Source organism: Caulobacter sp. GW821-FHT10A10, from assembly GCF_059415745.1.
This window is the reverse complement of record NZ_JBWKNV010000005.1, coordinates 165,444-280,786: the sequence shown is the minus strand read 5'-3', so window position 1 is coordinate 280,786 and position 115,343 is coordinate 165,444. Positions and strand designations below refer to the sequence as shown.

The 115,343-nt window shown below is 68.2% G+C and carries 93 protein-coding genes and 2 tRNA genes (2 of these 95 cut by a window edge); 43 read left to right on the top strand and 52 right to left on the bottom strand.

What is annotated here, in order from left to right:
• From flgE to flhA, 8 genes are all read left to right on the top strand, one after another.
• Nucleotides 1-660 carry the 3' portion of a flagellar hook protein FlgE gene (gene flgE / locus AC07NS_RS15565; protein ID WP_494604630.1) on the top strand. 1,023 nt of this gene lie to the left of the window's left edge, so only the last 660 of its 1,683 coding nucleotides appear in the window; the start codon falls outside the window, past its left edge; it ends in the stop codon at nt 658-660.
• Nucleotides 661-828: 168 nt separating this feature from the next.
• A complete protein-coding gene (gene sciP / locus AC07NS_RS15560) occupies nt 829-1,110 on the top strand; it encodes a CtrA inhibitor SciP (protein WP_007675208.1) in 282 nt (93 codons plus the stop codon).
• A 238-nt stretch (nt 1,111-1,348) separates the two neighbouring features.
• Complete coding sequence (fliF, locus tag AC07NS_RS15555) at nt 1,349-3,013, top strand: flagellar basal-body MS-ring/collar protein FliF (RefSeq protein ID WP_494604629.1); 1,665 nt, start codon at nt 1,349-1,351, stop codon at nt 3,011-3,013.
• Nucleotides 3,014-3,017: 4 nt separating this feature from the next.
• Nucleotides 3,018-4,034, top strand: coding sequence for a flagellar motor switch protein FliG (gene fliG, locus AC07NS_RS15550; protein WP_487287764.1), 1,017 nt, complete (start codon nt 3,018-3,020; stop codon nt 4,032-4,034).
• A gap of 10 nt (nt 4,035-4,044) precedes the next feature.
• Entirely contained in the window at nt 4,045-4,692 is a 648-nt protein-coding gene (locus AC07NS_RS15545) for a FliH/SctL family protein (protein ID WP_494604628.1), read from the top strand.
• Nucleotides 4,693-4,697: 5 nt separating this feature from the next.
• Entirely contained in the window at nt 4,698-5,030 is a 333-nt protein-coding gene (fliN, locus tag AC07NS_RS15540; RefSeq protein WP_058346608.1) for a flagellar motor switch protein FliN, read from the top strand.
• 97 nt (nt 5,031-5,127) lie between these two features.
• Nucleotides 5,128-6,510 (top strand): sigma-54-dependent transcriptional regulator FlbD, encoded by a 1,383-nt coding sequence (flbD, locus tag AC07NS_RS15535; RefSeq protein WP_494604626.1) that lies wholly within the window; start codon nt 5,128-5,130, stop codon nt 6,508-6,510.
• 143 nt (nt 6,511-6,653) lie between these two features.
• A complete protein-coding gene (gene flhA / locus AC07NS_RS15530; protein WP_494604624.1) occupies nt 6,654-8,771 on the top strand; it encodes a flagellar biosynthesis protein FlhA in 2,118 nt (705 codons plus the stop codon).
• Nucleotides 8,772-8,780: 9 nt separating this feature from the next.
• Here the strand turns inward: flhA and AC07NS_RS15525 are convergent, their stop codons facing one another.
• The gene (locus AC07NS_RS15525; protein WP_494604623.1) at nt 8,781-8,930 is read right to left on the bottom strand and encodes a hypothetical protein; all 150 of its coding nucleotides are present in this window, start codon (nt 8,928-8,930) and stop codon (nt 8,781-8,783) included.
• Between the two features lie 146 nt (nt 8,931-9,076).
• On the opposite strand from AC07NS_RS15525, the gene AC07NS_RS15520 reads away from it, so the two are divergent.
• Nucleotides 9,077-10,243, top strand: coding sequence for a glycoside hydrolase family 43 protein (locus AC07NS_RS15520; protein WP_494604621.1), 1,167 nt, complete (start codon nt 9,077-9,079; stop codon nt 10,241-10,243).
• Nucleotides 10,244-10,364: 121 nt separating this feature from the next.
• On the opposite strand, the gene AC07NS_RS15515 is transcribed toward AC07NS_RS15520, so the two are convergent.
• From AC07NS_RS15515 to AC07NS_RS15495, 5 genes are all read right to left on the bottom strand, one after another.
• Entirely contained in the window at nt 10,365-10,859 is a 495-nt protein-coding gene (locus AC07NS_RS15515) for a GNAT family N-acetyltransferase (RefSeq protein WP_494604618.1), read from the bottom strand.
• 3 nt (nt 10,860-10,862) lie between these two features.
• Complete coding sequence (locus AC07NS_RS15510) at nt 10,863-11,039, bottom strand: hypothetical protein (RefSeq protein ID WP_110118008.1); 177 nt, start codon at nt 11,037-11,039, stop codon at nt 10,863-10,865.
• A 38-nt stretch (nt 11,040-11,077) separates the two neighbouring features.
• Nucleotides 11,078-11,512 carry a c-type cytochrome gene (locus AC07NS_RS15505; RefSeq protein WP_494604616.1) on the bottom strand — a complete coding sequence of 145 codons (435 nt, stop codon included), beginning with the start codon at nt 11,510-11,512 and terminating at the stop codon, nt 11,078-11,080.
• A 2-nt stretch (nt 11,513-11,514) separates the two neighbouring features.
• Nucleotides 11,515-13,107, bottom strand: a complete 1,593-nt coding sequence (locus tag AC07NS_RS15500) for a flavin monoamine oxidase family protein (RefSeq protein ID WP_494604614.1) — start codon at nt 13,105-13,107, stop codon at nt 11,515-11,517.
• A 387-nt stretch (nt 13,108-13,494) separates the two neighbouring features.
• Complete coding sequence (locus AC07NS_RS15495; protein ID WP_494604612.1) at nt 13,495-14,136, bottom strand: glutathione S-transferase family protein; 642 nt, start codon at nt 14,134-14,136, stop codon at nt 13,495-13,497.
• Between the two features lie 123 nt (nt 14,137-14,259).
• Here AC07NS_RS15495 and AC07NS_RS15490 point away from each other — a divergent pair, with 123 nt between their 5' ends.
• The 3 genes from AC07NS_RS15490 to AC07NS_RS15480 are packed head-to-tail and all read left to right on the top strand — an operon-like array spanning nt 14,260 to nt 17,857.
• Complete coding sequence (locus AC07NS_RS15490) at nt 14,260-16,290, top strand: TonB-dependent receptor plug domain-containing protein (protein WP_494604610.1); 2,031 nt, start codon at nt 14,260-14,262, stop codon at nt 16,288-16,290.
• A gap of 12 nt (nt 16,291-16,302) precedes the next feature.
• Nucleotides 16,303-16,824 carry a homogentisate 1,2-dioxygenase gene (locus AC07NS_RS15485; RefSeq protein WP_494604608.1) on the top strand — a complete coding sequence of 174 codons (522 nt, stop codon included), beginning with the start codon at nt 16,303-16,305 and terminating at the stop codon, nt 16,822-16,824.
• A 16-nt stretch (nt 16,825-16,840) separates the two neighbouring features.
• A complete protein-coding gene (locus AC07NS_RS15480) occupies nt 16,841-17,857 on the top strand; it encodes a cytochrome-c peroxidase (protein WP_494604606.1) in 1,017 nt (338 codons plus the stop codon).
• Here AC07NS_RS15480 and AC07NS_RS15475 read toward each other — a convergent pair.
• From AC07NS_RS15475 to lepA, 5 genes are all read right to left on the bottom strand, one after another.
• On the bottom strand, nt 17,854-18,204 hold the full coding sequence (locus AC07NS_RS15475; protein ID WP_494604604.1) for a hypothetical protein: 351 nt from the start codon (nt 18,202-18,204) through the stop codon (nt 17,854-17,856). The two genes, AC07NS_RS15480 and AC07NS_RS15475, sit on opposite strands and share 4 nt — an antisense overlap.
• Nucleotides 18,201-18,767, bottom strand: coding sequence for a RebB family R body protein (locus AC07NS_RS15470; protein ID WP_494604602.1), 567 nt, complete (start codon nt 18,765-18,767; stop codon nt 18,201-18,203). The genes AC07NS_RS15475 and AC07NS_RS15470 overlap by 4 nt, the downstream gene beginning before the upstream one ends.
• A complete protein-coding gene (locus AC07NS_RS15465; RefSeq protein WP_494604601.1) occupies nt 18,760-19,002 on the bottom strand; it encodes a RebB family R body protein in 243 nt (80 codons plus the stop codon). The genes AC07NS_RS15470 and AC07NS_RS15465 overlap by 8 nt, the downstream gene beginning before the upstream one ends.
• A gap of 11 nt (nt 19,003-19,013) precedes the next feature.
• The gene (locus tag AC07NS_RS15460; protein ID WP_494604599.1) at nt 19,014-19,301 is read right to left on the bottom strand and encodes a RebB family R body protein; all 288 of its coding nucleotides are present in this window, start codon (nt 19,299-19,301) and stop codon (nt 19,014-19,016) included.
• A gap of 240 nt (nt 19,302-19,541) precedes the next feature.
• Nucleotides 19,542-21,350 carry a translation elongation factor 4 gene (lepA, locus tag AC07NS_RS15455; protein ID WP_494604597.1) on the bottom strand — a complete coding sequence of 603 codons (1,809 nt, stop codon included), beginning with the start codon at nt 21,348-21,350 and terminating at the stop codon, nt 19,542-19,544.
• 102 nt (nt 21,351-21,452) lie between these two features.
• Here lepA and murC point away from each other — a divergent pair, with 102 nt between their 5' ends.
• Together murC and murB are read left to right on the top strand one after the other, a co-directional pair.
• Nucleotides 21,453-22,871, top strand: a complete 1,419-nt coding sequence (murC, locus tag AC07NS_RS15450; RefSeq protein ID WP_494604595.1) for a UDP-N-acetylmuramate--L-alanine ligase — start codon at nt 21,453-21,455, stop codon at nt 22,869-22,871.
• A gap of 150 nt (nt 22,872-23,021) precedes the next feature.
• Nucleotides 23,022-23,924, top strand: coding sequence for a UDP-N-acetylmuramate dehydrogenase (gene murB, locus AC07NS_RS15445; RefSeq protein ID WP_494604593.1), 903 nt, complete (start codon nt 23,022-23,024; stop codon nt 23,922-23,924).
• Nucleotides 23,925-24,084: 160 nt separating this feature from the next.
• Here the strand turns inward: murB and AC07NS_RS15440 are convergent, their stop codons facing one another.
• From AC07NS_RS15440 to didA, 3 genes are all read right to left on the bottom strand, one after another.
• Nucleotides 24,085-25,377: a dicarboxylate/amino acid:cation symporter gene (locus AC07NS_RS15440; protein WP_494604592.1), complete on the bottom strand. Its 1,293-nt coding sequence runs from the start codon at nt 25,375-25,377 to the stop codon at nt 24,085-24,087.
• A gap of 228 nt (nt 25,378-25,605) precedes the next feature.
• Nucleotides 25,606-26,619 (bottom strand): N-acetyl-D-Glu racemase DgcA, encoded by a 1,014-nt coding sequence (gene dgcA / locus AC07NS_RS15435; RefSeq protein ID WP_494604590.1) that lies wholly within the window; start codon nt 26,617-26,619, stop codon nt 25,606-25,608.
• A 41-nt stretch (nt 26,620-26,660) separates the two neighbouring features.
• The gene (gene didA, locus AC07NS_RS15430) at nt 26,661-26,885 is read right to left on the bottom strand and encodes a DNA damage-induced SOS-independent cell division inhibitor A (RefSeq protein WP_494604589.1); all 225 of its coding nucleotides are present in this window, start codon (nt 26,883-26,885) and stop codon (nt 26,661-26,663) included.
• Nucleotides 26,886-27,000: 115 nt separating this feature from the next.
• Here didA and AC07NS_RS15425 point away from each other — a divergent pair, with 115 nt between their 5' ends.
• Nucleotides 27,001-27,312: a polyhydroxyalkanoic acid system family protein gene (locus AC07NS_RS15425; RefSeq protein ID WP_494604587.1), complete on the top strand. Its 312-nt coding sequence runs from the start codon at nt 27,001-27,003 to the stop codon at nt 27,310-27,312.
• Between the two features lie 199 nt (nt 27,313-27,511).
• Here the strand turns inward: AC07NS_RS15425 and AC07NS_RS15420 are convergent, their stop codons facing one another.
• Together AC07NS_RS15420 and AC07NS_RS15415 are read right to left on the bottom strand one after the other, a co-directional pair.
• On the bottom strand, nt 27,512-27,976 hold the full coding sequence (locus AC07NS_RS15420; RefSeq protein WP_494604586.1) for a low affinity iron permease family protein: 465 nt from the start codon (nt 27,974-27,976) through the stop codon (nt 27,512-27,514).
• 61 nt (nt 27,977-28,037) lie between these two features.
• Nucleotides 28,038-28,451 carry a DUF983 domain-containing protein gene (locus AC07NS_RS15415; protein WP_494604584.1) on the bottom strand — a complete coding sequence of 138 codons (414 nt, stop codon included), beginning with the start codon at nt 28,449-28,451 and terminating at the stop codon, nt 28,038-28,040.
• Between the two features lie 61 nt (nt 28,452-28,512).
• Between AC07NS_RS15415 and AC07NS_RS15410 the strand changes: the two genes are divergently transcribed.
• Complete coding sequence (locus AC07NS_RS15410) at nt 28,513-29,856, top strand: aminotransferase-like domain-containing protein (protein WP_494604582.1); 1,344 nt, start codon at nt 28,513-28,515, stop codon at nt 29,854-29,856.
• 62 nt (nt 29,857-29,918) lie between these two features.
• Here AC07NS_RS15410 and AC07NS_RS15405 read toward each other — a convergent pair whose 3' ends face one another.
• The 7 genes from AC07NS_RS15405 to AC07NS_RS15375 form a co-directional block, all read right to left on the bottom strand.
• Nucleotides 29,919-33,038, bottom strand: coding sequence for an efflux RND transporter permease subunit (locus tag AC07NS_RS15405; RefSeq protein ID WP_494604580.1), 3,120 nt, complete (start codon nt 33,036-33,038; stop codon nt 29,919-29,921).
• Nucleotides 33,039-33,048: 10 nt separating this feature from the next.
• On the bottom strand, nt 33,049-34,194 hold the full coding sequence (locus tag AC07NS_RS15400) for an efflux RND transporter periplasmic adaptor subunit (protein WP_494604579.1): 1,146 nt from the start codon (nt 34,192-34,194) through the stop codon (nt 33,049-33,051).
• Between the two features lie 106 nt (nt 34,195-34,300).
• Nucleotides 34,301-35,026 carry a FadR/GntR family transcriptional regulator gene (locus AC07NS_RS15395; protein WP_494604578.1) on the bottom strand — a complete coding sequence of 242 codons (726 nt, stop codon included), beginning with the start codon at nt 35,024-35,026 and terminating at the stop codon, nt 34,301-34,303.
• A 17-nt stretch (nt 35,027-35,043) separates the two neighbouring features.
• Complete coding sequence (locus tag AC07NS_RS15390; RefSeq protein ID WP_494604576.1) at nt 35,044-35,961, bottom strand: SMP-30/gluconolactonase/LRE family protein; 918 nt, start codon at nt 35,959-35,961, stop codon at nt 35,044-35,046.
• Entirely contained in the window at nt 35,952-37,526 is a 1,575-nt protein-coding gene (locus AC07NS_RS15385; RefSeq protein ID WP_494604574.1) for a sodium/sugar symporter, read from the bottom strand. Before AC07NS_RS15385 ends, AC07NS_RS15390 begins: the two co-directional genes overlap by 10 nt.
• A gap of 49 nt (nt 37,527-37,575) precedes the next feature.
• Entirely contained in the window at nt 37,576-38,196 is a 621-nt protein-coding gene (locus tag AC07NS_RS15380; protein WP_494604572.1) for a 2-dehydro-3-deoxy-6-phosphogalactonate aldolase, read from the bottom strand.
• Complete coding sequence (locus AC07NS_RS15375) at nt 38,183-39,124, bottom strand: 2-dehydro-3-deoxygalactonokinase (RefSeq protein WP_494604570.1); 942 nt, start codon at nt 39,122-39,124, stop codon at nt 38,183-38,185. The genes AC07NS_RS15380 and AC07NS_RS15375 overlap by 14 nt, the downstream gene beginning before the upstream one ends.
• A 401-nt stretch (nt 39,125-39,525) precedes the next feature.
• Between AC07NS_RS15375 and AC07NS_RS15370 the strand changes: the two genes are divergently transcribed.
• The 5 genes from AC07NS_RS15370 (at nt 39,526) to AC07NS_RS15350 (ending at nt 50,665) form a co-directional block, all read left to right on the top strand.
• Nucleotides 39,526-42,390 carry a TonB-dependent receptor gene (locus AC07NS_RS15370; RefSeq protein ID WP_494604569.1) on the top strand — a complete coding sequence of 955 codons (2,865 nt, stop codon included), beginning with the start codon at nt 39,526-39,528 and terminating at the stop codon, nt 42,388-42,390.
• Between the two features lie 123 nt (nt 42,391-42,513).
• Nucleotides 42,514-44,028 carry a tryptophan halogenase family protein gene (locus AC07NS_RS15365; protein ID WP_494604567.1) on the top strand — a complete coding sequence of 505 codons (1,515 nt, stop codon included), beginning with the start codon at nt 42,514-42,516 and terminating at the stop codon, nt 44,026-44,028.
• Nucleotides 44,029-44,060: 32 nt separating this feature from the next.
• Nucleotides 44,061-45,581 (top strand): tryptophan halogenase family protein, encoded by a 1,521-nt coding sequence (locus tag AC07NS_RS15360; protein ID WP_494604565.1) that lies wholly within the window; start codon nt 44,061-44,063, stop codon nt 45,579-45,581.
• A gap of 490 nt (nt 45,582-46,071) precedes the next feature.
• Nucleotides 46,072-47,709 (top strand): DUF5597 domain-containing protein, encoded by a 1,638-nt coding sequence (locus tag AC07NS_RS15355; RefSeq protein ID WP_494604563.1) that lies wholly within the window; start codon nt 46,072-46,074, stop codon nt 47,707-47,709.
• 109 nt (nt 47,710-47,818) lie between these two features.
• Nucleotides 47,819-50,665, top strand: a complete 2,847-nt coding sequence (locus tag AC07NS_RS15350) for a glycoside hydrolase family 31 protein (protein WP_494604561.1) — start codon at nt 47,819-47,821, stop codon at nt 50,663-50,665.
• 57 nt (nt 50,666-50,722) lie between these two features.
• Here the strand turns inward: AC07NS_RS15350 and AC07NS_RS15345 are convergent, their stop codons facing one another.
• Entirely contained in the window at nt 50,723-51,424 is a 702-nt protein-coding gene (locus tag AC07NS_RS15345; RefSeq protein ID WP_494604559.1) for a hypothetical protein, read from the bottom strand.
• A 92-nt stretch (nt 51,425-51,516) separates the two neighbouring features.
• Between AC07NS_RS15345 and AC07NS_RS15340 the strand changes: the two genes are divergently transcribed.
• Nucleotides 51,517-52,503 (top strand): isoaspartyl peptidase/L-asparaginase family protein, encoded by a 987-nt coding sequence (locus AC07NS_RS15340; RefSeq protein WP_494604557.1) that lies wholly within the window; start codon nt 51,517-51,519, stop codon nt 52,501-52,503.
• A 136-nt stretch (nt 52,504-52,639) separates the two neighbouring features.
• Here the strand turns inward: AC07NS_RS15340 and AC07NS_RS15335 are convergent, their stop codons facing one another.
• From AC07NS_RS15335 to hutI, 6 genes are all read right to left on the bottom strand, one after another.
• On the bottom strand, nt 52,640-53,302 hold the full coding sequence (locus AC07NS_RS15335; protein WP_494604555.1) for a M23 family metallopeptidase: 663 nt from the start codon (nt 53,300-53,302) through the stop codon (nt 52,640-52,642).
• Between the two features lie 205 nt (nt 53,303-53,507).
• Nucleotides 53,508-54,050, bottom strand: coding sequence for a HutD/Ves family protein (locus AC07NS_RS15330; RefSeq protein ID WP_494604553.1), 543 nt, complete (start codon nt 54,048-54,050; stop codon nt 53,508-53,510).
• Between the two features lie 184 nt (nt 54,051-54,234).
• Nucleotides 54,235-55,899, bottom strand: coding sequence for a urocanate hydratase (gene hutU, locus AC07NS_RS15325; RefSeq protein ID WP_494604551.1), 1,665 nt, complete (start codon nt 55,897-55,899; stop codon nt 54,235-54,237).
• Between the two features lie 155 nt (nt 55,900-56,054).
• Complete coding sequence (gene hutG / locus AC07NS_RS15320; protein WP_494604550.1) at nt 56,055-56,885, bottom strand: N-formylglutamate deformylase; 831 nt, start codon at nt 56,883-56,885, stop codon at nt 56,055-56,057.
• Nucleotides 56,885-58,417 (bottom strand): histidine ammonia-lyase, encoded by a 1,533-nt coding sequence (gene hutH / locus AC07NS_RS15315; RefSeq protein WP_494604548.1) that lies wholly within the window; start codon nt 58,415-58,417, stop codon nt 56,885-56,887. Before hutH ends, hutG begins: the two co-directional genes overlap by 1 nt.
• Nucleotides 58,414-59,622 carry an imidazolonepropionase gene (gene hutI, locus AC07NS_RS15310; protein WP_494604546.1) on the bottom strand — a complete coding sequence of 403 codons (1,209 nt, stop codon included), beginning with the start codon at nt 59,620-59,622 and terminating at the stop codon, nt 58,414-58,416. The genes hutH and hutI overlap by 4 nt, the downstream gene beginning before the upstream one ends.
• Before the next feature lie 175 nt (nt 59,623-59,797).
• Here hutI and AC07NS_RS15305 point away from each other — a divergent pair, with 175 nt between their 5' ends.
• The 5 genes from AC07NS_RS15305 (at nt 59,798) to AC07NS_RS15285 (ending at nt 66,226) form a co-directional block, all read left to right on the top strand.
• Nucleotides 59,798-61,201 carry a formimidoylglutamate deiminase gene (locus AC07NS_RS15305; RefSeq protein WP_494604948.1) on the top strand — a complete coding sequence of 468 codons (1,404 nt, stop codon included), beginning with the start codon at nt 59,798-59,800 and terminating at the stop codon, nt 61,199-61,201.
• Complete coding sequence (hutC, locus tag AC07NS_RS15300) at nt 61,198-61,908, top strand: histidine utilization transcriptional repressor HutC (RefSeq protein WP_494604544.1); 711 nt, start codon at nt 61,198-61,200, stop codon at nt 61,906-61,908. The genes AC07NS_RS15305 and hutC overlap by 4 nt, the downstream gene beginning before the upstream one ends.
• An 84-nt stretch (nt 61,909-61,992) precedes the next feature.
• Nucleotides 61,993-62,523 carry a hypothetical protein gene (locus AC07NS_RS15295; RefSeq protein ID WP_494604543.1) on the top strand — a complete coding sequence of 177 codons (531 nt, stop codon included), beginning with the start codon at nt 61,993-61,995 and terminating at the stop codon, nt 62,521-62,523.
• Between the two features lie 156 nt (nt 62,524-62,679).
• Nucleotides 62,680-63,786 carry a DUF3667 domain-containing protein gene (locus tag AC07NS_RS15290; RefSeq protein WP_494604542.1) on the top strand — a complete coding sequence of 369 codons (1,107 nt, stop codon included), beginning with the start codon at nt 62,680-62,682 and terminating at the stop codon, nt 63,784-63,786.
• A gap of 187 nt (nt 63,787-63,973) precedes the next feature.
• Nucleotides 63,974-66,226 carry a TonB-dependent receptor gene (locus AC07NS_RS15285; RefSeq protein ID WP_494604946.1) on the top strand — a complete coding sequence of 751 codons (2,253 nt, stop codon included), beginning with the start codon at nt 63,974-63,976 and terminating at the stop codon, nt 66,224-66,226.
• A 197-nt stretch (nt 66,227-66,423) separates the two neighbouring features.
• Here the strand turns inward: AC07NS_RS15285 and AC07NS_RS15280 are convergent, their stop codons facing one another.
• From AC07NS_RS15280 to AC07NS_RS15270, 3 genes are all read right to left on the bottom strand, one after another.
• Nucleotides 66,424-67,179 (bottom strand): SDR family oxidoreductase, encoded by a 756-nt coding sequence (locus tag AC07NS_RS15280; protein WP_494604541.1) that lies wholly within the window; start codon nt 67,177-67,179, stop codon nt 66,424-66,426.
• 89 nt (nt 67,180-67,268) lie between these two features.
• Entirely contained in the window at nt 67,269-68,882 is a 1,614-nt protein-coding gene (locus tag AC07NS_RS15275; protein WP_494604539.1) for an alpha-L-fucosidase, read from the bottom strand.
• 14 nt (nt 68,883-68,896) lie between these two features.
• On the bottom strand, nt 68,897-70,864 hold the full coding sequence (locus AC07NS_RS15270) for a glycoside hydrolase family 97 protein (RefSeq protein ID WP_494604537.1): 1,968 nt from the start codon (nt 70,862-70,864) through the stop codon (nt 68,897-68,899).
• Between the two features lie 137 nt (nt 70,865-71,001).
• Between AC07NS_RS15270 and AC07NS_RS15265 the strand changes: the two genes are divergently transcribed.
• From AC07NS_RS15265 to AC07NS_RS15240, 6 genes are all read left to right on the top strand, one after another.
• Nucleotides 71,002-73,455, top strand: coding sequence for a glycoside hydrolase family 3 protein (locus tag AC07NS_RS15265; protein WP_494604535.1), 2,454 nt, complete (start codon nt 71,002-71,004; stop codon nt 73,453-73,455).
• 269 nt (nt 73,456-73,724) lie between these two features.
• A complete protein-coding gene (locus tag AC07NS_RS15260) occupies nt 73,725-75,662 on the top strand; it encodes a sialate O-acetylesterase (protein WP_494604533.1) in 1,938 nt (645 codons plus the stop codon).
• Between the two features lie 425 nt (nt 75,663-76,087).
• Entirely contained in the window at nt 76,088-76,267 is a 180-nt protein-coding gene (locus tag AC07NS_RS15255) for a hypothetical protein (RefSeq protein WP_494604531.1), read from the top strand.
• Nucleotides 76,268-76,368: 101 nt separating this feature from the next.
• Nucleotides 76,369-76,932 carry an alkyl hydroperoxide reductase subunit C gene (gene ahpC, locus AC07NS_RS15250; protein ID WP_110117960.1) on the top strand — a complete coding sequence of 188 codons (564 nt, stop codon included), beginning with the start codon at nt 76,369-76,371 and terminating at the stop codon, nt 76,930-76,932.
• 142 nt (nt 76,933-77,074) lie between these two features.
• Nucleotides 77,075-78,655: an alkyl hydroperoxide reductase subunit F gene (gene ahpF / locus AC07NS_RS15245; RefSeq protein ID WP_494604529.1), complete on the top strand. Its 1,581-nt coding sequence runs from the start codon at nt 77,075-77,077 to the stop codon at nt 78,653-78,655.
• Between the two features lie 128 nt (nt 78,656-78,783).
• Nucleotides 78,784-79,377 (top strand): hypothetical protein, encoded by a 594-nt coding sequence (locus tag AC07NS_RS15240; RefSeq protein WP_494604527.1) that lies wholly within the window; start codon nt 78,784-78,786, stop codon nt 79,375-79,377.
• A gap of 176 nt (nt 79,378-79,553) precedes the next feature.
• Here the strand turns inward: AC07NS_RS15240 and AC07NS_RS15235 are convergent, their stop codons facing one another.
• From AC07NS_RS15235 to AC07NS_RS15220, 4 genes are all read right to left on the bottom strand, one after another.
• Nucleotides 79,554-81,101, bottom strand: coding sequence for an ATP-binding protein (locus AC07NS_RS15235; RefSeq protein WP_494604525.1), 1,548 nt, complete (start codon nt 81,099-81,101; stop codon nt 79,554-79,556).
• A 407-nt stretch (nt 81,102-81,508) separates the two neighbouring features.
• Nucleotides 81,509-83,149, bottom strand: a complete 1,641-nt coding sequence (locus AC07NS_RS15230; protein ID WP_494604523.1) for an NAD(P)/FAD-dependent oxidoreductase — start codon at nt 83,147-83,149, stop codon at nt 81,509-81,511.
• A gap of 904 nt (nt 83,150-84,053) precedes the next feature.
• Nucleotides 84,054-84,518 carry a MarR family winged helix-turn-helix transcriptional regulator gene (locus AC07NS_RS15225; protein ID WP_494604521.1) on the bottom strand — a complete coding sequence of 155 codons (465 nt, stop codon included), beginning with the start codon at nt 84,516-84,518 and terminating at the stop codon, nt 84,054-84,056.
• Nucleotides 84,515-84,931, bottom strand: a complete 417-nt coding sequence (locus AC07NS_RS15220; RefSeq protein ID WP_494604519.1) for an organic hydroperoxide resistance protein — start codon at nt 84,929-84,931, stop codon at nt 84,515-84,517. The genes AC07NS_RS15225 and AC07NS_RS15220 overlap by 4 nt, the downstream gene beginning before the upstream one ends.
• Nucleotides 84,932-85,079: 148 nt before the next feature.
• On the opposite strand from AC07NS_RS15220, the gene AC07NS_RS15215 reads away from it, so the two are divergent.
• On the top strand, nt 85,080-85,997 hold the full coding sequence (locus AC07NS_RS15215) for a DUF2268 domain-containing putative Zn-dependent protease (protein WP_494604517.1): 918 nt from the start codon (nt 85,080-85,082) through the stop codon (nt 85,995-85,997).
• 4 nt (nt 85,998-86,001) lie between these two features.
• Here the strand turns inward: AC07NS_RS15215 and AC07NS_RS15210 are convergent, their stop codons facing one another.
• Nucleotides 86,002-86,709: a DnaJ domain-containing protein gene (locus tag AC07NS_RS15210; RefSeq protein ID WP_494604516.1), complete on the bottom strand. Its 708-nt coding sequence runs from the start codon at nt 86,707-86,709 to the stop codon at nt 86,002-86,004.
• A 49-nt stretch (nt 86,710-86,758) separates the two neighbouring features.
• On the bottom strand, nt 86,759-87,100 hold the full coding sequence (locus tag AC07NS_RS15205; protein WP_494604514.1) for a hypothetical protein: 342 nt from the start codon (nt 87,098-87,100) through the stop codon (nt 86,759-86,761).
• Between the two features lie 74 nt (nt 87,101-87,174).
• Between AC07NS_RS15205 and pdxH the strand changes: the two genes are divergently transcribed.
• Nucleotides 87,175-87,843 (top strand): pyridoxamine 5'-phosphate oxidase, encoded by a 669-nt coding sequence (gene pdxH / locus AC07NS_RS15200; protein WP_494604513.1) that lies wholly within the window; start codon nt 87,175-87,177, stop codon nt 87,841-87,843.
• A gap of 8 nt (nt 87,844-87,851) precedes the next feature.
• Here pdxH and AC07NS_RS15195 read toward each other — a convergent pair whose 3' ends face one another.
• Both AC07NS_RS15195 and AC07NS_RS15190 read right to left on the bottom strand, forming a co-directional pair.
• A complete protein-coding gene (locus AC07NS_RS15195; RefSeq protein ID WP_494604512.1) occupies nt 87,852-88,964 on the bottom strand; it encodes a lysozyme inhibitor LprI family protein in 1,113 nt (370 codons plus the stop codon).
• 47 nt (nt 88,965-89,011) lie between these two features.
• Nucleotides 89,012-89,632, bottom strand: a complete 621-nt coding sequence (locus tag AC07NS_RS15190; protein WP_494604510.1) for a TetR/AcrR family transcriptional regulator — start codon at nt 89,630-89,632, stop codon at nt 89,012-89,014.
• A gap of 147 nt (nt 89,633-89,779) precedes the next feature.
• On the opposite strand from AC07NS_RS15190, the gene AC07NS_RS15185 reads away from it, so the two are divergent.
• On the top strand, nt 89,780-91,279 hold the full coding sequence (locus tag AC07NS_RS15185; RefSeq protein WP_494604508.1) for a bifunctional aminoglycoside phosphotransferase/ATP-binding protein: 1,500 nt from the start codon (nt 89,780-89,782) through the stop codon (nt 91,277-91,279).
• Nucleotides 91,280-91,457: 178 nt separating this feature from the next.
• Here AC07NS_RS15185 and AC07NS_RS15180 read toward each other — a convergent pair whose 3' ends face one another.
• Nucleotides 91,458-93,221, bottom strand: coding sequence for a response regulator (locus tag AC07NS_RS15180; RefSeq protein WP_494604506.1), 1,764 nt, complete (start codon nt 93,219-93,221; stop codon nt 91,458-91,460).
• Between the two features lie 272 nt (nt 93,222-93,493).
• Here AC07NS_RS15180 and AC07NS_RS15175 point away from each other — a divergent pair, with 272 nt between their 5' ends.
• Together AC07NS_RS15175 and AC07NS_RS15170 are read left to right on the top strand one after the other, a co-directional pair.
• Nucleotides 93,494-96,388: a long-chain-fatty-acid--CoA ligase gene (locus AC07NS_RS15175; RefSeq protein ID WP_494604504.1), complete on the top strand. Its 2,895-nt coding sequence runs from the start codon at nt 93,494-93,496 to the stop codon at nt 96,386-96,388.
• 184 nt (nt 96,389-96,572) lie between these two features.
• Nucleotides 96,573-98,063, top strand: coding sequence for an FAD-dependent oxidoreductase (locus tag AC07NS_RS15170; protein WP_494604502.1), 1,491 nt, complete (start codon nt 96,573-96,575; stop codon nt 98,061-98,063).
• 33 nt (nt 98,064-98,096) lie between these two features.
• Here AC07NS_RS15170 and AC07NS_RS15165 read toward each other — a convergent pair whose 3' ends face one another.
• The 3 genes from AC07NS_RS15165 to AC07NS_RS15155 all read right to left on the bottom strand — a co-directional run bounded on the left by AC07NS_RS15165 (nt 98,097) and on the right by AC07NS_RS15155 (nt 101,742).
• Nucleotides 98,097-99,041 (bottom strand): hypothetical protein, encoded by a 945-nt coding sequence (locus tag AC07NS_RS15165; protein ID WP_494604500.1) that lies wholly within the window; start codon nt 99,039-99,041, stop codon nt 98,097-98,099.
• A 12-nt stretch (nt 99,042-99,053) separates the two neighbouring features.
• The gene (locus tag AC07NS_RS15160) at nt 99,054-100,247 is read right to left on the bottom strand and encodes a GAF domain-containing sensor histidine kinase (RefSeq protein ID WP_494604498.1); all 1,194 of its coding nucleotides are present in this window, start codon (nt 100,245-100,247) and stop codon (nt 99,054-99,056) included.
• A 310-nt stretch (nt 100,248-100,557) separates the two neighbouring features.
• Nucleotides 100,558-101,742: an acetyltransferase domain-containing protein gene (locus tag AC07NS_RS15155; protein ID WP_494604496.1), complete on the bottom strand. Its 1,185-nt coding sequence runs from the start codon at nt 101,740-101,742 to the stop codon at nt 100,558-100,560.
• A 51-nt stretch (nt 101,743-101,793) separates the two neighbouring features.
• Here AC07NS_RS15155 and AC07NS_RS15150 point away from each other — a divergent pair, with 51 nt between their 5' ends.
• Nucleotides 101,794-103,839: a TonB-dependent siderophore receptor gene (locus tag AC07NS_RS15150; RefSeq protein WP_494604494.1), complete on the top strand. Its 2,046-nt coding sequence runs from the start codon at nt 101,794-101,796 to the stop codon at nt 103,837-103,839.
• A gap of 170 nt (nt 103,840-104,009) precedes the next feature.
• On the opposite strand, the gene AC07NS_RS15145 is transcribed toward AC07NS_RS15150, so the two are convergent.
• The gene (locus tag AC07NS_RS15145) at nt 104,010-104,909 is read right to left on the bottom strand and encodes an MBL fold metallo-hydrolase (RefSeq protein WP_494604492.1); all 900 of its coding nucleotides are present in this window, start codon (nt 104,907-104,909) and stop codon (nt 104,010-104,012) included.
• A 66-nt stretch (nt 104,910-104,975) separates the two neighbouring features.
• On the opposite strand from AC07NS_RS15145, the gene AC07NS_RS15140 reads away from it, so the two are divergent.
• The gene (locus AC07NS_RS15140) at nt 104,976-105,128 is read left to right on the top strand and encodes a hypothetical protein (RefSeq protein ID WP_110121857.1); all 153 of its coding nucleotides are present in this window, start codon (nt 104,976-104,978) and stop codon (nt 105,126-105,128) included.
• A gap of 10 nt (nt 105,129-105,138) precedes the next feature.
• Here the strand turns inward: AC07NS_RS15140 and AC07NS_RS15135 are convergent, their stop codons facing one another.
• Both AC07NS_RS15135 and AC07NS_RS15130 read right to left on the bottom strand, forming a co-directional pair.
• A complete protein-coding gene (locus AC07NS_RS15135) occupies nt 105,139-105,549 on the bottom strand; it encodes a TIGR01244 family sulfur transferase (RefSeq protein ID WP_494604490.1) in 411 nt (136 codons plus the stop codon).
• Nucleotides 105,550-105,636: 87 nt separating this feature from the next.
• Nucleotides 105,637-106,161, bottom strand: a complete 525-nt coding sequence (locus AC07NS_RS15130; RefSeq protein WP_494604488.1) for a hypothetical protein — start codon at nt 106,159-106,161, stop codon at nt 105,637-105,639.
• A 468-nt stretch (nt 106,162-106,629) separates the two neighbouring features.
• On the opposite strand from AC07NS_RS15130, the gene AC07NS_RS15125 reads away from it, so the two are divergent.
• Nucleotides 106,630-109,452 (top strand): TonB-dependent receptor plug domain-containing protein, encoded by a 2,823-nt coding sequence (locus tag AC07NS_RS15125; RefSeq protein ID WP_494604486.1) that lies wholly within the window; start codon nt 106,630-106,632, stop codon nt 109,450-109,452.
• Between the two features lie 1,139 nt (nt 109,453-110,591).
• Here AC07NS_RS15125 and sppA read toward each other — a convergent pair.
• Both sppA and AC07NS_RS15115 read right to left on the bottom strand, forming a co-directional pair.
• Complete coding sequence (sppA, locus tag AC07NS_RS15120; protein ID WP_494604484.1) at nt 110,592-112,373, bottom strand: signal peptide peptidase SppA; 1,782 nt, start codon at nt 112,371-112,373, stop codon at nt 110,592-110,594.
• Nucleotides 112,374-112,539: 166 nt separating this feature from the next.
• Nucleotides 112,540-112,616, bottom strand: a tRNA-Pro gene (locus AC07NS_RS15115).
• A gap of 185 nt (nt 112,617-112,801) precedes the next feature.
• On the opposite strand from AC07NS_RS15115, the gene AC07NS_RS15110 reads away from it, so the two are divergent.
• Nucleotides 112,802-112,875 (top strand) — tRNA-Gln (locus AC07NS_RS15110).
• A gap of 393 nt (nt 112,876-113,268) precedes the next feature.
• The gene (locus AC07NS_RS15105; RefSeq protein ID WP_110120897.1) at nt 113,269-113,706 is read left to right on the top strand and encodes a Ros/MucR family transcriptional regulator; all 438 of its coding nucleotides are present in this window, start codon (nt 113,269-113,271) and stop codon (nt 113,704-113,706) included.
• Between the two features lie 70 nt (nt 113,707-113,776).
• Here AC07NS_RS15105 and AC07NS_RS15100 read toward each other — a convergent pair whose 3' ends face one another.
• A complete protein-coding gene (locus tag AC07NS_RS15100) occupies nt 113,777-115,225 on the bottom strand; it encodes a hypothetical protein (RefSeq protein WP_494604482.1) in 1,449 nt (482 codons plus the stop codon).
• A 76-nt stretch (nt 115,226-115,301) separates the two neighbouring features.
• Nucleotides 115,302-115,343, bottom strand: the 3' end of a protein-coding gene (locus tag AC07NS_RS15095) for a hypothetical protein (RefSeq protein WP_494604480.1). 327 nt of this gene lie beyond the right edge of the window; the window shows 42 of its 369 coding nt (coding positions 328-369); its start codon lies beyond the right edge, outside the window — the gene reads right to left on this strand; the stop codon is at nt 115,302-115,304.

Sequence of the window (115,343 nt, the reverse complement as noted above, 5' to 3'; positions counted from 1 at the left end):
CTGCGCGCCAAGCCGGGCGACCTGGACAACAACGCCAACGGCCTGATCAGCTCGGGCAAGATCACCTTCACCACCGACGGCAAGCTGTCTTCGACCGGCACGCTGTTCGGCACGACCAACCCGACCTCGATCACCATCGACGCCTCGGACCCCACCGCCACCGGCACGGGTCCGCGCTGGGCCGACGGCCTGGGCATCGACAGCCAGTCGGTGCAGATCGACCTGGCCAACGCCGCCGGCGGCCTGACCCAGTACAACAGCCAGTCGGTCGTGCAGTCGGTCAACACCAACGGCACCGCCTTCGGCAACCTGACCAACATCGAAGTCGATGAAGACGGCTACGTCTCGGCGATCTTCGACAACGGCGTCACCCGCCGCATCGCCCAGGTGGCGGTCGCGACCTTCTCGAATCCGAACGGCCTGAAGGGCGTCAACGGCAACGCCTACCGCGTCACCAATGAAAGCGGCACCTACAGCCTGAAGACCCCGGGCTCGGGCGGCGCCGGTTCTCTGGCTCCTTCGACGCTGGAAGCTTCGACTGTCGACCTGTCGACTGAGTTCACCGGCCTCATCACTACGCAACGCGCCTACTCGGCGTCGTCGAAAATCATCACCACCGCTGATCAGATGCTGGAAGAACTTCTGAGCATTAAGCGCTGATCATAGGTATTAACCGCTTTTAATCAGAGTGTGTCACATCGATACACTTTGATAGCCTGGGGAAGTCCGATGTTTAGGTCTTTCTTTACTACTGGAATTAAGCCGCTGTTATTTCCCGGCGCCTATATTCCTCATCAACAGTGATGGTTGTGGGAAAGGCGTAAAGCCATGTTGCAGCAGCAGCGCACGAACAGCCGGGGTGAAAAGTACGTCATCGGTCCGACCGGTGCGCCTCTTACCCTGTCGGATCTGCCGCCTCCGGAAACCCAGCGTTGGGTGATCCGGCGTAAGGCCGAGGTGGTGGCCGCCGTCCGCGGTGGTCTCCTCTCGCTCGACGAGGCGTGCGATCGTTACAAGCTGACCAACGAGGAATTCCTCGCCTGGCAGCAGTCTATCGACCGGCACGGCCTGGCGGGTCTTCGGACCACCCGGCTTCAGCAATACCGCTAAACGGCGGAAAAACTGATAGGGCGCGAGGGGTTATGCTCCGCAAAGCGCCCGAACGGTCTGTTCAGCGGCCGCGTCCCCCGGGACGCGGCCGCGACCATTTGGCGCCTTCGTCATCTTCATCCGGCCCCAAATCTAAAGCCCGCGTTAACCATCGACTGGGTAAATCCTGCCTAGCGACGGCGGGCTCCGGTCTGTCTCGCATGCGCCCCGTTCGGACGCGGTTTGAGGGACAGGCCCAGTGGATAAATTCCTGAGCGCGATTCAGAGGTTCGGCGTCGGTCGACTGGCCGCCCTGGCGGGCGTCGCCGTCGGCTCCATCGCCGTGCTGGCCGCGGTCGTCATGATGCTGGGCAAGCAGCCGAACGAGCTGCTGTACTCGAACCTCGACCTCAAGGAAGCCTCGTCGGTCACCCAGGCGCTGGACCAGGCCGGCATCAAGTACGAGACCAAGGGCGACGGCTCGACCATCATGGTCGCCCGCGACAAGGTCAATTCCGCCCGCCTGCTGGTTTCGGGCAAGGGCCTCGTGACCTCGGGCTCGATCGGCTACGAGATCTTCGACAATTCCACGGCGCTGGGTCAGACCGACTTCGTCCAGCAGCTGAACCGCCAACGCGCCCTGCAGGGCGAGCTGGAACGCACCATCCGCGGCTGGCAGGGCGTGCGCGACGTCCGCGTCCACCTGGTCCTGCCCAAGCGCCAGCTGTTCGAGGAAGACGCCGAGCAACCGTCGGCCGCCGTCACCATCGGCACCGCCGGCCGCGAAGCCTCGTCCGACATGGTCTCGGCCATCCAGAACCTGATCGCCGGCTCGGTCCCGGGCATGAAGGGCGAGCGCGTCAACGTCATCGACGAGCGCGGCAAGACCCTGTCGGCCGGCGGCGACGAGAGCCTGGCCGGCAAGCTGGCCCAGGACCGCAAGTCGGAAGCCGAAGCCCGCATCGGCAAGAGCGTGAAGGAAATGCTCGACGGCGTCCTCGGCCCGGGCAAGGCCCGCGTCACGGTCACCGCCGACATCGACCTGAACCGCGTCACCACCCAGGAAAAGAAGTACGATCCGGACGGCCAGGTCGTGCGCTCGGAAAGCACCAGCGCCAACAACGCCTCCGAGACCAAGAACGAAGACAACAGCGGCGTCACCGCCACCCAGAACATCCCCGGCGGCCAGCCCGGCGGCGCGCAGCCGATCGGCTCGACCTCGGGCGGCAACGAGACCACCACCAACTACGAGATCTCCGAGTCGGTCCGCACCGAAGTGGTCGAGCCGGGCGCCATGAAGAAGGTCGCCGTGGCCGTGGCCGTGGACGGCGTCACCGCCGCCCCGGGCAAGGACGGCAAGCCGGGCGCCTACACCCCGCGCACCGCCGAAGAGATCGCCCAGATCGAAGAACTGGTGAAGACCGCCATCGGCTACGACGCCGCCCGCGGCGACCAGGTGAAGGTCACCAACATCCGCTTCCCCACGGCCGAGGACCAGGGCCTGACCGAAGGCGGCCTGATGTCGGGCTTCGACAAGAACGACCTGATGCGCATCGCCGAGATCGGCGTCCTGGCCGTCGTCGCCCTGCTGATCCTGCTGTTCGCGGTGCGTCCGTTCCTGAAGAGCCTGAGCCAGCCGGCCGGCGGTCACCCGATCCAGATGGCCCTGGGCCACGACGGCTCGCCGGCCGTGACCCGCCTGGTCACCCTGTCGGACGGCACCACCCAGCAGGTCGTCGTCGACCAGTCGGGCGAGCCGATCGCCATCGCCGGCCCGACCAGCGACATCGATCAGCGCATCGACATCGCCAAGATCGAGGGTCAGGTTAAGGCCTCGTCGATCAAGCGCGTCTCGGAGTTCGTCGAGCGCCACCCTGAAGAGTCGGTCGCGATCCTGCGCAACTGGCTGCACGAGTCGGAGTGACGGGATGAAGGCCGCCGTCAACGACATCTCCAAGCTGGCCGGGCCCGAAAAGGCCGCCATCGTCCTGCTCGCGCTGGGCGAAGAGCACACCAAGATCTGGGAAGCTCTGGACGACGAGGAGATCAAGGAAGTCTCGCAGGCCATGGCCAGCCTCGGCACGGTCTCGGCCAGCGTCGTGGAAGAGCTGCTGGTCGAGTTCGTCTCGGGCATGAGCTCGACCGGCGCGATCATGGGCTCGTACGAACAGACCCAGCGCCTGCTGCAGTCGTTCATGCCGCCCGAGAAGGTCGACGCCCTGATGGAGGAGATCCGCGGTCCGGCGGGTCGAACCATGTGGGACAAGCTCGGCAACGTGAACGAGGCCGTGCTCGCCAACTACCTGAAGAACGAATACCCGCAGACCGTCGCCGTCGTGCTGTCGAAGGTGAAGAGCGACCACGCCGCCCGCGTCCTGGCCTGCCTGCCGGAAGACTTCGCGCTGGAATGCGTCACCCGCATGCTGCGCATGGAGCCGGTGCAGCGCGAGATCCTCGACAAGATCGAGCAGACCCTGCGGATCGAGTTCATGTCGAACCTGGCGCGCACCTCCAAGCGCGACAGCCACGAGATGATGGCCGAGATCTTCAACAACTTCGACCGCCAGACCGAAGCCCGCTTCATCGCCGCTCTGGAAGAGCGCAACCGCGAGGCGGCCGAGCGCATCCGGGCCCTGATGTTCGTGTTCGAGGACCTGTCGAAGCTGGATCCGGGCGGCGTGCAGACCCTGCTGCGCGCCACCGGCAAGGAACAGCTGGCCCTGGCCCTGAAGGGCGCCTCGGACAAGCTGCGCGAGATGTTCTTCTCCAACATGTCCGAGCGCGCGTCGAAGATCATGCGCGAGGACATGGAAAGCATGGGCCCGGTGCGTCTGAAGGACGTCGACCAGGCCCAGGTCGCCATGGTCCAGATCGCCAAGGATCTCGCCGCCAAGGGCGAGATCATGCTGGCCGGTTCGGGCAGCGACGACGAGCTGATCTACTGAGGCGCGCGGGATGACCAACGGAACCTATCAGCGCTTCGCCTTCGACACGGTCTTCGACGACCGTGGCGGGGTGGCCTACGAGGCCCCCAAGGTGAAGAAGGCTTTCACCCCCGAGGAAGTCGAGGCCGCCAAGGCCGAGGCCTTCGCGCAAGGGGAGCGTTCGGCCGTGGCCCGCGCCGAGCAGGAGGCCGCCCAGGCCCTGAACGCCATCGCCCACGCGGTGCACGGTGCGATGTCGACCCTGGCCGCCGTCGCCCACGAACACCGCGAGAGCGCCGCGCGCCTGGCCCTGGCCTGCGCCAACAAGATCGCCGACGCGGCCCTGGACCAGTTCCCCGAGGCGCCCGCCTCGGCGGCCCTGATCGCCCTGGCCCGCGAGGTCGAGGCCTCGCCGAAGCTCAGCGTCCGGGTCGCCCCCCACCTCGTGGAGCGCACCCAGGCCGCTCTGGAACAGACCGCCCACGCCGTCGGCTATCCGGGCGCGATCGTCGCCCGCGCCGACCCCAACCAGCCGCCCGCCGCCTTCGTCCTCGACTGGGGCGACGGCCGGGCCGAATTCAATCCGGACGAGGCGGCGCAACGCGTCGCCGAAGCCCTGGACGCCGCCATCGCGGCCGAAGGGCTGCACGCCGAACCCCTGCTTCCTAGCGAAGGCTGACCGCCATGTCCGACGACCTGACCCTCAACGATTTCAACGGCGGCATGCTCGCCTCGGAGATCCCGGTCGAGCTGAGCGACAAGATCGCCTCCGACCTGGCGCCGGTGTTCGATGTTCCCGTCAACATCTCGGCGGTGCTCGGCCGCTCCAACATGTCGGTCGCCCAGCTGCTGCAGCTGCAGGCCGGCTCGATCCTCGAGCTCGACCGCAAGGTCGGCGAGGCGATCGACATCTACGTCAACAACCGCCTGGTCGCCCGGGGCGAGGTCGTCGTCGTCGACGAGCGCCTGGGCGTGACCATGACGGAAATCATCAAGGACGGCGACGCCGCGGGCTGAGCCCCCGGTTTCGAAAGTCCCCAGTCGTCCGCGCCCCTTCGAAAAAGGGGCGAAGCAGTAGAAGATCGGTCCGGAAGGGCCGCCCGGAGAGAATACGATGCGCCTCTTGGTCGTTGGAAAACTGAACGGTCAGCTCTCGGTCGCCGTGAAGATGGCGATGAACGCCGGGGCCAAGGTTTCGCACGTCGAGACGACGGAGCAGGCGACCAACGCGCTGCGGGCCGGGCAGGGCGCCGACCTGATGATGGTCGACTACGGCCTCGACATCGCCGGCCTGATCGCCGCCAACGAGAGCGAGCGCATGCGGGTGCCGGTGGTGGCCTGCGGCGTCGACGCCGACCCGATGCGCGCCGCCGCCGCCATCAAGGCCGGGGCCAAGGAATTCATCCCGCTGCCGCCGGACGCCGAGCTGATCGCCGCTGTCCTGGCCGCGGTGACCGACGACAACCGTCCGATGATCGCCCGCGACCCCAACATGGAGCAGGTGATCCGCCTGGCCGACCAGGTCGCCCCGTCGGACGCCTCGATCCTGATCACCGGCGAAAGCGGCTCGGGTAAGGAAGTGATGGCCCGCCACGTCCACGCCAAGTCGCGTCGGGCCAAGGCGCCGTTCATCAGCGTCAACTGCGCCGCCATCCCCGAGAACCTGCTGGAAAGCGAGCTGTTCGGCCACGAGAAGGGGGCCTTCACGGGCGCCCTGGCCCGCCGCATCGGCAAGTTCGAGGAAGCCAACGGCGGCACCCTGCTGCTGGACGAAATCTCGGAAATGGACGTGCGCCTGCAAGCCAAGCTGCTGCGCGCCATCCAGGAGCGCGAGATCGACCGCGTCGGCGGCACCAAGCCGGTGAAGGTCGACATCCGCATCCTCGCGACCAGCAACCGCAACCTGGCCGATGCGGTCAAGGAAGGCGTGTTCCGCGAAGACCTGCTCTACCGCCTGAACGTGGTGAACCTGGCCCTGCCGCCGCTGCGCGAACGCCCGGGCGACATCATCAATCTGTGCGAGCACTTCGTGAAGAAGTACTCGGCCGCCAACGGCATCGACCTGAAGCCGATCTCGGCCGAGGCCAAGCGCCGCCTGATCGCCCACCGCTGGCCGGGCAACGTGCGCGAGCTGGAAAACGCCATGCATCGCGCGGTGCTGCTGTCGACCGGTCCGGAGATCGAGGAGTTCGCCATCCGCCTGCCGGACGGCCAGCCCCTGGCCCCGGCCCCCGACGCGGCCGTGGCCCGCGGCGCCTCGATGGCGGCGGCCGAGGCCGTGGCTTCGGCGGCGACCCGCAATTTCGTCGGCCAGACGGTCGCCGAGATGGAGCAGACCCTGATCATCGACACGCTCGAGCACTGCCTGGGCAACCGCACCCACGCGGCCAACATCCTGGGCATCTCGATCCGCACCCTGCGCAACAAGCTCAAGGAATACGGCGACGCCGGCGTCAACGTGCCGCCTCCGCAGGGCGGCGTCGGCGCCGCGGCCTAAACCTTGAGTACGTAACGCCGTTCGGCGCCCGCGACGATCGGTCCGGCGCCGAACATGGCTAATTTCGATTAAGGAGATGGCGGGCCGCTCCAAATCGCTCCAAGCGGAACGGTCCACTCCCGTAGACAGCAGCAAGGCTTTCCATGGCTGACGCCGCCGCCCCCAAGGCCGCAAGCTCGATCCCCAGCGCCAAGTCGCTGTGGGAAGGGATCCTGCGCGGCGAGATGGGCCTGGCCGTCGGCGTCGTCGGCATCATCGTCCTGCTGATCCTGCCCGTGCCGCCGTTCCTGCTGGACGTGCTGCTGGCCGTGTCGCTGACCGGCTCGGTGCTGATCCTGATGACGGCGGTGCTGATCAAGAAGCCGCTGGAATTCACCTCGTTCCCGACCGTGCTGCTGGTCGCGACCCTCTATCGCCTGGGCCTCAACATCGCCTCGACCCGCCTGATCCTGGGCAATGGTCACGAGGGCGGCCACGGGGCCGGCGCGGTCATCGCCGCCTTCGGCAACCTGATGATGCAGGGCAACTTCGTCATCGGCGTGATCGTGTTCATCATCCTGGTGGTGGTGAACTTCATGGTCGTCACCAAGGGTTCGGGCCGGATCGCGGAAGTCGCGGCCCGCTTCACCCTGGACGCCATGCCCGGCAAGCAGATGGCCATCGACGCCGACCTGTCGACCGGCCTGATCGACCAGGACACCGCCAAGATCCGCCGCAAGGAACTGGAGCAGGAAAGCACCTTCTTCGGCGCCATGGACGGCGCCAGCAAGTTCGTGAAGGGCGACGCCGTCGCCGGCCTGATCATCACCGGCATCAACATCGTCGGCGGCATCCTGATCGGCGTCGTCCAGCACAAGGTGCCGATCGGCGAGGCCGCCTCGACCTACACCCTGATGACCATCGGCGACGGCCTGGTCAGCCAGATCCCGGCCCTGATCATCTCGATCGCCGCCGGTCTGGTGGTGTCGAAGGCCGGTGTCGAGGGCAGCGCCGACAAGGCCCTGACCACCCAGCTGGCCATGAACCCGGTCGCCCTGGGCATGGTCTCGGCCTCGTCGGGCGTCATCGCCCTGATCCCGGGCATGCCGCTGCTGCCGTTCGCCGGCTTGGCGGTCGGCGCGGGCTTCCTGGCCTATCGCCGCGCCCAGCAGGCCAAGCTGGCCCCCGCCAAGGAGGCCGCGGCCGCGGCGGCCAAGGCCGCCGCCGATGCGCCGGCCGAGCCGGAAGAAGAGCCGATCAGCGCGGCCCTGGCCATCGACGACGTCAAGATCGAGCTGGGCTACGGCTTGCTGACCCTGATCAACGACCTGGAAGGCCGCCGCCTGACCGACCAGATCCGCGCCCTGCGCAAGACCCTGGCCACCGAGTTCGGCTTCGTCATGCCCCCGGTGCGGATCCTCGACAACATGCGCCTGGCCAACCAGGGCTACGCCATCCGCATCAAGGAGATGGAGGCGGGTCTTGGTGAAGTGCGCCTTGGCCACCTGATGGCCATGGACCCGCGCGGCGGCCAGGTGGAGCTGCCCGGCGAGCACGTGCGCGAACCGGCCTTCGGCCTGCCGGCCACCTGGGTCGCTGACGACCTGCGCGAGGAAGCGACGTTCCGCGGCTATACCGTCGTGGATCCGGCCACCGTGCTGACCACGCACCTGACCGAGATCCTCAAGGAGAACATGGCCGACCTGCTCTCCTACGCCGAGGTGCAGAAGCTCCTGAAGGAGCTGCCGGAAAACCAGAAGAAGCTCGTCGACGACCTGATCCCCGGCGTGGTCAACGCCGCCACGATCCAGCGCGTGCTGCAGGCCCTGCTCAAGGAGCGCGTCTCGATCCGCGACCTGCCGCAGATCCTAGAAGGCATCGGCGAGGCGGCCCCGCACACCAGCTCGGTCACCCAGTTGGTCGAGCAGGTCCGCGCGCGCCTGGCCCGCCAGCTGTGCTGGGCCAACCGCGGCGACGACGGCGCCCTGCCGATCATCACCCTGTCGGCCGACTGGGAGCAGGCCTTCGCCGACGCCCTGATCGGGCCCGGCGACGACAAGCAGCTGGCCCTGGCCCCGTCGCGCCTGCAGGACTTCATCCGCGGCGTGCGCGACACCTTCGAGCGCGCCGCCCTGCAGGGCGAGTCGCCGGTGCTGCTGACCAGCCCGGCCATCCGCCCCTACGTCCGCTCGATCATCGAGCGCTTCCGGGGCCAGACCGTGGTGATGAGCCAGAACGAGATCCACCCCCGCGCCCGTCTGAAGACGGTGGGGATGGTCTAGGGCCGCCTCTTAAGGCTTCGCCGGCTTGTTGTTGATCACCGAGACCGAGACGCCGGGCTTCTCGACACCCGGGCAGGCGCCCGGGACGTTGCAGTTGTAGGTGATGGTCGTGCAGCCCGTCGTGACGAGCAGCAGGGCGAGACAAAGGGTGAGGCGCAAGGCTGGCTCCCGTGAGTGAGGCGCTTCCTTGCTAGCGCCCGGCCGGCCCGGCGACAACGTGCGAGGCCTGCGCTTGCACTTTTGAGAATAAGTCAGACAAATAGCCCTCGCCGTGGGAACGTCCATGGCGACGGGAGGACTTTCTGATGGGCTTCGACGTCTGGCGCCGCCGCGCTCTCGCGACCTGCGCAACGGTTCTGGCGCTGGGACTGACGGGCGGTGCGCCCGCCTGGGCCGCTCCGGGCAAGCAGCTCGAGATCGATCAGCGCCTGAAGCCGGCCAAGGCCGCGCCCGCCAAGGACCAGACCGCCTATCTCCTCGTCTACTTCAAGGACGAGACCCACTCCCTGCACTTCGCCGTCTCGCCCGACGGCTACAGCTTCACCGACGTCAACGACGGGGCGCCGGTGCTGGAGGGGCGGGACGTGGCCGAGCAGAAGGGCCTGCGCGACCCGCACATCGCCCGTGGTCCCGACGGGGCCTTCTATCTGGCGATGACCGACCTGCACATCTTCGCCCAGGAGCAGGGTCTTCGCTCAGACAAATGGGAGCGGCCGGAAAAGGGCTACGGCTGGGGCAACAACCGCGGCCTGATCCTGATGAAGTCGTACGACCTGGTGCACTGGACCCATGCGATCGCGCGGATCGACAAGCTGTTCCCGCAACTGGGCGACATCGGCTGCGCCTGGGCGCCGGAGACGATCTATGACCCCGCCCGCAAGGCGATGATGGTCTATTTCACGACTCGGGTCGGCGCCGGCCGCAACTCCCTGGTCTACGCCTACGCCGATGACGCCTTCACCACCCTGACCACCGAGCCCAGGCCGCTGCTGGCCCATCCGGACCCGAGCCAGAGCCTGATCGACGGCGACATCACCAAGGTGGGCAGCACCTACCACCTGTTCGCGGTGGGTTACGACAAGCCGGCCGGCATCCGCCACGCAACGTCGAAGAGCCTGACCGGCGGCTATGTCTACGAGCCCGGCAAGATCGATCCCGAGGCCGTGGCCGCCGAGGCCCCGACCCTGTGGCGGCGGACGGGGACCGACACCTATGTGCTGATGTACGACGTGTTCGGGGCCAAGCCGAACAACATGGGCTTCTCGGAAACGACCGACTTCGTCCACTACAAGAACCTGGGCCGCTTCAACGACCCCGGCTCGCCGATGAAGGCGACGAACTTCCAAAGCCCCAAGCACGGTGCGGTGATCCCGGTGAGCCCGGCCGAGGTGGCGCGGTTGAAGGCGTGGTTCTCCCAAACCCCTCTCTCTTTGAGAGAGGGAGGGGCCCGCGCCGAAGGCGTGGGAGGGTGAGAGGTAACAAACTTTCCGAGTGAAGCGCGGATGGTGGGTTTGCCTGCCGGCGGTGAAACCCCTCCCCCTCCCACCGCTTCGCGGCGGGCCCCTCCCCCTCCCTATGGAAGAGGGGTCTCCTCTAAGCCCCGAACGCCATGTGATAGGTCACCGCCCCGCGCGGCGGCTTACCCTTGAACACCAGTCGCTGGAGATAGGGCGAAGCCTCGCCGCCGTAGGTCAGGGCCTCGTCCGCCTCGAAGCCGAAGCGGGCGTAGTAGAGCGGCGAGCCCAGCAGCACGCAGCCGCTCGCGCCCATGGCCTTCAGGCGCTCCAGACCTTCGCGGATCAGGGCCTGGCCATGGCCTTCCTTCTGACGGTCGGGCGCCACCGAGACGGGGCCAAGGCCGTACCAGGCGCCGTCCGAGACCTCGATGTCGACCGGCGAGAAGGCGATGTGGCCGACCACCTGGCCGTCGACTTCGGCGACCAGCGACAGCGAGAGCGCCCCGGACGCCCGCAGGGCGGCGACGATCAGGGCCTCGGTCTGGCTGCTGTAGGGACGTCCCAGGAACGCGGCCGCCGTCACCGCGCCGATGGCGGCGATGTCTTCGGGGCGTTCGGGACGGATGGTCATGGCCTAGCGCGTCATCCAGGGCCGGGACTTGCCTGTCGGGGCGGCGGCGTCGGCGCGGTCGACCTTGCCGCTGGAGGCCTTGGGCCCATGGCCATGGCGGCCCTGGGCGGCCTTCTTCAGGCGCAGGGCGCGCTGCATCGGGGTTTCGTTCGGCGGCGGGGCGTCGGTCTCGTCAGTCATCGGCGCGCTTTAGCACGGTCCGACGCCCCGCGTCTTGATCAGTGCCCGCCAGAAAGGTCTGGATGCGGGATCTTCGCCACGTCGGCGGCCGTCACCGGCTTGGCGTAGGCGTTGCCGAAGTGGGTGCGGACATAGGTGACGACCTCGGCGATCTGTGCGTCGTCCAGCGTGCCGGCGAAGCTGGGCATGCCGCCCTGTCCGCGCACGACGATCATGGTCGGATAGGCGGCCGCGGCCATCTTCGGGTTGGCGGCGAGGGCGGGGATGGTCCCCGCGCCGCTTCCTCCCTTGGCGTCGGCCATGTGGCAGGCCTGGCAGACGGCTTCATAGACCTGCTGGCCGGTGACGGGTTTGGCCACGCGAATGACGCCGCCGCCGGTGTCGCCACCGGCCGGCGCCTGGGCGACGGCGGGGATGGCGCAGGCGAGGGCGGCCGCCAGGCCGGACGCCGCGATGAGGGTAAGGCGGGTCATGCTCAGGCCTCCAGGGCGCGCTTGTGCAGGCGGGTGATGGCGTCCAGCGACGAGAGCAGGGCGCCCTCCATCCAGCAGCCGACATAGGAGGCGTGCTCGCCGGCCAGCACGACGCGGCGGTCCATGGCCACCAGGGTCTGGTAGTGTTCCTTGCGGGTCTCCTCGGTCCAGCGGGCGCAGCAGCCCAGGGTCCAGGGCACGCGGCTCCAGGCCACCGAGGCGCCGTTGGAGAACTCCTTGCGGTAGCTGCCGGGGTGCAGGACGGAGCCCTGCTGCAGGGCGACCTCGATCCGCTGCTCCGGCGTCATGCCGGCCAGGCGATAGGCCCCCATCTCGCGGGCGAAGGCCCCCAGCAGCACCGCCGGCCCGTTCCCGAACAGGTTGTTGTTGGGATAGGAGATCAGGGCGATCTCCTGGTCGGTGAAGCTGTGGCCGCCGTAGATGGAGTCGTCCTCCTCCCAGAACCGCCGCTTCATCTCCAGGCCGATCTTCACCTGGCCGGAATAGGGCACGGCCTTGATGGCGGCGGCCAGCTCGTCGCTGATCTCGCTTTCGATCTGGCCCAGGATGGAAAGAGGAATGGTGCAAACGCACCAGTCCGCCTTGGCGGTCTCGACCTTGCCCGTGGCCGTGTCGGCGAAGGTGACGGCCACGCCCTTGTCGTCCTGGGCGATCTTGCTGACCTTGGCGTTGTAGGTGATCAGCCCCTCGACCTGCTTGGCGAAGCCCTTGCCGATCATGTCCATGCCGCCCACAGGCTGGAACATGGTGGTCTGCATCTCGTGGCCCATGAAGAAGGCCATCGAGGTCCAGACCTGCGGGTCGAGCACGTCGTGCAGGGCGTAGAGGTCGGACGGGATCGGCGCGCCGTCGATGCCGCCGCCGGGCGGCCGGTCGTAGCCGCGGTGCGACGCGCTGCGCAGGTTCTTGGCGTAGCGGTAGTCCTTGTCGAGCATGCCCCAGCCCTTCAGGGCCTCCAGCAGCTTCTCGCGGTCCTCGAGCGTGACGGTCTCGTCCAGCGCCTTGGTGTTGATCGACTTGGCCAGCAGCTCGGCGACATTGCCCTCGAAGTCGGCCGCCGCGGCCTTGAAGCGCACCGGCTTGCCGCCAAACGCCGTCGAGGAATGGATCCAGGTGTTGTGGTTGAACTGGATGAACGGCTCCAGCGCCACGCCGAACTGCTTGCAGTAGTGCAGCAGCGTGCGGTGATGGTGTGGGATCCGCCAGGGGCCGGGGTTGAGATAGTTGCCGGGCGAAAAGCCGATCTTCTGAGTCGCGCCGCCCAGCTCGGTATAGGTGTCGCCGCCGCGCAGGCTCCAGTTCCGGCCGCCTGGGCGGTTCTGGTATTCGAGGATCCGCACCTTGTAGCCGGCCCGGGTTAGCTCGTAGGCCGCCAGCATGCCGGCCAGGCCCGCGCCCAGCACCACCACCGACGCCCCCGGCCGTGCGCCGGCAAGGTTGGGCGGGCCGTGGAACTGGGTCTCGGCCGCATGGCCGAGACTGGTCATCGCCTGGTAAAGCGCCGCCGTTCCGCCCACCTGGGCGATGGCGGTCAGCAGTTGTCGTCTGGTCGGCAGGCGGACGCCCTCTGGCATGTGTACGGCCCTATCCCCTTCGCCGCCGCCCGCGACCGGGCGGCCTCGCGGGACCGAGCTAAGCAGGCGCGTCGCCGCTCCCGCCGCCCACTTTGTTCGCCAGGCGGGCGGATGCTTTCACGGATCACCGTTCAGCAGCGTTCGGACGAACGGGCTGCGCAGGAAACGGGCAGGGGGAGACTCGGGGGAGCCGCGACTCAGAGCTCTTCGATCGTCAGACCGGGCGGAGGGCCGCGAAGCGGACCGCAGACCCGGGACCCAGGGGGCTGGGCGCGACGATGGGGGCGCCCTTCGCAGTTGCGGTCGTATTGCGGCGGCCCCTGGGTCCCGGCTCTTCGCGCTGCGCGCTACGGCCGGGATGACGACCCGGAGGGGCTCGAAGTTCTCCTAAGGAACCTCGTCCAGCGCCCAAGGGCGGAAGGCGGGGCGGCCGCGCAGGCGGATGTAGTAGGCGGCGACCGCCGGCAGCATGTCGCGGTCGATGGGCGAGGCGGCCCAGCGGTGGACCGAGACGCCCAGCACGATGTCGGCCAGGGTGAAGGTCTCGCCGGCCGCGAAGGCGCCGGTGCGCTCCAGTTGGCGCTCCAGCACGGTCATGGCGGTGTTCCAGGCGCGGACGCTGGCGGCGATCTGCTCGGGGTCGTCGAAGCCGGGCATGCGCCGCACCAGGCCGGCGAAGGCGTAGCGCCAGGCGGTGTTGAGCTCGGTGGCCTGCCAGTCCATCCACTGCTCGACCCCGGCCCGGGCGCGCGGCTCGGCCGGCAGCAGGGCCTGGCCGATGTCGTGCCGCGAGGCCAGGTAGCGGCAGATGGTGTTCGACTCCCACAGCGGCCCGTGCTCGTCGAGGATCACCGGCACCAGGGCGTTGGGATTGAGCGCCAGGAAGGTCGGATCCTGGGTCGAGGCATAGCCCGTTCCCCAGTCCTCGCGGTCGTAGGGCAGGGCGAGCTCATCGCAGGTCCACAGCACCTTGCGTACGTTCAGCGACGAGGTGCGGCCCAGTATTTTCAGCATGGGGATCTCGAGCATGCGGGCCTCAATCGGCGCCGCGATGGGTAGCATCTTGGCCCAAAGGGCGTCTGGGAGAAAATCTGCAAGGCCAAGACGAGTTCGAATCGATATGTACCGCGACTACATAACGAGGGGATCCCGATGCTGTTTCGAACCGCGCTTCTCGCCGGCAGCCTGCTGGCCGGCGCCGCCCACGCCCAGGGATCGGATGTCTACGCCCTGGGCGAGGTGCAGGTCACCGCGCGCAACGCGGCTGGCGAAACGGTGGGCGGGGCCAAGGTCTCGGGCGAGGATCTGCGCAAGTTCGACAAGGCCAGCGTCGACCAGGCGCTGGACCTGATCCCCGGCGCGGCGGCGGGCAACAGCGGCGGCTCGCGCAACGAGCGGCTCGTCTTCATCCGCGGCTTCGACCGTTTCCAGACGACCCTGTCGATCGACGGCGTGCGGGTGTTCCTGCCGGCCGACAACCGCATCGACTTCGCGCGTTTTCTCACGGCCGACCTCTCCGAGGTCCAGGTCTCCAAGGGCTATGTCTCGGTGCTCGACGGGCCGGGCGGCCTGGGCGGGGCGATCAACCTCGTCACCCGCAAGCCTTCGGCGCCCTTCGAGGGCGAGGTGCGGGTGGGCGTGGGCCTCGACGGCGACGGCTCGCTGAACGGCAACAGCGTCTCGGGCCGGGTCGGCGGCCGCTCGGATCATTTCTACGCCCAGATCAGCGGGGCTCGGAACGAGCGCACCCACTGGAAACTGCCGGACGACTACAAGGCCACCACGCTGGAGAACGGCGGCAACCGCGATCACTCGGAAAGCGAGGATTGGCGCGTCAACCTGAAGGCCGGCTTCACGCCCAACGCCACGGACGAATACTCGATCACCTACACCCGCCAGGAGGGTGAGAAGAACGCGCCCTATCACGTGACCGACACGGCCAGCACCCGTTACTGGAGCTGGCCCTACTGGAACCTCGACAGCCTGGCCCTGCTGACCCGGACCAAGATCGCCGACAACGCCTGGCTGAAGACGCGCTTCTACCGCAACAGCTTCGAGAACGCGCTCTATTCGTGGGACAACGCCCGCCAGAACAGCCAGACCCTGGGGCGCGCCTTCCGCTCCTACTATGACGATCTGGCCTATGGCGGGAACCTGGAGCTGGACGTCGACGTCAGCGCCTCCAACACCCTGAAGGCCGCCGCCTTCTACCGCCGCGACAAGCACGTCGAATGGCAGCAGAGCTTCAGCCCGGCCTCGACCGAGCCGCGCCAGACGGTGATCGAGGACACCACCTCGCTGGCCCTGGAAGACACCCAGCGGTTCGGCGACAAGGTCGATCTGGTGGTCGGCGTCTCGCGCGACCGCCGCGACCTCAAGAGCGCCCAGGACTACAATTCGGGGGCCTTTGTCTTCTATCCGATCACCGACGACGTGGCCTGGAACGGCCAGGCGGCTCTGGTCTGGCGGCCGATCGCCGACGTGCAGCTGCACGGCAGCGTCTCGTCGCGCGCCCGTTTCCCGACGCTGTTCGAGCGCTACAGCTCGCGTTTCGGCACGGTGGTGCCCAATCCGGACATCAAGGCCGAGCGGGCCGTGAACTACGAACTGGGCGCGGCCGTCGATTTCACCCCGCTGCTGAAGATCGAGGGGGCGGTGTTCTACAGCGACGTACGCGACGCCCTGATCCTGATCCCGGTGGCCCTGGGCGCGCCCTTCGGCACGGTCAGCCAGACCAAGAACGCCGGCGACGGCGAGTATTACGGCCTGGAGGGCGGGGCGACGTTCAAGGCCGGCGACAGGCTGACCCTGGGCGGCAACTACACCTACCTGCACCGCGAGCTGACCGATCCGACCAACGCCGCCTTCCGCCCGACCGGCGTGCCGACCCACAAACTGTTCGTCTATGCCGACTGGAGCGTCAGCGAGCGCCTGACCGTGACGCCCAGCGTCGAGGCGGCGTCCAAGCGCTGGACGGTGACCTCCAGTTCGCTGGTCAGCCCGGCCCGCTACTACCGCACTGGCGACTACATCCTGGCCAACCTGACGGCCCAGGTGGCGGTGACGCCGAAGATCGATGTGGTGGTCGGGGCCCGCAACCTGCTGGATCAGAAGTACCAGCTGGTCGACGGCTTCCCCGAGGAAGGCCGCAACTTCCGCGCCGACCTGCGCGTCCGGTTCTAAGGAGCACTGCCGATGCGATTTGTCGTTCTCCTGGCCGCCGGCCTGACCCTGGCCGGTCCCGCCGCCTTCGCCCAGACCGCGCCGGAGCCGGCCTGCGCCGCCCGCGACGCCGATCTGCCGGCGGACCTCGCCGCCTGGCCGGCCAAGGCCCCGCTGGCGGCGGCGACCTCGGCCGAGGGGCTCCCCAAGGCGGCGCTGGCTCCCGGCCAGGCCTATGCCGCTGCCCTGGCCCCGACGCCCGACGTGACCTATGTCGTCCAGCCGGAAAAGCCGGGCGGCACGGTCAGCAAGGGCGGGCTGTTCGCGCTGAAGGTCGAGACGACGGGATCCTACGTCATCGCCCTGGGCGCCGGCGCCTGGATCGACGTGCTGAAGGACGGTCAGGCCCAGCGCTCGACCGCCCATGGCCGGGGACCTGCCTGCTCGACCGTGCGCAAGATGGTGACCTTCGACCTGAGCCCCGGCGACTACGTGGTGCAGATCTCGGCCAACGCCGAGGCGAGCCTGCCGATCCTCGTCTCTCGCAAGCCCTGATAGGCAGGGGAGGGGCGTGCGGCTGGATCTCTACGGCAAGGCCCTGGCCCTCGCGGCCGGCCTGCTGCTGACCGCCGCCTTCGCCCCGCCCGTCCTGTCGGGCTTCGACTGGAAGCTGCCGGCGGGCGTCGCCCCGCCACCGGTCCCGGCCGACAATCCGATGTCGGACGCCAAGGTCGCCCTGGGCCGCAGGCTGTTCTACGACGCCGACCTGTCGATCGACGGCACGATGTCGTGCGCGACCTGCCACGAGCAGCGCCGCGGCTTCACCGACGGCAACGCCACCCATCCGGGCGTCCACGGCGATCCGGGGCGGCGCAACATCCAGACCCTGGCCAATGTCGGCTATTTCCGCGCCCTGACCTGGGGTGACCCGGGCGTGAAGCGGCTGGAGGATCAAGCCTTGATCCCGATTGCCGGGACAAAGCCGGTGGAGATGGGCTTCGCGAACCAGCCGGCGGTGTTGACCTCACGTCTCGCCGGCCAGGCCTGCTATCGCAAGATGTTCGCCGACGCCTTTCCCGAGGCGGACGGCGAAGTGACAATGACCACCGTCGCCAAGGCTCTGGCCGCCTTTGAACGCACGCTCGTCTCGTTCGACAGCCCCTATGACCGCCGCAAGCGTGGCGAGGCGGTCGCCGTTTCGGACGAAGCCCTGCGCGGCGAGCGTTTGTTCAAGGCCCACTGCGCCAGCTGTCACGCCGGCCCGCTGTTCACCGACGCCGACAGGTCCCGCTTCCACCGCATCGACGCGCCGTTCAGCGGCGACCAGGGCCTGGCCGATGTCTCCGGCAAAGCAGCCGACAGGGGCCGCTTCCGCACGCCGTCCCTGCGCAACGTCGCCCTCAGCGATCCCTACCTGCACGACGGCTCGGCCCGCACCCTGGAGCAGGCGATCCGCCGACACCGCGCGGCGATGGGGCTTGGCGACGACGAGATCGCCTACCTCGTCGCCTTCCTGCACACCCTGACGGACGAGCGGTTCGTCACCGATCCACGGTTCACGTTGCCGAAACCGGGGTGCGGATCCTAGACCCTCGGGAAGGTCTCCACCGCATTGGCGGCGACGGCCGAGATCTTGCCGAAGGCGTCGGCGGCCGAAGCCTTCATCTGCTGGGTGGCGGTCAGGACGGTCGCGTAGCGCGCGTCGCCGGTGGCCAGCAGCTGCGACAGGGCCACGCCCGCGGCGGTGTCGGCCAGCAGGCTGACATTGCGCAGGCTGTCCACGGCGTCCTGCAGGGCCAGGGCGGCCGACTGGGCGACCATCTCATAGGCCTTGCCGGCGCCCGTCAGGCCGCCGGTGTCGACATCCATCAGGCGTCGGCCGGCGTCGTTGAGCGAGGCGACGACGTCTTCCGGGAAAGGCGTTTCGGCGTTCATGCGCTGGCTCCCTCGGGCTGAGGCTCGGGCTTTGGCGTGACGAGGACAGGGCCGGCGTGTTCGAGAATCCTGGCGCAGGCGGCGGCGATGGCGGCCTGGCCCACGACGCGGTCAGCTTGCTGGCGGGCCACGGCGTTGTGCATGGCCAGGCCCAGGCTCTGGGCGCCGGCCACCTTCAGCAGGGCTGCGGCCAGGACCGGCGCGGCTTCTGGCGTCCGGGCCGCTTCGGCGACGGCGTCGAGGACCTGGCTGTTGACCGTCGAGGTCGCCGACGAAGGAGGCTGGGACGACGGCTGGGCCTGCTTCAGCAGCGGCTCGGCCCCGACCTCCGCGGCGCCGTCCGCAGCGGGCGCTTCGAGAGCAGGCGGCGGCGAGAGGCTGTTGGCGATGGCCTCCTCGGCGGCGGCCATGGCCGCTTCGGTGGCTTCGTTGGCCTGCTCTATCTGCGCCTGGGCAGCTGCGAGGGCGGCGTCGATGGCGGCGTCGCTCTGCGGCGTGACCGGTTCGACGTCCGAGGCCGGCGGCGTCTTGGCGGGCGCCTTGCTGGACGGAGGCCTAGACATCGAGGCGCCTCTGGCCGGCGTAGATCAGGGCCACGCCCTGGGCGATCACGGCCTGGCTGAGGATGGCCAGGTGCTGCTGGCCTAGGGTGGCGTTGTGCGCCGCCAGGCTGAGCGCGTGGGCGGTGGACTGGGCGAACTGTCCGAACGACAGAGCCGTGGCCGAACCCAGGTTCTGGACCGAGGTCTGGGTGATCGCGTCGGTGATCTGGCTGTTGATGGCGGTGGGGTAGGCCATGCTCGCGCTCCTCAGTCGCCGGTCTTGGCGTCGGCGGCGAAGATTCGCTGGGTGGCGATGCCGGTCGAGGCGGTGTCCAGCGAGTAGAGCGTGGCCACGCCCTGGGTGGTGGCCGCCTGGGCGGTCACATAGCTCTGCTGCTGGGCGTTGGTGGCGTTGTGGGCCGCATTGGCCAGGGCCTGGGCGGTGGCCTGGAAGAGGTTGCCCATGGCGACGGCCGGGGCGTCGCCCAGCACGCTGACATTGGCCTGGGTGACGGCGTCGGTGATCTGGCTGTTGACGGCGGTAGGGAAGGCCACGGTCGTTCCTCCGGCTCTCTATCTTGATGAGCGCGCGACCGTTTCTCCAATCGAGCGCGACCGAACCCTAGGTCCGGCCGCCACTCGCGAAATAGTAATTTTAGCACAAATGCCCGTGATGGTTGCTGCCTCGCCCGGCGCTCTGGTCTCTCCGTCTCGAAACGAAAACCGCGGCTCATCCTTACGAATGGCCGCGGCGTTCGGAATGGAAAACGGGAGGAGGGCGGCGCCCTCCGCCGATCAATCCTCGTCCATCTTCAGGGCGGCGATGAAGGCTTCCTGCGGGATCTCGACCTTGCCGAACTGGCGCATCCGCTTCTTGCCTTCCTTCTGCTTGTCCAGAAGCTTGCGCTTCCGGCTGGCGTCGCCGCCGTAGCACTTGGCGGTCACGTCCTTGCGCAGGGCGCGGACGGTTTCGCGGGCGATAATCCGGCCGCCGATGGCCGCTTGGATCGGGATGACGAACATGTGCTGCGGGATCAGGTCCTTCATCTTCTCGCACATGCCGCGGCCGCGGCTTTCGGCGCGGCTGCGGTGGACCAGCATCGACAGGGCGTCGACCGGCTCGCTGTTGACCAGGATCGACATCTTCACGAGGTCGCCGGCGCGGTAGTCCTCGAGCTGATAGTCGAAGCTGGCGTAGCCCTTCGAGATCGACTTCAGGCGATCGTAGAAGTCGAACACCACCTCGTTCAGCGGCAGGTCGTAGACGACCATGGCGCGGCTGCCGACATAGGACAGCTCGCGCTGCATGCCGCGGCGGTCCTGGCAGAGCTTGATGACGCCGCCCAGGAACTCGTCCGGGGTGAAGATCGTCGCCTTGATCCAGGGCTCGGCGATCTCTTCGATCTGCATCACGTCCGGCAGGTCGGCCGGATTGTGCAGCTCGATCTCTTCGCCGTTGCGCATCTTGATCTTGTAGACCACCGACGGGGCGGTCGCGATCAGGTCGAGGTCGAACTCGCGGCTGAGGCGCTCCTGGATGATCTCCAGGTGCAGCAGGCCGAGGAACCCGCAGCGGAAGCCGAAGCCGAGCGCCGCGCTCGATTCCATCTCGTAGGTGAAGCTGGCGTCGTTGAGGCGCAGCTTGCCGACGGCGGCGCGCAGGTCCTCGAAGTCGGCGGCGTCGACCGGGAACAGGCCGCAGAACACCACCGGCACGACTTCCTTGAAGCCCTTCAGCGGCTCGGCCGTCTGCTTCTTCTCGTCGGTGATGGTGTCGCCGACGGCGGCGTCGGCCACTTCCTTGATCGAGGCGGTGAAGAAGCCGACCTCGCCCGGGCCCAGTTCCGCGACGTCGGTGGCCTTGGGCGTGAACACCCCGACCTTGTCGATGCGGTGGGTGGCGCCGGTCTGCATCATGCGGACCTGCTGGCCGGCCTTCAGCGTGCCGTCGAAGATCCGCACCAGCACGACCACGCCCAGATAGGCGTCGTACCAGGCGTCGACCAGCAGGGCCTTCAGCGGCGCGCTGCGGTCGCCCTTGGGGGCGGGCAGGCGCTTGACGATGGCTTCCAGCACGTCGGGGATGCCGATGCCGGTCTTGGCCGAGCACTCGACGGCGTCCGAGGCGTCCAGACCGATGACGTCCTCGATCTGGGCCTTCACCCGATCGACGTCGGCGGCCGGCAGGTCGACCTTGTTGAGGACCGGAACGATCTCGTGGTTGTTGTCGATGGCCTGGTAGACGTTGGCCAGGGTCTGGGCTTCCACGCCCTGCGAGGCGTCGACGACCAGGATCGAGCCTTCGCAGGCGGCGAGGCTGCGCGACACCTCGTAGGCGAAGTCGACGTGCCCGGGCGTGTCCATCAGGTTCAGGACATAGGTCTCGCCGTCATTGGCCTTGTAGTTCAGGCGCACGGTCTGCGCCTTGATGGTGATGCCGCGCTCCTTCTCGATGTCCATGTTGTCGAGAACCTGGGCGCTCATCTCGCGCGCGGTCAGGCCGCCCGTGGTCTGGATCAGGCGATCGGACAGGGTCGACTTGCCGTGGTCGATGTGGGCCACGATCGAGAAATTGCGGATTTTATCCAGGGGCGTAGAGCTCATGCGCGTGCGTCTATCACATTTGATCCGCTTCGCGAGGGGCCGTGACGGGTTTGCGTCATCGACCCCGTTCACGGCGGGCGTCAAATCGTCTAATCCGACCCCATGATCCAGCGTCGACGACCCGTCCCCTTCGAACTCGGCCCCGTGCACTTCATCGGCATCGGCGGCATCGGCATGTCCGGCATCGCCGAGATCATGATCCGCATCGGCTACACCGTGCAGGGCAGCGATGCGAAGGCCAGCGCCAACACCGAACGGCTCGAGAAGCTGGGCGCGCGCATCTTCGTGGGCCACGACGCGGCCAATGTCGAAGGCGCCTCGGCCATCGTCTATTCGACGGCGGTGAAGGCCGATAACCCGGAAATGGTCGCCGGCCGCGACAAGCGCCTGCCGCTGGTGCGCCGCGCCGAGATGCTGGCCGAGCTGATGCGCCTGCAGTTCTCGGTCGCCGTGGGCGGCACGCACGGCAAGACCACGACCACCTCGATGGTGGCGGCCCTGCTCGACGCCGGCGGCCTGGACCCGACGGTCGTCAACGGCGGCATCATCAACGCCTACGGCACCAACGCCAAGGTCGGCGAGGGCGACTGGATCGTCGTCGAGGCCGACGAGAGCGACGGCTCGTTCCTGAAGCTGAAGTCGACGGTGGCCATCGTCACCAACATCGACGCCGAGCATCTGGACCACTGGGGCGACTTCGACGCGGTGAAGAAGGGCTTCCAGGACTTCATCCAGAACATCCCGTTCTACGGCTTCGCGGCCGTCTGCACCGACCACCCCGAAGTGCAGGCCCTGACCTCGCGGATCGAGAACCGCCGCCTGGTGACCTACGGCACCAACCCGCAGGCCGAGGTCCGCGTCTCCAACATCGAGATGGGTCCGGAAGGCGCCAAGTTCGACATCGTCGTCTCGCCGCTGGAAGGCGAACAGGTGCGCTACGAAGGCCTGAGGATGCCGATGGCCGGGCACCACAACGTGCTCAACGCCACCGCCGCGGTCGCCGTGGCCCGCGAGTTGGGTCTCGATCCCGACGCCATCCGCGCCGGCCTGGCCGGGTTCGGCGGGGTCAAGCGCCGGTTCACGACGACGGGCGTCGCCAACGGCATCCGCGTGGTCGACGACTACGGCCACCACCCGGTCGAAATCGCCGCCGTGCTGAAGGCCGCCCGCGCGGTCAGCCAGGGCAAGGTGATCGCCGTGGTGCAGCCGCACCGCTACACCCGCCTGCGCGACCTGATGACCGAGTTCAGCAGCTGCTTCAACGACGCCGACACCGTGGTCGTCGCCGACGTCTACACGGCCGGCGAACAGCCGATCGAAGGTGTCGACCGCGACCACCTGGTCGAAGGCCTCAAGAAGTTCGGCCACCGCCGCGCCCTGCCGCTGGAAAACCCGGCGGCCCTGCCGGCCTTGATCGCGGCGGAAGCGACCAGCGGCGACCTCGTCGTGCTGCTGGGGGCCGGGGACATCACGTCCTGGGCCTACGCCCTGCCGGGCCAGCTGGAAGCGCTGGCGAAGTAGTTTTCGCTCGATCCCTTCCTTCTCCCCTTGCGGGAGAAGGTGGCCGCGTAGCGGTCGGATGAGGGGTCGCGCGGCGAGGCCGAGAAACCCCTCATCCGTCGTCCTCCGGACGACACCTTCTCCCGCAAGGGGAGAAGGGGAGACGAAGCGATGACCTGGAAGACCAATCTCCCCGCCGTGCGCGGCAAGCTGCTGATCGACGAGGCCCTGGCCCCGTTCACCTGGTTCCGCGTCGGCGGTCCGGCCGACGTGGTGTTCCTGCCGGCCGACGAGCAGGACCTGTTCGACTTCCTGAAGGCCCTGGATCCGGCCGTGCCGGTCATGGCCATCGGCGTGGGCTCCAACCTGCTGGTCCGCGACGGCGGCGTCGAGGGTGTGATCATCCGGCTGGGCAAGGGCTTCAACACGGTCGAGGCATTGGGCGACAACCGTATCAGGGCCGGCAGCGCCGTGCCTGACGCCATCCTGGCCCGCAAGGCGGCCGAGGCCGGCATCGCCGGGCTGGAGTTCTACGCCGGCATCCCCGGCACGATCGGCGGCGCGGTGATCATGAACGCCGGCTGCTACGGCTCCGAGACCGTCAACGTGGTCAAATCTGTCCGGGTCATGGACCGCGCCGGCGTGGTGCGCGAACTGGCGGTCGAGGACCTGCACTACACCTACCGCCACAGCGCCCTGCAGGACGGTGAGACGGTGATCGTGCTCGACGCGACCTATGAAGGGACCGCCGACGAGCCGGCCGCGATCAAGGCGCGGATGGCCGAAATCACCAGCCGTCGCGAGACCACCCAGCCGATCCGCGAAAAGACCGGCGGCTCGACCTTCAAGAATCCGCCGGGCCACTCGTCGTGGAAGCTGGTCGACGAGGCCGGCTGGCGCGGCAAGCTGTTCGGCGGAGCTATGTTCAGCCCCCTGCACAGCAACTTCCTGATCAACACCGGCGAGGCCACCGCGGCCGACCTCGAAGGCCTGGGCGACACCGTCCGCGCCGACGTGCTGGCAAAGACCGGCGTCCAGCTGGACTGGGAAATCAAGCGGATCGGTAGATCCTGATCCCTCTCCCCTTGCGGGAGAGGGTGGCCCGAAGGGCCGGGTGAGGGGTCTCTCAAAACTCAGACGCCGCGACAGCCGATCAGCCGTCGCGGCGTTTTTCGTGGGTGCGACCCCTCATCCGTCAGCTTCGCTGACACCTTCTCCCGCAAGGGGAGAAGGATCACACATCCTTCTTCGACAGATACTCCTCCACATCGATCTCCTTCTCCCACCGGGCCACGGCGGTGGCGATCGAGAGGTCGCAGGTCACGTTCGGCACGGTGCGGATCATGTCGAGGATGCGGTCGAAGGGCAGGATGAAGCCGACGATGATCGCCGTCTGGGTCGGCCCGACGCCGATCGTGGCGAGCACCGCCGCCAGCACGAACAGCGAGCCCGACGGCACCGGCGCCACGCCCATGGCGACGATGGTGGTGGTGACGGCCACCAGGGCGTAGTCGGTCAGGGTCAGAGGCACGCCGAAGGCCTGGGCGGCGAACAGGGTCAGCATGGCCACGTACATGGCCGTGCCGTCCATGCCGATGGTCGCGCCCAGCGGCAGGACGGTCGACGAGATCGACGGCTTGATACCCAGATTGTCCTCGGCCACCCGGATCGCCACCGGCAGGGTCGCCGAGCTGGACGAGGTGGAGAAGCCGACCAGGATGGCGTCCATGCAGCCGCGATAGAACGGGACGAGCGGCAGCCAGGCCCCCAGCCGCACCACGGCGGCGTGGGTGACGAAGGTCTGGATCGCCGCCCCGATGATCACGCAGACCCCCAGCTTGGCGACGTGCAGGAAGGTCTCGGGTCCGTTCGTGCCCATGACCACGGCGATCAGGGCGAACACCCCGAACGGCGCGGCCTCCATCACGAAGCCGACGATCCGCAGCATCACCTCGCTGGCGCTGGCCAGCAGCCTGGCGACCGGTGCGCCGTCCTCTCCCGCGACGATCACTCCGGCCCCGACCAGCACGGCGAAGAAGATGATCGCCAGGGTCTCGCCTTCGGCCAGGGCCTTGATGGGATTGAGCGGCACGATGCCGATGAACAGCTCGGCCGGCGACTTGGGCGTGGCCACCGCCTGGGGGGCGGCGTTGTGCAGGTCGGCGCCGACGCCGGGTCCCAGCAGGCTGGCGATGATCAGGCCGATGGTCACCGCGATCAGGGTGGTCAGCACGTACATGGCGATGGTCTTGACGCCGATGCCGCCCAGCCGCTTGGCGTCGCCCAGCTGGGCCACGCCCGAGGCGATGATCACGAACACCAGCGGGGCCACCATCATGCGGATCAGCCGCACGAAGATCTCGCCCATCCATTTGAGGCTGGTGGCGCCTTCGCCCCAGAAATAGCCGACCACGGCCCCGACCACGAGGGCGGCCAGAATCCGCTTCCACAGCGAGATCCCGAACCAGACCTGCAGCGGGTTCCTGGGACGGGGCGGAGGCGGCGCGGCGGCGAGGGCGTCGGTCATGCCCGCCAGAGCACGGTGTTATGTGGAGTGGGTCAAGGGGGCGATTCCCGACCATCCTAGACTCCCGTCATTCCCGCCCTTGTGGCGGGAACCCCTCTGTCAGCCGCAAGGGCAGTAGGGGCGGCGTGCTCAGCACGCCGCTGGCGCTTCACGTGCGATCGGAACCAGGGGTTCCCGCCACAAGGGCGGGAATGACGGGAGAGAAGAGAGCTGAACGAGTTTATCGTCTCAAATCCAAAGTCCGTCGGCGTCCACCCCATCCCCCCAGAACCCGGCGGCCGGCGACACGATCCTCCCAGCCTCGACGCGCAGGCCGCCTGGATGGTCTTCCTTCAGCCACCACGGCCCGTCGAGATCGGCGAAGGCGCATTCGGCGGCCAGGTGCAGGGCTGGGGCGATGGCCAGCGACGAGGCGACCATGCAGCCGGTCATCAGGGTGAAGCCCAGGTCCTTGGCCGCGCGCAGCATCGCCAGCGCCTCGGTCAGGCCGCCGGACTTGTCGAGCTTGAGGTTCACGGCCTGGTAGCGGGCGCGCAGGGCCGGCAGGTCGGCGGCGGTGTGCACCGACTCGTCGGCGCAGATCGGGAAGGGCGGGGCGTAGCCTTCCAGCGCGGCGTCTTCACCGGCCGGCAGGGGCTGTTCGACCAAGGCGATGTTGAGGCGCGACAGCTGGTCTTCCAGGCCGCGCAGGATCTCGAAGGTCCAGCCCTCGTTGGGATCGACGATCAGGGCGGCGTCGGGGGCGGCGTCGGCCACGGCGGCCAAGCGGGTGGCGGGGTCTTCCGAGGAGAGCTTGATCTTGATCAGCGGCGCGTCGGCGACCTTGGCCGCGGCGGCGGCCATGGCTTCGGGCGTATCGAGGCTGACGGTGACGGCGGTGATCAGCGCCGGCGGGACGGCGAGACCGGTGCGGGCGGCGACGGAGACACCTGAGGTCTTGGCCCGCAGGTCCCAGATCGCGCAGTCCAGGGCGTTGCGCGCGGCGCCGGCCGGCAGCAGGGCCAGGGCCTCGGAGAGGCCCGCGCCCATGGCGATCAGGCGGGCGGCGGGGGCCAGTTGCGCCTCGACGCCGGCGACCGTCTCGCCATAGCGGGCGTAGGGCACGCTCTCGCCCCGGCCGATGTGGCCGCCCTCGGCGATCTCGACCACCACGACCTCGGCGGCGGTCTTGACCCCGCGCGAGATGCGGAACGGGGCGGCGAGCGGATGGCTGACGGGGCGCACGGCGACGAGACGGCTCATGTCCCTGGCTTGGCGCCGTTCGAGCGCTTTTACGAGGGGGATCAGCGTTTATTGAAACGGGGCAGGGGCGAGTCGGCGCGGCGCTGAGCCATGACCTGCAGGGCAAGGCGCGGGCGGATCACGAACAGGCCGGCCCAGACCAGCAGCACGCCGGCGTAGGAGATCGAACCCAAGACCCCGGTGGGACGTCCCGGGCGGCCGGCGCGCACGCGGCGGGCGGTGCGGACGGGAGCGTCGAAGTACTGGGTCATGGCGATGTCGGTCATGGCTTCCTCCGTGGACGCTGCCGAACCTGCGCCTTGGATGCGTCAGAACTGGACGTATAGCCGAACTGCCATGTCGTCCCTATGTCTGGGGCGAAATACGTCTTTTGGAGTTCCCATGTCGAAGCCGGTCACCATCAACATCCCCCACGAACTCGGCGTGGCCGAGGCCAAGCGGCGGATCGAGAGCGGCTTCGAGCAGCTGGGCGCCCAGATCCCCGGCGGCCTGGCCAACGTCACCAAGGCCTGGCGCGACGACGTGATGGATTTCTCGGCCCTGATCATGGGGCAGACCATCACCGGCAAGCTCAACGTCGCGGCCAATGTGGTGCTGGTCGAGATCGTGCTGCCGGGCTTCCTGGGCATGATCGCCGGCAAGATCACGGGGCAGGTCAAGAAGCAGGGCACGCTGCTGCTCGAGAAGAAGTAGGGGGCGACGCTTCAACCCTCTCTCTTTGAGAGAGGGAGGGGCCCGCGCCGCAGGCGTGGGAGGGTGAGAGGTTACATTCTCTCCGGACAAGGTACGGCTTCGGTGAGGCGTGGATTTGCCGGCAAGCGGTGAAACCCCTCACCCTCCCACCGCTTCGCGGCGGGCCCCTCCCTCTCCCTATGGGAGAGGGGGCAAAATTCTATCCCTTCGCGGCCGCCCGCTTGCGGGGCGCGGTCTTGGCGGCGGGCTTCTTCGCGGGCGTTGTCTTACCCTTCTTCTCGCGCAGCGCCGTGACCTTCTCGAGCCGGTCGTGCGCCCGTTCGGCCGCTGCCTTGCACTGGGCGTGGTAGGCGTCGAGCTCCTTTTCCGACAGCTTCTCGATGCCGACGAAGTCGTTGTCGGCGGTCGAGGTCAGGATCAGCTCGTCGAGCTTGGCCTGGACGGCCTCGCTGTCGCGGTTCTGGGTGTTCTGGATCAGGAACACCATCAGGAAGGTGATGATCGTGGTGCCGGTGTTGATCACCAGCTGCCAGGTCTCTGAGAACTTGAACACCGGCCCGGACACCGCCCACAGGATCACCAGGCCCAGGCAGGCCAGGAAGGTGACGGGGCGGCCTGCTGCCTGGGCGGTGGCGTTGGCGAACTTGGCGAAGAATTTTTCCACGGCGGGCTCCAGGCGCTTTTCAGTCAAACGCCGCCGTGGCCGGCTTCGTTCAGAGCCTGCTTCAGAGCCTTCTGGGATCGTGGTCGTGGCGGCCCACGCTCTCGAACTTGCCTTCCTCGGCCTTGTTGACGAACTGGGCGGCCACCAGCCAGGCCTTCACCGGGCGCAGGGTGGCCAGGCAGCCGATGATCAGGGCGGGGAAGGTAGTCACGAAGTGCACCCAGACCGGCGGGTGGTAGGCGACCTCGACCCAGGCGAAGACGAAGGTCACCAGGATGCCGACGCCGCTCATCACGAAGAAGGCCGGGCCGTCGGCCGGCTCGGCGAAACCGTAGTCCAGGCCGCAGCGGTCGCAGGACGGGGCCAGGGCCAGGAAACCCTTGAACAGCTTGCCCTCTCCGCAGCGCGGGCAGCGCTGGCGCAGGCCGCTGATCACCGGCGGCGGCGGATCGAAAAACTCGTCAGCGGGCGTCATGACCCCTACCTACAATCCGAAAACTGATCCATACATTGTGCATTAAATGTATGGATCAATGATGGGCGACGCAAGAGAGGCGACGCTGCCGCCGGGTGCGGCGTGGCTGCGGCGCGTGGCCGCGGGCGAGGGGCCGATCTATCGGCGGCTGTTCGAGGCCCTGCGCGGCGCGATCGCCGACGGCGAGCTGTCGGCCGGCGAGCAGCTGCCGCCGCAGCGGACGGTGGCGGGCCTGATGGGCGTCGACTTCACCACCGTCACCCGGGCCTATGCCCTGGCCCGCGAGCAGGGGCTGGTGGAGGGCACGGCCGGGCGCGGCACCTTCGTGCGCCGGCGGGCGGGCGAGGAGGAGGCCGGGCGCGTCGATCTCTCGATGAACCTGCCGCCGCAGCCGGAGGGCCTTTCGCTGGCGGCCCTGCTGCGCGAGACGACGGCGGCGGTGCTGGCTCGCACCGATCCATCGACCCTGATGGCCTATCACGCCGGCCCCGGCTCGCTGGCCCAGCGGGCGGCGGGCGCGGCCTGGCTGGCGCCGGGGCTGGGAAGCGTCGATCCGGAGCGGGTGGTCGTCTGCGCCGGGGCGCAGGCGGCGCTGTCGGCGATCCTGGCGGTCGAGACGGTTGCGGGCGAGGCGGTGGTGGTCGAGGCCCTGACCTATCCCGGCCTGCTGGCGGCCCTGGCCGCGCGCGGCGTGCGCGCCGTCGCCTGCCCGATGGACGGGGAGGGGATCATTCCCGAAGCCCTGGCCGAGCGTCTGGCCACGAGCGGCGCGCGCCTCGTCGTGGTCACCCCCACCTGGCAGAACCCGACCACGGCGACGATGAGCCCCGCGCGGCGGGCGGCGATCCTCGAGGTCTGCGCCCGGGCCGGCGTCCGCATCGTCGAGGACGACGCCTATGGCCGGCTGCCCGAACCCGCGCCGGCGGCTCTGGCCCGCCTGGCGCCCGAGCGGACGTGGCACGTGGCGACCCTGGCCAAGGCCCTGACGCCGGGCCTGCGCATCGCCTATGTCGCCGCGCCCGACACGGCGGCCGCCGAACGCCTGGCCGCCGCCGGCCACGCCCTGTGCCAGATGCCCGCGCCGCTGATGGCGGCCGTGGCCACGGCCTGGATCCGCGAGGGGGCGGTCCAGGCGATCCTTGCCGGCGTGCGAAGCGAGGCCCTGGCCCGCCGCGCCCTGGCCGCCGAGATCCTGCCGCGGGCGATCGGTCCGGCCGGCTGCCTGCATGTCTGGCTGGATCGGGTGGGGGTCACGGCGCCCGAGGGCCTGTCGCTGGCGCCCGCCGCCCTGTTCGCCGCGCCCGGGATCGTAACCCCAGGAACAGCTATGGATGGCGCGCGTCTGTCGCTTGGCGCGCCGGGCAAGCGGGCGGTCCTGGCCTCGGCCCTGCGGCGGCTGGCCTAGGATCGCGCGCACGAAAAAGGGGCGGACCCGGAAGTCCGCCCCTTCGATCGTCTTCGGCCGGCTCAGTCGACCAGCGGTCCTTGCGGGCCGTGACCGGCGGGCGCCGTCTCGCCGGTGGGCGGCGGCGCGTGGTGCGAGTGGTGGAAGAACCGCCCCATCTGCTTGGTCGACCAGTTCTTCACCTGGTCCATGAACACGAACACCACCGGGATGTAGAGCAGCGACAGGAAGGTCGAGGTGATCAGGCCGCCGATGACGGTGATCGCCATCGGAGCCCGGAACTCGACGTCGGCGCCGAAGCCGATGGCCACCGGCACCATGCCCGCGCCCATGGCCACGGTGGTCATCAGGATCGGCCGGGCCCGCTTGTGGGCCGCGTCGATCAGGGCCTCGCGGCGGGTCATCTTGCCGTCCTTCATCGCCATGATCGCGTACTCGACCAGCAGGATCGAGTTCTTGGCGGCGATGCCCATCAGCATCAGGATGCCGATCAGGCTCGACATCGAGAAGCTGCTGTTGACCAGCTTCAGCAGGGCGAAGGCGCCGCCGATGGCCAGGGGCAGGGCGGCCATGATGGTCACCGGGTGGGCGAAGCTGCGGAACAGCAGCACCAGCACGACGTACATCAGCAGCAGGCCGGTCACGAGGGCCATGACGAAGCCGGAGATCATCTCGGCGATGAACTCGGCGTCGCCGGCGGCCACTTCCTTGACGCCGGTGGGCAGCGACTTGACCGAGGGCAGGGCGTGCACCCGCTTGGAGGCGTCGCCGACCACGATGCCGTCGAGTTCGGCGGTGATCTCGGCCACGCGCGAGCGGTCCTGGCGGTTGATCTGCGAGGGACCGGCGCCGAAGCGGATGTCGGCCACCGCGTTCAGCGGCACCGAGGCTCCGCTGGACGAGGGCACCTTCAGGGTCTCCAGCACCGACAGGTCCTCGAGCGCGTTCTGCGTCAGGCGCAGGCGGATCGGCACCTGGCGGTCGCCCAGATTGTACTTGGGCAGCGACTGGTCGACGTCGCCGATGGTCGCCACCCGCACGGCCTGCGAGATCGCGCCGGCCGAGACGCCCATGCGGGCGGCCTGGTCGGGACGCGGGGTGACGATGATCTCCGGACGGGCGATCGAGGCGGTGTTGACGACGTTGGCCAGGCCCGGGACCGAGCGCATCTCGGCCTCGACCTTGCGGGCGGCGGCTTCCAGCTCGGGACCATCGTCGCCGACCAGGCGCAGGGTGTAGCTGCCGCCGTCGCCGGGGCCGCCGCCGCTGTTGCTGCCCGCGCCGATGCGGGCGCCGGGGATGGCCTTGAACTGATCGACCATCTGGCGCGTGAACAGCTGCTGGTTCATCCGCTCGCCCTTGGGCACCAGGTCGGCGGTGACGCGCGCCTTGTTGACCCCGTCGTTGCCGACCGAGGCGTAGACGCTCTTCACTTCCGGACGGGCCTTCAGCTCGCGGGCGACGCGCTGGGCAATGGCGTCGGTCTCGTCGAGGGTGGAGCCGGGCGGCAACTCGATCGAGAACGGCGCGCGGCCGCGGTCGGCCGCCGGCTGGAACTCGAACGGCAGCAGCGGGATCAGGGCCAGCGACGCCACGAAGCTGACGAAGCCGATGATCAGCACCTTCCACTTGTTGCGCAGCGACCAGTTCAGGGCCCGCAGGTAGCCCGGCATCCAGAACGGGTCGGTGTCGGGCTTGTGGTGCGGCTTGAGCATGTAGGCGCCCATCAGCGGCGTCAGCATGCGGGCGACCAGCAGCGAGAACAGCACCGAGACGCAGGCGGCCAGGGCGAAGGCCTTGAAGAACTGGCCGATGATCCCGGGCATGAAGCCGGTCGGGGCGAACACCGCCACGATGGTGAAGGTGGTGGCCACCACGGCCAGGCCGATCTCGTCGGCCGCCTCCATCGCCGCGTTGTAGGGCGACTTGCCGCCCCGCATGTGGCGGACGATGTTCTCGATCTCGACGATGGCGTCGTCGACCAGGATGCCCACGGTCAGCGACAGGGCCAGCAGGGTGACGCCGTTCAGCGACTGGCCCAGCGGCGCCATGACCGCGAAGGTCGGCAGCAGCGACAGCGGAATGGCCACGGCCGCCAGGAAGGTGGCCCGCCAGTCGCGCAGGAAGATGAACACGACGATGACCGCCAGGACGGCGCCCAGGATCAGGGCCTCCATCGAGGCCCAGTAGCTTTCCTCGATGTATTTCACGTTCGAGGTCAGCTCGGTGATCGTCAGCTCGGGATGCTCCTTGTCGAGCTTCTCGATGGCCTTGCGGACCTTCTCGGCGACCTTGACCTCGCTGGCGCCGCGCGAGCGGACCATGTTGAAGGTCACGACTTCCTGGTTGTCGGCGCGGGCGCGGTTGCGCGGCTCGGCCCAGCGGTCGGTGACCTCGCCCAGATCGCCCAGGCGCACGGTGCCGCCCGACGACAGCGGGATGCGGGTCTCGCGAAGCTGGTCGACCGAACCGGCCGCGCCCAGGGTGCGGATGGCGCGCTCGGAGCCCGAGACGGTCACCCGGCCGCCGGGCAGGTCGGCGTTGGTGCTGGCCAGGGCCTGGCTGACGGCGGCGGCGGTGACGCCGCGCGCGGCCAGGCGGTCCGGATCCAGGGCGACCTGGATCTCGCGGCTGACGCCGCCCAGACGGTTGACCTCGCCGATGCCCTTGATGGCCAGCAGGGTGCGGGCGACCTCGTTGTCGACGAACCAGCTGCGCTGCTCGGGCGTCATGTTCGGGCCCTTGACCACATAGGTGATCAGCGGGTCGCCCGAGATGTCGATGCGGGTGACGTTGGGGATCTGCATGTCCTGCGGCAGGGCGGACTGCAGGTTGGACATGGCGTTGCGCACGTCGTTGGTGACGCGCTCGTGGTCGACCCCCAGCTCGAACTCGATCATGGTCGATGAGTAGCCGTCGCCCACGGTCGAGGTGATGTGGCGCACCTGGCCCAGGCCCGCGACCGAGTCCTCGATCAAGCGGGTGACCTGGGTCTCCAGCTCGCTGGGGGCGGCGCCCGGGCGCGAGGCCGAGATCACCACCAGCGGCAGGTCGACGTCGGGGTTGTTGTTGATCCGCATGCTGGCGAAGCCGGAGATCCCGGTAATCGTCAGCATCACGAAGAGCATCAGGACGGGGATCGGGTTCTTGATCGCCCAGCGCGAGATGTTGTTGGCGTTCATCGGCCGGGCCCTAGCGCTTGGCGGCTGACTGGGCGGGCAGGGTCGGGGCGGGCAGCACGCCCGACACCCGCACCGCGTCGCCGTCGCCCAGGAAGCCGGCGCCCTGCACGATCACCCGCTCGCCGGCCTGCACGCCGTCGACGGCCGTGACCTCGCCCGTGCGGGCCAGGACCGCGACCTTGCGGAACTGGGCCTTGTGCTGGGCGTCGATCAGGAACACCCCCGCCTGGTTCTGGCGGTAGAGGATCGAGGCGCTGGGCACGACGGGCGAGGCCTGGTCGCCGGCCTGGATCTGGGCGCGGGCGAACATCCCCGGGCGGAAGGCGCCCATCGACGACAGGGCGATACGGGCCACGCCCAGGCGGGTCTGGGCGTCGACCTCGGAGGTGACCAGGCGCACGCGGCCGTCGGCTTGGCCGACCTGCTCGGAGGCGATGCGGGCGGGCATGCCGGCCTTGACCACGCCGAGGTCGGTCTCTGGGATTTCGGCGTCCAGCTCCATGCGGCCGTCGCGGACGATGCGGAAGAGCTCGCTGCCGGCGCTGACGATCTGGCCCTTGGTGACGCTGCGGCGGACGATCAGGCCCGAGACGGGCGCGCGGATCGAGGCCTGGGCCAGGCGGGCGGCGGTCTCGCCCTGGGCGGCCTGGGCCGAGGCCAGCTGGGCGGCGGCGGTGGCCTGCTTGGCCGTGGCGGTGTCGAGCGAGGAGGCCGACAGGAAGCCCTTGGCCTGCAGCTCGCGCGAGCGGCGCAGAGAGGCCTCGGCCTCGGCCAGGGTGGCGCGGGCGCTGGTGACCGCGGCTTCCTGCTGGCGCAGCTGGGCGCGCAGCAGGGTGTCGTTGAGCGCGACCAGCACCTGGCCCTGGCTGACGAACTGGCCTTCCTCGGCGTTGACGGCGACGGCGGTCAGGCCGCCGGTCTCGGCGCCGACCGGCACCTCTTCCCAGGCCGAGATCGTGCCGGAGGCGTTGACCACGCGGGGCAGGGGCAGCACGGCCACCGGCGCGACGCTGACCGTCTGGGCGGCGACGGGCTTCTTGCCCTTGGCCTCGGCCTTCTTTTCCTTGCCGCAGGCGGAAAGGCCGACAGCCGAAACCGTCAGAACCAGGGCCAGCGCCGTCGTGCGCCCGAAAGACCCCTTGAACCCGTAACCCACGACCTGCCCCTTTTTCGTCGAAGTCCCAGCTGGGTCTTCTAGACGAGAAACCGGGTTCGCCGAATTAAATCGGGGTAAGGCGCGTCCAGCGGGGAGGCGGAGGGGGTCAGGCTTCCTTGCGCGCGCCTTGCGCCTCGGTCGCCGAGGCCGCGCGGATCAGCTCCAGCACATCGACGATGATCGCCTGCATGGCGCTCTGGGCGGCCACGGCGTCGCGGGCGATGATGGCGTTGGCCACGTCCTCGTGCGAGGGGATCGAGGCCGTGCGACCCTTGATGCGGTTGGTGAAGCGGATCGAGATCCGCAGCGCCGTGTTCACCAGCTCGTGCAGCTCGCTGTAGAACGGGTTCTTGGTCGCGCTGAGGATGGCGATGTGGAAGGCGATGTCCGCGGTCAGCGGATCGTCCTCGCCCTCGGCGGCCGCCTTCATCCGGGCCAGGCCCTTGCGGATGGCCTCCAGGCCCGCCTCGTCGGCGTTGCGGGCGGCCAGGGCCGCGGCGACCGGCTCGATGCCGAGACGCATCTCGGTGAAGTCCGACAGCAGGCGCAGGCTGAACTTGCGCTCCAGCAGCCAGCGCAGCACGTCGGGATCGAGCAGGTTCCAGTTGGCTTCCGGCTCGACCACCGTGCCGTGGCGGGGGCGGGCGCTGAGAAGGCCCTTGGCGGTGAGCATCTTCACCGCCTCGCGGGTCACCGTGCGGCTGGCCCCGAACTTCTTGGACAGCTCGCCTTCGGTCGGAAAACCGATCTCGGCGTATTCGCCCGTGACGATGGCCTGACCAAGCGATTCCACGAGGCCGTAGGTGAGGCTCAGTCCAGGCTGGGTTCGCATCGCCAAAGTCTTCTTTTCTATACGTCGGACGCGGAGGGAATCACCCCTGTGTAACGTGGTTCGGGCAGGCCCGGAACGGTCACGTCATACGCGAATACATCGCCAGCGTGCGGTTGTCTGACCAATTCGTCATCCGAGAGCTCGTCGCGCGCCGAGGTGACGTACAGCGTGCGAAGGTCCTCGCCGCCGAACGCCACGCAGGTGGGCTGGCTGGCGGGCACGCGCAGGGTGTCCAGCACGCGGCCGTCGGGCGCATGGCGCACAACGGTTCCGGCGGCCCAGCGGGCGCTCCACAGGCAGCCTTCGGAATCGACCGTGGCGCCGTCGGGATAGCCCTCGGTCACCTCGGCGAAGACCCGGCGGTTGCTCAACGTCCCGTCCTCGTCGAGGTCGAAGGCGAAGATGGTCTGCAGCGGGCTGTCGGAAAAATAGGCGGTCTTGCCGTCGGGGCTGAAGGCCAGGCCGTTGGCGATCTGCACGCCGCCGAAGTGGGCGGTGAAGTCGCCAGCGTGGTCCAGCCGCCAGACGCTGGCTTCGGCAAGATGCCGGATGGCCTCGTCCTCGACCATGGTCCCGGCCCAGAAGCGGCCCGAGCGATCGACGCGGCCGTCGTTGAAGCGGCGGCCGTTGGCCTGCGCCTCCACGCGGTGCAGCCAGTCGACCTGGCCCGAGGCGAGGTCGAACAGGCCAAGGCCAGTCTCGAAGGCGGCGACGACGCGGCCCGCTTCACCCGGAAGCAGGGCGATCGAGCCGATGCGCTCGGGGGCGGCGAAGGTCTCGACCGCGCCGCTGGCGGGATCGAAGGCGCGCAGGCGGCGGCTCTGGATGTCGGTCCACAGCAGGCGGCCGGCGTGGATGTCCCACACCGGCCCCTCGCCGAGCACGTCGCCGGCCGCGATGATCGCGGCCGGCTGCTGGTTAGCGATCACCACCACGTGGCGTACAGGGCGATGAGGATCAGGATCACGCCCACGCCGGCGATGTTGAAGCCGGTGGTGGTCTTGTAGGTGACGCCTTCGAGGCTGACGACGTTCACTTCCTTTTTCTGCGGGGCGACCAGCGAGACGATCACGGCCGCGGCCAGGGTCAGCAGGAACACCAGGCCCACGCGGTTCATGAACGGCATGCCGAACATGCCCAGCTTGTTGAGGAAGAAGAACAGGCCCGACAGGCCCGCGCCGCCGATCGCGGCCACCAGGGCCGAGGCCGTGGTCGCGCGCTTCCAGAACAGGCCCAGCATGAAGATCACCACGATCCCCGGCGTGAAGAAGCCGGTGAAGTCCTGGATGAACTGGAAGGCCTGCTCGGCGCCGCCCAGCAGCGGCTTGGCGGTCAGGATGCCGATGATCACGGCGACGACGGCGGTCACACGGCCGACCAGCACCAGGTGCTGCTCGGACGATTGCGGCTTGGCCTTGGCGTAGAGGTCGAGGGTGAAGATGGTGGCGATCGAGTTGATCTTGGCGGCCAGCGACGCGACGATCGCGGCCACCAGGGCGGCGAACACCAGGCCCAGCAGGCCGGGCGGCAGCAGCTTCATCATCTCCGGATAGGCTTGGTCGGGCTTGATCGAACCCGGCACCAGCACCAGGGCGGCGATGCCCGGCAGCACCACGATGACCGGCATCAGCAGCTTCAGATAGGCGGCCAGGGCGATGCCCTTCTGGGCTTCCGGCAGGTCCTTGGCGCCGAGGGCGCGCTGGATGATGTACTGGTTGAAGCCCCAGTAGCTGATGTTCATGATCCACAGGCCGCCGAACAGCACCGAGAGACCCGGCAGGTCCTTGTAGTGCGGGCTGGCCTTGTCGAGGATCATGTCGAAGTGTTCGGGGAACTGGGTGGTCAGGTGGTGGAAGCCGCCGATGACGCCGCCCGCGCCGCCGATCTTGTCGAGCGACAGCCAGGCGATGATCAGGCCGCCCATGACCAGCAGGGCCACCTGGACGATGTCGGTCAGGGCCACGGCCTTGAGGCCGCCCCACAGCTGGTAGGCCAGGGCGAAGACGCCGATCGCGGCCAGGGCCATCATCTGGTCCATGCCGGTCACGGTGTGCACGGCGATCGAACCCAGCCACAGGATCGAGGTCAGGTTCACGAACACGTACAGGCCCAGCCAGAACACGGCCATGATGGTCCGCACGCTGGGGCCGTACCGCTGCTCCAGGAACTGCGGCATCGTGACGATGCCGTTCTTCAGGAACACCGGCAGGAAGAACTTGCCGACGATCAGCAGGGTCAGGGCCGCCATCCACTCATAGGAGGCGATGGCCAGGCCGATGGCGTAGCCCGAGCCGCTCATGCCGATGATCTGCTCGGCCGAGATGTTGGCGGCGATCAGCGAGGCGCCGATCGCCCACCAGGGCAGAGCCTTCGACGCGAGGAAGTAGTCGGTCGAGTTCTTCTTCTGCCCGCCCTTGTCGCGGGAAACCCACTGCGCCAGGCCGAAGATGGCCACGGCGTAGATCGCGAGGATCGCGAGGTCGATGGTTGCTAGATTCACGTGGGCTTCCCCCCTTTAGGGCTGCTCTTCGTTATGATCGTTAGACGGCTCAGCCGCCGGTCTGCGCAGTCCAGGCCGCGACCAGGGCGCGGGCGCGCTCGCCGACCTCTGCCGCCGTGTAGCCCGGACGGTAGAGTTCGCCGCCGACGCCGATGCCGGCCACGCCGATGTCGAGCCAGGGCTTGAGGTTGGCCGCGCCGACGCCGCCGACCGCATAGATCTCGATGTCCTTGGGCAGGACGTCGCGCACGGCCTTCAGGTGGCCCGGGCCGAACGAGCCGGCCGGATAGAGCTTCAGCGCCTTCGCGCCGGCCTTCACGGCGACGAACGCCTCGGTCGGGGTGGAGAAGCCGGGCATGACGGTCAGGCCCAGCTCGACGGCGCGCGAGATGACCTCGGGGTCGATGTTGGGGGTGACGATCAGCTTGCCGCCGACCGCGGCCACGTCGTCGACCGCCTGCGGGGTCAGGACGGTGCCGGCGCCGCACAGGGCCTTGTCGCCGAAGGCCTCGCACAGCTTGCCGATGCTGACCAGCGGCTCGGGCGAGTTCAGCGGGATCTCGATGTAGCCGATGCCGGCGTCGACCAGCGCGCCGGCGATCTCGACGATTTCATCGGGCTTCACCCCGCGCAGGATGGCGACGATGGGCGGGGCGTCAGGCAAGGACATGGGCATCACGCGTCAAAGAGGTGGACAGGGAGGATAGGCCGGCGAGAACGGCGGCGTCGCCGTCGATCTCGAAGCTGTCGCCGCCGGCGGCGGCGATGGCCTTGGCGTAGAGGACGTTCAGCGCCGGGGCGCCGATCAGGGCGACCTTGCCCAGCTTGCCGAACCAGCCGGCCGCGCCGGCCGCGTCGGCGCCGATCAGCAGGCCCGACAGGAAGCCCATCGCATCAGCCTTGGGCAGGCCGTCGATCAGCTGGCGACTGCGGGTCTCGAACAGCAGGTGGGGCAGCAGGGCCGCGCCCTTGTCGGTGATCCGCGAGAGGCCCAGGTCGAAGCCTTCCGGCGTCGCGGGCGCGTCGCCGGCGGCGGCCTTGGCCAGGATCGAGTGCTCGCGCAGGATGGCGAAGACCTCGCCGACCGGGGCGGTGAGGAACGAGGTGATCGCCCCGTCCTCGACCACTACCCACTTGGTGTGGGTGCCGGGCATGGCCAGCAGGTGGCGGCCGGTCTTCAGTTCAGGGTTCAGCGCCAGGGCGCCGAGGATCTGGGTCTCCTCGCCGCGCATCACGTCGGGGCCGCCCAGCGGGTTGATGCACGACAGGCCCGGCACGATCGAGACGGTCAGGCCCTGGGCCTCCACCCTGACCAGCCGCTCGGTGATCGCCGCGGCGTTGGCGGGGCAGGGGGCGTAGGGCGCTTCGACCCAGCCGTTGCGCGAGCCGACCATGCCGCACAGCAGGATCGTCTCGGGACCGGCCTCACGCCAGTCGCCGACGAGGTCGAGGAAGGTCTGTTCGGGCGAGGCGGTCAGCGAGCCAATGCCGGGGCCGTCGCGGCGATCCAGCACGCTCTTGCCCTGGCGCAGATAGAGGCGCAGGCGCGAGGTGCCCCAGTCGCCGAAGATGGTGATGGACGGATCGGACGCGACCATCAGCAGGCTCCCCCGTTTCGTGCGCTTCTATGGTGAAGCCGTCCGGAGTCGTCAGCCTGCGTCATGTTCGTCCCTAAACGCGCGCCTGGCGGGAGTCTTTCACGCCGGGTCGCAAGGCATTTATAATATAATAATGATCGGCGCAAACGGCAGGGTGGTCCAGCCTCCTGCGAGTGTGGTCAGACCATTGTTTCGCCTAGGGGTTTAGGTTTGTAGCGTTTGCGCCTGTGGCCCAAAAGCGGCGCCTATAGCGGAAATGATAGCGCTATCAATTTTGGCTTGATGACCACAATTATATGACTATAGCTACCAATCAGATTGTGCGGGGCGGGTTGTTCCGCACGTCACCGGCGCCGATGAGAACGCCGGGGCGGATTCACCTACTGGGGAAGGAAACGGGCATGCGACGCCTCAATAACTCACATCGTTTCATGTTCGGCGCTTCGGTCCTGGCGCTGTGCGCCGTGGCTCCGTTGACAGCGCTGGCGCAGACCGCCGGAACGACCACGGAAGACACCCAGGTCGAAGAGATCGTGGTCACCGGTCAGCGGGCCCAGATCCAGTCGGCCCAGAAGATCAAGCAGAACGCCGAAGTGATCGTCGACTCGATCACCGCCGTCGACATCGGCGCCCTGCCGGACCGTTCGGTCTCGGAAGCTCTGCAGCGCATCTCGGGCATCACCCTGCAGCGCACCAACGAAGCGCGCGACCCGGCCCGGATGGCCGCGGAAGGCGGCGGCGTGGCCATTCGCGGCCTGTCGTGGGTGCGTTCGGAAACCAACGGCCGTGACATCTTCTCGGCCAAGAACGGCCGCGGCCTGAGCTTCGAAGACGTCTCGGCCGACCTGCTGGCCGGCGTCGACGTCTATAAGAACCCGTCGGCCGACATGATCGAAGGCGGCATCGGCGGCACCGTCAACCTGCGCACCCGCGTGCCGTTCGACCAGAAGGGCCGCCTGTTCGCCTTCTCGGGCGACTACAACTACGGCGAGCTGCAGAAGAAGGGCTATTACTCGGGCAACGTGATCGCCAGCGATCGTTGGGACACCAACATCGGCGAATTCGGCGCCCTGCTGGCCTACAGCTATTCGGAAGTCGGCAACCGCACCAACAGCATCTCGGTCGACCGCTACGACCCGATGACCGTCAACGGCAAGACCGTCTATGTGCCCAAGGCCATGGGCTGGCGCTCGGTCGACTGGGAGCAGAAGCGCCAATCGCTGGCCTTCGCCGCCCAATGGCGCCCGAACGACAAGTTCGAGTTCACCCTGCAGGCCATGGGCTCGAAGGCCGATCCGAAGGACCTGGAGCGCGCCGCTCTCGTGGAAAACACGATGAGCCAGAGCAACGCCAACGGCTACACCTACAACTCGGACGGCGTGTTCACCGGCGGCACCGTCTATGACGCCCAGTACACCGCCGACACCCGCGCCGGCGAAGGCCACAAGAAGACGGGCGACATCGCCCTGAACGGCAAGTGGTTCGTCAACGACGCCTGGACGATCTCGGGCGACCTGCAATACGTGAAGTCGACCTCGAAGACCTCGAGCCTGACCGTCTTCACCCAGCTGCAGGACAACGCCGGCGTCGACGGCGACCTGCCGGACGTCAACTGGAACCTCAACACCAGCGTCCCGACCGTCACGACCGTCGGCGCCAACAACACCTACGTCAAATCCCAGTACTACTGGGCCGCGGCCATGGACCACATCGACGAAAGCGAAGCCTCCGAAAAGGCCGCCCGCCTCGACGTGACCTACGAGTTCCCGGAAGACGGCTGGCTGAAGACCTTCCGGTTCGGCGTCCGCGCCACCGACAAGGAATTCGAATCCCGCGAGTCGAGCTGGAACTGGAGCCTGCTGAGCGCCCAGTACTGGGGCGGCGGCACGCCGGTCTACCTGACCGACAGCGCCACCTCGAACCTGTCCGAGCTCTACACCTTCAAGAACTTCTTCGGCGGCGACGTGCAGGTGCCGGGCGTGGCCTGGTTCCCGACCGCCGGCGTGGTCACCAACGGCGCCCAGAACGCCTACAACCTGCTGAAGTCGACCGAGACGGCCGGCTGGGGCTGGTCGCCGGTCACCACCTACGCCGACGCCAACAACAATAATCAGAACGAGAAGACCTACGCCGGCTACGGCCTGTTGCGCTTCGGTTCCGACACCCCGTTCGGCACGAACATGCCGCTCGACGGCAACATCGGCGTCCGGATCGTGAAGACCGAAGCCACCGCCGGCGCCGGCGCCGCGGTTTCGAGCGCCCCGACCACCAGCTGCGCCACCGGCGTCATCGCCGCCGACCTCGCGCACTGCAACGCCGCCGTGGCCTTCGGCAGCGGCACCCTGACCACTGCGGGCGCCAGCAACGACTACACCGACGTCCTGCCCAGCCTGAACCTGCGCTGGCACGTGACGCCGCAACTGCAGATCCGCTTCGCCGCCTCGAAGGCCGTCGTGCGTCCGACGATGGTGCAGCTGCAGCCCTACACGACCCTGGGCTTCAACTTCGCCACCAGCGGCACCACGGCGACCAGCCTGTGGGCGACCGGCACCGGCGGCAACCCGAACCTGCGTCCGACCAAGGCCAACCAGTTCGACCTGAGCGCCGAATGGTACTTCGCGCCGACCGGCAGCCTGACGCTGGCGCTGTTCCGCAAGAACATCAAAGACTACATCTACACCGCCACCAGCACCGAGACCTACGTCCAGAACGGTCAGTCGATCGACTTCGCCGTCACCCGTTACGCCAACGGTTCGGACGGTTCGGTCCAGGGCTTCGAGATCGGCTACCAGCAGTTCTACGACTTCCTGCCGGGCGCCCTGTCGGGCATCGGCGTGCAGGCCAACTACACCTTCATCGACAACGAGGGCGGCGCCAACGCTCCGGCCAGCGTGTTCGACAGCACCCAGGTCGGCGCCGCCAACTCCAAGCTGCCGATCGAAGGCATGTCGGGCCGCAGCTACAACGTCGCGGTGATGTACGAGAAGTACGGCATCTCGGCTCGCCTGGCCTACAACTGGCGTCAGCGCTACCTGCTGACCAGCTCGGCGGCCAACGTCAACGCTCCGGTCTGGTCGCGTGACTACGGCCAGCTGGACGGCTCGGTCTTCTACAGCATCAACAAGCAGTACAAGGTCGGCGTCCAGGCCACGAACATCCTCAAGGAACGCACCGTCCTCGAGGTCGGCTATCCGGAACGCGTCGCCCCCTACAACTGGGTGGAGACCGACCGTCGCGTGGCCTTCGCGGTCCGCGCCGCCTTCTAAGGCGGTCTGACTTGACCTGAAAAAGGGCCCTTCGACGATCCGGACCAGCTATGGTCGGGGCCGTCGGAGGGCTTTTTTGTTGAGGGGCGTCGCGCAAGAGGACGCCCGTGTGGGAGGGCGCGCGTGGTGGATCAGCCTATTCGCAAGGTCGTCGTGGTGGGCGGGGGCACCGCCGGCTGGATGACGGCCGCGGCGTTCAGCCGGTTGCTGGTCGGCCCGACGGTGCAGGTCGAGGTCGTGGAGTCAGAGGCCATCGGCACGGTCGGCGTCGGCGAGGCCACCATCCCGACCATCCGTCACTTCAACGAGAAGCTGGGCCTCGATGAGGTCGAGTTCATCCGCCAGACCCAGGCCAGCTTCAAGCTGGGCATCGACTTCCGCGACTGGGGCCGGGTCGGCCACCGCTATTTCCACGGCTTCGGCGACTTCGGGGCCGACCATGAGCAGGTGCAGGCCCATCAGCTGTGGCGGCGTCTGCGGGCCCTGGGCGACGGCAGCAATCTGGAGGACTGGTCGCTGCCGACGGCGGCGGCGGCGTTGAACCGCTTCATTCCGCCCAGCCCCGATCCGCGCTCGCCGCTGCACGACTACTCCTACGCCTACCATTTTGACGCCGGGCTCTACGCGGCCTTCCTGCGCCGCTACGCCGAGGCGCGCGGCGTCGTCCGCACCGAGGGCAAGATCGTCGACGTCGCCCTGCGCGGCGCCGACGGCTTCGTCGAGGCGGTGGTGCTGGACGACGGCCGGCGGGTGGAGGGCGACCTCTTCGTCGATTGCTCGGGCTTCCGCGCCCTGCTGATCGAGCAGACCCTGAAGGCCGGGTTCGAGGACTGGTCGCGCTGGCTGCCCTGCGACCGCGCCCTGGCCGTGCCCTGCGCCACCGGCGGCGACGGCCTGACGCCCTACACCCGCTCGACCGCCCGCGAGGCCGGCTGGCAGTGGCGGATCCCGCTGCAGCACCGCACCGGCAACGGCTATGTCTATTCCAGCGCCTTCGTCGACGACCAGCGGGCGGCGGACACCCTGATGTCCAATCTCGACGGCGCGGCCCTGGACGATCCCCGGCCGCTGCGCTTCCTGGCCGGCCGTCGCAAGAAGTTCTGGGATCGCAACGTCGTGGCCGTGGGCCTGTCGGGCGGCTTCCTGGAGCCGCTGGAATCCACCTCGATCGCCCTGATCCAGAACGGGATCGCGCGGCTCTTGGAATTCTTCCCCGACCGTCGCTGCGATCCGCTGCTGGCCGACGAGTTCAACCGCGTCTCGGCCCAGGAATACGAGCGCATCCGCGACTTCATCATCCTGCACTACTGCATCAACCAGCGGGACGAGCCGATGTGGCGGCAGGTCCGCGAGGTCGAGCTGCCCGACAGCCTGCAGGCCAAGATCGCGCTCTACAAGGCGCGCGGCCACGTGGCGATTTACGAGGGCGACGGCTTCGCCCGGCCCAGCTGGATCTCGATCTACAACGGCCTGGGCGTGGTGCCCGAGGCCTACGATCCGCTGGCCGACCGCATTCCCGAGGCCGATCTGCGCCGGCTGATGGATCACCGGCGGGCGGTGATCCGCCACGCCGCCCAGTCGATCCCGACCCAGGCGGCGTTCATCGCCCAGCATTGCGCGGCCGATCCGATCGGCTGAGATAACGGCAGGAACCCTTGGGGGAGGGAGACATGCAGGACACCGACCGAAGCCTTCGCAAGATCGTGGTCGTCGGCGGGGGCACGGCCGGCTGGATGGCCGCCGCGGCCCTGTCGCAGCTGGTCGGCGTCCGGTTCGGCGCGATCGAGGTGGTCGAGTCCGACGAGATCGGCACGGTCGGGGTGGGGGAGGCGACGATCCCGCCGCTGCACCTCTTCCACGCCCTGCTCGGTATCGACGAGAACGCCTTTGTCCGCGCCACCCAGGGGGCGTTCAAGCTAGGCATCGAGTTCCGTGACTGGGGCCGCAAGGGCGGGCGCTACTTCCACCCGTTCGGGGCCTATGGGGCGCCCATGGGGCTGTCGCCGTTCCACCAGACCTGGCTGCGGGCCAGGGCCGAGGGCGTGGTCGCCGAGCTCGACGAATACAATCTGGCCGCCAGCGCCGCGGCCTTGAACCGCTTCGTCCGCCCGCCGCCGCCAGGCCAGGCGCCGCCGGTGTTCTCGACCTTCGGCTACGCCTTCCATTTCGACGCCTCGCTCTATGCGAAGTTCCTGCGCCGCTTCGCCGAGGCGCGGGGGGCGCGGCGGACAGAGGGCAAGATCGTCGATGTCGCCCTGCGCGACGAGGACGGCTTCGTCGAGGCCGTGACGCTGGAGGACGGTCGCCGGATCGAAGGCGACTTCTTCATCGACTGCTCGGGGTTCCGGGGGCTGCTGATCGAGCAGGCCCTGAAGACCGGCTACGAGGACTGGAGCCACTGGCTGCCCTGCGACCGCGCCCTGGCGGTTCCCAGCGCCAACACCGGTCCGCTGACGCCCTACACCCGGTCCACGGCCGACGCGGCCGGCTGGCGCTGGCGCATCCCGCTGCAGCACCGCACCGGCAACGGCCATGTCTATTGCAGCGCCCACATCAGCGACGACGAGGCGGCGTCCGCCCTGCTGGCGGGTCTGGACGGCGAGGCCCTGGCCGATCCCCGTCCGCTGCGCTTCACACCCGGCCGCCGGCGCAAGGCCTGGAACCGCAACGTCCTGGCCCTGGGCCTGGCGTCCGGCTTCATCGAGCCGCTGGAGTCGACCAGCATCCACCTGATCCAGACGGCGATCACGCGGCTGTTCAGCTACTTCCCCGACCGCGACTTCGACCCGGCCACGGTCGAGGAATACAACCGGCTGTCGGCGCAGGAGTTCGAGGAGGCGCGTGATTTCGTCATCCTGCACTACGCGGTGGGCGAGCGCGACGACACCGAGCTGTGGCGCTACTGCCAGGCGATGAGCCTGCCCGACAGTCTGCGGCGCAAGATCGATCTCTATCGCGGCCACGGGCGGATCCACGTCCTGCTCAACGAGCTCTTCAAGGAGCACAGCTGGCTGGCGGTGCTGGAGGGGCAGGGGGCGCGGCCCGAGCGCCTGGATCCCCTGACGGGCCTGATCGACGGCGCGGCCCTGCGCGGCCAGCTGGGCGCGATCCAGGCCGCGGTGCGCCAGACCGCGCAAGCCTTGCCTTCCCATGAGGCGTTCATCGCCAGCCATTGCCGCGCGGAGGCATGATCCCGCAAAAAAATGGGCTGACAACGCTATCAATTCCCTTGCGTCGTCATTTGTATGATTATACATATGACGAGTGGCGCCGAGGTCGCGAAAGCGACTGTTCGGCCGTGCGGATCTCCTGCGAGGTCTGCCAGCGCGCCGCGCGAACCACCTCCCCGGTCTCGCGCGAAGTCTTTTCAACCGCGCATCGCCTCCTGCGGGCGATGCGCGGATTTTTTTGCCTTTTCCCTAAATTTTACAAACTGTTGCTGGCTAGAGCGTCGGCATCACGCACCGTGAAAACCGGTTGCAATCGCGGCCGCCTCGGCTAATTGTCCTATTTATAAGAATGGTAGCGGTAACGAGTTGGCGGGGCTGAAGTCTCTCGCGCGACCGCCGGATCGGGAGGAGGCGAGGGGGCATGTCCATTCCCTTTGACAGCGCTTACTTCCGCGGCGAACGCTCGATGCAGGCTTAAGGTCCGACCGGCTGGCCAGCAGGAGGTTTTCGCGTGACGTTTCGAACCCGTAAGCACGGGCTCGCCGCCCTAGGCGCGATCCTCAGCCTGTCGCTGGCCGCCCCGGCCTTCGCGCAAGCGCCGCTGCCCAAGCTGGTGACCAAGAACGGCAAGCACGCCCTGCTGGTCGACGGCAAGCCGTTCCTGATGCTGGGCGTGCAGGCCAACAACGCCGCCAACTATCCCTCGCAATTGCCCAAGGTGTGGCCGGCCGTGAAGGCCCTGAGCGCCAACACCCTGGAGATCCCGGTCGCCTGGGAGCAGATCGAGCCGGTCGAAGGCAAGTTCGACTTCTCCTATGTCGACCTGCTGCTGAAAGAGGCCCGCGAGAACGACACCAAGCTGGTGATCCTGTGGTTCGCCACCTGGAAGAACAACGGCCCGCAGTACGCGCCGGAATGGGTCAAGCTCGACAACAAGCGCTTCCCGCGGCTGATCAACGGCAAGGGCGAGATGAAGAACTCGCTGTCGCCGCACTTCCGCTCGACGCTGGAGGCCGACAAGAAGGCCTTCGTCGCCCTGATGCGCCACCTGAAGGCGGCCGATCCGGACCACACCGTGATCATGGTCCAGCCCGAGAACGAGGTCGGGGCCTACAGCGCCATCCGCGACTTCTCGCCCACCGCCCAGAAGATCTTCGACGGCCCCGTGCCTGCGACGCTGGTCAAGGCCATGGGCAAGAAGCCCGGGACCTGGAAAGAGGTGTTCGGCAAGGACGCCGACGAGTTCTTCTACGCCTGGTCGATCGGCCGCTACGTCGACGAGATCGCCGAAGCGGGTAAGCGCGAGCTGCCGCTGCCGATGTACGTCAACGCCGCCCTGCGCGACCCCTTCCACGACCAGGATCCGTTCACCTACTCTTCGGGCGGCCCGACCTGGAACGTGCTCGACGTCTGGAAGGCCGCCGCCCCGTCGATCGACGCCCTGGCCCCCGACATCTACATGCGCGAGAGCGAGAAGGTCCGGAAGACGCTGGAGCAGTACGGCCGCGCCGACAATCCGCTGTTCGTGCCCGAGATCGGCAGCGACAAGGCCTATGCCCGCTACATCTACGACGTGCTGGGCCATCAGGGCATCGGCTTCGCCCCGTTCGGCCTCGACTACACCGGCTATTCCAACTACCCGCTCGGCGCCAAGACGGTCGACGCCAAGACGCTGGAGAACTTCGGCGTCCACTATCGCCTGCTGTCGCCGATGGCCCGCGAATGGGCCCGCCTGTCCTTCGAGGGCAAGGTCTGGGGCGTGGGCGAGCAGGAGGGCGGCAAGCCCGAGACCATCGACCTGGGCGGGCGCTGGAACGTGCGCGTCACCTACGGCGAATGGCAGTTCGGCTCGATCGAGGCCCCGTGGATGGCCAAGGCCGAGAAGCAGCCCGACCGCGAGATCCCCGACGCCGGCGCCCTGATCGCCCAGCTCGGCCCCGACGAGTTCCTGATCACCGGCTACCGCGCCCGCCTGACCTTCGGCTCGGCCAAGGGCGAGCAGTTCATGGTCTCGCGGGTCGAGGAAGGCCACTTCGATGAGGCGGGTCAGTGGGTGTTCGACCGCGTCTGGAACGGCGACCAGGTCGACTACGGCCTGAACCTGACCACCTTGCCCCAGATCCTGAAGGTGAAGCTGGCGACCTACTAAGAGCGCGACAGCCGAAAGTGTGAGCGGTTTCGGCGGTTGTCGCGCGACCAGGAAAAAGCCGCCGGCTCCACCCCACAAAAAGACAACGAGAACAGGGAAGAACGAAGACATGCGCAGCATCTATCGGGGCGGCGGCCTGGCCGCTGGCCTGGCCCTCTCCCTGCTGGCCTCGACCAGCGCCTTCGCCCTCGACGGGGCCTTCGAGAAGACCCCCGACGGCGTGGTGGTGACGCCCGCGTCGGGCCCGGCCAAGAGGGTCCGGCTGCAGGTGATGGGCGAGCGGATCATCCACGTCACCGCCTCGCCGACCGAAACCTTCGACGCCCCGCCCAGCCTGATGGTCACGGCCAAGCCGGTCACGACCGGCTTCACGGTCGACGCCAAGGGCGGGGTGCTGACGCTGAAGACGGCCAAGGCGACCGCCCAGGTTTCGCTGAGCGACGGCACGGTCGACTTCCTCGACGCCAAGGGCCGCAAGATCCTGGGCGAGCGCGACCGCGGCGCCTTCACCCCGACCAAGGTCGAGGGCCAGGACTTCTACGTCGTCCGCCAGCAGTTCAATCCGGGCACGGACGAGGCCTTCTACGGCCTGGGCCAGCACCAGAACGGCCAGATGGACTACAATGGCCAGGACGTCGAACTGCTGCAGTACAACCGCTCGATCGCGGTGCCGATGCTGCTGTCGTCGCGGGGCTACGGCCTGCTGTGGGACAACAACTCGATCACCCGCTTCGGCAACCCGATCCCCTACGACGTCGCTTCGCGCGACCTGAAGATCTTCGACGCCGACGGCAAGGCCGGCGGCTTCACGGCCAAGTACTACCAGAACGGCCAGCTGAAGGTGACGCGGGTCGAGAAGGACATCGACTACCGCTTCCTGAAGGACCTGCCCAACTGGCCGGCAGAGTTGCAGACGGCCGAGAAAAAGCTCCAGCCCGGCCAGACCGTGGTGTGGGAAGGCGCGATCCAGACCGACAAGGCCGGCGAGCACAATTTCAAACTCTATTCGAGCAGCTACGCCAAGGTCTGGCTGGACGGCAAGCTGGTCATCGACCGCTGGCGCCAGAACTGGAACCCCTGGTACCATAACTTCGACGCCAAGCTGACGCCGGGCAAGAAGCACAAGATCCGCGTCGAGTGGACGCCGGACGATGGCTATATCGGCCTGCTGCACAACGACCCGATGCCGAGCGCGGACCGCCACTCGCTGCAGTTCACCTCGGAAGTCGGCAAGGCCATCGACTACTACTATGTCGGCGGCGACGACCTGGATCAGGTGGTGGCCGGCTATCGCGACTTGACCGGTTCGGCGGTGATGATGCCGCGCTGGGCCTACGGCTTCTGGCAGTCGCGCCAGCGCTACGAGACCCAGGACCAGATCGTCGGCGTGGTGAAGGAGTACCGCAAGCGCGGCCTGCCGCTCGACAACATCGTCATGGACTGGCGCTACTGGAAGGACCCCGAGTGGGGCACCCACAAGTTCGACGAGACGCGCTTCCCCGACCCGCAGAAGATGATCGACGACATCCATGGGCTGAACGCCCACTTCATGATCTCGATCTGGCCGAAGTTCTATCCGACCACGGACAACTACAAGGAGCTCGACGCGGCCGGTCACATGTATCACCGCAACGTCGAGCAGGGCGCGCTCGACTGGGTGGGCCCGGGCTACCTGAACTCGTTCTACGACCCCTACACCCAGGAAGCCCGCGACATCTATTGGCGTCAGGTGAAGAAGAACCTGAAGGTCTACGGCGTCGACGCCTGGTGGATGGACGCCTCCGAGCCCGACCTGCACTCGAACGTCGACGTGCCCGAGCGCACCCTGCGCATGAGCCCGACGGCGCTCGGCCCGGGCGCGGAATACTTCAACAGCTACGCGCTGGAGCACACCCGCGGCGTCTATGAGGGCGAGATCAAGGACAACCCGGACGTCCGTCCGTTCATCCTGACCCGCTCGGGCTTCGGTGGTTTGCAACGCAACGCCTCGGCGGTGTGGAGCGGCGACGTCGTGGCGCGCTGGGACGACTTCCGCGACCAGATCTCGGCCGGCGTGAATCTCTCCATGTCGGGCATCCCCAACTGGACCACCGACATCGGCGGCTTCTCGGTCGAGAAGCGCTATGAGAGCAAGGACCCCGCCCACTGGGCCGAGTGGCAGGAGCTGAACCTGCGCTGGTTCCAGTTCGGCGCCTTCAGCCCGCTGTTCCGCAGCCACGGCGAGCTGCCGTTCCGCGAGATCTACGAACTCGCCGACGAAGGCAGCGACGTCTACAAGTCGCTGGCCTGGTACGACGAGCTTCGCTACCGGCTGATGCCCTACGTCTACACCCTGGCGGCCGACACCTATCACCGCGACGGCAGCATGATGCGCGGCCTGGTGATGGACTATCCGACCGACGCCAAGGCCCGCACCGTCAACGACGAGTACCTGTTCGGCGACGACTTCCTGGTCGCCCCGGTGACGGCGTTCAAGGCCCGCTCGCGCGGCGTCTACCTGCCGGCCGGAACCTGGTACGACTTCGAGACCGGCAAGGCGGTCAAGGGCGGCCAGACGGTCAAGGCCGACGCGCCCCTGGCCCGCATGCCGCTGTTCGTGAAGGCCGGCGCCATCGTGCCGACCACCGAGGTGCAGCAGTATGTCGGCGAGAAGCCCGACGCGCCGATCACCCTGCTGGTCTTCACCGGCAAGGACGGCAAGTACGAGCTCTATGAAGACGACGGCCTGTCGAACGGCTACGCCCGCGGCGCCTGGGCCCGCACGCCGATCTCCTATGACGACGCCAGCGGCCGGGTGACCATAGGCGCCCGCTCGGGCGGCTTCAAGGGCCTGGTCGAGAAGCGCACGTTCAGGGTCCGCTTCATCGGAAACGGCGCCAAGCCCATCGACTTCGACGCGGCGGCCGACCTGACCGTCGAGTACGATGGCCAGCCGGTGGTGCTGACCCGGAAGTAGGGTTCATCCCTGATGAGCCAGCGAGGGCCCGGCGGCGACGCCGGGCCCTTCGTCGTTTCAGACCAGGGGACAGGTCACGGCATAGACGTGGCGCGAGCCCAGCAGGCCCTTGTGGATCTCTACGCAGATCGGGAAGCCCACTGGGTGCAGGGCGTAGACGCCCTTGGTCACGGGCAGGTCATCGAAGGTTTCCCGCCGGCCGTCGATCGTGGCGCCGACATCAAGGCTTGCCCAGCCTCGGCTTGGCCAATAGGCGTCCTCGACCACGCCTTGGATCACCGTGAAGTTGTTGCGCGTGACGGCGAGGTCGATGGCGGAGACGACGCCCCAGCCCCACGCGAAGGCGATGACCGCGGCGAAGGCTTTGGTCGTCAGGTTCCGCCCATGGGTGTCGGCGACGAGCATGGAAATCCAGAGCACGGCGCCAAGGCCGGCGGCCATGGCGAGCAGGCCGCCGCAGTCCATGAAATGCTGCCGGAAGCTCGGGATGCACAAGGCCAGGGCGGGCATGCTCCAGGCCATGAAGAGGTTCTCCGCTCCCGGCATGCCCTTGGCTTCGAACAGCGACAGTTCCGGATCGCGCCTGACCAGCCAGATCGCCGCCCAAGGCGTCAGGGCCGCCAGGGTCACGACGATGGGATAGGGCCATGGCTTGATCATCAGCCAGAACCCCACCGCCACTGACCATACGGCCAGCCAGCCCGCCGCCACGATGGAGCGGTTCGAGGGGCCGATCCGATGCACTAAGCCGCCAATCATGGCGCGACCCTAGGGCGAGCTTCACCTTAAGCGCCAGTGAAACCTGGCCGCGAAGGTGCTCTTATCGCGCCCAGATCCCCCGGAGAGTCGCCATGTCCAAGTCCGTCCTGCTCGCCGCTTCCCTGGTCGCCGCGCTGGCCGCCGCGCCCGCCGCCTTCGCGGCCGAGTGGTCGCTGGCCATCCACGGTGGGGCGGGGGTTATCAATCGCGGCGACCTGTCGCCGGAGAAGGATGCGGCCTATCGCGCCGGGCTCGACGCGGCTCTGAAGGCCGGCTCGGAAGTGCTCGAGAAGGGCGGCTCCAGCCTCGACGCCGTCGAGGCGGCGGTGAAGGTGCTGGAGGACAATCCGCTGTTCAACGCCGGCCGGGGCGCGGTCTTCACCGCCGACGGCAGGAACGAGCTGGACGCCTCGATCATGGACGGCGCGACCCTGAAGGCCGGCGCGGTGGCGGGCGTCACCCGCACCAGGCATCCGATCAGCCTGGCCCGGGCGGTGATGGAGAAGTCGCCCCACGTGATGCTGGCCCGCGAGGGCGCCGACGCCTTCTCGGTCGCACAGGGGCTGGAGCAGGTCGATCCGTCCTACTTCCGCACCGAGGAGCGCTGGAAGCAGCTGGAGGCCTGGCGCGTCAAGCAGAAGGCGGCGCTGGATCCGACCCACCTCTACGGCACGGTCGGCGCCGTGGCGATCGACGCCAAGGGCCATCTGGCGGCGGCGACCTCGACCGGCGGCATGACCGGCAAGAAGTGGGGCCGGGTCGGCGACAGTCCGATCATCGGCGCCGGAACGTACGCCCAGGATGGCGTCTGCGCGGTCTCGGCCACCGGCTCGGGCGAATACTTCATCCGCACCAGCGCCGCCCACCAGGTCTGCTCGCGCATCGCCTTCGCCGGCCAGGACCTGAAGACCGCCGGCGCGGCGACCATCAAGTCCATCGGCGACATCGGCGGCGACGGCGGCATGATCACCATGAACGCCAAGGGCGAGGTGGCCTTCCCGATGAACAGCTCGGGCATGTACCGCGGCTGGGCCAGCGCCAAGGGCAAGGGCACGGCGATCTACGCGGATGAGAAGTAGAAGGAACCTCCCCCTGTGGGGGAGGTGATCGCGTAGCGATCGGTGGGGGGAGTAGCTGTGAAATAGGCAGCCGCCTCGAAAGCTGAAAACGGCCCCCCACCGGCCTTCGGCCGCCTCCCCCAGAGGGGGAGGTTCCTTAAGCCGCCGCCACCAGCTTCGGCTGGATCAGGGCCGCCGCGTTGATCCGCCGGCCGCCAGGCTTCATCACTTCCAGGTGCACGTGGTTGGTGATGCCCGGATAGTGCTTCTGCAGGCTGGCCACGTGGCCGATGGTCTGGCCGAGGCGAATGGTCTGGCCGACCGCGACGTCGGGATCGACGTAGAAGGCCCGCGCCACATAGCCGAGGGCGGGGTTGGTGATCTCGACGAAGCGCAGGTCGGTCGAGTCCGCATAGGCGTAGCCGATCTTGGTGACATAGCCCGAGATGGGGGCCTTGGCGGGCTGGCCGGCCTGCGCGGTGTAGTCCACGCCCTCGTGTCGGCGCGAGCCGCCGTCGCGGCGGGCCCCGAAGGCGCCGTCGCCGAAGTCGTCGTGCTGGCGCGGGGCCGCGCCGGTGGGGTTGGCGAAGTCGGGCGCGCCGTCGCCATCGACGTCGGCGCCCTTCCACACCGTTTCCATGCGGACGGGCTTGGGCGGAGCCGCTTCCATCTGGTCGAGCAGCTTCTGCACCGCCGGGCGGGTGTTGCGGTCCACGTGCGGGCTTTCCATCGCCAGGCCCGCCATCGGCGCGAAGAGCACGGCCAGACCCAGGGCCACGCGCGCCTGGGGAGGGAGGGTCTTCATCGCCGAAAAGTGCATCTCGCCATCCTATGGATCGTTACGCCCGTCTGTGCGTTTGGGCGTCGTTAACCATCCAGATAAGGCGATGAAAAGGCGCAACTCCTGCGTCAGGACGACGCGTCTTTGTTCATTTGTGCTCAAGCTTGTGCTTTGAAAAACTGCCGAACGTTGTTCGCGTCTGTTGTCTCGCGCCAGCCTGGATTGAGTTGATCTGATCGCGCGGTCAGGCTTTTGCGATCTCGATCAGCAATAGACTTCCTTCCACGGCAAGGGTCTCGCCGGGTTCGGCGATGACGGCGTCCTCCGCCGCCAGCCGCGCGTCGTTCACGCGAGCCGGAGTGAGGGCCGCCAGCACCGTGACGGTCGCCGTTGCGACGATTTGCTCGGCCCCCGCGATCCGCCGGACGCGTCCAGACCAGGCGCCGCGCCGGACCATCAGGTTGAGGTCGCGGATCGGACCGCCGTCCAGCGTCGCGGTGGCTGCGGCGTCGCCGGGGAAGGCCAGCGGCGCGGACGTCTCGTCGAGCAGGACTTCGCCCTGGCCTTCGACCGTCAGCCGCAAGCCCGCGCCGGCGATCACCGTCAGCACCCGGTCGACGCCGGGAAACACCGAGAACGGCCCTGGCGCGGCGACCCGCGCGATGCTCAGCCGCCAGTCGAAGGCGTCCATCCCCACGCCCGGCGGCTGGGCGGCGATCTCCCAGGTCGTCCCGCCGCCGTTCTTCCATGGGGCGGGCGTGCGGTCGGCGGCGGGGAGGAGGCGCATGGATTTTCTCCAGCTAACTAATTTCGTCATCCCGGCCGAAGCGCAGCGCAGAGCGGGACCCAGGGGACTGGACGCCGCGCCTGGGTTCACCGCCCATGCTTTGGCCGACGCGATGCGGCGGCCCCTGGGTCCCGGATAAGCGCTACGCGCTTTCCGGGATGACGAGCTTTGATGGGGATATGAGTTACAGGATCCCCGGCAGGTCCAGCCCGTGCTCGCGCGCGCAGTCCTGGGCGATCTCGTAGCCCGCATCCGCATGGCGCATGACGCCGGTCGCCGGGTCGTTCCACAGCACCCGCTCGATGCGCTTGGCCGCCGCCTCGGTGCCGTCGCAGACGATGACCATGCCCGAATGCTGCGAGAAGCCCATGCCGACGCCGCCGCCGTGGTGTAGCGACACCCAGGTGGCGCCGGACGCCGTGTTGAGCAGGGCGTTCAGCAGCGGCCAGTCGGAGACGGCGTCCGAGCCGTCCTTCATGGCTTCGGTCTCGCGGTTGGGCGAGGCGACCGAGCCCGAGTCCAGGTGATCGCGGCCGATGACGACGGGGGCCTTCAGCTCACCCTTGGCGACCATCTCGTTGAAGGCCAGACCCAGCCGGTGGCGATCGCCCAGGCCCACCCAGCAGATCCGCGCCGGCAAGCCCTGGAACTTGATCCGCTGGCCGGCCATGTCGAGCCAGTTGTGCAGGTGCGGATTGTCGGGGATCAGCTCCTTCACCTTGGCGTCGGTCTTGGCGATGTCTTCCGGATCGCCGGAAAGCGCGGCCCAGCGGAACGGGCCGATCCCCCGGCAGAACAGCGGGCGGATATAGGCCGGCACGAAGCCGGGGAAGTCGAAGGCGTTGGCCACCCCTTCCTCCAGCGCCATCTGGCGGATGTTGTTGCCGTAGTCGACGGTGGGCACCCCGGCGGCCTGGAAGTCGAGCATGGCCTGCACGTGCACGGCCATCGAGGCGCGGGCGGCCTTGTTCACCGAGGCCGGATCGCGCTCGCGGGCGTCCATCCATTGCTCCAGGGTCCAGCCCGCCGGCAGGTAGCCGTTGATCGGGTCGTGGGCGCTGGTCTGGTCGGTCAGCAGGTCAGGACGGATGCCGCGCTTGAACATCTCCGGCAGCAGCTCGGCCGCGTTGCCCAGCAGGCCGACCGAGATCGGGGTCTTGGCCGCGCACGACTCCGCGATCCAGGCCAGGGCCTCGTCCAGGCTGTCGGTCGACTTGTCGAGATAGCCGGTGCGCAGCCGCATCTCGATGCGCGAGGGCTGGCACTCGATGGCCAGGCACGAGGCCCCGGCGAACACCGAGGCCAGCGGCTGGGCCCCGCCCATGCCGCCCAGGCCCGCCGTCAGCAGCCACTTGCCGGAGAGATCGCCGGCATAATGCTGGCGCCCCATCTCGACAAAGGTCTCGTAGGTGCCCTGCACGATGCCCTGGGCGCCGATATAGATCCACGAGCCGGCGGTCATCTGGCCGTACATGGCCAGGCCCTTCTTATCGAGCTCGTTGAAGTGCTCCCAGGTCGCCCAGCGCGGCACGAGGTTGGAGTTGGCGATCAGCACTCTTGGAGCATCCGCGTGGGTGCGGAACACGCCGACCGGCTTGCCCGACTGGACCAGAAGCGTCTGGTCGTCCTCCAGCCGGCGCAGGGTCTCGACGATCTTGTCGTAGCTCTCCCAGTCGCGCGCCGCGCGGCCGATGCCGCCATAGACCACCAACTCCTCCGGCCGCTCGGCGACGTCGGGATGCAGGTTGTTCATCAACATCCGCAGCGGGGCTTCGGTGAGCCAGGACTTGGCGGAGAGCTCGGTTCCGGTGGCTGGGCGGATGACGCGGGTGTTGTCGAGGCGGGTCATGGATGACGGGTCTCTGGCGGGGAATGGGAAACGAACTCCTCCCCCGCTTGCGGGGGAGGGGGACCACGAAGTGGTGGAGGGGGCGAGACTGGGCTCGGCGCGCGCGGTCGCCCCCTCCGTCACGACGCCGATGGCGTCGCGCCACCTCCCCCGTTTCACGGGGGAGGAGCGGGTGAAGCGAACGCCACGCAGGCCTTCAGCACGTCGGTCAGGACGCTGCGCATCGGCGCGGCCTTGGGCGGGCGGTAGGGCGAGGGCCAGGACTGTGGGGTGATGCGGGGCGAGGGATCGTCCATGTAGCCGCGGCAGGCCAGCTCCATCTGCACGGCGTGGATGCCGCGCTCGGGCTTGCCGTAGTGGCGGGTGATCCAGCCGCCCTTGAAGCGGCCGTTGGTGACCATCGGCAGGCCCGAGGTCTCGCAGGCCGCCTCGACCGCCGCCGCCAGGGCCGGGTCGCAGCTGGCGCCGCCGTTGGTGCCGATGTTGAACACCGGCAGCTCGCCGGGAAACAGCCGTGGCGCCCGTGAGCGGATCGAGTGGGCGTCGTACAGGACGACCTTGCCATGCAGGGCCAGCAGCCGGTCGATCTCGGCCCGCAGCGCCGCGTGATAGGGAATGAACCAGCGCTCGCGGCGGGCGGCGATCTCGGCCTCGTCCGGCTCCTGGCCCTCGGCATAGAGCCGCTCGCCGTCGAAGGTGTCGGTCGGGCACAGGGCGGTGGTGGCCATGCCCGGATAGAGCGAGGCGCCCGACGGGTCGCGATTGACGTCGATCACCGTGCGCGACACCGCCGTCCGCACCGTCGTGGCGCCCAGGTCGTCGGCGAAGTTGTAGAGCCGCTCGATCCACCAGTCGGCGTCCTTGCGGGCCAGCCAGGGCGAGGTCAGGCGTTTTTCGATGTCCTCGGGGATGAAGGACCCCGAGTGGGGAATGCTGACGATCAGGGGCGCGTCGCCCCGCCAGACTTCCAGCCAGTCGCTGCTCATCAGGTCGCTCCGGGCAAGGGAACGCCGGCCGCCGCGACGATGACCGCGCCGGTCCGCACCAGGATGTTGGCCGCTTCCATGTCGGGATGGAAGTGGCGGTCGTCCGACAGGTGCGGCACCTTCTCGCGGATCGACTTCCGCACCGCCTCGAGGGCGGCGCTGGAGGTCAGCGGCGCGTGGAAGTCGCAGCCCTGCGCGGCGGCCAGAAGTTCAATGCCGATCACCGCCGTCGCGTTCTCCACCATCGACAGCAGGCGACGCGCCCCGTGGGCGGCCATCGACACGTGGTCCTCCTGGTTGGCCGAGGTCGGGATGGAGTCGACGCTGGCCGGATAGGCCTTCTGCTTGTTCTCCGAGACCAGGGCCGCGGCCGTGACCTGCGGGATCATGAAGCCGGAGTTGAGGCCGGGTTTCGGCGTCAGGAAGGCCGGCAGACCCGACAGGGCGGGATCGACCAGCATGGCGATGCGGCGCTCGGCGATCGAGCCGATCTCGCAGACGGCCAGGGCGATCATGTCGGCGGCGAAGGCCACGGGCTCGGCGTGGAAGTTGCCGCCCGACAGGGCCTCGTCGGCCTCTGGGAAAATCAGCGGGTTGTCCGAGACGCCGTTGGCCTCGGTGGCCAGGGTGGTCGCCGCCTGGCGCAGCACGTCCAGCGCGGCGCCCATCACCTGCGGCTGGCAGCGCAGGCAGTAGGGGTCCTGCACGCGCTCGTCCTCCTTGAGGTGCGAGGCGCGGATGTCGGACGACGCCATCAGGCCGCGCAGGGCGGCGGCGGTCTCGATCTGGCCGGCATGGCGGCGCAGCTGGTGGATGCGCGGATCGAAGGGCGTGTCCGAGCCCTTGGCGGCCTCGGTCGACAGGGCGCCGGTGACCAGGGCCGTCTGGAACAGCACCTCGGCCTCGAACAGGCCCGCCAGGGCGTTGGCGGTCGAGAACTGGGTGCCGTTCAGCAATGCCAGGCCCTCCTTGGGGCCAAGCTCGACGGGGGACAGGCCGGCGCGGGTCAGGCCGTCGAGGGCCGGCTTGCGCACGCCGCCGACGTCGATCTCGCCGACCCCGATCATGGTCGCGGCCATGTGCGACAGCGGCGCCAGATCCCCCGAGGCGCCGACCGAGCCCTGGCTAGGCACCACCGGCGTCAGCCCCAGTTCAAGCATGGCCTCCAGCAGCTTGACGGTCTCGACCCGCACGCCCGAGGCGCCTTGCGCCAGGCTGGCCAGCTTTAGGGCCATCATCAGGCGGATCACGGGAACGGGAGAGGCCTCGCCCGTGCCGGCGGCGTGGGACAGCACGATGTTGCGCTGCAGGGTCGCCAGGTCCGCGTCGCCGATGCGCACGCTGGCCAGTTTCCCGAAGCCCGTATTGATGCCGTAGACCGGCTCGCCCTTGGCCAGGATGCGGGTCACCGCCGCGGCGCTGGCCTCGATCACCGGCCAGGCACCGTCTGCCAGGCGGGCCGACGCGCCGCGATAGACGGACTTCCACTGGGCGAGGCTGACCTCGCCGGGATTGAGGACTTCGGTGATCACGAAACACTGCTCCAGACGCGCGCATGGAGCGGGTTGAAGCCCATGCGGTAGACAAGTTCGGCGGGACGCTCGATGTCCCAGATGGCGAGGTCGCAGGCCTTGCCGGCTTCCAGGGTTCCCCTGTCGGCCAGCACGCCCAAGGCCCGGGCGGCCTGCCGGGTGACGCCGGCCAGGCACTCGTCCACCGTCAGGCGGAACAGGGTGGCGGCCATGTTCATGGTCAGCAGCAGACTGGTCAGCGGCGAGGTGCCGGGGTTGCAGTCGGTCGCGAGCGCCAAGGGCACGCCGGCCGCGCGCAGGGCCTCGATCGGCGGCAGCCTGGTCTCGCGGACGAAGTAGTAGGCGCCGGGCAGCAGCACCGCCGTCACGCCGGCCCCGGCCATGGCGGCGATCCCGGCCTCGTCCAGATGCTCCAGGTGATCGGCCGACAGCGCGCCGAACTCGGCGGCCAGGGCCGCGCCGTGCAGGTTCGACAACTGCTCGGCGTGCAGCTTCACCGGCAGGCCGTGGGCGCGAGCGGTCTCGAACACCCGGCGGATCTGGGCGGGAGAAAATCCGATGCCCTCGCAGAAGCCGTCCACCGCGTCGGCCAGGCCCTCGGCGGCGACGGCGGGGAGCATCTGGTTACAGACGAGGTCGATATAGCCGTCGGCGTCGCCCTTGAACTCCGGCGGCAGGGCGTGGGCGCCGAGGAAGGTGGTCTTCACCGAAACGGGCCGGGCCTTGGCCAGGGCGCGAGCGGCGCGCAGGCTCTTCAGTTCGTGTTCGAGCGACAGGCCGTAGCCGGACTTGACCTCGATGGTCGTCAGGCCCTCGGCGATCAGGGCGTCCAGGCGGGGCAGGGCGGCGGCGACCAGCTGGTCCTCGGTGGCCTCGCGGGTGGCCTTCATCGTCGAGACGATGCCGCCGCCGGCCCGGGCGATCTCTTCGTAGGAGGCCCCGGCCAGCCGCAGCTCGAACTCGTGGGCGCGGTCGCCGCCGAAGATCAGGTGGGTGTGGGGATCGATCAGGCCCGGCGTGATCCAGCGGCCTTCGCAATCGATGGTCTCGGCGGCCTCGAAGGCCGGGGCGTCGGAGGCGGGGCCGGCATAGACGATGCAGCCGTCCTTGGCGGCGATGACGCCGTCCTCGACGACGCCCAGGCCGGGCGCGGCTTCGGCGAGGGTCGCAAGGCGGGCCTTGATCCAAACCCGATCGCACCGCATCGCCAACGCCTCCGAAGTCGCTTTGAGTCGTTTCCCGCGACCCTTGCGGCCCGGTTCAATATGTATAGACATATTCGCGAGCGACGAGGATTGTCCAGTGACCGACGCCGAGAATCTTGAAGCCCCCGAACCGGCGTCCCCCCAACCAGCGTCCGAGGCGGAAGCGATCGAGGTCGTGAACGAGCCGGCTCCGGCCGAGGCGCCGAAACCCGAAGCGCCCAAGGACGTCGTCGTCTGGTGCGAGAGCGCCCTGCTGGCCGACGGCTGGGCCAAGGGCGTGCGCCTGACCCTGTCGGAAGGCCGCATCGCCCGCATCGACACCGACGTCGTCGCGGGCAGCGAGCCCCGCCTGGGCGCGGCCCTGCCGGGCATGCCCAACCTGCACAGCCACGCCTTCCAGCGGGCCATGGCCGGCCTGACCGAGGCGCGGGGCGAGGGGAGCGACAGTTTCTGGACCTGGCGCGAGCTGATGTACCGCTTCGTCGAGCGCCTCGACCCCGACGCCCTGCAGGTGATCGCCGCCATGGGCCAGGTCGAGATGCTGGAGAGCGGCTTCACCCGCGTCGGCGAGTTCCACTATCTGCACCATGACAGGGATGGCGCAGCCTTCGACAACCCGGCCGAGATGGGCGCGCGGATCGCCGCCGCCGCCGAAGAGACCGGCATCGGCCTGACCCTGCTGCCGGTGTTCTACGCCCACGCCGGCTTCGGCGGCACCGCGCCGGGCGAGGGCCAGAAGCGCTTCGTCACCGATGTCGACGGTTACGCCCGCCTGCTGGAAGCCAGCCGCGCCGCCGTCGCGGGCCTCTCCGAGGCGGTGGTCGGGATCGCACCGCACAGCCTGCGCGCCGTCACCGCCGAGGAGCTGACCGCCATCACGCCCCTGGCCGCCGGCGGTCCGATCCACATCCACATCGCCGAGCAGACCAAGGAAGTCGACGACTGCCTGGCCGCCACCGGCCAGCGTCCGGTGCGCTGGCTGATGAACCACGCCGAGGTCGGCAAGTCGTGGTGCCTGGTCCACGCCACCCACATGAACGCCATGGAGACCGAGCGCTTGGCCAAGAGCGGCGCGGTGGCCGGCCTTTGTCCGATCACCGAGGCCAATCTGGGCGACGGGGTCTTTCCCGCCTACGACTACCAGGCCGCCGGCGGCGCTTTCGGGATCGGGTCTGACAGCAACGTGCTGATCGACGCGGCCGAGGAGCTGCGGGTGCTGGAATATTTCCAGCGCCTGACCCGCCGGGCCCGCAACGTGCTGGCCGGAGGGCCCAAGCGCTCCACGGGCGGCGAGCTGTGGCGGGCGGCGGTGGCGGGCGGGGCCCAGGCCCTGGGCGCGAGCCGTCCGGGCCTGCGTCGCGGCGCGCCGGCCGACTTCGTCACCCTGGACCGCGAGCATCCGGCCATCGTCGGGCGCAGTGGCGATGCTTTGGTCGACAGCCTCGTTTTCGCCGGTCGCCATGGCGCGATCGACAGCGTTTGGCGCGCCGGTCGGCCTGTGGTCTCCGGCGGCCGTCACCGGCATCGCGACGCCATCGCCGAGCGCTATCGTCGGGTGTTGAAGGACCTGCTGTCTTGACGGCTGTTCCTCTCCACCAGCGCATCCGCGACGAGATCGAGGGCCTGATCCGCTCGGGCGCCTGGGCGCCGGGCCACCGCGTGCCGTTCGAGAGCGAGCTGATGGCCCAGTACGGCTGCTCGCGCATGACGGTGAACAAGGCGATGTCGGCCCTGGCCGACGCCGGCCTGGTGGTGCGTCGCCGCCGCGCCGGCTCGTTCGTAGCCCGGCCCAAGGTGCACTCCACCGTCCTCGACATCCCCGACATCCAGGCCGAGATCACCGCCCGGGGCGAGACCTACGCCTTCGTGCTGCTGGCCGCCGAGCGCCGCCCCGCCGATCCCGACGACGGCGACGAGGCCGAGCTGGCGGGGGAGGGCGACCTGATCGCCCTGCGCGGCCTGCACGTGGCCGGCGGCCGGCCCTTCGCCCTGGAGGATCGCCTGATCAGCCTGGCCGCCGTGCCCGAGGCCGCCGCCGCCGACTTCGCCGCCGAACCGCCCGGCGCCTGGCTGCTGCACCACGTGCCGTGGACGGAAGCGGAAAGCCGGATCAGCGCGGTTGGCGCGGAAGCCGCCGTCGCCGAGCTGCTGGCCCTGGACGTCGGCACGGCCCTGCTGGCCGTCGAGCGCCGCACCTGGCGGGCCGGCGAGCCGGTCACCCGCGTGCGCCAGCTGTTCCCCGGCGAAGCTTATGACTTGGTGGCGAGGTTCGGCCCGGCGCGTTAGGTCCGATACCTCCGCGTTAAGGGTCGCAAGGCTACACCATGGCGCGAACCGGCGCCTCGGGGCGCCGGCCACGGGGGACGCCGCATGACCGAGACCACGCTCAACGCCCAGACCCGCCTGCCGGGCCTCGACCTCTGGGATGAGATGAACGATCCGCCGCCTCGCGAGGTGCGGATCCTCGACGTCATCCATCGGATGTACGACTTCAATCAGGACCGCACCAACAACCAGGAACGGCGCGTCCTGCACCTGCGCGCCCTGCACCTGCTGGAGGGAAAGCCCGTCCTGGTAGAGAAGCGGGTCATCCACGACAGCTTGATCTTCGCGGCCCTGGGCTCGTCCGAGCGGACCTTCGCCAACCCGTTGCTGGCCTGGAACAGCATGGAGGCCGTCGCCGCCCGCAACACCAAGTTCGCCTTCACCGACACGCGTCCCCAGCCCTGTTCGCCGGAGGTCGCCGAACTGCTGACGGGGACGATCGGCGCGCCGGCCCTGTCCTATCGGCACGACGCCTTGGACGACGGGCATCAGACCTTCTTCAACGTCGAGCAGTGGGCCGTGGGCATGAAGCTGCGCACGCTCGAGGGCAAGGCCTACTGGGACTGGCTGGACTAAGGCCGGGAGCGGGGCGGCTGGCGCCTAAGGCCTGGGCTTCCGCAACATACCAGCGTTCCCCCAGGTGCGCTCGCGTGCAAGCTATCGTACACCGTTATCCGAGCGTCGGCTGGAATCGCGCTCGGAACGCGATCGTGGCGTGCGTTGGGGGCTGGCGTGAAGGAACTCGAGGCGATCACCGGCGGGGCGCTGGGCGGCTGGCTGGCGCGGTTCAAGTCAGACGGGCGCTCGTCCCACGCCGCGCCGCCGCCCGGAACCAAGTGCGAGAACTGCGAGACCGAACTGGTCGGGCACTTCTGCCACGCCTGCGGCCAGGAAGCGTCGAACCATCACAAGTCGATCCTGCACGTCACCTGGGAAGCCATCGAGGGCATGTTCCACCTCGACGGCCGGCTGTGGCGCACCGTGCCGTGGCTGTTCGTACGGCCGGGCCGGCTGACGCGGGAATATCTCGACGGCAAGCGCGCCCGCCACGTGCCGCCGTTCCGCCTGTTCCTGGTCGCCCTGCTGCTGTTCATCCTCTCGGCCGAGACGGTGATCCACAAGTCGATGCACGACGCCCAGCACGGGGCGGGCCATGGCGCGCAGGCCCAGGCGGAGGCCGGTCACGGCAAGGCCGAGGGAAAAGCGGGGCACGGCAAGCCCGCCGCGCAGGCCGGTCATGACAAGTCCGCCAAGGCCGACGAGACGGTCCAGGCCGTGCCCGGCCAGGTCGCTTCGGAGCTGCGCGACTCCCTGAAGAAGGACGGCGTGCTGACCGACAAGCCGGGCGCCGACGGCAAGAAGCAGTTCGTGGAGTCCGATCCCGACTCCACCGCCGCCGAGAAGGCTCGCAACGACTGGTTCAACACCCAGCTCAGCAAGGCCATAGCCACGCCCGGCTACTTCATGGTGGTGGTGTTCGGCTGGGGCCACCGGCTGGCGGTGCTGATGCTGCCGATCCTCGCCCTGGCCCTGGGCGCCTGCTATTTCTATCGCCGCAAGTTCTTCATGTACGACCACCTGATCGTCTCGATGAACTACCTGTCGTTCGTCTTCCTGCTCTGGGCCGTGGTGTTCGTTCTGCCCAAGCCGGTGAAGGACATAGCGATCCTGGCGGCGCTGATCTGGGCGCCGGTGAACCTGTTCGCCACCCTTCGGGGCGTCTACGGCTCGAGCGTGTTCGGCGCGCTGGTCAAGACGGGGTTCGTCTGGTTCACAACCCAGACCGCCTTCCTGCTGCTGATCCTGGGCCTGCTGTGGCTGGGGCTGTCGCAGATTTGACGGCGCATGCCGCTTTATTGTTCGTAAGCTGACGTTATCCCCGGCTGTCGCCCGTGACTGTCATGACAGTTTCGCATGCGACTGCTACGCGAACGGCGTGATGCGGAAATAATCAACAACCGCAGACACTTCTACGTAAAAAGGGGATTACTTCGTGTCCAAGTCCATGATCGCTCGGTCGGCGCTGATGCTGACCTGCGCGATGGGCGCGCTCGCCAGCGCCGCCGTCGCCAACGCCCAAGAAGCCGCCGACTCGACCAGCCTGGAAGAGATCATCGTCACCGCCGAGCGCCGCTCGGTGAACCTGCAGGATACGCCGCTGTCGGTCGCCGTGGTCGGCGGCCAGGACCTGCGCGCCCTGCAGGCCGGCGGCGACGACATCCTGGCCCTGGCCGGCCGCGTGCCCGGCCTCTACGCCGAGACCACCACGGGCCGAATCTTCCCGCGCTTCTACATCCGCGGCCTGGGCAACATCGACTTCTACCTCGGCGCCTCGCAGCCGGTGTCGATCATCCAGGACGAGGTCGTGCTTGAGCACGTGGTCCTGAAGTCGAACCCGGTGTTCGACGTCCAGCAGGTCGAAGTGCTGCGCGGCCCGCAGGGCTCGCTGTTCGGCCGCAACACCACCGCCGGCATCATCAAGTTCGACACCGCCAAGCCGACCCAGACCCTGCAGGGCCAGGCCCAGGCCTCGTACGGCAGCTACGGCACCACCACCTTCGACGGCGGCATCGGCGGCCCGATCGTGGCCGACAAGCTGGCCTTCCGCGTCTCGGCCCTCTACCAGCACCGCGACGACTGGGTGGACAACACCTTCACCGGGACCAGCGCCGACGGCACCAAGACGCCGCAGAGCGACGCCATGGGCGGCTTCGACGAGCGCGACATCCGCCTGCAGATCCTGGCTACTCCGACCGAGAACCTGTCGGTCCTGGCCTCGGCCCACGCCCGCCAGTACGAGGGCACCTCGACCCTCTTCCACCGCGCCGGCCTGAAGAAGGGCTCCAACAGCACCCAGTACGCCGAGCGCGACAAGGTCGCCCTCGACGAGGCGGTCAACAACCCGCAGGCCTACGACACGGTCGGGACCTCGCTGAAGATCGACTACGACTTCGGCGGCGTGAAGCTGACCTCGATCAGCGCCTATGAGGGCACCGACGGCTACAGCCGCGGCGACACCGATGGCGGCGCGGCGGCCAACTTCCCGGTCGGCGGCGTGGCCAACGGCTATGGCCAGTCGCAGGGCGCGGTGAAGGACCTCGACCAGATCACCCAGGAAATCCGCCTGGCCAGCGACACCGACGGCGCCTTCAAGTGGCAGGTCGGCGGCTTCTTCTTCGACAGCCGCGACATCACCAACTTCTACCAGCGCGCCTACTTCGTCCGCACCAACCCCAACAACTGGGTGTCGCTGAAGAACGCCAACACCTCGTGGGCGCTGTTCGGCCAGGTCAGCTACGATCTCTCCGACAAGCTGACCCTCACCGCCGGCCTGCGCGAGACCGAGGACACCAAGAAGACCACCCTGCTGAAGACCGCCGACACGGCCGCCGGCGCGGTGACCTACACCGGCCGCCGCTACGTGAAGCTGTCCGACACCCAGCCCAGCTGGGACCTGTCGGCGCTCTACAAGGTGACCGACGACGTCAGCGTCTACGCCCGCGTCGCCCGCGGCTTCCGCGGCCCGACCATCCAGGGCCGCTCGGCGGTGTTCAACAGCGACTTCACCACGGCCAATTCGGAAACGATCCTGTCGTGGGAAGCCGGCTTCAAGAGCCAGCTGCTGGACAACACCCTGCGCCTGAACGCCACGGCCTTCACCTACAAGGTCGAGGACATCCAGCTGAACGGCAACGACAGCAACGGCAACGGCGTGCTGTTCAACGCCGACAAGGCCGAGGCCTACGGCATGGAAGCCGAAGCCCAGTGGAAGCCGATCGCCAACCTGACCCTGACCGCCGGCCTCTCGCTGCTGCACAGCGAGATCAAGGACAAGCGCGTCTACGCCCAGGTCTGCATGCTCAACAGCGTGGTGGTCTGCACCGTGCAGAACCCGACGATCACCACGTCGAATGGCAATGTCTACGCCCAGATCGACGGCCAGCCGCTGCCGAACGCGCCGGAGTACAACATCGACTTCACCGCGCGTTACGACATCCCGCTGGGCAACGGCGGCCTGCTGTTCGCGGCCACCGACTGGAACCAGCAGGGCTACACCAACTACGTCCTCTACAAGACCAAGGAGTTCTACTCCGACGGCAACTTCGAGGGCGGCGTGAAGCTGGGCTACTCGGCTCCGGGCGGCGCGTATGAAGTGGCCCTGTTCGGCCGCAACATCACCAACGAGAAGAACCTCAAGGGCGTGATCGAGAACTACATGGCCTCGGTCTTCAACGAGCCCCGCATCGTCGGCATCTCGGTCAGCGCCAAGCTGCGTTGATCTGAGTTTCTGACCTGAAAGAGCGCCCTCCGAGCCTGGCTCGGGGGGCGTTTTTCTTTCCCTCTCCCTGAAGGGAGAGGTGTCGGCGAAGCCGACGGAGAGGGAAGGGCTTACGGTGAAGAGGAGGCCTCTACTTCAGCAGGGACTTCCCCCTCCGGCCCTCTGGGCCACCTCCCCCTTCAGGGGGAGGGTCTCGTTCAGAGCGACTGCCCGTCGTCCACCGTGATCACCGACCCCGTCACCGCCCGCGCGGCGTCCGACACCAGGTAGAGCGCCGTCGCCTCCAGGTCGGAGGTTTCCATCAGCCGCTTGCGCGGAAAGCCCGACACAAGCTTCTGCCCGCCTTCGGTGCTGAACCAGTCGTCGTTCAGCTCGGTGCGGATGTAGCCAGGGCACAGCACGTTGACGTTGATGCCCTTGCTCGCCCACTCGCGGGCCAGGCTCTTGCCCATGTGGGCCGTGGCGGCCTTGGAGGCGCAGTAGGCGGTGATGCCCGGCAGCACCTTGTGCGCGCCGATCGAGGCCACCAGCAGCACCCGGCCGCGCGCCTCGACGCCGGCCCTGATCATCCGCCGCGCGCCCTCGCGGGCGGTCAGGAACACGCCCCGGGTGTTGACCCCGATGATCTTGTCGAAGTCCTCGATGGCGATATCCAGCGCCGAGGCGCGGACGTTGATCCCGGCGTTGGCGATCACCGAGTTGGGCGGACCCCAGGCGGCTTCCACCGCATCGTAGGCGGCGATCACCGAGGCTTCGTCCTCGACGTCCATCGAGACCGCCAGGGCCGAGCCGCCGGCCGCCTCGATCTCGCCGACCAGGGCGGCCAGCCTGTCGGCCCGCCGCGCCGCGACCGCTACCCGCGCGCCGGCACTGGCGGCCGCGAGAGCCAGGTTCGCCCCGATGCCCGACGAGGCGCCGGTGATCAGCACGGTGCGGCCGGAAAGGTCGGTCATGGCGTATGCTCCCTCGGTTTCGGAAGGGAGCATACGGGTGTTTGAACTGTCCTGAAAACACCTCTCCTATGAGGAGAGGGAGAGGTACTTTACACGAGCCCCGGTCCTTCGATCTTCACCACCGGGGTGAAGGCCGGGCGGCGTTCGGGGAGGGTGATCTTCAGGCCCTTGTCGTCTCGGGTGAAGGGCAGGGGATCGCCACCCAGCAGCGACACGCGCCGCACCTCGCCCGAGGCATGCGGAGCGCCGACCGCCAGGCTCTCGATGACCATCTCGCGGCCCGGCTCGACCAGCGGCAGGGCGTAGAGCGCGCCGGCCTTGGTGGTGAAGCGGATGTCGGTGGCCTGGAAAGGCTTGGCGTCGCCTTCGTTCTGCATGCCCTCGACGAGGCGGGTCGGGCCTTCGCCGTAGATCTTCCACGGGCGCGTGGAATAGATCGCCTCGCCGTTGACGGCGATCCAGCGGGACATGTCGGCCAGCACCCTGGCCTCCTTGTCGTCGATCGAACCATCGCCGCGCTGGGGGATCGACAGCATCAGCGTGCCGTTCTTGCTGACCACGTCGGTCAGGCGCTGCACGACGTCTTTCGCGGTCTTGTAGCCGTTGCGCTCGTAGAGGCCGCGGTCGTAGTGCCAGTTGCCGATGCAGGTGTCGGTCTGCCAGGGCTCGTCGCGCAGCCGGTCGGAGAAGCCGCGCTCCACATCTTCCACGATGGCCTTCCGCTGGAAGGGCGTCAGCTTCTTGCCGGTCACCACCACGTCGGTCCGGCCGAACTGGCGCATGGCGTTGTTGTAGAAGTGCGCCGTGGCTTCCAGGCCCGCCTGGCCCAGCGGCAGGGCGTAGTTGTCGAAATAGACCATGTCGGGCTTGTAGCGATCGACGAGGTCGTTCTGGCGCAGCAGCCAGTTGCGCACGAAGGCGGGGTTGTTGGGCGGCGGGGTCTCCAGCCACTCGCCGTCGTGCTTGTCGTGCCAGGCGTTGGCCTCGGCGATGGAGCCGATCCCGTCGGGGATCACCATGTTGCGGCCGGTATAGAGCTGTTGCGGGTCCAGGCCCTGCCACCACTTGCCCTTGCCGTCGGCCTTGGTCAGGCGGAAGGCGTCGTAGCGCTGGCCCTTCAGCGGGCCTTCGGCGTCATAGCCATAGGCCGTCTGCCACCAGTGCCAGGCGTGGGCGGCGTGGTTGGAGACGGCGAACTTCAGGCCGTGATTACGGGCGACCTTCTCCCAGGTCCCGACGATGTCGCGCCTGGGGCCTACCCGCGTGGTGTTCCAGGCGTGGTGGCGGCTGTCGAACATGTCGAGATTGTCGTGGTGGTTGGCCATCGACATGAAGAACTTCGCGCCGGCGGCGACGTAGGTCTTCATCAGGGCTTCGGGATCCCAGGCCTCGGCCTTCCAGCGCGGGATGAACTCCATGAAGCCGAACTTGGTCGGGTGCCCGTAGGTCTTCACGTGGTGTTCGTAGAAGGGGTTGCCCTGCTGGTACATCTGCCGGCCGTACCAGTCGCCGTACTCGGGCACGCACTGCGGACCCCAGTGCGACCAGATGCCGAGCTTGGCGTCGCGGAACCAGTCGGGCGTCCTGTAGCCGGCCGCCAGCGACTCCCAGCTGGCCTTGAACGGCCCGCGAGGCGCGGCCAGGGCGGGAGAAGCGGCGAGGCCGGCGGTCGCGCCCAGAAGCGCGCGGCGGGTGAAGGGCATGGCAAGCTTATCCGTTACTGGACCGGCGTCAGGCGCGCGGCCGCGCCGCCGCTGGCGGCGAGTTTCAGGGTCAGGGTCGATGTGGCGGTGAGAGAGGGATTCGAACCTTCGATAGAGTTTGGGGTCGCCCCGTCCTGACGGACGTCGGCCTTCCACGCGCCCTTGCCCAGGAAGGCGAGCGGCACCTTCACCGTCCGGGCGGTCTCGTTGTTCAGCGCGCCGATCCACCATTCGTCGCCCTTGCGGCGTGCGACGACGATCGACTGGCCGATCTCGCCGGTCACGAAGCGGATCTCGTCCCAGGTGGTCGGCACGGCGCTGACGAAGTCCAGGCCCGCCGGGCTTTCGGCATAGGTGTCGGGGCTGTCGGCGACGATCGTGAACGGGCTGTCGAAGACCACGAACATTCCCAGCGCCTGGCCGCGCGTGGTCTGCACGAAGGGCAGCCTGCCGCGGGGCTCGAACTTGTCGGGCGAGACGTTGCGGAAGCCGCCGGGCGTGTAGTCCATCGGCCCCAGCAGCATGCGGGTGTAGGCAAGATTGACGTTGTGGGTCGCGGTGATCCGCGCGCTCCACTTGTTGTACTCCGCGCCCAGCACGCCTTCCTGCGTCAGGTAGTGCGGATAGGTGCGGATCAGGCCCGTCGGGTGATAGGCGCCGTGCAGGTCGACCATCAGGTGATGCTCGGCCGCGCGCTTGAGCAGGCGGTGGTAGAAGTCGACCATCTGCTGGTCGTCCCTATCCATGAAGTCGACCTTGATCCCCTTGATCCCCCACTTCTCGTAGAGGGGCAGGGCCTCGTCCATCTGGGCGTCCAGCGCCTTCCAGTTCAGCCACAGCCAGACGCCGACCTTCTTGTCCGCGCCATAGGAAACCAGGCCCGGCAGGTCGAGCTCGGGCTTGGCGCGGGTGACGTCGGCGCCGGGCCGCACCACCGAGGCCCCGCCGGCCCCGACGTTCCAGCCTTCGTCGATCAGCATGTATTCCAGGCCGTTCTGGGCGGCGAAGTCGATATAGGCCTTGATCGTCTCCGGGTTCATGCCGGCGTTGGGCACGGCCTTGAGGGCCGGGCCGTTCCACCAGTCCCAGGCGGCCTTGCCCGGCTTGATCCAGCTGGTGTCGGCCACCACCGACGGGGCGCTCAGCGTCGTCAGCAGGGTGTTCTCGACCAGCTGTCCGGCCTTGGGCGCGATCATGATCACCCGCCAGGGCGAGGCGACGTCGGCGCCCATGCGCGTCTTCACCGCCGTGCCCGAGCCGTCGAGGCGCGGCGACAGCTTGACCGACAGGCCGAGGCGCCCGTCGCCCCCGCCGGTCAGGTACATGCCGGCCCAGTCCTTCAGGTCGGCCTCGGCGATGGCGAAAGCGGCGTTGTCGGCCTGGCAGACCATCGGCGCGTCGAACAGGTTGTGCTCGCGGAACTTCGAGGCCTGGACGGGGTCGAACTCGCCCTCGTGGCTGGTGCCGAACTTGCCCAGGTTCAGGCCAAAGCAGCCGTAGTCCTTCGGGAAGGAGAACCCGGTGACCTCGTCATTGACGTTGGTCGCCGCGGTCGCCTCCTGCTGGGGCAGCACGTAGCGGAAGGCCACGCCCTGGTCGTAGGCGCGGAACACCACGCGGAGCTTGCGGCCGCTTTCCTCCTGGAAATCGACGGTCAGGTCGTTGCGCTTCTGGGCCACGTGGCTGACCTTGCCGGCCGGCAGGTCGTAGACGTCTTCGCCCGAGCCGGTTTCCGCGCCGACGATTTTCACGCCGTACGAGAATCGGCCGCCCTTGGAAAGCTCCAGCCCCAGGCCCGAGGGCGCGATCAGGGGGTTGCCCTTGTAAGCGACGGCGTAGCGCGCCTGTCCCGACTCGTCGGAGACTTGCACGGAGATAGCGCCGTCAGGGGAGGAGAGGGTGCGGGTTTCGGCGGCGGCTTGAACGCCATACAGCGCTGTCAATGCGGCTCCCGCCAGCAGCGCGTTCCGAACGACCCCCATGCATCATCTCCCTAAAATTCGTTGTCTCAGTGTTTGTCGTATTAATTAGACCGTGTATGGATCGACGTCGAGCTTTCGATACCGGTAACATTCAGGCGGCTTTCAGACCGTCGAAGCGCAAGGAAGAGCGGGGGAAAATGAAGACCAGGACCCTGACCATCGCCCTGATGGCGACCACCCTTCTGTCGGCTCCGGCGTTCGCCGCCGACGGTCCCAAGAGCACCGCCCATCCGGCCCTGTGGCCCGCGGCCAAGAGCCAGGGCCTAGTCGATCCGACCACCGAGGCCTTCGTCGACGGCCTGCTGGCCAAGATGACGCTCGAGGAGAAGATCGGCCAGATGATCCAGGCCGACACCGCCTCGATCAAGGCCGACGACCTCAAGACCTATCCGCTGGGTTCGATCTTGGCCGGCGGCAGCTCGCCGCCCCTGGGCGCGCCCGACCGCTCGCCGGTCGGCCCGTGGGTCGACACCGTCAAGGCCTTCCGCGACGCCGCCGCTCAGCGCGGCGGGACCAACATCCCGCTGATGTTCGGCATCGACGCCGTACACGGCAACAACAACGTCGTCGGCGCCACGCTCTTCCCGCACAACATCGGCCTGGGCGCCGCTCATGATCCTGAACTGATCCGCAAGATCGGCGCCGCCACGGGCCAGGAGACAGCGGTGTCAGGCTTCGACTGGGCCTTCGGTCCGACCCTGACCGTGCCGCGCGACGACCGCTGGGGCCGCGCCTTCGAGGGCTATTCGGAAGATCCGCAGATCGTCAGCCTCTACGCCCGCGAGATGATCCTGGGCCTGCAGGGCGCCGTCAGCGAGGGCCAGGCCCTGCAGAAGGGCCACGTGGCGGCCAGCGCCAAGCACTTCCTGGGCGACGGCGGCACCACCAACGGCAAGGACCAGGGCAACACCGAGGTCTCCGAGCAGGAGCTGATCCGCCTGCACGCCCAGGGCTACGTTCCGGCCATCAACGCCGGGACCATGACCATCATGGCCTCGTTCAACAGCTGGAACGGCCAGAAGATGCACGGCAACAAGTCGCTGCTGACCGACGTGCTGAAGGGCAAGATGGGCTTCGACGGCTTCATCGTCGGCGACTGGAACGGCCACGGCCAGGTCGACGGCTGCACCCCGACCAACTGCGCCCAGGCGGCCAATGCGGGCCTGGACATGTACATGGCCCCCGACAGCTGGAAGGGCCTCTATGACAACCTGCTGGCCCAGGCCAAGTCGGGCGAGATACCGATGGCGCGCATCGACGACGCCGTGCGCCGCATCCTGCGCGTGAAGGCCAAGCTGGGTCTCTTCCAGACGGCCCGTCCGTGGGAAGGCCGCGAGGGCGTGGTCGGCAACGCCGATCACCGCGCCGTCGCCCGCGAGGCCGTGGCCAAGTCGCTGGTGCTGCTGAAGAACAACGGCGTCCTGCCGATCAAGGCCAGCGCGAAGGTGCTGGTGGCCGGCTCGGGCGCCGACGACATCGGCCAGCAGTCGGGCGGCTGGACGCTGTCGTGGCAGGGCACCGACAACAAGAACAGCGACTTCCCCAACGCCCAGTCGATCTATTCGGGCTTCAAGGAGGCGGTCGAGGCCTCGGGCGGCTCGGCGACGCTCAGCGTCGACGGCTCGTTCAGCGACAAGCCTGACGTCGCCGTCGTGGTGTTCGGCGAGACCCCCTACGCCGAAGGCGTGGGCGACCTGAAGACCCTGGAATACCAGCCCGGCGACAAGACCGATCTGGCCCTGCTCAAGAAGTTGAAGGCCCAGGGCGTACCGGTGGTGGCCGTGTTCCTGTCGGGCCGTCCGCTGTGGGTGAACCCCGAGATCAACGCCTCGGACGCCTTCGTGGCCGCCTGGCTGCCGGGCTCGGAAGGCGGCGGGATCGCCGACGTGCTGGTCGGCGACAAGGCCGGCAAGGCCCGCCGTGACTTCAACGGCAAGCTGTCGTTCAGCTGGCCCAAGACCGCCGCCCAGACCTCGCTGAACAAGGGCGACAAGAATTACGCGCCGCTGTTCGCCTATGGCTACGGCCTCAGCTACGCCAAGCCGGGCAAGGTGGCCAAGCTGTCGGAAGTCTCGGGCGTCACCGCCATCGCGGCCAACGACAGCAACTACTTCGTCGGCGGCAAGACCCCGGCGCCGTTCGAGTTCCGCTTACTGCCGACCACCTCGGTGCACATCAAGCCGGTCGACGCCGGCAACGTGCAGGAGGCCGGCCGCCAGCTGACCTTCGCCGGCGGCGTGCCCGCCGCGGCCGAGATCGCCGCCGACAAGGCCTTCGACCTGACCTTCCAGACCAACGCCGAGATCGCCCTGCAGGTGAATTACCGCGTCGACGCCGCCCCTTCGGCCAAGACGACGCTGGGCATCGGCGCCGGCAAGCTCGACGTCACCTCGGTGCTGTCGGGCGCCAAGGTCGGCGAGTGGACCAACCTGAAGGTGCCGCTGAAGTGCTTCCAGTCGGCCGGCACGGACGTCACCAAGGTCGAGGCCCCGTTCTCGCTGGCCACGGCCGGCTCGCTGACGGTCTCGATCAGCGGCGTGAAACTGACCACCGACCCGACCGGCACGACCTGCCCGGCCAAGGCGGATTGATTAGGGGGCGACATTCGGAACCCTTGGCCATTTTTCTCCGAGCATCCCCGCGAAGGCGGGGATCCAAGCCGGGCTCGGAGATGATCCACGGCCGCGCCACGCCCTGAAAGCCAGCTTGGGTCCCCGCCTTCGCGGGGATTTGGCGGATTGGGGGACGGGGCGCTGCTGAATGTCGAGCCGACCTGACCAGAAGTATGTCATCCCGGCTCTCCGCGCTTCGCGCTCCGGCCGGGATGACGATCTGAGTTGTGATTAAGCGGAGACCTCGCGTGCGCCTGACCCGTCACCTGCTCGCTGGGGCCGCGGCCCTGGCTTTCGTCGGCCCGGCCGCCGCCGCCCCGCTGCTGGCCTCGGTGTTCACCGACCACGCCGTGCTCCAGCGCGACCGGCCGATCCAGGTCTGGGGTGTCGCCGCCCCGAACGCCGCCGTCTCCATCGACCTCTCCGGCCAGGCCGTCACGGCTGCCGCCGACGCCCAAGGCCGCTGGTCCGCCCAGCTGCCGGCCCGCGCCGCCGGCGCTGCGCCGCTGACCCTGACCGTCACGGCCGGCGCCGAGACCCAGACCGTGTCCGACCTGCTGGTCGGCGACGTCTGGCTGTGCTCGGGCCAGTCGAACATGGAATACCCGCTGCGCCGCGCCCTGCAGGGCGAGGCCGAGGCCCAGAACGCGACCGACCCGCAGATCCGCCTGCTGCAGACCGGCCGCACCAGCCTGCCGCATCCGACCGACAAGCTGCCGGCCTACGCCGTCTGGAAGACGTCGAGCTATGACAGCGCCAACAACTTCTCGGCCGCCTGTTACTTCATGGGGCGCGAGATCAAGAAGACCACCGGCGCGCCGGTCGGCCTGATCGACGCCACCTGGGGCGGCTCGGTGATCCAGGACTGGATCAGCGGCGAGGGGCTGAAGGCCTTGGGCAACTATGACGAGGGCCTGTCGGTGCTGGCCGACTACGCCCAGGATCCGGTCAAGGGCATGGCCCGCTGGGGCGCGATGCTCGACCGCTGGGCCGCCAAGGTCGAACCGCATGCCGCCAACTGGGCCAAGCCGGACTTCGACGACCGCGCCTGGAAGACCATGCCGGCCGAGCAGTTCTGGGAGACCAACCCGGGCCTGGAAACCTTCGACGGCACGATCTGGCTGCGCGCCACGATCACCCTGACCAAGGCGCAGGCCGCGCAGGGGGCGACCCTGGTGCTCGGCCCGGTCGACGACATCGACACCACCTTCGTCAACGGCCGCGCCGTCGGCTCGCAGGAGGGCTGGGACGCCAAGCGCGCCTACGCCATTCCCGCCGGCGTGCTGAAGGCCGGCGCCAATGTCGTCGCCGTGCGCGCCATCGACGCCGGCGGCGGCGGCGGGGCCTGGGGTCCAGCCAAGGACAAGGGGCTGAAGCTGGCCGACGGCTCGTTCGTCCCGCTGGGCGCGTCCTGGCGCTACAAGGTTTCGACCAACCTCTCCGACACCGGCCTGCCGCCGCATGCGCCGTGGCTGGGGGCCTCGGGCCTGTCGACCCTGCACAACGGCATGATCGCTCCGCTGGCGCCCTACGGCGTCAAGGGCTTCGCCTGGTACCAGGGCGAGGCCAATGTCACCGAGGCGCCGGAATACGCCCGGCTGATGCCGGCCCTGATCGCCGACTGGCGCCGGGAATTCGCCGCGCCGGACGCGCCGTTCCTGATGGTGCAGCTGGCCAGTTTCGGCCCGCAGACCGACAAGCCGGGCGTTTCGCGCTGGGCCGAGCTGCGCGACGCCCAGCGCCGCACCGTCGCCGCTGATCCGAACACGGGCCTGGCCTCGGCCGTCGACATCGGCTCGCCCTACGACATCCACCCGGCCGACAAGCTGCAGGTCGGCCTGCGCCTGGCGGGCCTGGCCAGGAAGCTGGCCTATGGCCAGGCAAGCCTGAACGCCTCCGGCCCCGCGCCGGTCTCGGCCGTCCGTGACGGCGCCGACGTCGTCGTGACGCTGGACCAACCGGCGGTGGTCTATGGCTCGGGACGCCCCGCCGGCTTCGAGCTCTGCGACGCCGCCGAGTCGTGCCGCTTCGTCGATGCGTCTGTGGAGGGCAGCAAGGTCCGCCTGACCGTCCCGGCCGGCTACGCCGCCGTGAAGGTCCGCTTCGCCTGGGCCGACAGTCCAGTGCTGAACCTGTTCGGCGCCAACCGCCTGCCGGCGACGCCGTTTGAGATCCCTCTCTCTTAGAGAGAGGGAGGGGCCCGCCGCGAAGCGGTGGGAGGGTGAGAGGTTTCATTGCTTCCGGTCATCGCAAGAGGGGCCGCCACTTTCGAGGGAGGCCCAATACCCAATTTCTCGCCTTCCTCGCCCTTGTGGCGAGGATCCATGGTCGAGCCAGGCTCGGCGTTTTCTGATGACCTCCGCCAGCGTGGTCACGCGCTCACTAACGATCTTGGCGGCGGAACCCTGGGCCCTAGGCACAAGGCCTAGGGAGGCGGGTTTGGTTAGGTCCACGCCCAATCCTGAGAGATTATAACCTCTCACCCTCCCACGCCTGCGGCGTGGGCCCCTCCCTCTCTCGATGAGAGAGGGTTTTTACGCTCCAGCCCCGCTTATTAACCAGCAACCCCTTGCCGCATAACGCTTTCCTTCCTCGGAAACGAGGATTTCGCGTGACCGACCGCACCTGCGAAGAACTGGCTGAACTTTGGCGCACGGTGTTCGGCGAACCGCCGCCGATCACCTCAGAGCCCAGTCTAGTCGCCGAGGTGCTGGTGCGCTGCCTGCCGCCCGCCGAACCCTATGGCCCGCAAGCCGTCTCCATGGCTAAGCTTGAGCGGAAAGCACCCTGAACGCTCCATAGGTCGTATCTATCTCGCGAACTGATTTTATCGATTGGACCTATTTGCTGCGGCGCGATACCTACGACGCATCCTTTCCAACGGAGCGTCTCATGTCGCTGATCAACACCGAGATCAAACCCTTCACCGCCCAATCCTATAAGGACGGCAAGTTCGTCACGGTCAGCGACGCCGACCTGAAGGGCAAGTGGTCGGTGGTCTTCTTCTACCCGGCCGACTTCACCTTCGTCTGCCCGACCGAGCTGGAAGACCTGGCCGACAACTACGAGGTCTTCACCCGCCTGGGCGTCGAGATCTACGCCGTGTCGACCGACACCCACTTCTCGCACAAGGCCTGGCACGACAGCTCGCCGGCCATCGGCAAGATCAAGTACCACATGGTCGGCGACCCCTCGGGCACGATCACCAACAACTTCGAAGTGATGCGTCCGGGCGTCGGCCTGGCCGACCGCGGCACTTTCCTGATCGACCCGGAAGGCGTGATCCAGTTCACCGAGACGACCGCCGAAGGCATCGGCCGCAACGCCATCGAGCTGCTGCGCAAGATCAAGGCCGCCCAGTACGTGGCCTCGCACCCGGGCGAAGTCTGCCCGGCCAAGTGGGAAGAGGGTGAAAAGACCCTGGCTCCCTCGCTCGACCTCGTCGGCAAGATCTAAGCGTACCTAGAGAACTACCCCGCGCCGCCGCTCCTCTCCCCTCTGGGGCGGCGGCGCAACTACCTGATCGTTCGCCGCGTTCGATCCTCCCCCGACATTCGAACGCCTACTTCTCTCCCCCTAAGCCTTTTGGGAGCGCGCCATGCTGGACGCCGGTCTGAAGACCCAGTTGACCACCTACCTGCAGAACCTGCGCCAGCCGATCGAACTGGTCGCCTCCCTCGGCGACGACAAGGGTTCGAAGGACATGCTCTCCCTGCTGGAAGACGTGGCCTCGACCTCCGACAAGGTCAGCCTGAACCTGGCCGGCGACGACGCCCGCAAGCCTTCGTTCGCCATCACCCGCGCCGCCGGCGACGCTGACGTCCGCTTCGCCGGCCTGCCGCTGGGTCACGAGTTCACCTCGCTGGTGCTGGCCCTGCTGCATGTCGGCGGCCACCCGCCGCGCCTCGACGCCGAGGTGATCGAGCGCATCAAGGCCCTGGACGGCGACTACAGCTTCGAGACCTATTTCTCGCAGTCCTGCCAGAACTGCCCCGACGTGGTGCAGGCGCTGAACACCATGAGCGCCCTGAACCCCCGTATCCGCCACGTCGCCATCGACGGCGCGCTGTTCCAGGCGGAAGTCGAGCAGCGCCAAGTCATGGCCGTGCCGACCATCCTGCTCAACGGCCAGCCGTTCGGCCAGGGCCGCATGGAGGTCGAGCAGATCCTGGCCAAGCTCGACACCGGCGCCGAAGCCCGCGCCGCCGAGAAGATCAAGACCAAGGACGCCTTCGAGGTGCTGGTCATCGGCGGCGGTCCCGCCGGCGCGGCCGCGGCCGTCTACGCCGCCCGCAAGGGCATCCGTACGGGTGTGGCGGCCGAGCGCTTCGGCGGCCAGGTGCTCGACACCATGGCCATCGAGAACTTCATCTCGGTGCAGCACACCGAGGGTCCGAAGCTGGCCACGGCGCTGGAACAGCACGTCAAGCAGTACGACGTCGACGTGATGAACCTGCAGAAGGCCGTCGGCCTGGTGGCCCCCAAGGCCCCGGGCGGCCTGATCGAGGTCAAGCTCGAGAACGGCGCCAGCCTGAAGTCGCGCACCGTGATCCTGTCCACCGGCGCCCGCTGGCGGAACGTCAACGTGCCCGGCGAGGCCGAGTACAAGAACAAGGGCGTGGCCTATTGCCCGCACTGCGACGGCCCGCTGTTCAAGGGCAAGCGCGTGGCGGTGATCGGCGGCGGCAACAGCGGCGTCGAGGCGGCCATCGATCTGGCCGGCATCGTCGCCCACGTCACCCTGATCGAGTACGACAGCCAGCTGCGCGCCGACGCGGTGCTGCAACGCAAGCTCGCCAGCCTGCCCAACGTCACCATCGTCACCTCGGCCATGACCACCGAGATCCACGGCGACGGTAGCAAGGTGAACGGCCTGTCCTACAAGGACCGCAACCACGACACGGCCCACCGCGTCGACCTGGAAGGCGTGTTCGTGCAGATCGGCCTGGTGCCCAACACCGAGTGGCTGAAGGACTCGAACGTCGCCCTCAGCAATCGCGGCGAGATCGAGGTCGATTATCGCGGCGAGACGTCGATGCCGGGGGTCTTCGCGGCCGGCGATGCGACGACCACGCCGTACAAGCAGATCATCATCGCCATGGGCGAGGGCGCCAAGGCCTCGCTGTCGGCCTTCGACTACCTGATCCGCCTTCCCGCTGAGCAGGCCGAAGCGGCCTGATCGGCCTTACGGACTGAGACGACGAAGGCCCGGGCGAGCGATCGGCCGGGCCTTTTCGTATGCGCGGGGCGGGGCTGGTCAACCTCCGCGGTTGCTCTAGTCTCTCTGCGCGGCGGGGAGGGCGGCTCGTGAAGAAAAAGACCAGGTGGACGCGGATCGTCGGCTGGGTGCTGTTCGTCCCGCTAGCGCTCTATTTCGCCGTGGCGGCGTTCTTCACCACGAAGGAAAGCGTCGAGTACCTCTGGTACATCGCCACCCGCAGCGACGTCTTCAACGCCTGGGCCGTGCTGTCCATCCTGACCATCGTCGCCGGCGTGACGGGCCTGCTGGGCGCCGCTTTCTGGATCTGGCGACGTCGCATGGCCTACGCGGCCGCCTTCCTGGCCCTGACGATCCCCGCGCCGATGATCATCGAGGCCAGCCGCTGCGACTGGTACGGCTGCGCGCCCATCACCTGGGCGGCGCTGCATCCCGAGATGCTGGCCTGGGAAGTCCGTCTGCGCGACGCCGACGCGGACGCCGCCAAGGGCATAGCCTTCGATACGCTGCGCCTATCCTACATGCCCTACACCGCCGCCGCGCCCCGGCGCGAGGGGCGGATCTGGCGCCTCGAGACGCGGACGAACCAGGACGTGCGCGGACCCCACGACGTGCTGGTCGACGCCAAGACCGGCCGCGCGGCCGTCGTGCCCGTCGGCGCTCCGGCGTCGCTGCTGCGCTAGGAGCGGCGTTCAACATCCAGGCGGCCAGGTCATCTTCATCCGAGCATCCCCGCGAAGGCGGGGATCCAAGCCGCGTCTTGAGATGACCCCCGGCCGCGCCAGATCCTGAAAGCCAGCTTGGGTCCCCGCCTTCGCGGGGAAGGCGGTTCTGTTAGCGGTTGATTGTCGACCCGGCCCTAAGCCACCGCCGCCTGGATCCCCGCCAGCAGGTTGGCGGCGGTGATCGGCTTGGAGACGTGCAGGTCGGCGCCGGCGTCCAGGGCTTCGTTGCGGTGCTTCATCAAGGCGTTGGCGCTGAGCATGACGATCGGCGTCCGCGTCGCGCCGCGCTCGATCTCCAGGGCGCGGATGGCGCGGGTGGCGGTCAGGCCGTCCATGCGCGGCATCTGCATGTCCATCAGCACCACGTCGAAGGCGCCGTCCCCGAAGGCGGCGATCGCCTCCAGCCCATCCTCGACGGTCACCACCTGCGCGCCCTGCGAGGCCAGGATCAGCTGGGCGACGCGCTGGTTGGTGGGGTGATCCTCGACCAGCAGCACCCGCAGCGGCTGGTCGGGCAGGGCGATCGGCTCGGGCGGGGCGGGATCGGCGTCGGTTTCGACGGCCTCCTGAAGGCGGGGCAGGCTCAGCGTCACGACGAAGCGGCTGCCGACGCCCGGCTGAGACGTCGCCGAGATCTCGCCGCCCATCATCTCGACCAGCGAGCGGCAGATCGACAGCCCCAGGCCCGTGCCGCCGAACCGGCGGCTGATCGACTGGTCGGCCTGGCTGAAGCGGTTGAACAGGCCCGCGGCCTGGTCGGCGTCGAAGCCGATGCCGGTGTCCTCGATCTCGAAGGTCAGGCGGGTCTCGCCGGCGATCTCCTCGGAGCCGACGCGCAGGGTCACGCCGCCCTGGTCGGTGAACTTGATGGCGTTCGACAGCAGGTTGTTGAGCACCTGGCTCAGGCGCATGCCATCGCCCAGGTGCCGGCCGCCGGTGAGGGCCGGGCGCTCGATGGTGAAGCTCAGGCCCTTCTCCTGCGCGCGGCGGCGCAGCACCTCGACGCCGGGGCGCAGCGCCTGGTCGAGGTTGAACGAGCGGTTCTCCAGTTGCAGCTGGCCGGCCTCGATCTTGGAGATATCGAGAAAGTCGGAGACCAGCCGCTCCAGCGTCGCGCCGCTGTCGCGCACCAGCCCGACCATCTCGGCCTGTTCGGGGGTTAGCGTCGTGCGCGATAGGGCGTCGATGATGCCGATGACGCCGTTCAGGGGCGTGCGGATCTCGTGGCTGATATTGGCCAGGAAGTCGGACTTGGCCCGGTTGGCCGCCTCGGCCGCCATCTTGGCCTCCAGCAGGTGGCGCTCGGCCGCGACCCGGTCGGTGACGTCGCGCGCCACGCCGTAGATGCGGTCGCCGGCCCGCTGGGCCCGCCATTCCAGCGTGCGATAGTGGCCGTCGGCATGGCGATAGCGATTGATGAAGCCGAGAACAGGATCGCCGTCGCGCCGGGTCTCGACCTCGACGACGCTGTCCTGGGTGCCGGGCATGTCTTCCGGGTGGACCAGCCGCAGCAGGGGCCGGCCTTCCATGTCCTCGGGGCTGTGTCCCAGCTTGGTCTGCCAGGACCGGCTGGCCTTCAGCACCGTGCCTTGCAGGTCGCGTATGACCAGCAGGTCGAGCGAGACCTCGAAGAACGAACTGGCGTCCACGAGCAAGGCTTCGCGGCCTGAGGCCTGGGTCACGATCGAAATCCCCGATAACGCCGACTAGAGTTCAGCCTAGCGCAACAAGGTTAAATTCCGATATCGATGATTTGGTGGGCCTTTTCGCGAGAAAAGAGTGCCTACAATAATTCTTCTTTTGCGGGAATTGTTGGCGACCATTGATATCTCGCCGAGGGGCGCGACTGAATCCCTCTCTCTTTGAGAGAGGGAGGGGCCCACGCCAAAGGCGTGGGAGGGTGAGAGGTAACAAACTCACCGAATGAAACGCGGTCGTTCGCCCTTCGCGGTTTGCAGATGCGGATAAGGGAAGGCGGGGCCTGGAAGCCCGTCGGAACGCGTTTGGATTTGCCGGCCGGCGGTGAAACCTCTCACCCTCCCACCGCTTCGCGGCGGGCCCCTCCCTCTCTCAAAGAGAGAGGGTTACTTTAAGCCTCCGCCGCCCACCCCTTCGCCACGTACGCCGCCGCCACCGCTTCGGCGATCTTGATGCCGTCTACGCCCGCCGAGAGGATCCCCCCGGCGTAGCCCGCGCCTTCGCCGGCCGGGAACAGGCCGGCGGTGTTCACGCTCTGCAGGTCCTTGCCGCGGGTGATGCGGATCGGCGAGGAGGTGCGGGTCTCGACGCCGGTCATCAGCACGTCGGGATGGTCGTAGCCGGCGATCTGGCGGCCGAAGACGGGCAGGGCCTCGCGCATGGCCTCCAGCACGAACGGCGGCAGGCATTCGGCCAGATCCGTCATCCGGATCCCCGGCTTGTAGGACGGCGAAACCTCGCCCAGTGCTTCCGACGGACGGCCGGCCAGGAAGTCGCCGACCTTCTGGGCCGGGGCCTTGTAGTCGCCGCCGCCGGCGGTGAAGGCCAGGCTCTCCCACTTGCGCTGGAACTCGATGCCGGCCAGCGGGTGGCCCGGATAGTCGCGCTCGGGATCGATGGCCACGACGAAGCCGGAGTTGGCGTTGCGCTCGTTGCGCGAATACTGGCTCATGCCATTGGTCACGACCCGGTTCGGCTCCGAGGTCGCCGCCACCACCGTGCCGCCGGGGCACATGCAGAAGCTGTAGACCGTGCGGCCGTTGGCGCAGTGGTGCGACAGGCTGTAGTCGGCCGCGCCCAGGTCCGGATGGCCGGCGCAGGCGCCGAAGCGGGCCTTGTCCATCCATGACTGCGGGTGCTCGATGCGCACGCCGATCGAGAATGGCTTGGCCTCGATGTGGACGCCGCGATCGTAGAGCGTCTGGAAGGTGTCGCGGGATGAGTGGCCGACGGCCAGCACCACGTGCTCGGTCTCCAGATACTCGCCGGTCGAAAGATGCAGGCCCTTCAGCTGGCGCGCGCCGTCCTCGCCGGTCTCGATCTCGAAGTCGGTCACCCGGTGTTGCCAGCGGTATTCGCCGCCCAGGCCCTCGATCAGGGCGCGGATGTTCTCGACCATGTGCACCAGGCGGAAGGTGCCGATGTGCGGGTGGGCCTCGGTCAGGATTTCCTCGGGCGCGCCGGCGGCGACGAACTCCTCCAGCACCTTGCGGCCCAGGAAGCGCGGATCCTTGATCTGGCTGTAGAGCTTGCCGTCCGAGAAGGTGCCTGCGCCCCCTTCGCCGAACTGGACGTTCGACTCCGGGTTCAGCTCGCTCTTGCGCCACAGGGCCCAGGTGTCCTTGGTGCGCTCGCGCACCACCTTGCCGCGATCGAGGATGATCGGCTTGAAGCCCATCTGGGCCAGCACCAGCCCGGCGAACAGCCCGCAGGGACCGGCCCCGATCACCACCGGACGCGGACCGTCGAAACCCTCCGGCGCGCGGGCGGGGAAGCGGTAGTCGGTGTCGGGCGTCGGGCGCACCTGATGGTCGGCGGCGAAGCGCGCCAGCACGGCGGCCTCGTCGCGCAGGGCCACGTCCACCGTGTAGATCATCAGGATCGCCGACTTCCTGCGCGCGTCATGCGCCCGCCGCCACAGCTTGACGTCCAGCAGATCAGCCGGATCGATCCCCAGGCGCGCGCAAATGGCCGGAGCCATGGCCTCCGGCGGATGGTCCAGGGGCAGCTTCAATTCGGAAAGACGCAGCATGGGCGCGGGTTTAGCGGGTTGGGGGCGCGTGCGCCATGGGCGGATGGGCGTAGCGAGCGGCGACGAGGTCCGCATTGCCGTCGAACCTGTCGCGGCCTAGCTTGGGCCCATGGTCGCGCCGCAAGAGATTGTCGTATCCCCGAGCCGGTTCTGGAAGGCGCGCAACTTCCGAGATCTGCCGGTCCCCAAGCCCTTCCGGGTGAGGCTGGACCCCGCGATCATCCACGTCTGGGCTGGGAAGGTCTGCGAACCCGGGCACGTGTTTGACGGCCAGACCGTCTATCTGTCGCAACGCAAAGCGGACTGGGATGGCGAGATCAATGTCGAGATCTCACCGCGGACGCCGAAGGACTATGCCTCTGGATGGGCCCGTCTGGAGTCCCGGCCGCCAGGACCCGGCGCCGAAGGCGAGCCGTCCTGCCGGCCTGTCGATGGAACGGCGCCTTTCGACAAGCTGCTCGCCCTGTGGGCGCAACCCGAGCATGATTACCCCCGTCGCGTCTCCCATGGAGCCGCCGAGGTCGCGTCGCTGGCGGCGCACTACGGTGTTCGTCTGCCTGACGACTTCCGAGACTACCTGATCCACGCCTGCTCTACCGTCGACGACGGCGGCAACATGGATGATTTCACGAACGCATGGTGGGGCCTGGAACGGATCCGGTCTCTGACCGAGGAATGCGGCGATCCCGAATTTGATCAAAACCGAGGAATGGTGTCAGCTAAAGCGCTGCTTTTTGCGGACACCCTCTGGTGGTGCACTGCTTGGGGCGTCTGCTGTGAAGAGGGGCGGAACTTCGGCCGCATCTTCCTCGTGGCGGGAGGCAACCCTTTTGTTGCGGACAGTTTTACGGCGTTCGTAGACTGCTACCTGCGGGACGATCAGACCCTGTACGGAGCTCCGCCCCTAAACCGCCAGCCGCTTCAGCCGCTCGCGCAGCTCCACCAGCTCCGGCAGCGGGGTGTCGAGCTTGCAGAAGAACTGCTCGGCCACCTCCAGCGCCTTGTCGCGCATGGCGTCGCCGGCCGGGGTCAGTGAGACGATCACCCGCCGCTCGTCCTGCGGGTCGCGGCCGCGGGCGATCAGGCCGGCGGTCTCCAGGCGCTTGAGCAGGGGGGTGAGGGTGCTGGACTCCAGGTCCAGCGCCTCGCCCACCTCGCCGACCGTGCGCGGGCTATTCTCCCACAGCACCAGCAGGGCCAGGTACTGCGGATAGGTGATGCCCAACGCGTCGAGCAGCGGCCGGTAGAGCCGCGTCACCCGGTTGGCGGCGCTGTAGAGCGCGAAGCAGAGCTGGCGGTCGAGGCGCAAGACCTCGACCGCCCCATTCTGAAGGGCTTCTTGCTTGGGTTTGTCTAACTCGGAACTCATGCGGCCTTTACGCTGAGGGCGACGTCGATGTTGCCGCGGGTGGCGTTGGAATAGGGGCAGACCTGGTGCGCCGTGGCAACCAGGGCTTCGGCCGCTTCCTGCGAAAGGCCCTGGGTCTCGACCTCCAGCGCCACTTCCAGCTTGAAGCCGACTTCCTGGGCGGCCAGGCCGACGACGCCGGTGACGGTCGAGCCGGTCAGCGGGAGCTTCTGCTGGCGGGCCACGAAGGCCATGGCGCTCTGGAAGCAGGCGGCGTAGCCGGCCGCGAACAGCTGCTCGGGATTGGTGCCGTCTTCCTTGCCGCCCAGGGCCTTGGGCATGGCCAGGCGCACGTCCAGCAGGCCGTCGGCGCTGCGGACGCCGCCTTCGCGACCGCCGGTGGCCGTGGCGCGGGTTTGGTAGAGAGTGCTCATCGGGTTCGCTCCTGGGATTGAATTAGTGAGAACGATTTAATCGTGCACGATATAAAAACAAGAGCGACGCCGTCGATTTTTTCGCGCGCTTGATTTTGGCCGTCGGCGCGGGTCAGCCTCGCCCCCAACGAAAGACGGGGAGAGGCGCGTGGGATCCTGGTTTCTGAAGGCCGGCCTGGCGGCGACGCTGACGCTAGCCGCTCCTGCCTGGGCGCAGCCGGCCGCGCAGGCGGGGAAGGCGACGCTCGATACCGCCGACGTCGATCTCTTCTACCGCCTCTATGACGAGACCGGCGGCCATCCCAGCGCCGAGCAGCTGCAGAGCCGCTATATCGACGCCGGCTCGCCGGGCCTGCGCACCTTCTTCGACGCCCGCCGCACCACGGCGACGCGGCTGGCCGAGACCATCGCCGCCCGACCCGAGCTCTACCAGCGCGCCAGGAGTTGCGCCGCGACCCTGCCGAAGGTGAAGGGGCGGGTGGACGAGGCCCTGGCGAAATTCGCTGTCCTTTACCCGCAGGCGCGCACGCCATCGGTGACCGTCGCCGTGGGCCGGGGCAAGCCGATCGCCATCGGCAGCCCGGTCACCGGCGTGCAGGTGGGGCTGGAGGCGCTGTGCACCGTCGACTTCATCGACCCCGATCCGGAAAGCCGCTTCGTCGGCGTGCTGATCCACGAATACGCCCACGCCCAGCAGAACCCGCTGCTGACCGAGAAGCAGCAGCCCACCGTGCTGGAAAGCGCCTTGCTGGAAGGCGGGGCCGAGTTCGTCACCGAACTGCTGGTCGGTCATCCAGCCTATGTCTATTTCGGGCCGCTGACCAAGGGCCGCGAGCGCGAGATCGAGACGGCTTTCGCCGCCGATGTCGACAAGACTGACCTGTCGGCCTGGTTCTACAATTCCACGCTCGAGAGGCCCGCCGACCTCGGCTACTGGGTCGGCTACTGCATCGCCAAGGCCTATTACGACAAGGCTCCGGACAAGCAGGCGGCCCTGCGCGAGATCCTCACGGTCTCGGACGCCCACGCCTTCCTGGCCGCCAGCGGCTGGAGCCCCGCGAAGTGAGGTCTTAGGCCGCCCAGGCGGCGGCGAAGCGCTTCAGCTGCGAGCGGGCGGCGCTTTCGTGCACGGTTCCGGTGCGCTCCAGGCGCAGGAAGAGGTCGCCGGCCGGATGGGCGGCGCGCGCGGGCAGGCCCTGGCCGTTGAGGCGCACCAGGCCCCGCTCGGCGGCCTTGGTCGAGATCCACACGGTGCGCGGGCCGATGATCGTGTCCAGCTCCACGCGGCCGCCCTCGGCCAGCACCTTGGCGTCCAGTTGCACGGTCAGCCACAGGTCGTGGCTGCGCACCAGGGCGGCGGGATCGGCCTTGATGCGCACGGTCAGCAGGGTGTCGCCGACGCGCACGGTGTCGCGCTGGCGAAGGCCCGCCGGCAGGGTCAGGCGCAGGCGGCGGCCAGCGATCTGGGTTTCCAGCGCGCCCCCGGAAAAGGCGAAGGCCGCGTCGATGTCGAGGCACGCCTGGCTCGGCATGGCCGGGGTCTCGACCGTGGCCGGCGGAAAGCCCATGGGCGCGGGGGCGTCCACGCCCTGCAGCATGCGATAGGCCGCCAGCACGTCGCGGAACAGGGCCGCGTCGCCGCCCGGACGGTCCGGGTGGGCGCGCTTGGCAGCCTCGCGATAGGCCGCGCGCAGCTCGCGCTCGTCGGCGCCGGGCGCGACGCCCAGAATGGCGCGGGCGGCGGAAAGGGACAGGGAAGGGGCCGAGGCGGCGGTCATGCCGCGACCCTCGCGCGGACTTGGTCAACGCGGGGTTAAGTTAACTTCTTCAGCCCGCCAGTGCGGCGATCAGCGCGAAGCCGCCGAACATCGCCAGCATGCCGCCGAAGATGGCGATCACCGCCCAGGAGCCGCTGCGCTTGTGCCAGGTCATGGGCAGGACGACGTCCGGACCCTCGGTCCGGGCCCTCTGCTTCCAGTCCAGGGCGTAGCGGGTCGCATAGGCGCAGCCGGCGGCGAAGACCCCGCCCTTGAACAGGAATTCCAGGGACAGGGCGAAGGCGTCCTTCGTCACCAGGACGGGCAGTCGGTCGGTGAAATGCCAGAAGCAGAACGCCAGCCACAGCAGTAGCGGGATCCAGGCGAGGCGGGCGCGGGTTGCTAGCGTCATGCGGCGAAACTGAAGGGCGCGTAAGTGTCGGTCAAGCATGGCCGCCCGCCGCGCGTGGGCCTATATCCAAAGCCATGACCGACGCGCCGCTGATCCCCGCCTCGCCCAGCGAGGACGACTACGTCTCCCAGGTGACCAACGCGACCCCGCCGCCGCTGCTGCCGGAGGGCGATCCGATCCACCTGTTCGGCGAGTGGCTGGCCGAGGCCGGCAAGTCCGAGCCCAACGATCCCAACGCCATGACCGTCTCGACGGTCGACGCCGACGGCATGCCGGATTCGCGGATGGTGCTGCTGAAGGAGGTCGATAGCCGGGGGTTCGTCTTCTACACCAACCTGGAAAGCGCCAAAGGCGTGGAGCTGGCCGCCAATCCCAAGGCCGCCCTGCTGTTCCACTGGAAGTCGCTGCGCCGCCAGGTGCGGGTGCGCGGCGTCGTCGAGCCGGTCAGCGAGGCCGAGGCCGACGCCTATTTCGCCAGCCGCGCTCGCCACAGCCAGCTGGGCGCCTGGGCCAGCGACCAGTCGCGACCGCTGCCCGACCGCCTGGCGCTGGAGCGCCGCGTGGCCGAGATGGGCCTCAAGCACGGTCTGATCGGCAAGGTGCCGCGCCCGCCGCACTGGTCGGGCTTCCGCATCGTTCCGCAGGTCATCGAGTTCTGGCGCGACCGGCCGTTCCGCCTGCACGAGCGCCTGGTCTACGACCGCGTCGACGGCGCCTGGACGACCAAGCGGCTGTTCCCCTGACCTGAGCTTCAGTATCCCGAGCAGCGCTCGGCGTAGTTCGGGTCGATGTCGTGGTCGGCCAGGATACAGGCCAGCTGGCCGACGCGGTCGCGCGTCAGCCGCGCGGCCAGCGCCTCGGTCGAGGCCTTGGGCCAGGCGACCGGGGCGAAGGCCAGCCAGGCGTCGCGATAGACGATCCAGGCCCGCTCGGTCTCGCGCACCCCGTCGCGGGTGATCTCGCCGAACTGATCCTTCTGCCGGGCCGGCAGCTGGCCCATGGCCACGCCATAGACCTGGTTGAGGCTGCGGTCGTAGTCGCGGTGCTCGCCCACGCCGGTGACGCGAGCCGCGCCTGACAGCTGCTCCAGTTGCTCGACATGGAAGTCATGGGCGTCTTCGGAGATCCGCAGCGGAACGCCCCGGTTCATGGCGCCCGGCGGGGCTTCGTTGGCCTGGCGGACCTCGACGAACCGGGCCTCGGCCGCGTTCAGCGCCGCGTAGGCCTTGCGGGCCGCCGGCGAGAAGCCCCGCGTCAGCGCCGCCAGCTTCGCGGCGCGCACCGGCTGCGCCTGCCGCGCCCCGTGCGCCAGGCAGACCGGAGCGGAGACGTTGGACGAGCCGGGAACCACGTCGCGGCAGTAGTCGAAGGGCTCGTCCGCCGGTCCGCCCCGGCGACGGACGTTCAGGGCCTGCACCAGGGTGTCATTGTCGACCGGCGCGCTCCAGGTGGCGCAGGCCATGTGCACCGCCAGGTCGAGATCCTTCTTCGCGCCCCGGCCGTTGGCGTAGATGGTCATCAGCATGCCGGCGCCGGCGAACGGCTCGTACGGCTCTTCGCCGTTCTTCATTTCCAGGATGGCGCACTGGCGGGCCTTGGCCGGATCGGCCGCCATGCCGATCCCGTAGTACAGCGCCTCGGACGAGCAGCCCTTCAGCGTCTGGGCGGTCGCCGCGTCGGGAACGTCCTGTGGCGGCGGGGCGCGGTCGCGCACAGCCCGGCACAGGGCCTGGCTCTTGGCGAACTGCGGATCGCCGTAGTTGCGGCCGTCCGGTTCGCCGAAATAGCCGTTCTGGCCGGCGAACCCGCACAGCGCCAGCGCGGCCAGGGCCACGGCCCCGGCGATCGCGATCCTCGTCGGCATGGCTTCCCCCTGCAGCGCCCCAAGACGGTCGTTCGTCATGGGGGAGCCTACTTGGTCGCGTAGCGGGCCAGGAAGGTCTCGACGGCGTCCTCGGCGATCTGGTCCACGGGCCGGTCGGGCTGCACTTCGTCGCCGGCCGACAGGCCCAGCACCAGGGTGGCGTGATCGAGCATGCCCATCAGCTGGCCGGCCGCCCACGAGGGCTTGTCGATCTTCAGGTCGCCGGACTCGCTCAGCTCCTTGACCACCTGGATGGCCGCCCCGCCCAGCGACTCGCGCGCCGCGCCCAGGAAGTGGTCGGCCACCCCCTCGAAGCGCCGGCGCTCGGACGTGACCATCCGGAACATCGCCCGCGTCTCCGGCGTGGCGAAGAAGGTCGCGTAGGCGCGGGAGAGGGCGGTGAGCCGGGCGCGGGCGTCGCCGACCGCCTTGGCGCTTTCGCGCACCGGCTCGGCCATGCTCCGTACGCTGTCGACGACGACGGTGCGGAACAGCTCGGCCTTGCTGGGGAAGTAGGCGTAGAGCGTGGCGGTGGAGACGCCCGCGGCGCGGGCTACCGATTCCATGCCGGCGTCGGCGTAGCCTTCCTTGAGGAAGATCTCGCGCGCCGCCGCCAGGATCTCGGCCTTCTTGTGCTCGGAGCGCTTCAGGCCGGAGCCGATGAGCATGGTGGCCTCAACATCAGACTGTGGTTACCAAACGCTACTATCGTCTAAGTAGATGTAGCAAGCGTCCGCGAGGACTTGCACCGAACTTTGCGCTATGGGACGCCCCGGCGCCGCCGATCGGGGCGGGCGAAGACGAGGTTGGACGGCGTGATCAAGGACGCGGAAGCGGCGCGCGAACAGGAAATCGCGGCCTGGCTCGGTGCGAAGGCCGACCAGACGATCGAGACCTCGTGCGCGCGGGTGTTCCTGGTGGGCGAGTCCGCCTTCAAGGTGAAGCGGCCGGTCGACTTCGGCTTCCTCGACTATTCGACCCTGGAACTGCGCCGCTGGTCGCTGCAGCGCGAGCTTTCCTTCAACCGCGCCGCCGCGCCCGACATCTACCGCGCCGTGCGCCAGCTGACCCGGTCGGCCGACGGCGGCATCGAGATCGACGGCCAGGGCGAGGTCGTCGAATACGTGCTCGAGATGCGCCGCTTCGACGGCGAGGCCGTGCTGGCCTCGCAGCCCTGGGCCATCGACGACGCGCTCGAGGAATCTCTGGGCCGCACCATCGCCCAGTTCCACGCCGGCGCGGCGCTGCGCCCGCAGGGCGGCGGCGTCTCGGCCCTCGGCTACACCATCGCCTCCAACGCCAACCTGCTGCGGGGCCTGGCCCCGCGCCTGGGCGCCCAGGCTGTCGAGCGGCTGGTCGAGGAAACGGACCTGGCCCTCAAGCGCCTGGGTCCGCAGCTCGACGCCCGTGCGGCCGAGGGCTTCGCCCGCCACTGCCATGGCGACCTGCACCTGGGGAACATCCTGATCGAGGACGGCAAGCCGATCCTCTTCGACTGCATCGAGTTCAACGACGCCCTGTCGGACATCGACGTGCAGTACGACCTGGCCTTCCTGCTGATGGACCTGGATTTCCGCCGTCGCCGCGACGCCGCCGGCCGGGTGCTGAACGCCTATCTCGACGAGGCCGCCCGCACCTTCGGCGAGGGTCTGTGGACGGGTCTCGCGGCCCTGCCGCTGATGCTCAGCGTCCGCGCCGCCGTGCGCACCCACGTCTGGGCCTATACCGGCGACGACGAGGCCGCGCGGGCCTATCTGGCCACGGCCATCGAGCACCTGGCGCCTAAGCCGGTCAGCCTGGTGGCCACCGGCGGCCTGTCGGGTTCGGGCAAGTCGACCTTCGCCCGCGTCTGCGCGCCGGGCCTGGGCGCCGCGCCCGGTGCGGTGGTGCTGCGCACCGACGAGATCCGCAAGCGCCTGTGGAACGCGCCCACCCTGCAGCGCCTGCCCAAGGAGGCCTACACCCCCGAGGTCAGCGACAAGGTCTATGACGAGCTGTTCCGCGACGCCGAACTGGTGCTGCGAGCCGGCCGCTCGGTGGTGGTCGACGCCGTCTTCATCAAGCCCGAGCAGCGCGCCCGCGCCGAAGCTCTGGCGAAAAAGCTCGACGTCGCCTTCCAGGGCGTCTGGCTGGAAGCCCCGGCCGAGGTTCTCCGCGCCCGCGTCGCCGCCCGTGTCAACGACGCCTCCGACGCCGACGTCGCCGTGCTGGAAAGCCAGCTGGTGCGCGATACGGGGCAGATCGACTGGCGCCGGGTCGATACGGTCAGCGCCTTCGAGGACGAGGCGCGGGCGTTGGCGGAGCAGATGGGCTAATCCCCTCTCCCCTTGCGGGAGAGGGTGGCCTCGCGGAGCGAGGTCGGGTGAGGGGTCTCTCAGACCTCAAAGCCGCGACAGCTGTCAGACCGGGTGAGGCCTTTCAGTTCTGAGAGACCCCTCATCCGACGGCCTTCGGCCGCCACCTTCTCCCGCAAGGGGAGAGGGACCCTCAACACTACCCCACCGCCGCTTGCGGCGGCGGCGTCCGGTCCAGGGTCGCGACGATGGCCGCGATCAGGTCCATGGGCTTGACCGGCTTGCCCAGGTGCTCGTCGAAGCCCAGCTTCAGGAACCGCTCGCGGTCGCCGGTCATGGCCGAGGCGGTCAGGGCGATCACCGGGGTGTCGGCCGGGCCGGCCGCGCCGGAGCGGATTTCCGACAGGGCGGTGACCCCGTCCATCACCGGCATGTTGATGTCCATCAGCACGCAGTCGAAGCGCGAAGCGCGCAGGGCGTCCAGGGCCTGGCGGCCGTCCTCGACCACCGTCAGATCGACGCCGGCGGCCTCCAGCATCAGCCGCACGACCATCTGGTTCATCGGATTATCCTCGGCCATCAGCACGCGCGGGACGATCTCGCCGTCCTCGTTGGCGATCTCGGGCGCGGCGGCGGGCAGGGGCGGCGGCGCCGGCTGGGGCGCGCGGATCATGAACAGGAACCGCGCCCCGCGCTGGGCGGGCTCCAGGCTGAGGTCGCCGCCCATCCGGCGGGCCAGGGCCCGGGCGATGGTCAGGCCCAGCCCCATGCCGCCATGGGCGCGGGAAACGGTCTCGTCCACCTGGGTGAAGCTCTCGAAGATCTTCTCGGCATAGGCCGGATCGATGCCCGGCCCGGTGTCGGTGATCCGCACGGCGATGGTCTCCAGCCCGTCCGGCGCGTCGCCCTGGCTCGAAACCTCGATCGTCACCCCGCCCAGGCGCGTGAACTTCAGGGCGTTCGACATCAGCCCGCCCAGCACCTGGCGGACCCGCGCCGCGTCGGCGTGCAGGCGCTGCGGCGTCGAAGGATCGATACGCACGTCCACCGTCAGGCCGCGGGCCATGGCCATGTCGGTCCAGGCGTCGGCCACGGCGTGGACCAGGTCGTGGAGGTCGAAGTCGCAGGGCGTCAGCTCGGTCTCGCCGGCGTCGAGGCGGGCGATGTCGAGCACGTCGGTCAGAAGCTGCATCAGGCTGTCGCCCGATTGCAGCATGAGGTCGACATAGTCGCGCTGGCGCTCGTCGAGATCGGTGCCCTTCAGGGCGTGGGCCAGGCCCAGCAGGCCGTTCATCGGCGTGCGCATCTCGTGGCTCATGGTCGCCACGAACACCGACTTGACCTGCGAGGCGGCCAGGGCGCGCTCCTTCTCCTGCCGCAGGCCGCGGGTCAGGGCGTCCATCCGGCGGGCCGCCGCACGGTTCAAGAGCATGGCGTTGATCGTCGTCGCCACCACCATGACCAGCGCCCATTTGTTGGTCGGATGGCCCACCCCGTGCGGCGCGTTCAGGAAGAACGGGAAGATCACCAGGCTGGCCAGCGGCGGCGCGGCGGTGATCACCAGCAGGCTCAGCGGCTGGTGGCGGAAGTTCTGGGTGAAGATGATGCCGCCCACGCACACCCCGAGGGCGGCGATGCGCAGGTCGGCGTCGGGGAACAGCCACAGCGAGACGGCCAGCCAGGTCCACACCACGTTGATCGGGATCGAGGCCAGCACGAAGGCCGCGCGCAGCCGGTCGGTGGTCGGCATGCCGGGCTTGAAGCGGCGGGTCACCGTCCAGGCCAGGGTCTCGCAGGCGGTGAGGGCGGTGAACCAGACCACGGCCATGACCGGCCCCAGGGCCGCGCCGACCACCACGGCGACCACGGCCGCCGAGACGATGCGCACGCTCATCAGGCGGTGGGTGTCCGCCGCCACCTCGTCCAGTCGTTCGTCTGCGCCTAGCGCGTCGAGCCATCTCAAGGCTTGCGCTCCCGTTTCTTACGCGGGTCAAAACACTCGACGCTGAAGCTAGCCGCAAAACGACGTTCTGGGAGTGAACGGGCGGTGCGGCCGATCAGCGCGGCCGTGTAGGAAGGTTCCAACTCTACACTTGCGTGCAGGTGGGCGCAAAGCGGGCTCGCCGGCCGGGGGAACCCAAGGTTCGCTCAGGGCGCGCCATGCGTTGCGCGGGGCGGCGACGGCCGCTAGCCTCTCCTGAACAACGATAAGCAGGACGCGGGAGAGCGGTTTCGATGCAAGGTTTGATGCAGCATGGCGCTCTGACGCTCGACAAGATCATCGACCACGCCGCCCAGTGGCACGGCGGCCGCGAGGTGGTCACCCGGTCGGTCGAAGGGCCCATCATCCGCACGACCTACGCCGAGATCCACAACCGCGCCAAGCGGGTGTCGAACCTGCTGCTGTCGCTGGGGATCAGGCCCGGCGACCGGGTCGGCACGCTGGCCTGGAACACCGCCCGCCATATCGAGACCTGGTACGGGATCATGGGCGTCGGCGCGGTGTGCCACACCCTTAACCCGCGCCTCTTCCCCGAGCAGATCGCCTGGATCGCCGACCACGGCGGCGACAAGCTCATCTTTACGGATCTGACCTTCCTGCCGATCATCGCCGGGATCATCCCGCGCCTGCCCAATGTCGAGCACGTGGTGGTGTTCACCGACCGCGACCACATGCCGGCCGACTTCCGCCTGGCGGGCGATGCCCCGCACTTCAAGGGCCTGCTCTGCTACGAGGACCTGGTCGCCGAGCAGTCGGCCGACTGCGTCTGGGGCGGGTTCGACGAGGGCACGGCCGCCGGCCTCTGCTACACCTCGGGCACGACGGGCGACCCCAAGGGGGTGATGTACTCGCACCGCTCGAACTTCCTGCACACCTTCATCACCATGCAGCCCGACGTCATGGGCCTGTCGCAGCGTGACGTGATCCTGCCGGTGGTGCCCATGTTCCACGCCAACGCCTGGGGCGTGGCCTTCTCGGCCCCGGCCACCGGCGCCAAGATCGTCATGCCGGGCGCGCGCATGGACGGCGCGGCGATCCATGAACTGCTCGAGACCGAGGGCGTCACCTTCTCGGCCGCCGTGCCCACCGTCTGGCAGATGCTGCTGCAGCACCTGGAAAGCACGGGCGGCACGATCTCGACCCTGAAGAAGGTGGTGATCGGCGGCGCGGCCTGTCCGGAAAGCATCATCCGCGCCTTCCACGAGAAGTACGGCGTCGAGGTGGTCCACGCCTGGGGCATGACCGAGACCTCGCCGGTCGGCACGCTGTCGACCATGACCGACCAGCTGGAAAAGCTGCCCTACGACCAGCAGATGCCCTATCGCCTCAAGCAGGGCCGTCCGCCGATGGGCGTCGAGCTGAAGCTGACCGACGACGACGGCAATGCGCTGCCGCACGACGGCAAGGCCTTCGGCCACCTGAAGATCCGCGGCCCGATCATCGCCGCCGAATACTTCCGGGGCGCCGGCGGCAAGATCCTCGACGCCGACGGCTTCTTCGACACCGGCGACGTGGCGACCATCGACGAGATGGGCTTCATGCAGATCACCGACCGCGCCAAGGACGTCGTCAAGTCCGGCGGCGAATGGATCAGCACGATCGAGATCGAGAACATCGCCGTCGGCCATCCCAAGGCCGCGCTCGCCGCCGTGATCGGCGTGCCGCACCCCAAGTGGGACGAGCGGCCGATCCTGCTGGTCAAGCTGAAGGAGGGCGAGACCGCCACCAAGGAAGAGTTCCTCGACTTCCTGCAGGGCAAGATCGCCAAGTGGTGGATGCCCGACGACGTGGTGTTCGTCGACGAGATCCCGCTGGGGGCCACCGGCAAGATCGACAAGAAGGTCATCCGCCAGCGGATGAAGGACTACGTCCTGCCGACCATCGCCGCCGCTTCGGCCGGAACCGCCACCCTGGCCGCCGCCGACGGCGCCGGCGCGCCGGTGCTCTACGCGCCGGATCCGGTGGAGACGCCGGAAGACGTCGCCGAACCCGAAGCCGTGGCGCTCGCCCAGCCGGCTCACGAGCCCGAGGTCGTCGCCGCCCGCATCCTGGCCTCCGAGGCCGCCCAGGAAGACGTCGCGACCGAACCGGTCAGCGCCGAAGCCCTGGCCGCCTCGCTGCCCGATCCCGAGCCGACCCCGGTCGCCCAGGTCGTTGAAGCCGCGCCGGAAGACATCTTCCCGCACGAGCCCCTGGTCGAGCCCGAGGCCAAGCCGCTGGAGCCGACGCCCGAGACGGCCTTCGACGCTCCGCCGGTGTTCGTGGCCGAAGAGGCGCCGCTGGCCATGCCCATCCAGCCCTCCAAGAGCCGCAAGGCGAAAGCTGCGAAAGCCGCCAAGGCGCCGGCGGGCGGGAAGGGCGGCTGGGCCTCGCCGATCCTGATCGGGGCGGTGGTCATCGCCCTGATCCCGGCCGCGCTGATCGTGGTCGGCGCGCTGGGCGCGCGCTTCGGACTGCTCGACAAGGCGATCGCCTATGACCTGCTGACCCGGGATCTGGCGCCGCTGGTCGCCTGGCTGAGCCTCGGCACGGGGGCGCTGGGCGTCGTCGTGGCGATGATCGGCGGCATCCAGCGTCACTGGAAGCGGGCGCTGCTGGCCCTGGCCATCACCATCGCCACCCTGGGCGTGCTGTTCCTGGCCACAGGCGTCGGCGGCCGCGCCGCCCCCGTCGGCGACGTCGCCACCGACTGGAAGGCCCCGCTGGGCTTCTCCGAGGCGGTAACGGCCGCGCGTGGCGAGGCCGCCGCTCCGGTGCTCGACGATCCCAGCCTGCCGGTCGGCTCCGAACTGTTCGCCGGCCGCCGCGTCGCCGAGGTCAACGCCGAGACCTGTCCCGCCGCCAAGACCCTGGTGCTCGACCGCACCCCGGCCGACGCCTACGAGGCCGCCAAGGCCGCCGTCCAGGCCAAGGGCCTCAAGCTGGTCACCGACGATCCCAACGACGGCCGCATCGAGGCCGCCGGGCAAAGCTTCTGGTACCGCATGAAGGACGACCTCGTCGTCCGCGTCCGTCCCGACAGCGCCGGCGCCCGCGTCGACGTCCGCTCGATCGCCCGCGACGCCGGCGGCGACCTCGGCCGCAACTGCGGCCGCGTGACCAGCGTGCTGAAGGCGATCAAGGGCTGATTTCTCTCCCTTCCCCCTCGATGGGGGAAGGGCCGGGGATGGGGGTGATGCGACGGTTCAGCCGCCGACACCGCTGGCCACCCCCACCCAACCCTCCCCCATCAAGGGGGAGGGCTTGTGACTATTTATACAACCAGTAGGAGCAATTCAGCGCATTCTGCCTGGAAGCGATTGGGAGGCTTCCATGATCTTGGACGGCAGGGACATCGGCGACGGCGGCGTCATTTCCACCCAGGTGTGCATCGTCGGCTCAGGGCCGGCGGGGATCACCGCGGCCCTGCTGCTGCAGAAGGCCGGCTACAAGGTCGTGCTGATCGAGGGCGGCCGCAACCCGGGCTACTACCAGGAAAGCTGGGCCGAGAAGAACCTGCTCTACGCCGGCCAGGCCGAGGGGCTGTTCACGACCAACGAGCCGGACTTCCTGATCCAGCCCTATGCCGGCCAGTCGGCCCGCGGCTGGGAGCGTGAGCGCGTCTACGGCGGCACCTCCACCCACTGGGGCGGCCAGACCCGGCCGCTGGATCCGATCACCTTCGAGGCCCGGCCGGGCTTTCCGGGCTGGCCGATCACCTATGAAGACCTCGTCCCCTACTACGCCCAGGCGGCGAAGCTCTGCGTGCTCCACGGCGACGACTTCAGCGCCGACTATTGGGCAGGCGTGCTGAGCGCCGAGGTCCCCGACATCGCCGGCTTTGACACCGAGATGTACCAGTTCATGGGCGGGGCCTACACGAACTTCGCCACCCGCACCTTCGATGGCGTCACGGCCGCCGAGATCATCGACGAGATCATCGTCAACGCCTCCCTGCTGGAAATCCAGCACGCCGGCGGCGTCGTGCAGGGCCTGCGGGTCGCGTCGCTGGACACCAGCTTTCCGCCGGCCAAGGCGACTGAGTTCACGATCACGGCCGATGCCTACGTGCTGGCCTGCGGCGCGGTCGAGAACGCCCGCCAGCTCCTGCTGTCGGAAGCCGGCAACGACCAGGTCGGCCGCTACTTCCAGTGCCATCCGCTCAGCGGCGGCTCGGCCCTCAGCGTCAGCGGAAACTTCATCAGCCCGGCCGCGATGCGCCTGATCAAGGGCCAGACCCCGACCGGCAGCTGGAGCGATGCGAACGGCGTCACCGTTCAGGGCCGGTTCTCGCCCAGCGCCGACATCCAGCGCCAGTACGGCATCGGCAGCTGCTGGTTCCGCCCCTACACCTCCTCGTACTATTTCGAGATGCGGCCCAACGAGGAGAGCCGGATCACCCTGGCCGACACGGTCGATCCGGTGTTCGGCCAGCCGCAGACCAGGATCCGCTGGGAGGTGGGGCCCGGCGACCAGCACACCTACGAGACCTCAACGCTGCTGTTCCAGGAGGCGATCGGCGCGCTCGGCGGCCAGTTCTACTATCCGTCATGGGAAGATCTGAAGAGCCAGCTGATCGTCAACGGCCACCATATCGGCACGACGCGGATGGCGGCCGACCCGGCCAAGGGCGCGGTCGACGCCGACCTTCGGGTGCACGGGCTCGACAACCTCTATGTCGCCGGCTCGTCGGTGTTCCCGCAGGGCGGCATCTCCAACCCGACCCTGACGATCGTGGCCCTGTCGGTCCGTCTTGCCGAGCACCTGGGCGAGCGCCTGGGACGAGCCAGCCCGCTGCGGACCGCCGAGCTGGAGGACGCCTGAGCAGGGGGGGGGGCGATGTCAAAAATGTGGAAATTATTTCTCCATCACCCCTGTGTTGGTATCGGTGTCATGGTTGTCTATGTGGGTTCTTGCGGGTTTGGTTTCTAATGATTTATTCAATATCGATGCAAGTAGATCTCTCTCGTCCTCGGCGCTGAGTATTGGATTTGATCCGCTGTGGACTAAATTATCCCTCATATTCTTTAATTTTATAAGTTTCGTCCTTTCTTCTGAGCTTTTTGGCATTTTATCTATCCAGCGTCTTATATTTTTATTTCCTCCGGCTACGATTTCTAATGCTGTCCATAAATCAAGGTATCTGAACGATGGTTCAAGTGTTTGCCCTGATCTTCCAATTAGGGACATGGCGAGATGAAAATTATCCCTTAGATTGTTGTTTCCCGATATCGCTTCTTGCACCTTTGCCAGGTGTTCGCTGGTAAAAGGCGGTTCCTCAATTGCTGGTCTTGAGGTCATAACTACCGGTGAAAATGTGCTTATGTTTCTTTCTTTAAAATTAATTAAAAAATCTATCTGTTTATGGTGTGCGTATCCAATTCCGCAAGATGTATATATCACTCCTAATGTTGTGGTGATTGCGTAGTCTGCATTGTAAGTGTTTGTGCTGCCTTTCTCCATATTGAATGGGCTTAGAATGGCTAGGTTTGTGCCGGGGTGGAGTTCTTTTTCGTTGCCATTCGATAAGAGTGTTGGTTGGTCGTTTATGTAGTGAACTGATAGGGAAAAATCTGGAAATTTGTTTCCTGGCTCTAGCGTTATTGTATGAACCAGTACGGGGTTGGAGCTCAATTTTTGAGCTAACTTGATGGCCGCTCTAAGCAGAGAATCTGCAGGCCAAATTTTTGAAGCCGAAGTAAAAATGGATATTTTCGCCGCATTAAATTCATCAAGCCATTGGGCCGGTATCAATTCAAACCAGTCTGAAATTCTTTCATGGTCGCTTTCATCGCTCGGCATGTGAAATATCTTTCAAATTTGTAGGGTCACCGTGAACACCGAGCCCTCGCCAGGCCGGCTCTCCACCGTGATCTCGCCGCCCATCTGGCGGGCCAGGCGGCGGGAGATGGCCAGGCCAAGACCCGTGCCGCCGAACTGCTGGGCCGTGCCGGCAACCTGCTCGAAGCGCTCGAAGATGCGGTCCAGCTGGTCGGCGGGGATGCCGACGCCGGTGTCGCCGACCGCCAGGTCCAGGGCGCCGTCGCGCGCCGCCACCCGCAGCGAGACCTCGCCGGCGTCGGTGAACTTCAGGGCGTTGCCCAGCAGATTGACCAGGATCTGGCGCAGGCGGGCGGCGTCGCCGCGCACCGGGGGCAGGCCGGAGCCGATTTCCAAGGTCAGGGCCACGCCCTTGTCCTGGGCCCGTTCGACGAACAGCTCGACGGCCGAGCGCGCGACCGTCTCGATGTCGATCGGCGCGTCGGCGAGGTCGCTCGCCCCGGCCTCCAGGCGGGCCAGGTCCAGCACGTCGTTGACGATGGTCAGCAGTTTTTCGCCCGCGCCCTTGGCCTTGGTCGCCAGCATCCGCTCCTTGTCGGGCAGGTTGGGCGAGGCGGCCAGCAGGCCGTTGAAGCCGATCACGCTGGTCAGGGGCGTGCGCAGCTCGTGGGTCATGTTGGCCAGGAACTCGCTCTTGGCCTCGGTCGCCGCCTGGGCCTGGCGGGTCAGCAGTTCGCTGCGCGCGGCCAGCAGCCGCAGGTCCATCTCGGTGACGACGATCTGGGCCAGGGCCTCCAGCCGGCGCTTCTCCTCGGCCGACAGCGGCGGGCGCGCCTTGCGATCGATCAGGCACAGGGCGCCCAGGCGATGGCCGCTGGGCAGGCGCAGCGGCGCGCCGGCGTAGAAGCGGATGTTCGGATCGTTGGTGACGAAGGGATTGTCGTGGAAGCGCTCGTCGTGCTCGGGATCGAGCACCTCGGTCACCTCGTCCGACTGGATCGTGTAGTGGCAGAAGGCGTCCTCGCGCGGCGTGCCGCCGGGCTCCATCCCGACGATCGATTTGATCCACTGCCGGTCGGCGTCGATCAGGGTGATGGCCGCGATCGGCATGTCGAACAGCTCGGCCGCCAGGGCCGTGATGCGGTCGAAGGCGGCCTCCGGCGGGGTGTCGACCAGGCCGTATTCGTGCAGCGCCGCGAGGCGGGCGGTCTCGTCGCTGGTGAACATGAACTCTTACGCTGACCGCCTCGGCGCGGGAGGAACGCCGCGGGGATATTTCGCCTACGGGGCGAGGGTCTGTCGAGGGGGAGGGGGCATTTGCGACCCTCTCTCTTAGAGAGAGGGAGGGGCCCGCCGCGAAGCGGTGGGAGGGTGAGAGGTTTCACCGCCAGCCAGGGGAACCTCGGGGCGTTCCGACAGGCTTCATGGGTGGCAATGCTCGCATCCGAACCGCCGCGCCTCATCTGGTGAGAGTGTAACCTCTCACCCTCCCACGCCTTCGGCGTGGGCCCCTCCCTCTCTCAAAGAGAGAGGGTCTCTACAGATACTTCATCCACGGCTGCCGGCTGGCCCGTTTCACCGGACCGAACCAGCGGCAGGCCCACCAGCATGGGATCGCCACGACCCCCGCCGTCAGCCAGATCGCCCAGACGCCCGGCAGGCTCCAGACCTCGCCCTGGTTCGGCCCCAGCGTCGCGACCGCCGCCAGCTGCAGCAGGTGCAGGCCGTAGAGATGGATCAGGTAGAAGAACAGCGGCGCGCTTCCCAGCACCGCCAGGGGGGCGAGCAGCCGGGGCGGGATCTTCTCCAGCCCCGCCAGCAGCAGCGCCCCGATCCCCAGGGTCAGCAGCAGGAAGTCGGCCGAGGGCGGGTACTTGGTGACGTTCAGCCAGCTCATCGCCGTGCGCAGGGCGTCGGGGCCGTGGACCCACGGCGTCTCGCCGTAGCCGTTCAGATTGCGCAGCAGCAGGAGCAGGGTCAGCGATCCCACACCTGTCAGCAGCAGGCGGTTCCTGCGGTCGCGCCAGCTCGCGACGAACCACGGGCCGATCGCGTAGCCCAGGGCCGCCACGCCGATCCACGGCAGTAGAGGGTACGAGGTCCGCGCCCGCGCGCCCCACGGCAGGTCGATGAAGCCCCGGTCGTGCAGGATCGCCCACAGCGCATGGCCAGGCTGGCCCGGCGCGATGCCGATCGGATCGAGCAGGTTGTGGCCCAGCACGACCGCCAGACCCACCGCGGCGATCGCCGCGCGCGGCAGAGGCGCCAGCGCCGCCAGGGCGATCATCGACAGGCCGATCGCCCAGATCACCTGCAGGTAATAGGTCTTCGGCGTCAGGTCGAAGGTCCAGGCGAAGCTGACGAAGGTCAGTTCGAGGAACACCAGGAACAGGCCGCGCTTGAACAGGAAGCCGCTGGCCGTCCGCGCCGCCGCGAGCGGATCCTCGCCACCCGCCTTGCGGCCATAGAGCCAGGCGGCTAGGCCGGTCAGCGCCACGAACACCGGCGCGCACAGGTGAGCGCAAAGGCGGGTGAAGAACAGCGAGGGCTGCGTCGCCTGCACGTCCATCGGGTCGGAGACCTGGGCGTGGATGAAGAAGAACTCCCGCACGTGGTCGACCATCATCAGCAGCATGACCAGGCCCCGCAGGGCGTCGATGGCGACGATCCGGCCTGCGCCTGGGGGAGCGGAAGAGGCGGGGGAGGGGGCGGTTGACAGCATCGTGTCTGCGGCATAGCTGATATGTAATAACATTACAAATGGAGTTGCATCTTGCCCCTGTCGTGGAGCTGCGTCAGCGCGTGCCTGCTGTCCCTGTCGGCCGCCGAGCCCGCTATCGAGCCGCCGGACGCCGAACCCCACGCCGTGGGCGAGATCGTCATTCTGGGCCGGCGCGGCGCGGCCCGCGACGCCACCCTGGGCGCGGGCGAGATCACCCAAGCCACCTCGCCCTCCAGCCGCTCGGTCGAGCGCGACCTGCTCGACGCCGTCGGCGCGGGCCGCCTGGCCGACGCGCTTGAGCTGACCAGCGGCGTTTCCCAGCAGAACAATCGCGGCGGCTTCCTCGACAACTTCGCCATCCGCGGCTTCCTGGGCACGCCCGACGGCGGGGCCGAATATTATGTCGACGGCTTCCTGGCCAATCGCGGCCTGGCGCCGCCCCGCGATCCGGCCACGGCCGAGCGGGTCGAGATCCTCAAAGGGCCGGCCGGCGCCCTGTTCGGCGACATCGATCCGGCCGGCCGCGTCAACATCGTCTCCAAGACCCCGCAGTTCACGATGGGCGGCAGCGTGGCCGCCACCGTCGGCTCCTACGGCCTGCGCCGGGCCGAGCTCGACCTCACCGGCCCGCTCTCCGACACCCTGGCCGCCCGCCTGGTCGTCGCCGACGAGCACAGCGACGGCTGGCGCGACCATGTCGACCTGCATCGCCGCGCCATCGCCCCGTCCCTGACCTGGCGGCCGACCGACGCCCTGCGCCTGACCTATGTGGGAGAGTTCACCGTCTTCGACGCGCCGTTCGATCGCGGCGTGCCGGCCGTGAACGGCGTCGCCCTGGCCATCCCGCGCTCGCGCTTCTTCGGCGAGCCGGGCGACGGCACGACCCGCTTCCGCAACGCGCGCCATCAGGTCACCGGCGAATATGAGCTCTCGCCCGACTGGCGTCTGACGGCGGGGGCCGCCTACCGCACCGGCGACATGAAGGGCTTCTCCAGCGACCAGTCGCGGCTGGTCGGCCGCGAGCTGTGGCGCCAGCGCCGCCAGCGCGACTACAGCGTCGAGGACCTGTCGGGCCGGATCGAACTCGACGGCCGCCTCGGCGCCCATCACCTGAACATCGGCGTGAAGGGCTACACCCTCGACTATCGCGAGGGCCTGCTGCGCCGAAACCCCAGCGCCGCCGCGCCCTACGCCATCTCGATCGACGCGCCGGTCTACGGCGGCACGGCCCTGTCGCTGGCGCCCTTTACCGACAACCGCGAGACCCGGCGCGTGGCCACCTTCTACGCCCAGGACCTGTGGCAGGTGTCCGACCGCCTGGGCCTGTTCGGCGGCATCCGCGTCGACGGCTATCGCCACACCATCCGCAACAACCGCACCGGCGCGGTGGGGCGGGGCGAGGGCTCACCGGTCGACTACCGCTTCGGGGCTCGCTACCGCCTGACCGACGCCCTGACCGCCCACGCCAGCTATGGCCGCTCGTTCCTGCTCAATTCCGGCACGGGTCGCACCGGCGAGGGCTTCGCGCCCGAGAAGGGCAGGGGCTGGGAGCTGGGCCTCGCCGGCGCCTGGCCGGGCGTGGATCTGGCGGTCTCGGTCTTCGACATCGAAAAGCGCAACATCCTGGCCAACGACCCGGTGGACGCCAGCTTCCTGGCCCCGGTCGGCAAGCTGACCAGCCGCGGCGTCGAGCTGGACGGCTCCTTCGAGGTCAGCGCCGCCTGGCGCGTGGTGGTCAACTATAGCTGGACCGACGCGGCCGCCGCCGACGTCGCCTTCGCCACCGACGCGGTGTTGAACGTGCCCGAGCACTCCGGCGGCGCCTTCGCCGTCGGGCGGTTCGACAAGTGGTCGCTGACGGTGGGCGCCTCATACGTCGGCGACCGGGCCGGGGCGCTGGACGGCTCGGGCCTGATCCTGCCGTCCTACTGGAAGGCCAAGGCGGCGGTGGAATACGCGATCACGCCCAAGCTGGACGCCCGGCTCGAGGTCGACAACCTGCTGGACGAACACTACGCCCAGAGCTCCTACAGCCCCGTCTGGATCTTCCCCGGCGCGCCCCGGATGCTGCGGGCGACGGTGCGGGCGCGGTTGTAGTTCTCCTCTTCGCCCATCTTCCTTTCTCTGCCTTCCTGGGCCTCGTGCCCAGGACCCATCGTTCAGCCGCTCAGACCTCTATCGACGGTCCAGGTCTGAGCCGTCGCCGGCATGGGCCCTCGCCACAAGGGCGAGGGAGGCAGGAAAAAGCGGAGGAAGGAGCGACGGCGCTACCCCGCCAACCGATACTCACTCTCCAGCCCCGGTTCTCCCTCGCACACGACCCGCCCCTCGCGCACCAGCTGGATCAGGTGCGCCAGCATCGACAGCGCCGCTGCCGGGTGCAGCCTCGGGTCCACCGCGGCGTAGAGCACCGGCACCATCTGCCGGATCCGCGCCGGGCCGTTCGCCAGCGCGCCCAGCACCTGCGCCTCCCGCGCCCGGCGGTGGTCGACATAGGCCGCAAGGAACGGCGCGACCTCGCGCACCGGCGAGCCGTGGGTCGGCCACAGGGTCTCGAACCCACGCGCCTGGATCTTGGCCAGGCTGGCGAAATAGTCGCCCATGTCGCCGTCGGGCGGGGTGATCACCGTCGTCGACCAGCCCATCACGTGGTCGCCGCTGAACAGGGCGTTCTCTTCCTTCAGCGAAAAGCAGACATGGTTTGAGGTATGGCCCGGCGTGGTGATCGCCTCCAGCGTCCAGCCGGGGCCTTCGAAGACGTCGCCGTCGGCGATCTCGATGTCGGGCCGGAAGTGGCCGTCGTCCTCGGCGTCGAGCTTGACGCCGGTCTCCTCGGACACCGGCGCGGCCGGCGCCGGCCTGCCCCAGATCCGCGCGCCGGTCCGCGCCGCCAGCGGGCCGGCGAGGGGAGAGTGGTCGGCGTGGTGGTGGGTCACCAGGATGTGGCTGACGGTCTCGCCCTCGATCGCCGCCAGCAGGGCGTCCAAATGGGCGGGAATGTCCGGACCCGGGTCGATCACCGCCACCTTCCCGCGACCGACGATATAGGTCCCGGTGCCGGTGTAGGTGAACGGCCCCGGATTGTCGGCGATCACCCGCCGGATCAGCGGCGAGACCTGATCGCAGCGGCCGTACTCGAACTCGATCTCTCGGACGAAGGGGATCATCGCGACCCATCCTGAGCGGCGCCGGTCTTGCGCTTAACGAACCGTAAACCCTGTGGAGTACGGATCATGGCGGCCGACGCGGCGATTTTTGTCTCAAAACGGCTCCAGCGCGCGTGCTTCGCCGTGCTGTGTCTCATTGCGGCGCAGTTCGTGCTGGCCTCGTGCGAGCCCGAACCCAGCCCCATGGCCGCCCGCGTCACCACGCTGGGCGGCTACTGAGGCCCTCGACTTAGTGCGGCAGCACGCCGGAGAGGTCGTAGCCGGCCTCATAGCCCTGCCGCACCAAGGTTTCCCGATCGGCCGCGCCCGACAGCACCTGGCCGATCGACCAGGTGACGATCGAGCGGGTGCCCGAACGACAGAAGGCCAGGACCGGACCGTCGGCGGCCTCGACGGCCTCGCGCACCGCGTCCACCTGCTCCTGGGTTGGCCCGCCGCGCACCGGCGCGTGCAGATAGGAAAGACCCGCGGCCTTGGCCGCTTCCTCGATCTCGGCGCTGGTCGGCTGGCTGGGATCCTCGCCGTCCGGACGGTTGTTGACGATCAGGACGAAGCCCTCGGCCTTGGCCCGGGCCACGTCCTCGACGGCGATCTGGGGGCTGACCGACAGGCTGTCGGTGACGCGGCGGAAATCGGTCATGGGCGCAGAAGCCTCTGAAGGGAACGTCTCGAACCCCTCAGATGCGCGGCGCGCGCGCCTTGGGCAAGCCCCTCTGGTCGATCCGACCTAGTCCACCCGTCGCGCGCGGATGGCCGTCTGGCCGTCGATGTTCAGGAAGTAGCTGCCCATCGTGGCCTTGCGGATGGCGATCTTCGAGCCGGCCTTGGGCGCGCGGCGCACCGGATCGCGGCCGACCTGGTCCCACTTGGCGCCGTCCTCCAGCACGATCGTCCAACCGCCGGTCCCGTTCTGCCAGGCCTGCTTGGCCACGCCTTCGATGCGGTCCAGGCCCTCGACCTTGTCACCCTTGCCGCCGAACAGGTCGAGCTTGGGCAGGTTGAAGCCGAAGGCCTCGCGCTTGACGCTCTCCACCTTCTGCCGGTCCAGCACCACGATCTCGCCGGAGGCGTCGGCGGCCGCGAGCTCGGCCGCGGCCTTGTCGTAGCAGGCCAGACGCGCGGCGGCTTCGGGGATCGCCCGGCAGGCCGTCACCGCGCCCAAAGCTCCAGGTTGAGCGGGGCCCGGCGCGGCGAGCGCGGCAGGCGCCGAGGCGAGGACGAGAAGCGCGAGCGGCAGGCGGATGAGTCGCATGAAGAAGATCCGACGTGGGTTGGCGGCCGCGGGCCGGCGCGGCGAGCGTGGCGCGGAAGACACGCGGTGGAAATGTGTCCGAAAGGTGGCCGATCCGGCTTCCGCCGAGGAAACATCGCCCCGCCTTTTCGTGTGGCGCGACAACATATTTCGATATTACCGATATTTCAAAGTGGAGAGATTTACCGCTCTGGCGTCCTGTCGTGGGCGTATACCGCAAGCTTGAGTGTGTCGCGTGGCCCGAAAGCGCGGCGATCTGCCGCCAAGGCGACAATGGTGTGTTCAATTTGCGACAGAAAGGATGCTTCACGTTACATAACGGTAATCGGAATTGACCGCTCCGAGCGGGCGCTCCTAACGTCCCCTCCAACCGGGCTGAGGGCAGCCTGGGATTGCAAGACATGGGCGACGGACCGGCGACATCGCCAGGCCCAGCCCGTTCTCGGAGGGATTCCATTGAAGATTCAGATGACGCGTAAGCGCCTGCTGACGACGACCATCATCAGCGGCCTCGCGATCGCCGCCGCCAGCGCCGGTGTGGCGTCGGCTCAAACCGCGCCCGAAAGCGACTCGACCGAAATCGAAGCCGTCGTCGTCACCGGTTCGCGCATCGCCCGCCAGGACTACGTGGCCAACAGCCCGATCTCGACGGTGACGTCGGAAGCCATCCAGGCCGCCGGTTCGACCACCACCGAAGACGTGCTGAACCGCCTGCCGCAGGTGATGCCGGGCCTGACCGCCGCTTCGAACAACCCGTCGGACGGCACGGCCACCGTCGACCTGCGTGGCGTGGGGGCGTCGCGCACTCTGGTGCTGGTCAACGGCCACCGCATGAACCCGTCGACGCGTTCGAACACCGTCGACCTCAACAACATCCCGACGGCGCTGATCGACAAGGTCGAAATCGTCACCGGCGGCGCCTCGGCCGTGTACGGTTCGGACGCTCTGTCGGGCGTCGTGAATTTCCAGCTGAAGAAGGACTTCGAAGGCGTCGAAGTCGGCAGCCAGTACGGCATCAGCGAAATCGGCGACGGCAAGACCACCAACACCTACTTCCTGATCGGCGCCAACACGCCGGACGGCAAGGGTAACGTCACCGCCTACGCCAACTACTACAGCCGCGACAAGATCCTGCCGAACAACGACCGTCCGTGGTCGCTGGTCTCCAACGCCGGCGGTTCGGGCACGGGCGTGACCGGCGCGGCCAACGCGATCGGCACCAACCCCTTCGGCGGTTCGACCTCGAGCCCGCTGAACGTGCGCTACGCCTTCAACCCCGATGGTTCGCCGCGTCCGTTCGTGAACACCCTGGCCGGCGACCGCTACAACTTCTCGCCGGTCAACAACCTGCTGTCGCCGGGCGAGCGCTTCAACATCACCGCCCTGGGCAACTACGAGATCACCGAATGGCTGACCGCCTCGGCTGAACTCTTCTACGCCGACAGCCGCAACTCGGCCCAGCTGGCGCCGACCCCGGCCACCGGCATCCAGGTGCCGTACAACAACGCGTTCGTCTCGCCGGGCCTGGCCACGCTGCTGGCCACCCGTCCGAACCCGACCGCCGCGATCTTCGTCGATCGCCGTATGGCCGAAGTCGGTCCCCGCGTCGAAACCCGCGACTCGGATCTCTACCAGATCAACCTCGGCCTGAAGGCCGACCTGGGTTCGGGCTGGACCGGTGAAGCCTTCTACAGCTTCGGCCGCACCGAGTTCCGCGTCGGCGTGCAGAACGACGTCTCGCGTTCGAAGGTCGCCGCGGCGATCGCTTCGGGCGCCGGCGCCAGCACCACCAGCTGCTCGACCGCCTCGCTGGCCCTGTTCCCGACCTGCGCCCCGCTGAACCTGTTCGGCGCCGGCAACATCTCGTCGGCCGCGGCCAACTTCATCCGCCTGAACTTCTCCGACCTGACCGTGTTCGAACGCAACGTCGGTTCGGTCTACGCCACCGGCCCGCTGTTCAAGCTGCCGGCCGGCGACTTCTCGGTCGCCGTCGGCGCCGAATGGCGTGAAGACACCCTGTCGTTCACCCCGGACGCCGCCAAGAACTCGGGCGACATCTTCGGCTTCAACGCCGAAAAGGCCGTCGGCGGCGGCTCGAGCGTCGGCGAACTCTACGTCGAAGCCGTGGTTCCGCTGGTCGCCGACGTGACCGGCGCCAACTACCTGGGCCTGGAACTGGGCGGCCGCTATTCCGACTACTCGTCGGTCGGCAGCGTCTACAGCTACAAGGTCGGTGTCGAGTACAAGCCGATCCACGACGTCAAGCTGCGGGCCATGTTCCAGAAGGCCAGCCGCGCCCCGTCGGTGTTCGAACTGTACCAGTCGGGCGACCAAGGCTTCCCGGCCGTGCTCGACCCCTGCACCACCGTGAACCCGGGCACGGGCGCCGCGCGCACCCTGACCGCTTCGGTCCGCGCCTTCTGTACCGCTCAGCTGGGCTATGATCCGGTCGCCGGCAACTTCGTCGCCCAGAACACCCAGACGGAGTCGTTCTTCTACGGCAACCCGAGCCTGGCCGAAGAAAAGTCGGAAACCATCACCGCTGGCGTGGTGTGGCAGCCGAGCTTCGTTTCGGGCCTGAGCCTGACCGTCGACTACTACGACATCAAGATCGACGACTACATCGGCACCATCCGCGGCGGCGTCTCGGGCATCGTCTCGGCCTGCTTCGCCTCGGGCAGCCTGACCTCGTCGGCCTGCTTCGACTCGGGCATCAACCTGCCGCTGATCTATCGCGACGCGGCCGGCAACCTGAAGGCCCGCGCGCCGCTCGGCAACGTGTCGGCTCTGCAGACCAAGGGCGTCGACGTGGCCGTCTCGTACGGCTGGAACGTGCCGTGGGCCGGCGGCGTCTGGGGCGACAAGCTCCAGTTCGACCTGAGCACCACCTATCTCGACAGCTATGAGCTGGACGGCATCGACTACAAGGGCACCATCGGCGCCTACAACATCTCGGCCTCGCTGCCGGAATGGAAGGCCAGCCTGCGCGTCGGTTACGACATCGGCCCGGTCCGCCTGGCCTATACCGGCACCTACATCGGCGAGATGGACAACCAGGGCAACATCCCCGAGTTCGAGGATGGCGGCTACACGACGGTCGACGCCTACTGGTACCACGACGTCAGCGCTCGCTGGAACGTCAACGACAACGTCGAGATCTTCGGCGGCGTCCGCAACCTCGGTGACAAGAAGCCGCCGGTGTTCGACAACGCTCCGGACGGCAACACCGACCCGAACACCTACGACATCCTGGGTCGTTCGTACTTCGTGGGCGCCAAGCTGCGCTTCTAAGCAGCCTGGCGTTCACCCCGGCGGTCCTCGGACCGCCGGGACCGACGACATCGACGGCGGGTCCCCCGGGACCCGCCGTTTTTGTTTGTCCGCTCCCGTGAAACGGGGGAGGGGGACCGCGAAGCGGTGGAGGGGGCGAAACTGGGCGCTGTGCCTCACCGTTCTCTCTCCCGTAAAATCCCCGCGAAAGGCTTTTCGCTATCCCTCTCCCCTTGCGGGAGAGGGTGGCCTGCGAAGCAGGTCGGGTGAGGGGTCTCTCAGAACTGAAAGCCGCGTGCAGCGGTCAGGCCGGGCGCGATGTTGGATGTTTGAGAGACCCCTCATCCGACGGCTTCGCCGCCACCTTCTCCCGCAAGGGGAGAAGGATCGGGTGATACGCACGCTGCTCACACGGCGTAACCGGAAAAGAGTCTAACCAACTCAACGCCCTGCAACTTTATAACCCCAACTTATCCCCGGGGTCTCAAACCGCCCCCATAATCATCCCCATCCCAGCCATGGGGAGGGCTCTTGGTACCGGCCCGAGTTAGCGGCTGTGGATCGCATCGAGCGGGGCCGCTTGGGGCGTCATGGGAAGGGCGGGTTTGCAGGAGCGCTCAGAAGGCGTGATTGGGCCGCCAAGCCGTTCCGTGACGAAACTTGCGGGTCGACAGGGCCGGGATCGTTTCAAACCGGCCTAACAGGATCAGCCGAGGCCGCCGCCGGATCACCGCGGGGCTATTGGTCCTGCCCGTCCGAGGGACAACCGGGTCCAGGGTTGAAAAAGCACCCGCGCCCCCGGTCCTTCGAGCCTACGGTGCGGCGGAGCGGTCAGACGAAGCCGAAACGCAAACAAACCATACGGTCTCCGGGCTCCGCCCGGCCGCTCCGCGCCTCCCCATCAACTTTCGTGAGTTTTCACGGGAGATCGCCTCTCCGTGCCCTCTCCCCTTGCGGGAGAGGGTGGCCTGCGAAGCAGGTCGGGTGAGGGGTCTCTCAGAACTCAACACCGCGTGCGGCGGTCAGGCCGGACGAGGCGTCCAATGTCAGCGCGACCCCTCATCCGACGGCTTCGCCGCCACCTTCTCCCGCAGGGGGAGAAGGACAAAAGGCCGCTCCTTTCGGAGCGGCCTTCGTCAGTTCGTCAAAGCCTGGAGGCTTCAGTGGATCGGCGTATCGGCCAGCACGCTGGCGCCCTCGGCTCGCAGGCGGGTCTTGGCCATCTCGTCGAGGATCGCCTGGGAGCGCGGGTCGCCCAGGATCCAGGCCGCGGCGGCCACGGTGCGCATCGAGGCCGAGCTGACGCCCAGGGCGCGTTCCAGGGCGTCGAACGGCGACTTGGGACCGCCCACCTTCTTGAGACGCACCTCGCCCTTCAGGCCGGCCAGGGCCTTGGCCTTCTCGACGGCGTCGTAGAAGCCGCCCAGCTCGTCCACCAGGCCCAGTTCCTTGGCCTGGGCGCCGGTCCAGACGCGGCCCTTGGCGATCTCGCGCACGCGCTCCTGGGGCAGCTTGCGGCCCTCGGCGACGCGGGCGATGAAGCCGTCGTAGATATGGTCCATCCAGGCCGAGAAGCGGGCCTTCTGGTCGGCCGTGAAGCCCTCGCTGGTGCCGAAGGCGCCGGCGTAGTCGCCGCCCACCGTCACCTGGCGGGTGTCGACGCCGAAGCGCGACAGGGCCTCGCCCAGGGCGAACTTGCCGCCGAACACCCCGATCGAGCCCGTCAGGGTCGAGGGCTGGGCGACGATCGACGAGGCCTGGCTGCTGATCCAGTAGCCGCCCGAGGCCGCGTAGGTGCCCATGCTGACCACCACGGGCTTTCCGGCCGCCTTGGCGGCCCTGACGGCCGCCAGGATCTGCTCCGAGGCCGTGTCCGAGCCGCCGGGCGAGGAGACGCGGAAGACGATCGCCTTGACGTCCTTGTCGTCGATGGCGTCGTAGATCGCCTTGGAGGCCTCGTCCGAATAGATCGTGCTGTCGCCGCCGAACGGCGAGGACTGGGCGGTCGAGCCGGTGACGATCGGACCCTCGGCGCCGATCACGGCGATGGCCGGGCCGGTCTTGGCCGCGTCCTTCTTGGAGCGCGAAGCGTAGTCGTCGAACTCGATCAGCTTGCCGCCCTTGCCGGCGCGGGTCAGCATCGCGTCCTGGGCTTCCTTGACCTGGCCGACCTTGTCGATCAGCCCGAGCCCTTGCGCCTGCTGGGCGCTGTAGGGGCCGGCCTGGATCGCCTTGATCAGGCGCGCCGGGTCCAGCTTGCGGTCCTGGGCGGCGGCGGTGAGGGCGGTGGAGTAGACCGAGCCCATCCACGACAGGGTCGCTTCCCGGTGCGCCGGCGTGAAGTCGTCGTGCAGGTAGGGATTGACCGCGTTCTTGTATTCATAGCGCTGCTGGAAGTCGGCCTTGACGCCGTATTTGTCGAACAGGCGCTTGTAGAACATCGTCTCGCTGGACAGGCCCACGGCCTGCAGCGAGCTGTCGGGCTGCATCCAGAACTCGCTGGCGGCCGCGCCCAGGCGGTAGGTCGAGGTCGACATGCCCGAGGGATAGAGGCCCTGGCTGTGGGCGAAGATCGGCTTCTTGCCAACGCTGCGGAAGTGCTTGAAGGCTTGGGCCAGCTCGTCGGCCGAGGCCGGGGCGATGCCGCCCTCGGGCAGGCGCACCAGCACGCCCTTAACCTTGTCGTCGGTCTCGGCGCGGCGCAGCACCTCGATGACGTTCATCACCGACCGGCCGCCGCCGCCGCCGAAGGCCGCGAACGGGTTCTGCGAGTCCTGGTCGGACAGGCCGCCGCGCAGGTCCAGCTGCACCACCGACTGCGAGGGGACGGGAGCGGGGCGGGCGGCGCCGGCCGCCAGGACGATCAGGATGAAGGGGACGCCGACGAGAAAGAGCACCAGTCCGACGAAGACGCCGGCCACGGTCATGAGAAATTGCTTCATCGGGTTCCCGTCGAGAAATCCAGGGGCGAAATCCAGAGCGCGACGGCGACCATCGCGCGCGAGCACAAGCTAACGACTGTCGCGACGCGGTCAAATGAACAGCGTGCAACCTGCGTCGTCTTGCGACGACTTCATTCAAATGGGGGGATTTTCTCGGGAGAGAAGATGGTCGGAGTGGCAGGATTTGAACCTGCGACCCCTGCGTCCCGAACGCAGTGCTCTACCAGACTGAGCCACACTCCGACTTCCCTGCCGGGCTGGCCGCGTGGCCGCGCTCGACTTGGGAGGCGGCTTATAGGAGGCGGTGCGGAGAGTCGCAAGCGCGAAAATGGACCCAAAAAAAGAATTTGGAGGGCGTTGCCACCGTCCGAATCCTGAGCTATCTCCACCGCCTCGCCGCGGCCCCCTGGGTCGGCAGCCGTTCCTGCTGGGGAATGGTGTAATGGTAACACTGCGGTTTTTGGTACCGTCATTCTAGGTTCGAGTCCTAGTTCCCCAGCCACTTCCCCTTCTTTCTTCCCAATCTCGGTAGAAAACGCCTCCCAGCGAAGCGCCAAGCCGTTTGGCGTGATCTGTGCGCCTGTCGGTCAGTGCACGGACGCCTCGCGCGTAGGCCGCGCCGAATCTCCGAACATCAATTCCACGCCGATCTATGTGCAGTGCGACGTGATTCTGGCTGGTTTTCGCGCCCGCGAGATGGTTGCCTTGCGTAAACTGCACTTGAGCGTGTGCGCATGCGAAGCCGGATATGGTTCCGCAGAACGGTGCTCCTCATTGTTTCCACGAAATAAAGCCTGTTTTTATGGAGCGTTGGCAGCGCTGCCGCGTATTTGTGTACTTGTAATTCCGTAGGGCGGGTGTATTTCCGAATTTAAAGTCATTGTGGAGTGACGCCGTGGAAGACAAAGCGACCCTGATCGAGCTGACCGCCGAAATCGTGGCCAACTATGTGGCCAACAACACGACTTCGGTCTCTGACCTGCCTGCGTTGATCCGGGCGACGCACGACGCGCTGGCCGGAATTGGCTCGCCGGAAGCCCCGGTCGCCGAAACCGTTACCAAGGCTACTCCGGCCCAGATCCGCAAGAGCATCACGCCGGACGCCCTGATCAGCTTCGAAGACGGCAAGCCGTACAAGACCCTGAAGCGTCACCTGACCACCCACGGCATGACCGTGGCCGAATACAAGTCGAAGTGGGGCCTGCCGGCCGACTACCCGACGACCGCCCCGGCCTACAGCGAAGCCCGCTCGGCCATGGCCAAGGCCCTCGGCCTGGGTCAAGGCGGCCGCAAGGCCAAGGCCCCCGGCAAGGCTCGCGCCCGCAAGGCCTGATCCTTCGGTCTTTCAGAGACCCGAGAAAACGAAAGCCCCGCCGTCACCGGCGGGGCTTTCTTCTTTCTACCTACCCGATCCGCAGCCGGACGAAGGCCATGCCGCCCATCGGGTCGTCATAGCCCAGGGCTTCGGGCGCATCGTAGGCGCTGACCAGCCCGCCGATCCCGAACTTCACGCTCTCTGCGATCTGGAAGTCGCGGATCGCGCCCAGCGACACGCGGCGCACCGTATAGGCCTCGCCCGAGTGCGAGCCGTGATGGTCGGCCAGCTCGTCCTGCTCCACCTGCTCGGCGCGGGCGAAGATCGTCCAGCGATCGTTCGGCTTCACCGAGGCTTCGGCTAGCCAGGCCTGCAGGGCGTCGCCCGGGATCCGGTCCTTGCGCGACCAGGCCAGGGTGGCGTTGATCGAGCCTTCCTTGCCCAGGGGCCGCGCATAGAGCGCGCTGGCCGAGGCGCGGGCCTCGTCCTTGTCCGGATCCAGCGCCTCGGGGCTGTTGATCTTGGCCCAGCTGGTCTGCAGCGCCCAGTTGGGCGTCGGATTGTACGACAGGCGGGCCGAGACGCTGTCCAGCTCGCCGGTCTCGATGTCGTAGCGCTTCTGGTCGGGCTCGCGGCCACGGAAGGCGCTGGTCTCGATCTTCCAGGCGTCGTGCGAGAACCCGGCCGTGACCACGCCGAACGTGATGTGCGTCGAGTCGAACCAGTGGTGGCTGATCGGCGCTTCGGGGCTGTCCATCGACGAGGCCCGGTGCATGAAGGCCGGCGGACCGTAGGCGGGCGAACCAGGCAGGCCGCCATAGATAAAGACGTCGGACTTTTCGCCGACGCTGAGGCTGTAGCTGGCCGACAGCTCCATGAAGAGATCGTGCGGATGCTGGCGGTCGACCAGCGCATGCTCGCCGTCGGCCGTCTCGCCCACGGCCATCAGCAGCGGATAGCCGCTCTTGCCCATGAACGGGTCGGGGCTGACCATGGCCTTGAAGCCCAGCATGCCAGGGCCGAGCTGGCGCTGGGCCATGCCCATGAACATGCCGGCCGCGAAGGCCTTGGAGCCGCCGCGCGGTCCGCCCTGGTCGACATAGACGCCGTTCAGCAGGGCGTGGCCCATCAGCATCCATTCGCCGCTGTGCTTCATGATCCCGAAGTTCGGCGTGGCGTCGGGCTGCCAGGCGGTGCCGCCGGCGTCACGGGTCATGGAATAGGCGCCCAGCGGACTGACCATGGTCATCGAGGCCATGGCTCCGTCGTCATCCATGGTCCCGTGGTCCATGGCTCCATGGTCCATGGGCATGTCGGCTTCGGGCATGGCCATGTGGCCCGCGTGCGGGTCGCTGGCCTCGGGCGCGGTAGGAGCCGTCTGCGGGGCCGTCGCCTGGGGCTCGGTGGTCGGAGAGGCCGGCATGGCGTGGCCGGTGTGATCCTGATGATCCTGGGCGAAGGCGGCGGTGGCGAGCGTCAGGCTCGCGATCGTGCACGCGCCGGCCAGCAGCCGCGCGCGGAAGGAGAGGGCGGTCATGGGACTGCCTTTCTTGGGAACTGTGATCGTAAGACGTTTTGCGAAAGCGCGCCTGCTTCGGCGCGCGGTCTTGCGATCAGGCGCGCGGAGGGCGGGGCTCCGGCGCGGCCTCCAGGCC

Coding starts and splice junctions, on each gene's coding strand:
- AC07NS_RS15135 (WP_494604490.1), bottom strand. CDS start 105,549: ATGACCGATTTCCGCCGCGTCACCGACAGCCTGTCGGTCAGCCCCCAG.
- AC07NS_RS15500 (WP_494604614.1), bottom strand. CDS start 13,107: ATGCCAGAGGGCGTCCGCCTGCCGACCAGACGACAACTGCTGACCGCC.
- AC07NS_RS15130 (WP_494604488.1), bottom strand. CDS start 106,161: ATGCGACTCATCCGCCTGCCGCTCGCGCTTCTCGTCCTCGCCTCGGCG.
- dgcA (WP_494604590.1), bottom strand. CDS start 26,619: ATGAGCCGTCTCGTCGCCGTGCGCCCCGTCAGCCATCCGCTCGCCGCC.
- AC07NS_RS15160 (WP_494604498.1), bottom strand. CDS start 100,247: ATGTTCACCAGCGACGAGACCGCCCGCCTCGCGGCGCTGCACGAATAC.
- pdxH (WP_494604513.1), top strand. CDS start 87,175: ATGACCGACGCGCCGCTGATCCCCGCCTCGCCCAGCGAGGACGACTAC.
- hutG (WP_494604550.1), bottom strand. CDS start 56,885: ATGAGCAGCGACTGGCTGGAAGTCTGGCGGGGCGACGCGCCCCTGATC.
- AC07NS_RS15485 (WP_494604608.1), top strand. CDS start 16,303: ATGCGATTTGTCGTTCTCCTGGCCGCCGGCCTGACCCTGGCCGGTCCC.
- AC07NS_RS15210 (WP_494604516.1), bottom strand. CDS start 86,709: ATGACCGCCGCCTCGGCCCCTTCCCTGTCCCTTTCCGCCGCCCGCGCC.
- AC07NS_RS15220 (WP_494604519.1), bottom strand. CDS start 84,931: ATGAGCACTCTCTACCAAACCCGCGCCACGGCCACCGGCGGTCGCGAA.
- hutU (WP_494604551.1), bottom strand. CDS start 55,899: ATGACCCGCCTCGACAACACCCGCGTCATCCGCCCAGCCACCGGAACC.
- AC07NS_RS15165 (WP_494604500.1), bottom strand. CDS start 99,041: ATGCCGAGCGATGAAAGCGACCATGAAAGAATTTCAGACTGGTTTGAA.
- AC07NS_RS15265 (WP_494604535.1), top strand. CDS start 71,002: ATGAAGACCAGGACCCTGACCATCGCCCTGATGGCGACCACCCTTCTG.
- AC07NS_RS15205 (WP_494604514.1), bottom strand. CDS start 87,100: ATGACGCTAGCAACCCGCGCCCGCCTCGCCTGGATCCCGCTACTGCTG.
- flbD (WP_494604626.1), top strand. CDS start 5,128: ATGCGCCTCTTGGTCGTTGGAAAACTGAACGGTCAGCTCTCGGTCGCC.
- AC07NS_RS15270 (WP_494604537.1), bottom strand. CDS start 70,864: ATGGGGGTCGTTCGGAACGCGCTGCTGGCGGGAGCCGCATTGACAGCG.
- AC07NS_RS15510 (WP_110118008.1), bottom strand. CDS start 11,039: ATGACTGACGAGACCGACGCCCCGCCGCCGAACGAAACCCCGATGCAG.
- AC07NS_RS15175 (WP_494604504.1), top strand. CDS start 93,494: ATGCAAGGTTTGATGCAGCATGGCGCTCTGACGCTCGACAAGATCATC.
- didA (WP_494604589.1), bottom strand. CDS start 26,885: ATGACCGACATCGCCATGACCCAGTACTTCGACGCTCCCGTCCGCACC.
- murB (WP_494604593.1), top strand. CDS start 23,022: ATGACCTGGAAGACCAATCTCCCCGCCGTGCGCGGCAAGCTGCTGATC.
- AC07NS_RS15395 (WP_494604578.1), bottom strand. CDS start 35,026: ATGCGAACCCAGCCTGGACTGAGCCTCACCTACGGCCTCGTGGAATCG.
- AC07NS_RS15470 (WP_494604602.1), bottom strand. CDS start 18,767: ATGTCTAGGCCTCCGTCCAGCAAGGCGCCCGCCAAGACGCCGCCGGCC.
- murC (WP_494604595.1), top strand. CDS start 21,453: ATGATCCAGCGTCGACGACCCGTCCCCTTCGAACTCGGCCCCGTGCAC.
- AC07NS_RS15280 (WP_494604541.1), bottom strand. CDS start 67,179: ATGACCGACCTTTCCGGCCGCACCGTGCTGATCACCGGCGCCTCGTCG.
- AC07NS_RS15345 (WP_494604559.1), bottom strand. CDS start 51,424: ATGATTGGCGGCTTAGTGCATCGGATCGGCCCCTCGAACCGCTCCATC.
- AC07NS_RS15335 (WP_494604555.1), bottom strand. CDS start 53,302: ATGCACTTTTCGGCGATGAAGACCCTCCCTCCCCAGGCGCGCGTGGCC.
- AC07NS_RS15140 (WP_110121857.1), top strand. CDS start 104,976: ATGGCGGCCGACGCGGCGATTTTTGTCTCAAAACGGCTCCAGCGCGCG.
- AC07NS_RS15370 (WP_494604569.1), top strand. CDS start 39,526: ATGCGACGCCTCAATAACTCACATCGTTTCATGTTCGGCGCTTCGGTC.
- AC07NS_RS15350 (WP_494604561.1), top strand. CDS start 47,819: ATGCGCAGCATCTATCGGGGCGGCGGCCTGGCCGCTGGCCTGGCCCTC.
- fliN (WP_058346608.1), top strand. CDS start 4,698: ATGTCCGACGACCTGACCCTCAACGATTTCAACGGCGGCATGCTCGCC.
- AC07NS_RS15190 (WP_494604510.1), bottom strand. CDS start 89,632: ATGCTCATCGGCTCCGGCCTGAAGCGCTCCGAGCACAAGAAGGCCGAG.
- lepA (WP_494604597.1), bottom strand. CDS start 21,350: ATGAGCTCTACGCCCCTGGATAAAATCCGCAATTTCTCGATCGTGGCC.
- AC07NS_RS15145 (WP_494604492.1), bottom strand. CDS start 104,909: ATGATCCCCTTCGTCCGAGAGATCGAGTTCGAGTACGGCCGCTGCGAT.
- AC07NS_RS15520 (WP_494604621.1), top strand. CDS start 9,077: ATGGGCTTCGACGTCTGGCGCCGCCGCGCTCTCGCGACCTGCGCAACG.
- AC07NS_RS15505 (WP_494604616.1), bottom strand. CDS start 11,512: ATGACCCGCCTTACCCTCATCGCGGCGTCCGGCCTGGCGGCCGCCCTC.
- ahpC (WP_110117960.1), top strand. CDS start 76,369: ATGTCGCTGATCAACACCGAGATCAAACCCTTCACCGCCCAATCCTAT.
- flhA (WP_494604624.1), top strand. CDS start 6,654: ATGGCTGACGCCGCCGCCCCCAAGGCCGCAAGCTCGATCCCCAGCGCC.
- AC07NS_RS15425 (WP_494604587.1), top strand. CDS start 27,001: ATGTCGAAGCCGGTCACCATCAACATCCCCCACGAACTCGGCGTGGCC.
- sppA (WP_494604484.1), bottom strand. CDS start 112,373: ATGAAGCAATTTCTCATGACCGTGGCCGGCGTCTTCGTCGGACTGGTG.
- hutI (WP_494604546.1), bottom strand. CDS start 59,622: ATGCGGTGCGATCGGGTTTGGATCAAGGCCCGCCTTGCGACCCTCGCC.
- AC07NS_RS15275 (WP_494604539.1), bottom strand. CDS start 68,882: ATGCCCTTCACCCGCCGCGCGCTTCTGGGCGCGACCGCCGGCCTCGCC.
- AC07NS_RS15295 (WP_494604543.1), top strand. CDS start 61,993: ATGACCGAGACCACGCTCAACGCCCAGACCCGCCTGCCGGGCCTCGAC.
- AC07NS_RS15285 (WP_494604946.1), top strand. CDS start 63,974: ATGCTGACCTGCGCGATGGGCGCGCTCGCCAGCGCCGCCGTCGCCAAC.
- AC07NS_RS15170 (WP_494604502.1), top strand. CDS start 96,573: ATGATCTTGGACGGCAGGGACATCGGCGACGGCGGCGTCATTTCCACC.
- fliG (WP_487287764.1), top strand. CDS start 3,018: ATGAAGGCCGCCGTCAACGACATCTCCAAGCTGGCCGGGCCCGAAAAG.
- AC07NS_RS15545 (WP_494604628.1), top strand. CDS start 4,045: ATGACCAACGGAACCTATCAGCGCTTCGCCTTCGACACGGTCTTCGAC.
- AC07NS_RS15125 (WP_494604486.1), top strand. CDS start 106,630: ATGACGCGTAAGCGCCTGCTGACGACGACCATCATCAGCGGCCTCGCG.
- AC07NS_RS15465 (WP_494604601.1), bottom strand. CDS start 19,002: ATGGCCTACCCCACCGCCATCAACAGCCAGATCACCGACGCGATCACC.
- AC07NS_RS15375 (WP_494604570.1), bottom strand. CDS start 39,124: ATGGTCGCGTCCGATCCGTCCATCACCATCTTCGGCGACTGGGGCACC.
- AC07NS_RS15415 (WP_494604584.1), bottom strand. CDS start 28,451: ATGACGCCCGCTGACGAGTTTTTCGATCCGCCGCCGCCGGTGATCAGC.
- AC07NS_RS15515 (WP_494604618.1), bottom strand. CDS start 10,859: ATGACCATCCGTCCCGAACGCCCCGAAGACATCGCCGCCATCGGCGCG.
- AC07NS_RS15330 (WP_494604553.1), bottom strand. CDS start 54,050: ATGCGCCTCCTCCCCGCCGCCGACCGCACGCCCGCCCCATGGAAGAAC.
- AC07NS_RS15490 (WP_494604610.1), top strand. CDS start 14,260: ATGCTGTTTCGAACCGCGCTTCTCGCCGGCAGCCTGCTGGCCGGCGCC.
- AC07NS_RS15380 (WP_494604572.1), bottom strand. CDS start 38,196: ATGTCCTTGCCTGACGCCCCGCCCATCGTCGCCATCCTGCGCGGGGTG.
- AC07NS_RS15495 (WP_494604612.1), bottom strand. CDS start 14,136: ATGCTCGAGATCCCCATGCTGAAAATACTGGGCCGCACCTCGTCGCTG.
- AC07NS_RS15410 (WP_494604582.1), top strand. CDS start 28,513: ATGGGCGACGCAAGAGAGGCGACGCTGCCGCCGGGTGCGGCGTGGCTG.
- AC07NS_RS15225 (WP_494604521.1), bottom strand. CDS start 84,518: ATGAGTTCCGAGTTAGACAAACCCAAGCAAGAAGCCCTTCAGAATGGG.
- AC07NS_RS15195 (WP_494604512.1), bottom strand. CDS start 88,964: ATGCCGACGAGGATCGCGATCGCCGGGGCCGTGGCCCTGGCCGCGCTG.
- AC07NS_RS15230 (WP_494604523.1), bottom strand. CDS start 83,149: ATGCTGCGTCTTTCCGAATTGAAGCTGCCCCTGGACCATCCGCCGGAG.
- AC07NS_RS15340 (WP_494604557.1), top strand. CDS start 51,517: ATGTCCAAGTCCGTCCTGCTCGCCGCTTCCCTGGTCGCCGCGCTGGCC.
- sciP (WP_007675208.1), top strand. CDS start 829: ATGTTGCAGCAGCAGCGCACGAACAGCCGGGGTGAAAAGTACGTCATC.
- AC07NS_RS15360 (WP_494604565.1), top strand. CDS start 44,061: ATGCAGGACACCGACCGAAGCCTTCGCAAGATCGTGGTCGTCGGCGGG.
- ahpF (WP_494604529.1), top strand. CDS start 77,075: ATGCTGGACGCCGGTCTGAAGACCCAGTTGACCACCTACCTGCAGAAC.
- AC07NS_RS15475 (WP_494604604.1), bottom strand. CDS start 18,204: ATGAACGCCGAAACGCCTTTCCCGGAAGACGTCGTCGCCTCGCTCAAC.
- AC07NS_RS15155 (WP_494604496.1), bottom strand. CDS start 101,742: ATGCTGTCAACCGCCCCCTCCCCCGCCTCTTCCGCTCCCCCAGGCGCA.
- AC07NS_RS15405 (WP_494604580.1), bottom strand. CDS start 33,038: ATGAACGCCAACAACATCTCGCGCTGGGCGATCAAGAACCCGATCCCC.
- AC07NS_RS15440 (WP_494604592.1), bottom strand. CDS start 25,377: ATGACCGACGCCCTCGCCGCCGCGCCGCCTCCGCCCCGTCCCAGGAAC.
- AC07NS_RS15100 (WP_494604482.1), bottom strand. CDS start 115,225: ATGACCGCCCTCTCCTTCCGCGCGCGGCTGCTGGCCGGCGCGTGCACG.